Source organism: Lacinutrix iliipiscaria (assembly GCF_042686125.1).
Lineage (GTDB): Bacteria > Bacteroidota > Bacteroidia > Flavobacteriales > Flavobacteriaceae > Oceanihabitans > Oceanihabitans iliipiscarium.
Map to the genome: position 1 here is coordinate 1,396,054 of NZ_JBHUOV010000001.1, position 115,343 is coordinate 1,511,396.

Consider the following 115,343-nt stretch of genomic DNA (forward strand, 5'->3'; position numbering starts at 1 on the left):
GGTGGTACTGTAGAACCATTATTTGTTATTGATACAGATGTTAAGGATAATGTGATTTATACTGGACAAGGTAAAGATCATCCTGGTTTATATAAAAAAGTACTTTTTGTTAATCAAGAGGAAATCCATTGGATTCGTGAAGATTTAAAACTTCAAGTTGATGAAAGTATGGACGTTATGGCTAGAATTCGATATCGTCAAGCTTTAGAGAAAGCTACACTTCATCAAGTCGATTCAGGTTTGTATGTTGAGTTTCAAGAGTTGCAATCTGCTATTACTGAAGGTCAGTTTGTGGCTTGGTATCAAGAGGATGAACTTTTAGGCTCTGGAGTGATTTCTTAATTATTTCTAATTTCATTTTCTTACTTTTGAAGCTGTCGCCATTTTCAACGTCCGTAAAAAGGCTTGTCTAAAATCTAAAAATGTATTTGAATGCAAAATAAAATCACTGAACTTTTCAATATTAAATATCCAATCATTCAAGCAGGTATGATATGGAATTCTGGTTGGAGATTAGCTTCAGCATCTAGTAATTCAGGAATTTTAGGGCTTATTGGTGCAGGAAGTATGTATCCTGACGTGTTACGTGAACATATTCAAAAGTGTAAGAATGCAACAAACAACCCTTTTGGGGTGAATGTGCCAATGTTGTATCCTAACATTGAGGAAATCATGAACATAATTGTTGATGAAGGCGTCAAAATTGTGTTTACGTCTGCTGGAAATCCTAAAACGTGGACCAAATGGTTACAAGACAAAGATATTACTGTAGTGCATGTGGTTAGTAGTGTCAAGTTTGCACTCAAGGCTCAAGAGGCTGGAGTAGATGCTGTTGTTGCTGAAGGCTTTGAAGCTGGTGGTCATAATGGACGAGACGAAACAACGACTTTAACCTTAATTCCAATGGTTAAAGAACAATTGCAAATTCCATTGATCGCTGCTGGAGGTATTGCAACAGGTCAGGCCATGTTAGCAGCTATGGTATTAGGTGCAGATGCTGTGCAAGTTGGAAGCAGGTTTGTTGCAAGTACAGAAAGTTCAGCACATCAAGATTTTAAACAAGTTGTTGTAAATGCTAAAGAAGGCGATACTCAACTGACACTAAAAGAACTAGCACCTGTAAGACTCATTAAAAATAAATTTTATAATGAGCTACAAGAACTTTATAAAACATCACCAACACCAGAAGAGTTAAAAGAACTCCTAGGAAGAGCAAGAGCAAAACGCGGTATGTTTGAAGGTGACTTAGAAGATGGTGAACTAGAAATTGGGCAGATTGCGGGACTTATTCATGATATAAAACCAGTCGCTCAAATTGTAACAGATATGTTACAAGAGTTTGAAAAGGCTAAGGGAAGTGTTTCTCTTTTGTAAAACCTAACTTGTCATATAAATAATTCTAAAAATATAATAGATGTTCGAATGGTTTCAAATTGTAGTATTGTTCTTTTTTAGCATCAGTATTCTACTATTAATTTCTCATAAAATATTCCGATTAATTTTTGCTGTTCTTTTTAGTGTATTTATTAGTTTGCAATGTTTTTCAATCTATTTTGGAGGAAGTTTAATTGACTTAAAGTTCTATAAGCACTTGAATTTTAACGATATATTACTGAGTATTCCTTTCCTCTGGAAACAGAGTATTACTTTGCTTATTTTAATACTATTATTCACATTACTCTTTGTTTTTCTTCACAAGAGACTTATTGATAAATCAAAAAAAATAGTTTTAATTCCTTTAGCAATTATTTCACTGGTCTTGATGTCTTTTTCTGATGGTGTTTTTAATAATCTTTTTCAAATCATAAAACTTAATAATGTTAGTGATCAAAGTTTGAATTCATCTTTAGAAGCCTTAAATATTAATCCAAAAGATTATGTGTATTCAGATGCCATCAAAGCTGAAAAAGGTAAGAACATTATCATTATTTCATTGGAGTCTTTTGAGAAAGGGTTTTTAGGCCAAAAATTTAAAAACACCACACCACATTTGCAACGCTTAAAAAACGATTATAGTTTTTTTAGTATGAATCAAGGCGATGGAAGTTATTGGACTTCTGCTTCAATGTACACCTATATTACAGGTGTTCCCATGTTCTTTAAAGGTTTAGGGAATGAGATCTTTCAAAATGCAGTTGAAGCTAAATTAACAGGAATTAGCCATGTATTAGATAAGGCAGGCTATGAACAATTATACCTGTTAGGAAACCCTAAGTTTTCAGGAATGAGCGATTTGCTGAATACCTATAAAATTAACAATTTCCCTCAATCGTATTACAATAAAAAGTACGGCGAAGCATCTTTTGGTTTACACGACTATGATTTGTTTAATGAAGCCAAAGAACAAGTTTTAACACTAAAAGATAATCCTAAACCATTTGCTCTTTATCTGTCAACAATTTCAACGCATTTTCCCAATGGATTCTACGATAAGCGTATGGAAAAACACATTGAAAAAAAGGAATCTGATTTTGAATTTATGGTCGCTTCTGTAGATTATATGTTAAATGATTTTATTCAGTTTTTAGAAACACAAGGGGTTTTAGAGAATACTATATTTTATATTTTTCCAGACCATTTATTAATGGGAGGAAATTCTGAAGTGGTTGACAAAATGGACGAACGAAAACTATTCGTTTTGACTAATGCAGAACGAAAAAAAATAACGAGTAGCAATACAGAACCTATTGAGCAAATTGATTTGCCAAAATTCATTCTAGATGGTGCAGAAATAAAGCATAATGCTAAGTTTTTAGTTGATTTTATTGTTGGTGATAAACAAAAATATATTGAAAATAATGAAGAAAAGTTACTCGCTTTAAATGAAGCGTCTATTCGAGTTGATGGATTTGATGAAGACTTTAAAATTACTTTAAAAAGCTTTTCCGATACACTTCAAACGAATAGCATAAAGCTTAAAAGTCATCATAAGTCTTTAACTTTTGAAACCGACAAGTTTGCGATACAAGACTATAGGTATCACACCTTTATTTTTGATGATCACATGAGAGTTTCTCATAAAAAAAGTAATGGAAAAAACTTTATTTATAGAGCTTTTGAGGATAAAGTAAATGTGTTATTAGATATTGATAGTACAAAAATTAATGTGTTTATTCGAAAAGGTAATGGTATAAGTAAAGCAAAACAATATGCTAGAAATGAAATAGAAATTCTTAAATCAGATTTTGAAGATTTAAAACTTATAGAAGCCTATGGTTTTGAAAGTAAAAAGATGATTGACAATAATTTTTTTAAAATTAATAATGCTGGAGGTACTTTATTTTTAAGTAGCTCACTTCAACCAGAATTAACCTCACTTAAGTTAGACGATGAGGTCTTAAATCATAAAAGAGGATTGAATCTTATAGTCTTAGACAATCCTTATGAGATAGAAAATTATGACACTCATAATGGCGATAAAGTTATTGAGCGATTTATTAATCGAATTAAAAAACTAAAAGCAAATACAAGTGATTTTGTAATTGTTTCAGATAATCCTGTAGGTTTTGATTCTGAGCATCACCAAAATGAATTAAAAGCATTAGGCCTTCCTAAATTAGCGCATATAAGATACCAACAACCTTATATTTGTTATTCAGAAAGTGGTGTGAATATTGAAAATGTTAGCACTAGAACATTGTCAATTCAGGTCAATATTAATAATAATCAAAGCGATGAATTTAAAAATAAATTAAGTCGTTTAAAGAATGATAAAAATCGTTTTATCGCTCATGCTGCAGGAGAAATTGATGGTTTAACTTATACCAATTCGTTAGAAGCATTAGATTTAAATTACGCTAAAGGGTTTAGATTGTTTGAATTAGACATTATTAAAACATCAGATGATAAGTTTGTAGCTGCACACGATTGGAGAAAATGGAATAGAGATAATGGCTTTAAAAAGACAACACCTGTCACTCATGAAACTTTTATGGCTACAAAAATTAAAGATCGTTTTACGCCTTTATCTATGCAAGAAATTAATGATTGGTTTGCACATCATCAAGATGCGATTTTAATAACGGATAAAGTGAATTCTCCTAAAGCATTTGCAGAGTTATTTGTTGATAAAAACCGATTGATAATGGAACTCTTTTCTGTTAAAGCCGTAAAAGAAGCTCGTGAAAATGGAGTCAAGTTTTTGGCAGCGCCAAAAGTTTTTAGAGGGATGAATAGTCATCAAAAATTAAAATTTATTTCTGAAAATAAGATCGATTATATGTCAGTTTCAAGGAAATCGATTAACAATAACAACAAAGCCTTCTATAAAAAATTAAAAAGTCTAGGTGTAAAATTATATGCTTACCACGTTAATTTTGAAAATTGGAAAGATGAAAAATACGTGTTTCTAAATGAAATGGATTTTATTTATGGCTTTTATGCAGATCGTTGGTTCGAATAATATTTATACCAAGCTTTTAAATTTTCAGTAATTTTCTTTTTATACTATGCTAAACTAAATCTAACCATTACTTTTGCCAAATGGTTTTAAGCAACTATACTAAAGAATTTAAATACAATTGGCAACTGGCAGCTCCTGTTATGCTTGGTATGCTTGGTCATACCTTCGTACAGTTTATAGATAATGTTATGGTTGGGCAATTGGGTACAGCAGAATTGGCTGCAGTATCTTTAGGGAATAGTTTTATGTTTATTGCCATGTCTATTGGTATTGGGTTTTCTACAGCGATTACACCTTTAGTGGCTGAAGCTCACACAGCTAAAGATTTTACACAGGGAAAATCGGCATTTAAACACGGATTGTTTTTATGTACCGTTTTAGGTATTACTTTATTCTTGATGGTTTATTTCGCCAAGCCTCTTATGTATTTAATGAAACAACCTATTGAGGTAGTTGAGCTCGCGATTCCTTATTTAGATTTGGTCGCGTTTTCGTTAATTCCCTTAGTTGTTTTTCAAGCCATAAAGCAATTTAGTGATGGTATGTCTATGACACGCTATCCTATGTATGCTACTCTTTTAGCAAATATTGTGAATGTGGTTTTAAACTATGTGCTCATTTTTGGAAAATTCGGTTTTCCTGAGTTAGGGATTGTTGGTGCAGCTTATGGGACTTTAGCGTCACGTTTTGTTATGGTGGTGTATTTATGGTGGTTATTAAAAGGAAAAGAAACGTCTAAGCATTACGTGACTCATATCAAGTTTTTTGTATTAGATAAACTCATGATTAAAAAGCTATTTAGTTTAGGCACACCAAGTGCGATGCAAATGTTTTTTGAAGTGGCTATTTTTACTGCAGCTATTTGGTTAAGCGGATTGTTAGGAAAAAATTCTCAGGCTGCAAATCAAATTGCTTTAAATTTGAGTTCTATGACCTTTATGGTTGCCATGGGTTTAAGTGTGGCCTCTATGATTCGAGTTGGTAATCAGAAAGGATTACAAAACTACAAAGCCTTACGTCGAATAGCTTTTTCTATATTTTTGTTAGGGACCATTTTAGCCGTTGGTTTTGCATTGCTATTTTTTGCGTTTCATAACCAGTTACCAAAATTGTATGTTGATTTAGATGATACTAAGAATTTAATTGATAATACCGAAGTTATTACTATTGCTTCAAAGTTAATGATTGCTGCAGCGATTTTTCAAATTAGTGATAGCCTTCAAGTGGTTGTGCTTGGGGCTTTACGTGGTTTGCAAGATGTGAAAATACCGACTATAATTACATTTATATCGTATTGGCTAGTCGGATTTCCAATAAGTTGGTTTTTAGGAAAAGAAGCAGCTTATGCGAGCTTTGGAATCTGGTTAGGTTTACTCGCAGGATTAACAACTGCTGCAATTTTATTGTATATTCGTTTTAATTATTTGACAAAAAAATTAATTGATTCAAAACATGGAACTTCCTAAATTTATACTTGGCGATAACACAGATTATCCTGATGCAATTTTTGTTATTCACACTGATTTTCCAAGATTTATAATTAATCTTGAAGATGATGAGGTGGAATGGTTAGAAGATTTTGATCAGCACGACCAAAAACAATTAGAGTTAGAAACTGAAGATTTAATCCAGCAAGCCACTCAATTTTATGATAGAGAAGTTTCGAGATATGAGGATTAGTGCGTTAAGGATAGCAGCGATATCCTTTTTAGAAACTGAGCCTGTCGAAGTTTTTAAAAAGATTTAGCGAATAGCCTGACGCTACGTCGCTTTAGCAACGTAGAGGAACGCCAAAAAAAAAGGTATGATAGACACGCTTATAAACCACGACGAAGAACTTTTTTTGTTTTTGAACAATTTAGGGTCGCCAACTTGGGATAATTTATGGTTGCTTATTACCAATAAATTTACATTTATCCCTTTGTATGCTTTACTATTGTTTTTAATCTATAAAAAAATGGGATTAAAAACCATGCTGTTTTCGGTATTGGTCATAGCTCTTATGATTACTTTTACAGATCAAATAACTAACCTTTTTAAACATGGTTTTAAACGTTTGAGACCTTGCAGACAAGAAGGCGTTATGGAGTACATGCGTTTTATTGCAGAGCGTTGTGGTCCTTATGGATTCTTTTCTGGACATTCTTCAAATTCGATGGCAGCTGCTGTATTTTCTGGATTGCTTTTAAGACCTTATTTTAAAAAGCTCATTTTTATTTTACTTTTTTGGAGTGCTATTGTGGCTTATAGTCGGATTTATGTTGGTGTACATTATCCGTTAGATATTTTTTGCGGTATGGTATTTGGCGCATTTTCGGGGTTTATATTCTACAAGCTAATACAGTATTTGCAAGCCAAATATCTATAATTAGAAGTTATAGTTTAGTGGAATGCTTTTTGAAATGCTTGTCTTTAAAGAGGCTAAGCAATAACCAATAAGGCTTTCTCAATGATTGAGATGTGAATTGTGTTACTGTTTATTTTATAGAATTCGCCATCAATTTGAGTTTCAAAAAAATCTTGATATTGAATAGATAGTGTTAACCGTTTAGTCATATATGTTTTTACTTGAGACAGTACATGGTGTTTTTTAAAAAGGATAAGCACGCCAAAAAATAGCGTTTTTAGAAGATTCATTTTTGGAACGACCAAGACATCTAATAAGCCATCCTGTAAAGACGCTTTAGGCGTTAAGCTTACTTTATAACCCAATTCATTTGAGTTAGAGGTGAATATTAAAAATGGGTTGGTGACTATCTGTTGATCGTTAATAGTGATCACTACTTTATTTTTTCCTTTAAAGGATTGCAGTGCTTTTAGGCATGCTTTTATATAACTCGATAGTTTTCTTTGTGCAGAAGCTTCGTAATGTTTAACCACTTGTGCATCAAAACCAATTCCTGTATTACTGAAAAATATTTTGTTGTTAATTTGACCAGCATCGATAGATTTAACATCTTGATTTTTTATAAGTTCTAAGGCTTTATTGATGTCTTTTGGAATATTTAAATTTGAAGCTAATCCGTTGCCAGAACCTGTTGGAATAACACCTAAAATAATAGAGGAATTAATTAAACATGAAGCCACTTCGTTAATCGTACCATCACCACCACAAGCAACAATAATAGAAGCCTTTTCTGCAATAGAGTTTTGAGTAAGTTCTATGGCATGTTTCTTATATTCTGAATGCTTTATTGTGACATGATATGAATCTGCTTCAAGGTGCTTGAGTAAAAAGCCTTTTGTAATCTTGTTCTTTCCTTCGCCAGCAATGGGATTTATAATAAAGTGAATGTTTATCAACTTGTAAATTGTTTAAAACAAATAAGAACCATTTAATGTTTGGCAATTAGTCATTATACAAATATATTCTTTTTTAATCCTTAGGAAATTTTTGCAAAAAAAAATGTTACTTTGTAGTATAATTATTTTGCATGAAAATATTAATAACTGGAGCTGCAGGTTTTATTGGCTCACACACAGCAGAACGTTTTGTAACCTTAGGACATGAGGTCATAGGTATAGATAATTTTTCGCCTTATTACAGTTTAGAGTTGAAACAATTAAACACTAAAGCTTTAACTAATAAAGGTGTTTCTGTAATAAATGCAGATTTGCGTGATGCTGATTTTTCTGAAACTTTGCCTAATGATATCGATTATATTTTTCATTTTGCTGCGCAACCAGGAATATCTAAAACCTCGACGTTTGAAGACTATTTCAGTAATAATATTATTGCCACAAAAAACTTGATTGATTATGCTTTAACTTTAAAAGATTTAAAGTTGTTTGTTAATATAGGAACCTCTTCGATTTATGGTTTAGAGGCTACTTTTCCTGAAAGTATTGCTCCAAAACCTGCGTCTCATTATGGGGTTACCAAATTGGCTGCCGAACAGTTAGTCTTACAAAAGAGTAGAGAACAACATTTTAAAGCCTGCTCTTTGCGTTTGTATTCTGTAATTGGTCCAAGAGAACGTCCAGAAAAAATGTACACTAAATTAATTGCTTGTGCTTTTAATGACGACGCTTTTCCTTTATATGATGGCAGTGCAACACATTTAAGAAGCTTTACTTATGTAGGTGATATTGTTGATGGTGTTGTAAGTGTCGTTGATAATGAAGTCAAAGTTGATGGCGAAATTATTAATCTTGGAACAGAAGTAGAACATACAACGCAAGAAGGTATTGAGGCTGTTGAAGCTGTTATAGGAAAGTCTATAAAAATCAATCATGTTGAAGCTAGAGCAGGAGACCAATTGCGTACGAAAGCGAATATTGATAAAGCAAGAGCGTTACTAAATTACAATCCGCAAACTACATTGATGGATGGTGTAAAATCTCAAGTCGATTGGTATAAAGCCAATTTTTTGTAAACTACTTATTTAAGCTCAATAAATAATCTGCAGCAGCAAAAGGCGTCGTTTTATCGGCTTCAATAAGCTGTATCTGTTTTTGTAATTCTTCTTTTATTTTTGAATCATTAAAGAACGCACCTTTAAGTTGTTCTTCAATAGTTTGAATAAGCCAGAAAGCGTTTTGATCTTTACGCTTCTGATTGAGATAACCGCTTTCTGAAGTTAATACTATATACTCTTCTATAATTTTCCAAATGTCATCAATACCATCGTTATGTAAAGCACTACAGAGTATTACTTTTGGGTTCCATGACGATTCTTTTTTAGGATAGAGGTGAAGCGCTCTATTAAATTCAACTTTGGCGAGCTTGGCCTTTTTAAGATTGTCTCCATCAGCTTTATTAATAGCGATAGCATCAGCCATTTCAATAATACCTCGCTTTATACCTTGCAATTCATCTCCAGCACCAGCAAGTTTTAATAGCAGAAAGAAATCAACCATGCTATGAACAGCAGTTTCACTTTGACCAACACCAACCGTTTCAATAATAATAGTATCAAAACCTGCGGCTTCACAAAGTATAATAGTTTCACGCGTTTTTCTAGCTACACCACCAAGTGATTCGCCTGAAGGTGAAGGACGAATAAAAGCATTTTTATCTTTTACTAAATCTTCCATTCTGGTTTTATCGCCAAGAATACTTCCTTTAGTTAAAGAACTACTTGGGTCGATGGCTAAGACTGCCACTTTTTTATTTTGCGCAGTGAGGTGTTTTCCAAAGGCTTCAATAAAAGTACTTTTTCCTACGCCAGGAACTCCAGTAATTCCAATACGAATAGATTGGTTGGCATGAGGCAAACAGGCTTTTATAATAGTATTTGCCTTTTCTAAATGTGATGTGTTTTTACTTTCAATAAGTGTAATCGCTCGACTTAAAGCTGTTATATTTCCTTTTAAAATCTCTGCGACTAAATCGTTGGCAGTAGGTTGAGATTTTCGTTTTTGCTTAATAGCTTTTATAGACGAGGTATTGGTGGTTTCTTGTTGAGAAACGCCATCTTGCTCTTTTAAAGCGGATTTATGTTTAGATGCTTTTGCCAATTTATTTTAGAGGAACAGCAATTATAGTGTTGTCCCAAGCCATTGTTAAAGATAAGTTATCTGTAGAATTATCAAAACCAATAGTGAATTGTTCTACGGTAGAATCTAATTTTCGAACAGGAACAGATATGCTTACCACATCAAATTCAGGCTCTCTCATTGGTTTCATTTCCATATCAACACCCCAAGAATATTGTTTTGAATTAAACATGACATTCCAAGCTGTATCATTTGGAACCGTCCATAAGGTATATTTACCAGCAGGAAGTGAATCTTTGCCTACTTTTAAAGTTTTATTGGTCTCAAATGTAGTTGCTTCATTAGCTCCAGTTCGCCATACTTGATTATAAGGAACTAAGGCTCCAAAAACTTCACGCTCACGTTTAGATGGTCTATTATAAAACACTTCTAATTCTATATCATCGACTTTAAAGCTTACTGTTTTTTTCGGACTTAAACGTTTACTGAATAGTCCGTCATTTTTATACGAATAGATAGATACAGCAACAAGTGTAATTGCTAATAAGCCTATTATCCATTTTAAAAATCGATTCATTTTTACTATTTATTTTTGAGTATAAAGATACTTTAAAAGTCAGTATCCTAAAAAAGGAAACGTTATTTTATTCCTAATTATTTCTAAAAAAATAAAAAAAAAGAATACCTTTTTGCAACACATCATTTTTTTTATCGTCTTTAAAGAGAACTAACCAAAAAACCAAAAGTAAAAGCGTGTTTCAAACAGAAATTATTGAAAAATGCAAGGCAAACAATCGACTAGCACAAATGCAGTTGTACAACCAGTACTGCAATGGGATGTATATCGTTGCGAATCGATTTGTAAAAGATGCTGCGGAAGCAGAAGATATTGTGCAAGAGGCTTTTATTAAGGCCTTCACTAAACTGCATCAATATAAAGCAGAAGTGACTTTTGGCGCTTGGTTAAAACGTATTGTCGTTAATAAGAGTATAGATTATTTGAAATCTAAAAGGCAACAATTAGTTGCATTAGAAGATGTGCACTTAAAAGTAGTAGATACTCCAAATGATGACAAATGGTTAGTAGATGACGCTGTAACTATTAGTGAAGTTAAAAGCGCTATAAACACTTTACCAGATAAATATAAATATGTTGTGATGCTTTACTTAATTGAAGGCTACGATCATCAAGAAATCTCTGAGATTTTAAGCATCTCTGAAGTGGCATCACGAACACAATTATCTCGAGGGAAACAAAAATTGCAAGAACTATTAAAACACCAAAAAAATGGCACAAGATATTAGAGATTTATTGAGTCAAGACACACAAGATCAAAATAAGCAAATGCCTAAAAATCACGAATCAAGGTTTTTGGACAAGTTGAATACAGCGTTACCTGAACAAAAGAAATCAAGGTATAGTTGGCTTCAAGTAGCAGCAAGTGTTGTGGTTTTAATAGGCTTAAGTTTTGGCGCATTTAAGTATTTTGGGACTACCATCGTCACTGATGATAATGGAACAAATCAGACTATAGTAGCAACTAAAAGCTTAGGTGATGTGTCTCCTGATTTAAAAAAGGTTGAAGATTATTATTTGGCCAATATTAATCTTGAACTTTCAAAGGTGAAACTTACTCCTGAAAACAAAGAGATGTTTGATGGATATGTACAACGCCTTGAAGATTTAAAAAAGGAATACAGTACGTTATCTGTTGAACTCACAAAAAATGGTCCTAATGAACAAACCATAAATGCACTTATTAGCAATTTAAAATTTCGTTTAAACTTATTACATCGATTAAAAGAACAGTTAAAAACCTTAAATAGCCTTGAGGAAACTCAAGACCTTATTTAATAAAAAATATAAAAATGAAAAACTTAGATAATTTTCACCTACACTTAAAGTGTATGAATAGCGTGAACAAAAAATTAAAACTTATCGTTTTAATGCTGTGTGTTACTTTGAGTAGCATGGCTCAGCAAAAACTAGAAAAAGTATCACAATCTATTAATGTGAGTAATGATGTTGTTATTGATTTAAATACGAGTTATACTAATATTGAAATAGAAACTTGGAACAAAGACATCATCGAAATTGAAGCTTATATGGAAAGTGATAAGTTGAGTAAAGAAGAATTACAAAAAGTATTTGATCATTGGAAAGTTCTAGTTGATGGTTCAAAAGCATTAGTCACAATAGAAACAGAAGGGCTTTTAAACTCTTGGTCTAATAATGGAATCGCTCTTTTTGATGAAAATTCTTTAGACGCCTTAAAGGAGTTAGAATTTAAATTAGCCGACATTCCAGAAATACCAATTATTGAAGGCTTAATGGAGTCTTTACATTTAGAAAATATGCCAAAAATACCAAACCTTCCTGATTTACCTGATGGGATGAATAACTTCAATTTTGATTATGATAAGTATAAAAAAGAAGGACAATCGTATTTAGACAAATGGGGAAAAGAGTATGAAGAGAAATATGGTCGAGAATATTCTCAAAAAATGAAAGCTTGGGCTGAAAACTTTGACGAGGAAGAGTGGACAGCTTATGAAAAAAAGATGGAAGCTTGGGGCGAAAAGTTTGGAGAAGAATTTGGAGAGAAATTTGGAAAGGACATGGAAGAATGGGGAGAAGCATTTGGCAAGCGTATGGAAGAATGGGGAGAAAACTTCGAACAACAATTACAAGAAAGTGGTTTTGAAGAAAGTATGGAAGCGTGGGGCGAAGCCTTAGGAAAGCGAATAGAAGAACATTTAGAAGGTCTTAATCATGATGATGAAGATGTAGAAACTATTTTTTCGTCGTCAAGCAAGTCTAATTCTAAGGTTAAAAAGACCATTAAAATTAAGATGCCTAAGAAGGCAAAACTAAAAATGAATGTAAGACATGGTGAATTAAAAATAGCTTCTGTAATTAATAATGCAAAAGCTAATATTTCACATTCAAGTTTAACAGCACAAAGCATTGATGGAAGCCAGACTTCCATCAATGTATCTTATGGAACAGTTAAAATTATAAATTGGAATGCTGGTGAATTAAAACTGAATTATGTAGATCATGCCAAAATTGATTCTTCAAACACATTGGTTTTAAGTTCTAACTCATCAAATGTGAATATTAAAAATGTATTAAATAATGCTATTATTGATGGTAGTTTCGGAGATTTAGTTATTGGTAATATTTCTAATTCCTTTAAAAACATCAACCTAGTTTTAGAAAATAGTGAAGCCAATTTAAAATTGCCTAAAGGAAATTACAGCTTGTTTTACAAAGGCACAAAATCATTTTTTAATGATGAAAACACATCTAGTAAAACTATTAATAATTACCCAAATACAGATAATAACAACCAAACCATTGTTATAAATGCAAAGTACAGCAATGTGGTTGCACAATAGAATTTTAAAAAAGTAGAATATCTCGTTACTTTTATTTCTATTTTTGAGGAAACTCTATTTTAATGCGTTCCGAAGATTTTTCTCATTTCCTAAACAGCATCAGTTTACAACCTCTTCCAGTTTTAGATACTTCCATTTCACTTTCAGAGTACATTCAGATTGACTTATCTGAACATAATACGGAGTTACTTCATTTTAATATTTCGTCTTCTTTAGCATGGCAAAAATATATCAGCAGTTATCTCAAAAAGCATAATAAAACTGTGGCTTATGGAGGTTACTGTGAACAACGTAATATTTATAAAAGAAGTGATTATTTTAATCAGCAAAATAATGACGACGAAAGGAATATTCACTTAGGTATAGACCTATGGATCAAAGAAAATTCGAAGATTTATACACCTTTTGATGCGACTGTACATAGTTTTAAAAATAATTTAAATTTTGGAGATTATGGACCAACTATAATTTTAAAACATTCGATAAATAAAGAAGAGTTTTATACTTTATATGGACATCTAAGTTTGGAGTCTATTACTGAGTTAAAAATTGGTCAGACATTTAAAGCTGGAAACTGTATTGCGACCTTAGGTGATTCTAGTGTGAATGGAGATTACGCACCACATTTGCATTTTCAAATTATTAAAGATTTAGAAGGTAATTTTGGGGATTATCCTGGAGTATGTAGTAAAAAAAATCTGAGCAAGTTTAAAGAAAACTGCCCAGATCCTAACACTATACTAAAACTAAATTTTAATTGACCATTACTTTAAATGTAATACTTTCACTATTTACCGAATCTATCGTTATAAAATACATGCCGTAACTAAGTGTACTTGTGTCTAATTTTATAATAGACTGATGACTATTAAACTCTTTATAATGATGAATTAGTTTTCCATCCATTGTATGAACTTTTACTGCTTCTATTTCGGAAGTGTTAAAACATTTTATATTAAGCACATCATTTACAGGGTTTGGATAAATACTTATATCGTTTAGTGGTTTATCTACGTCTGAAACACTTAAAGTAGAGAATGTAAAACTATCTAAACCTGCTGCAGGATTTGAAAAATAATCTTGAGTCGATGTCTCGTCAATATTAGAATTAAAAAAACTATCTAAAACATTTCCAGCACCTAGAGCGATTGGGTCGTTATTTAATAAAAAGTAAACTTCATCGTCTGTGGGTGAACCCGTTATTGTAAAGCTTACTAAATCTATTTGTTGTCCAGAAGTATGTGAAAATAAGCTTTGTCCTGGAGGTAAATTAAATAGAAATACATCTTTTGTACCATCTCCTAAACCTAAGCCAGAAAGAAACGTAGCGTCATATTGACTAATACTCCATGTCCTTGCTGTTAATAAGCCTGTAGGATTTGTAGCATCTACGTTACCTGTAGGTAAAACTAAAGTGAATCCAATATCTGAAGCATCAGTATTGCCAGAAGAATTAAAATCTGGAATTGCTACAATTTTAAAATCATAGTTGGAAATATGTACAATTCCTAGTTCATAGTTTTGAGCATAAGCAAAAAAAGAACATAAAGTTATTAAGGTTAAAATGTAATTTTTTTTCATGATTAAATGTTTTTTATGTTATGCTAAAATTTAATTTTCAGGGACTGTTGTAGAAATTGTAAAGGTTGATGAGTTGAATCCATTTGCAGGATGTATAAGTACGTTATCCTTAATAATATTACCATCATTATCAGCTCCAGAGAATTTTCCAGAACCATTAAGGTCTAAATCGAAACTCAAATAGCCAGAAGACGTAAATGTTACCGAATTAAAGCTATTACTTGGATCTAAAAGAACACCATCTTTAATTGCATTATTATCATTGTCATTTCCAGAGAACTTTATTTGACTGTTATTATTGGCGTCACCAGCCCAAAGCGCTGTTATTCCTGAACTTAATGTTATTTGAGCATTAGCACCAAAAGTAATTTGATTGATAGAATCGGTGAAATCTATAACTGTAGTCGTTTCAAATAAGCTCATAGCATTTGCAGTCATAATTCCTAAATGATTTCTATGTTTTATAACTACATAATAATTATCTTCAATTTGATTAAAGGCAATGGCAGATAATCCATCTGTAGCTACAATATCACCATCGCGTTGTAATAATGCCGATTGTCCGTCAATAATAGTTGTATTTGCTGAAGCATCTCTTAATTCTACCCAAACCCAATCAACAATATCATCATTAATACTTCCAGTGCCAGAAGTTCCACCATTATCTAAAACTGTTGGATTAAGTGTTGCGGCATCTGTATATGGTGAGGTTGTTGGAATTAAGCTAGCAATCCTTAAATCATCTCGCATAAGAGTTTCTTCACCAATATTAGGGTTTAATGCAGCACCTTGTAAATAGGCTTTAGGTGAAATTAATATTGGACCAGAAATTTGAACTGTAACTGTTTGATCACAAGTTAACGACTCGTTACTTGCTCCATCTATAGCTGTCCAAGTAATTACTGTATCACCAATAGGGAAAGGATCAGTTAACAAGAGCGCATCGTTTCTGACTCCAGAATAAGTAATTGTACTAGAACAATTATCGGTAGCAGTAGGATTTATAATACTTACAATTGTTTCAGTGGTTCCCGTAGGTATATTTTCAACAATATCGTTAGGACAGGTGATTATTGGAAGTTCATCATCAGTAATTGTAATGGTTTGATCACAAGTTAACGAGTCGTTTCCAGAAGCATCAGTAGCCGTCCAAGTAATCACAGTATCACCAACAGGGAAAGGATCTGTAAGTAAAAGTGCATCGTTTCTGACTCCAGAATAAGTTATTGTGCCAGTACAATTATCAGTAGCAGTAGGCTCGACAATAGTTACTGAAAAAGCTCCGCAAAGACCAGAATCAGCAGACTGTGTAATGGTTGAAGGGCATGTAATTATTGGAAGTTCGTCATCAGTAATTGTAATGGTTTGATCACAAGTTAATGAGTCATTTCCAGCAGCATCAGTAGCCGTCCAAGTAATCACAGTATCACCAACAGGGAAAGGATCCGTAAGTAAAAGGGCATCGTTTCTAACTCCAGAATAAGTTATTGTACCAGTACAATTATCTGTAGCAGTAGGCTCGACAATAGTCACTAAAGCATCACAAAGACCAGAATCAGCAGACTGTGCAATGGTTGAAGGGCATGTGATTATTGGGAGTTCATCATCAGTAATTGTAATGGTTTGATCACAAGTTAATGAGTCGTTTCCAGCGGCATCAGTAGCTGTCCAAGTAATTACAGTATCGCCAACAGGAAAAGGATCTGTAAGTAAAAGGGCATCATCTCTAACTCCAGAATAAGTTATTGTGCCAGTACAATTATCAGTAGCAGTAGGCTCGATAATAGTCACTAAAGCATCACAAAGACCAGAATCAGCAGACTGTGTAATGGTTGAAGGACAGGTAATTATTGGAAGTTCATCATCAGTAATTGTAATGATTTGATCGCAAGTTAATGAGTCGTTTCCAGCAGCATCAGTAGCCGTCCAAGTAATCACAGTATCACCAACAGGAAAAGGATCTGTAAGTAAAAGGGCATCGTTTCTGACTCCAGAATAAGTTATTGTGCCAGTACAATTGTCAGTAGCAGTAGGCTCGACAATAGTTACTGAAAAAGCTCCGCAAAGACCAGAATCAGCAGACTGTGTAATGGTTGAAGGACAGGTAATTATTGGAAGTTCGTCATCAGTAATTGTAATGGTTTGATCACAAGTTAATGAGTCGTTTCCAGCAGCATCAGTAGCCGTCCAAGTAATCACAGTATCACCAACAGGGAAAGGATCTGTAAGTAAAAGGGCATCGTTTCTAACTCCAGAATAAGTTATTGTACCAGTACAATTATCTGTAGCAGTAGGCTCGGCAATAGACACTAAAGCTTCACAAAAGCCTAAATCTGCAGTTTGTGTAATGGTTGAAGGACATGTAATTAAAGGCGGTTCTGTATCTTCAAGAACCGTCCATATAAAGTCCTCAGTAGCATCAGTGCTTCCTGGTTTAGAAACAGTTACTGTAACTAAATGTACACCATCATTGCTAGGACCACCTGTAATTGCGCTAGAATCAATAGTTCCAAAAATAAGACCATTTGTAGGTTCGATATCTAATCCGCTAGGTTGTCCACTAATGCTATAAGTAAAGTTTGCCGAAGGATTTCCGCCCATTGCAATGGCTGAAAAATCAGATATTTCTAATTCACAACTATTAATATCTGCAATTGGATCAATAGTAATTTCTGGATAAGCAACAGCTAAAACTTCAATAGCATTCACGATTGGGTTTTCAATATTTCTGAAAAATTCTATTTCTAAAATACCGTCAAAAACCTGAACATTGCTTTGAACCATACCTGCAATTCTGTGACCGTAAGTTGCTGAGGGATCTATATTTTCTATGTATCTAATATTTTCAATATCGACACTAAAGACACGTTCATTTGGTTCTGAAGAGCCATTATAAAGATTAGCAACATAAAAATTTACTATATAATTACCATTAGGAACAGGAATTGAAAAAACCATTTGGTTTGAAGTAATACTAATTCCACGTTCTGAATTCATGACAGACTCATAAGTTGTTTGATCAACATATGGAGGAATTGAAGCATCTCTATTAGAATAATCTAATGGAGGAACCGTATATCTTGATCCAGAAGAAACAGAGTATGATGTTCCAATAAATTGACCATTAGTATTATTAGCCTCCCATTCAGGGCCTCCATCTGTTGCAGCAACTAAAGGTCCACCAGCATTAATTCTAACAATAGGCTCATAAAGATCTGTAATTTCACCTGTTAGGTTAGTTGAAATGGGAGAGTTATTTCCAGAATGTACAATATCAAGCGATGCATTTTTTATACCTAAAATACTATTCGAAATAAAATTTATAGGAATATTTACACTCGATCCTGGATTTACAACTAAAGGAAGACTAACATCGGTTGAAAACAAAGCGGCATCAGTACCTGAAAAATTAAGTGCTGTTATAGTAATAACATCATCTATTGGGCCACCTTCGTTACTCACTTTGAGTGGTTTAGTTCTTAAAGAGTTTTGAGTTGGTGTGAGCCCAAAATCTATAGGATTAGGTTCTATAGTTAAAATCCCATTTTGATTTTCATAAACTTCTATATAATCCCAAGTAGCTGTAAAGGGATTAGTAGAAGACCCTGAAGCATCTCTTGAAGTAGAAATTAAGCTAATCGCCAGACCTTTATTGTCTGTAGCATCTAAAAAATTCAGAGGTAAAGTTATTGGACTTCCTATTACAGTTAATGTTTGTCCATCGTCTATAGAATAAAATGGCTGTGCTGTATTAGCGGAAGGGTCTATACTAAAATATAAGCCAACAGAACCAGCGCTAAGTATATTTGGAACATCATAAGAATTATTTACTGTAACCACTCCATTGTCTTCTAATAACACTTGTAATCCATGTATTGCATCGGCGTTACTCGTTCCGTTCATTAATACTAATTTCAAATAGTTATCCTGATCACCATTTCCAAAACTAATACCATAGGATTGATGGTCTATAGGTTCTGACTGAGAACCGCTAACTCCAAAAAATGGTGATTCTATTTTAGAATGAATAGTAAAAGGGTTAGAATTTGCATCAACATTTAAACCAAATTGAAATCCGTTTTTCTGATTATTTGTAGTAGCATCTCCACCAGTAACTAAATCTACTGTAGCTTTACCTGCAGCACCACCAAACGATAAGTTCTCTTCAATATACTGATTTAAGTAATCTGTAGTTCCAGATGGATCTAACATTAATCCAGTAAAGCCTAAGCCAAATAGACCAGTTCCAGGGTCATTATTCCAAAACGGATAATCGATAGGAAGGTTTGTTGTTAAGCCATTATTAGCATCTAAAGCAAATGCATCGTTAACGTCTAATATGGTGTCGTTATCATCGTCATCGTCATTTAGGTCAGAAATAAAATCACCGTCATTATCATTTGGTTTACTTCCTTGAGAGCAAATATTTGTACCGTTATCAATTTCATCCTGATTTGTAAAACCATCACCATCATTATCAGCATTAGGGTCATAGCCAGGTTCTTCAGGTTGTATACAATCTATACCAGAAGGTTCAAAAATAGTAATATTGTTGGCGCCATAAGTTGCAGCCCATACTGTTCCAGGGAATACCTCAGAATCGCCTTGCGCAATGACATCTAAAGGAATTGCTCCAAATCCGCTAAAAGTAACTTCGTATTCTACAACGTCATCTCCAGCTGCATTTAAAGCATATCGGTTAATATCGCCATTAAATGAAGCCGTTAATAAATTACCTTGCATAACGCCACCAAAATTTGAGGCTGTGTATTCTACAATACCATTTGTAGAAGACGTTCTTGCATCTAAAATATTAACTTTTGTACTTGTCGTTGGTTCGTCTGCTAAGAACTCGCCTAAACGAGGATCATCTGGGAAGTCACCAATAGTAAACGATGAATTAAAATATCCTGAAGTACCTACAAGTAAATTTTGTAAATCATTTGTGCTAGTAGCAACCCATGAACCACTAATTTTCTGATAGGCAATAACCTGAGCTCTAGAAGGGAAAGCAAGTATTGGTATTGGATGACCACCATAATAAGTGCTGTTTGCGTCATTAATGGTGCCTACAAAATGGAGAGGGTCAGATATAAGGCTACTTCCAGATTCATTCATTTCATTTTTCACATAATGATTCAAAGGATCATAAGTCACTGTGCTTTCATCACCTAAGAAATTATCTGTAGCGGTGTCATAAATTTTTGGTACACCTCCCCAAAGTGAATTTCCTCCATTATCTGAAGTATATATTCTTCCGTTTTCCATGATAACAACATCGTAAGCATTTCTAAAACCAGGTGAAAAAATTTGAATTGGACCACCAGCTTCCGGAAAAGCCTGATTTAAACTATTATTTCCACCAAAAGGGTCATTAATATCAATCGTTGCATTATACATTGGATGTCCAACAGGGTATGGAAATTCTGGGTGTGTGTTATCTATATCTAATCGTATAGGATCATTTAAAGTTGGTAAGTCATACTTATAATCTGTATTTGTTCTTGGATCAGTATAAGTAGGCATTCCTTCTAATTGAGTAAGGTTAACAATAAGTATTGAAGCCGATAAAAAATATTCAGGAGTACCTGCAAAATTATTACTAGGAGCGCCTTTGTTTGTATTTCCTCCTTGAGCAATAAGCATGTAAGTATTTCCTGAGCGTTCAAAAATATCCATACCATTAATTGCATGATTTTCTTCGCAGCGAGGAAGTCCTCTAATTAAATCTACTTTATCCCAGTTTGTTCCAGTCCATTCTAACTTCGATAAAATACTGGAGTTTGTATCTAAATTTGTATCACTACCAGCACCACCACCTCCAAATAAGAAATCTGAAGAAGTTACATATAAAATAGGGTTTGTTGGTGTACCTGCGGTTTTAATTCCAGTAATTAAACGTTGTTGAGTCGCATTAGCAATTCCAGTATCATCATGGTTAACGATACCAGTTTGTATTGTCGTTATTTCTTCTGTATTTGTTATAGTATACGTACCATTCCCTAAAGGCGCTGCATCTCTTGTTATGGTATAGGCCCAAATTTTTCCATCCTGTTGAGATACATATAGCCTGTCATCAGGTCCAAATTCTAAAGAAGTAGGGTTTAAAGTGGCTTCGCCAACTAAGCCAGAAGAACCAAAACTTATAGTTTGCGTAAAGCTATTTTGAGAAAAAAAAGCAATCGAAATTAATATAAGTAAAAAATTACGTTTAATTTTTGGGTAAAACATCATATTATCTTTTTTCGGATTCTATTATTGCGCTATTAATCGAAAAAAAATCTAGTAGGAGTATGTTTTTAAACAATGGGATAAATCTATTAAATAATGTTTATAACCTCATCATGCTTGTGTTTTATTCGTTGAAAATTAAAATTTATCGGTTATGATGTGTGTATAATAAACTAAATCTGAAATTAGTTTTATTTTATTCTTCATTAAGCCTATTTATCGCTACTTTTCTCCCAATAAAAAATGCGCCAATAACAGATATCATTCCTGCAAATATGGACCACGTAGGATGAGACATCACAAAAGAACTTCCGATTGATCCAAGAATGATTATACCAGAAACTATATATGCGGGTAATAATGATTTTTCTGAGACTGCAGTTGATGCTAACATGCCTCCAATAATTCCAAAGCAATGCGCAACAATAACTAAAACCATGGCTCCAGATGGAATTAAATGCATGTTTTGTTTTATAGAATCTGGATCCATTGGATTTGCTCCATCAGGAAAAGTAAAAAATTGAGGTCCTAGGATATACAATAAAAAAACAACAAGCCCAGCAACAACCAAACCAACCGTAACGGCAAATGCATTTCTCATACTTTAAAAATTTTTGAATTAAGGGATTTTTAAAGATACGAAAATTATAATAGCAATTTTATAGCTCTAATCTACTAATACCCAATCGCCTTTGGCAATTAAAGGCTCAGCTTGTTTATATTTTACTGTTTTATTTTCACCACTCATCACATGCTTTATCGTTACTTTATCGTTACGCCCAATTTTTGGTCTATCACGAACAATGGTTTCTACAACTTCTTGTTGACGTTGGGTATTTCCTGCAGCTCTGTTTTGAGCAGAACGTTCATCTAAGTTTGGAATTTCGTCTTTTTGGGTTTTAAGATTTTCCTTTTTACGCGTTTCTCTAGCTTCTTGAATGTTCGTTTCTTGAGTTGGTAACTCGCCTTTAAATAAAAATGAAATCACATCTTTATTAACTTGATCTATAGTAGATTTAAATAATTCAAAAGCTTCAAATTTATAAATTAATAAAGGATCTTTTTGCTCATGAACAGCGAGTTGAACCGATTGTTTTAATTCATCCATTTTACGAAGATGTGTTTTCCAAGCATCATCAATAATGGCTAATGTAATATTCTTTTCAAAGTCTGTGATTAGTTGTTTTCCTTGAGTTTCGTATGCTTTTTCAAGATCTGTAACCACTTGTAAAGATTTTACACCATCTGTAAAAGGAACAACAATGCGTTTGAATTTATCACGTTGTGTTTCGTATACATTTTTTATGATTGGAAAAGCAACTTCTGCATTGCGCTCCATTTTTGCTCTATAGTGTTCGAATGCTGCTTTGTAAACACGTTGTGAAATTTCTTGATTAGATAATTTTTTGAATTCCGCTTCTGTGATAGGAGAGCTCATTGAAAAATAGCGAATCAATTCAAATTCAAAGTTTTTATAATCGTTAGCTTCTTTGTTAGTTTCTGTGATAATTTCAGAAGTGTCAAAAACCATATTGGCTAAATCGACACGAAGACGTTCTCCAAATAATGCATGATGACGACGTTTATAAACGACTTCACGTTGCGAATTCATCACATCATCATACTCTAATAAACGTTTTCTAACGCCAAAGTTGTTTTCTTCGACTTTCTTTTGTGCACGTTCTATAGATTTTGATATCATAGAATGTTGAATGACTTCACCTTCTTTTAAGCCCATTCGATCCATCATTTTAGCAATACGTTCACTACCAAAAAGACGCATTAAATTGTCTTCTAACGAAACATAAAATTGTGAACTTCCTGGATCTCCTTGACGACCTGCACGTCCACGTAATTGCCTGTCAACACGACGAGAATCATGACGTTCTGTACCAATAATTGCTAAACCTCCAGCGGCTTTAACGTCTTCACTTAGCTTAATATCTGTACCACGACCAGCCATATTTGTTGCTATAGTTACCTGACCTGGTTGTCCTGCTTCAGCAACGATATCTGCTTCTTTTTTGTGTAATTTGGCATTTAAAACATTGTGTGGCACTTTTCTTATAGATAACATTTTACCTAAGAGTTCACTAATTTCTACATTAGTTGTACCAATTAAAATTGGACGACCAGCTGCTGATAATTTTGTAACTTCATCTATGACAGCATTATATTTTTCACGCTTCGTTTTATAGACTAAATCTTGTCTGTCGTCACGTGCAATTGGTCTGTTGGTAGGAATTTCAACTACATCTAATTTGTAAATCTCCCAGAACTCTCCAGCTTCTGTAACCGCAGTTCCTGTCATACCAGAAAGTTTACGATACATTCTGAAATAATTTTGAAGAGTAACGGTTGCAAAGGTTTGTGTAGCGGCTTCAATCTTAACATTTTCTTTGGCTTCAATAGCTTGATGTAATCCATCACTGTATCGACGACCATCCATAATACGCCCTGTTTGTTCATCAACAATCATGACTTTATTGTCCATGACCACATATTGATTGTCTTTTTCAAATAAAGCATAGGCTTTTAGTAACTGATTAAGCGTATGAATACGTTCTGATTTGATGCCGAAATCTCTAAATAAGTCCTCTTTTTCTGCAGCTTCATCTTCCTTACTTAAGCCTTTACCCTCAATTTTAGCAATTTCAACACCAATCTCTGGCATAACGAAGAAATTAGGATCATCTTTTCCAGAAAGATATTCTATACCTTTATCTGTGAGTTCTATTTGATTGTTTTTTTCTTCTATGACATAATACAACTCTGCATCAATCTTAGGCATCTCTCGATTATTGTCTTGCATGTAGAAGTTTTCAGTTTTTTGAAGTAGTTGTTTTACACCTTCTTCACTTAAAAACTTTATTAAGGCTTTATTCTTTGGAATACCTCTATATACACGAAGTAATTGGAAACCTCCTTCTTTATCGTCACCAGCAGCAATTAATTTTTTAGCTTCAGCTAAAACACCAGTAAGGTATTTTCTTTGTACTGTAACGATATCATCAATTTTAGGTTTTAAGGCATCAAATTCATGTTGATCACCTTTAGGAATTGGTCCAGAGATGATTAATGGTGTACGTGCATCATCAACAAGTACAGAATCAACTTCATCGACAATTGCGTAATGATGAGGTCTTTGTACTAAGTCGTCTGGATTATGTGCCATGTTATCACGCAGATAATCAAATCCAAACTCATTATTGGTACCATAAGTGATATCTGCATTATATGCTTTTTTACGAGCTGCAGAGTTCGGTTGATGGTAATCTATACAGTCTACACTTAATCCATGAAACTCAAAAAGTGGAGCCATCCATGCGCTATCACGTTTTGCCAAATAATCATTTACAGTTACTAAGTGTACACCTCTTCCTGCTAAAGCATTAAGATACACAGGAAGCGTTGCGACTAGTGTTTTACCTTCACCAGTTTGCATTTCAGCAATTTTACCTTCGTGTAAGGCAACACCACCAATAAGCTGTACATCATAATGAATCATATCCCAAGTAATTGGTTTTCCTGCAGCATCCCAAGAATTTGCCCAAGTAGCTTGGTCGCCTTCTAAAGTAACATAGCCTTTTTCTCCAGAAATTAAACGGTCAAATTCATTAGCAGTTACTGTAATTGTTGTGTTGTGAGTAAAACGTTTAGCAGTTTCTTTAACAACAGCAAAAGCTTCAGGAAGAATAGCATTTAAAACCTCTTCAGTGACTTTATAAATATCATCTTTAATAGCATCAATTTCTTGATAAATATCTTCACGCTTATCAATATCTTCAGTGTTTTCTGCAGTGATTAGAAGCTCATCAATTTTATCTTGAAGAGGCTGTCTTGCATTTGCTATTTCTGATTTGAAGTAGGCTGTTTTTGCTCTTAAATCGTCATGTGATAAAGCCTCAAGAGCGCTTTCAAAGGTTTTGATTTTATTAACTAAAGGTGTTAAGGCTTTGACATCTTGTTTAGATTTGTCGCCAACAAATACTTTTAGTACTGAATTTAAAAAACTCATGTGTAATATGTTTTTGTGCTTATGAAACCCCTAGATTGTGCTCGAGGAGATAATAAGCTTTTTGATTGTTATATGATATCTATTAATAACCTAAAAATAAAGGTTTTCAAAGATACGTTTTGTTGTTTTGTTTTGTAACTATTAAGGCAAAAAAAAAGCCTCTATACGAGACTTTTTTTGCAATTTATTTGATATTAATATTCATCCTCATTCCAGAGGTAATCTTCGTCGGTTGGATAATCTGGCCAGATTTCTTCAATAGAGTCGTATGAATCTCCTTCATCTTCAATAGCTTGTAAGTTTTCAACAACTTCTAAAGGTGCACCAGTTCTAATTGCGTAATCAATTAATTCGTCTTTTGTTGCTGGCCAAGGCGCATCACTTAAATAAGATGCTAATTCTAATGTCCAATACATTTATAATTCGTTTTTATTTTTTGCAAAAATAAATTTTTAGTTTAAATAGTCAAGAAAAAAGTGAATTATTTTTTCAATAATTAAAAGAACGTCTTTTTAACTGAAACTACTTGATACTAAAGTATTTTGCAGCGTTATTAATTTACAGCGTATATAATTTGGATGATTAATTTTTTTCAGGAATCCATTTTACTTCCTCTGCTTGCAAATCAAAAGACAACTTTCGTGCCAAGACAAAAAGATAGTCAGAAAGGCGATTTAAATACATTAAAGTGTTAGGTTCAATTGATTCTATGTCATTTAGTGCAGTGGCTAATCGCTCTGCACGTCTGCAAACACAGCGTGCAATGTGACAGAATGACACCGTTTGATGACCACCTGGAAGAACAAAATGAGTCATTTGTGGTAAGTCTTCATTCATGGCATCCATTTGGTGTTCTAAAAGTTCTATGTTTTCTGAAGATATTTTAGGAATATTTAAACGTTCTTTTCCGTTTTTAAGAATAGCTTTCTCTGGATCTGTAGCCAATATAGCCCCAACAGTAAAAAGTCTGTCTTGAATATGAATAAGTATATCTTTATAAATAGCGTTAATGTTCTGATCTCGAATTAATCCAATATATGAGTTGAGTTCATCAACGGTTCCGTAACTATCAATTCGAATATGATGCTTTGGTACTCTTGTGCCACCAAAAAGTGCGGTTGTACCTTTGTCTCCTGTTTTTGTGTAAATTTTCATCTGTAGGATGTTATTGTTTTAGAGGTTAGATGTAAATCGTTATTGATAGCGTTTGCTTAACGCTAATAATCTAACACGCTCATTTCATTTTTTAAAGGTAAAAGTAATATGGTAAAGGGCAAAAGTAAAAGAGGAAATTATGAAGTGTTTAGGTGTTAATTTCTAGTGTCACTTTCAATAATGCCATCACGTAAACGAATCACACGTTTGGCGTGTGCTGCTATTTCTTCTTCATGAGTAACCATAATAACAGTGTTTCCTGCTTTATGTATATCATCAAAAAGCGCCATAATTTCATGACCAGTTTTAGAATCTAGATTTCCTGTAGGCTCATCTGCGAGTATGATTGATGGGTTGTTTACTAAAGCACGACCTACAGCTACACGTTGACGTTGTCCACCAGAAAGTTGGTTAGGTCTATGATCCATCCTGTCTGAAAGTCCTACATTTGTTAACACTTCAGCCGCACGTTTATGGCGAGCAGCTTTGGAGGCTCCAGCGTAAACCATTGGTAAAGCCACATTGTCTAAAGCAGTCGTACGAGGAAGTAAGTTAAAGGTTTGAAAAACAAAGCCAATTTCAGTATTACGAATATCTGCTAATTGGTCGTCAGACATTTGGCTAACATCTTTTCCGTTAAGTAAATAGTTTCCAGAAGTAGGAGTATCTAAACATCCTAAAAGATTCATTAGTGTAGATTTTCCTGAGCCTGAAGGTCCCATTATAGCAACGTAATCACCACGTTCAATATCTAAATCTATTCCTTTTAAAACATGAACAACTTCGGTTCCTAATTTAAAATCACGAATGATATTTCTAATTTCAATGACATTACTCATGAGTTCAATTTTGTTAGCGCAAGATAAAATATTTATGACTAGTAAGACGCAGTTTAATGCCAATTGTTACACTCTAATTATAAAATGTTCTTTTTCCTGTTCTTTGCGAAAAAATACGAATCCCCAAAAAAAGGTGTCAATTGTAATTGTTGTTTTTGGATGTTGTTTTATTTGTTGCCAAGCCTCATTCATGGATTTTGACCAATGAATATCATCAAAAATCATGACTGAATTATTATGAATAGTTTCTAAAAGAGTTTCAAAATAGTTTAGAGTGGCTTCTTTTTGATGGTTGCCATCTATATAAATGAGGTCAAATTTTTGTGTTTTTAAATGCTCTAATTCAGATTCAATACTCGCAATTTTTAAGTCGATATTTTTAAAGTTGAAGGCGTTAAATTGCTGTAATGCTATGTGTGCTGTTTCTGGACAACCTTCAATAGTGGTAAGCATTCCGCTTTTGTTTCCTAAGCTAAGAGCAGCTGAAGCTAAACCTAAAGAGGTTCCTAATTCGAGCATAATTTCAGCATTTAAATAATTGGTAATACGATAGAGGATTTGATTCCTTTTTTTTGTTATTCCAGCGGTTTTAGCAATTTTAGAAACAACTCTTTTGTTAGATTTAAACACGCGACTTCCTGCGCCAAAATCGGTTACATTTATTATGGTGTTATTAGTGTAAAGTTGCTGTCTGTAACTATTTAAGATACTATAGTTTTCATGTTTAGCTTTGTCATAAAAGCACTTAGTCACTAGGCTGTATACAAACGGTGAATGCACACCATGTTGGTTGGTGGATTGAAATAAAAACTTAAAATAAGATTTAAAAAAGTAGAACATGTTTATTTCTCCATTTTTTCCATGAGTTCAAACCAACGTTCTTCTTTGGTTTCCATATCATCAATGATGAGTTGTAATTTTTCTGAAAGCTTAGTGATTTCATCTTGAGTTAGAGTTTCGTCATTGAATTTGTTTTCTAATTCCTTTTTGTCATACTCTAAAGATTTTAATTTGCTTTCAATATTTTTATATTCTTTTTGTTCGTTATAAGATAGTTTGTTGTTGCTGTCTTTTTTCCAAGATTTCTTTTCTTTCTTATCGTCACTGATTTCAGAAACTACAGGCTGACTATCTTCGTATGCTCTAAAATCGCTATAATTACCAGGGAAATCTTCAACAATGCCATCGCCTCTAAAAATAAAGAGATGATCAATGATTTTATCCATGAAATATCTGTCATGCGACACAACCATTAGGCAACCAGGAAAATCAAGAAGAAAGTTTTCTAGTACATTTAAGGTCACAATGTCTAAGTCGTTCGTAGGCTCATCAAGAATTAAAAAATTCGGATTTTGAATTAAAACAGTACATAAATATAGTCGTTTGCGTTCACCACCACTTAGTTTTTCAACAAAATCATATTGTTTTTTTCTGTCGAATAAAAACCGTTCAAGAAGCTGTTGCGCACTAATTTGTCTGCCTTTTTTTAAAGGAATATAATCGCCAAATTCTTTAACCACATCAATAACCTTTTGGTCTTGCTTGACTTTAATTCCATTTTGGGTATAATAACCAAATTTTACAGTTTCTCCGATGACAATTTTTCCAGCATCAGGTTGAATAGATTGGGTTATAATATTTAAAAAAGTAGATTTACCAGTTCCGTTTTTGCCAATTATACCAACGCGTTCTCCTTTCTGAAAGTTATAATCAAATTGATTAAGAATAGTTTTGTTTTTAAAGGATTTCGAGATTTTGTGGAGTTCAATAATCTTGCTGCCAAGACGTTCCATGTTAAGTTCTAATTGCACGACGTGGTCTTTTCTGCGTTGGTGTGCACGATGTTTTATTTCTGTAAAATCGTCTATTCTGGATTTGGATTTAGTTGTTCGTGCTTTGGGTTGCCTACGCATCCAAGCCAATTCTTTTTTAAAAAGTTGTTTGGCTTTGCCTGTCTCAACAGCTTCGCGATTAACACGTTCTTCTTTTTTTTCTAAATAGTAGGAGTAGTTTCCTTTATATGAATATAACTCACCTTGATCTAACTCAATAATTTCATTACAAACGCGTTCTAAAAAATAGCGATCATGTGTCACCATGAATAGAGTGATATTTTCTTTAGCAAAAAAAGCTTCAAGCCATTCAATCATTTCTAAATCCAGATGGTTGGTTGGCTCGTCTAAAATAAGTAAGTCAGGTTTGTTAATTAAAGCATTTGCTAGTGCTAGGCGTTTTTTTTGTCCGCCAGATAGTGTGCTTACTTTTTGGTTGAGGTTGTCAAGTTTTAATTTATAAAGAATTTGTTTGTATTGCGTTTCAAAATCCCAAGCATTATGCCTATCCATGTTTTCAAAAGCTTTTTGATAAGTGTCTTCATCTTCAGGGTTTAAAAGTGCTTTTTCGTAAGATTTAATAACTTGAAGAATGGCATTGTCAGAACTAAAAATAGTGTCCTCAATAGTTAAGTTTGAATCTAGAATAGGCTCCTGAGTTAAAAAGGAAACCACAATGTCTTTTCTAAAAATAACTTGACCAGAATCAGGTACATCTTGTTTTGCTAAAATGTTGAGTATAGATGTTTTGCCAGTGCCATTTTTTGCTACGAAAGCAATTTTCTGATCTTTATGTATGCTGAAAGAAATATCTTGAAAGAGTTCTAATTCACCATATGATTTTGAAATATTTTCTACATTAAGGTAGTTCAACTTGTTTTTTTTACAAATAACGCACAAAAAACCAAAAATTAGAATATAAATTTTAATATTGCTGTTGAAAAGTTATATTTGTTGAAACTAGATTTTATACTATGAATAGACGTTTTGTTCTTGTTTTTCTTTTAATATGCGTGATGGTTTCGTCATGTATACCACATAAGGATACTATATATTTCCAAAACAAAAATGTTCCTATAGATTCACTTCAAACTATAGTGGAAAAGCAAAAGCCTTATCATGTTCAGATTAACGATATTTTAAATGTTCGTGTTAAAGCTCTTGATCAAGATAATGTGCAAATATTTAACCCTTTTGGAGATGAAAACTTAAATGCTGGTAGTGTTGAGCGATCTTATTTTGATGGGTTTACTGTAGATGTTCATGGGAATATAAGGATTCCAACATTAGGTAAACTAAATGTTTTAGGTTATACTACTGAAGAGATTGAACAAATGATTGAAAAAAAATTACTTGATGAAATATTTAAGGAAACAGCTAATATTTTTGTTACTGTAAAGCTCACTGGATTGAAATATACAACAATGGGTGAAATTAATAGTACAGGAACGAGGACATTGTTTCAAGAGCGTGTTAATATACTTGAGGCTATTGCCAACTCTGGAGATATTCCAGTAACAGGAGATTTAAAAGATGTGCTAATCATTAGACAGTACCCACAAGGACAAAAAATACATCACTTAGATTTAACAGATGTTGAAGTGATGAATTCTCCATATTATTACATTCAACCTAACGATATGATTTATGTTAAACCGTTAAAACAAAAATCTTGGGGAACAGGGACGAATTTATTACAAAATATAGGAGCTGTAGCTACAATCTTATCTTTACTTACAACCACAGTTATACTTTATAATCGATTATAGTTTTATGGCCTACAATGAATTTGATGATATTGAAAATATAGAGTCTAAGCAGATAACGTTTGATTTTAAAGGTTATTTGTTTAAGGTTCTAAATCTATGGAAGTTCGTTTTTCTTTGCATAGGAACAGCCTTAATTATTGCCTACCTTATTAATGTTAGAAAAGAAAACGTATATAAATTAGAATCCTTAATTAGTGTAGAGAACGATCAGAATCCCTTTTTTACTGCGAATACAAGTATCTCTTTTAATTGGGGAGGTGTGTCAGGTAAGATGGGAAAGACCATGACAACCCTACAAACTAGAACGCATAATGAAAAAGTAGTTGACTCGCTTCAATTTTATATGGACCATCTTGTGCAAGGTAAGTATAGAAAAATTGATGTTTATAAAGAAGTCCCATTTGTTGTCGATTTAGATTTTTCTAAGTTTCAAGTACTCAATGGATTAATTGGGATTAGATTTATTAGCACTAATGAATTTGAAGTTTTTACAGAATTTGAAAACCCTCAAATGCTAGCACAACGCTATGATACTAAAGAAAAAGCACGTGTTAAAGTTCCGCAGAAAACCTTTAAAAAAACATTTTCTATTGGAGAGCCTATAGTTCTTCCTTTTTTTAATGCAACGCTACAATTTAGAAATGGGAAAACAGTTAAACCTAATACAGAATTTTTCTTACAATTTAAAAACTTTGATCATGTAGTCCATTCCTATAAACAAGGGATTATGATTAAAACTTTTGATAAGTCTAATTCTCCAGTATTAGCCTTGTCATTATCTGGTACTAATAAAGCAAAAATTGTAGACTATTTAAATACAACAGCTGCGATTTTAAGTTTAACAGAATTAGAACGTAAAAACCTTTATGCAACTAATACTATTAAGTTTATTGATAGTAGTTTGGCTGCTGTAGATATTAACTTAAAAGAAGTTACCAAAGAAATGAACGACTTTAGAAAAAAGAATAAAGTCTTCGATGTTGGTGCCGAAATGTTAGATGTTTCTGCAAGATTAAAAGGGTTTGAAGCTCAAAAGGAAGCCGAAATAGCTAAACTAGACTATTTAGATAGACTAGAAATTTATTTGCGAACTAAAACGGATTATACAAGTATAGCAGCGCCAACTTCTGTGGGAATAAGCGAAACGAATATCTTAAGTAGTGTTAGAAAGATTACTGAATTAGCAATAGAACGTCAAAGCTTAGAATATACTACTAGAAAAGAATCAGATATCTTTAAAAATTTAGACCGACAAATAGATGCAGAGAAGAATGTATTGTTAGAGACTATTAAATCTACAGTTAGTACAATTAATATTCAGCTAGGAACCATCAATAGAAATATTGCTAAAATGGAAGCTCAATTGAGTGGTTTACCTGAAGATCAACAAGAGTATTTGAAAATTCAAAGAAAGTTAAGTATTAGCCAAGAAGCTTATGATATTTACATGATTAAACGAAGCGAAGCCGCGATTGTTAAAGCCGCTAATATTTCAGATATTACTATTGTAGATGAAGCAAAAGATATTGGAGGAGGAATAATAGGTCCGAATAAGTCATTAAATTATATGATGGGACTTATGCTGGGATTCTTCATTCCAATGTTTCTTATTTTTGTAGTCTTTTTATTAGATAATACCATACATGGTTCTGATGAAGTAGAGCAACTCTCTAGTATTCCAATCTTAGGTTTAATTGGTAAATACAGATATCATAATAATCTTGTAGTATTTGAAAAGCCAAAATCTGCTGTTGCAGAATCTTTTAGATCTATTCGTTCTAGTTTGCAATTTTTTTATAAAAATAAGCTTAAAGTTGAAGGTGAAGGTGGTAAAACGATAATGGTAACTTCTTCGGTAAGTGGAGAGGGGAAAACCTTTTGTTCTATAAACATTGCAACTGTATATGCTTTATCTGGTAAGCGAACCATATTATTAGGTTTAGATTTACGTAAGCCAAAAATATTTGGAGATTTTGATTTAACAAACGAACAAGGTGTTGTTAATTACTTTATTGGAGATAGTACATTAGAAGAAGTCGTTAATCATACACATATTGATAACTTAGATGTAATTACTTCTGGGCCAATTCCGCCTAATCCATCAGAATTATTGATGAGTACAAAGATGAGTCCTTTAATAAAAGAGTTAAGACAAACATACGATATGATTGTTTTAGATACACCACCATTAGGATTGGTAACTGATGCCTTAGAACTTGTACAATATGCAGATGCAACTATTTTTATGGTTAGATTAGATTACACTAAAAAAGGAATGTTACAGCTCATTAATGCGAAGTATAGAGTAGGAGAAGTGAGGAATATTAGTTTTGTATTAAACTTCTACAAACACAAAACTAATCATAATTATGGTTATGGCTACGGTTATGGCTACGGTTATGGTTATGGCGTTTATGGAAACGCTTATCATGAAGATAGTAATAAGTCTGTAGTACAAAAGATAAAAGCATTTATAAAAAGTATTTAAAATATAATATTAATACCAATTATTAATCGACTAAAAAGTATGAATAAGCATAAATTAACTGTAATAGGTTTGGGATATGTAGGTTTGCCTTTAGCGGCAGAATTTGCTAAGAAATACCAAGTTATAGGTTTTGATATTAATACCAACAGAGTTCAAGAGCTTAGACAAGCTAAAGACAGAACCCTAGAGGTTGAACAAGAGGAATTAGAGAAAGTATTAATTGATAATCTTAATGAAGATAAAGGATTATTTATAACCAATAAACCTGAAGATTTAGAGCAGTCTAATGTTTATATTATAACAGTTCCTACACCAACAGATGCTTTAAATAAACCAATTTTCACACCTCTTATTAAAGCAAGCGAAACAGTTGCTAAAGTCTTAAGAGAAGGAGATATTGTAATTTATGAATCTACAGTATACCCAGGAGTAACAGAAGATATTTGTGTACCTATTTTAGAAGAACAATCTGGCTTGAAATTCAATAAAGATTTTTTTGCAGGTTACTCGCCAGAGCGAATTAATCCAGGAGATAAAAAACATACGGTTACAAAAATATTGAAGGTAACTTCTGGCTCGACACCAGAAATTGCTATCGTTATAGATGATTTATATAAATCAATCATAACCGCAGGAACTCATATGGCTCCTACAATAAAAGTTGCTGAAGCTGCTAAAGTCATTGAAAATTCTCAACGCGATATTAATATTGCTTTTGTAAATGAACTTTCAAAAATATTTAGACTATTAGATATTGATACTAAAGCTGTTTTAGAAGCTGCAGGAACTAAATGGAATTTCATCAACTTTACTCCAGGATTGGTTGGTGGTCATTGCATTGGAGTTGATCCTTATTATTTAGCACAAAAAGCTATAGAATCAGGTTATAACCCAGAAATCATCCTTGCTGGAAGAAAAATGAATGACAGTATGGGAAGCTATGTCGCTCAAGAAACTGTTAAAATGATGATTAATAAAGGTGCCACTATTAAAGGTTCTAAAGCATTAGTTTTAGGAATTACCTTTAAAGAGAATTGCCCAGATATTAGAAATTCTAGAGTTATAGATATAATAAAAGAACTAGAAACGTATCATGTTAATGTTGATGTATTAGACCCTTGGGCTTCTTCTGAAGAAGTAAAACATGAATACGGCTTTGATTTATTATCATCAAAAACAGAAATAAGTGATAATTACGATGCTATTATTTTAGCAGTATCTCATGAAGAGTTTATAAAATTAGATTTGCAAAAATTGAAATCTAAAACAGGAGTTATTTTTGACGTAAAGAGTTTATTTCCTAAAGATCAAGTAGATGCCAGATTATGATGTATACTAATAATTACCATAATACAGATATTTCTAACCTTAGCTTCCTTGTAACAGGTGGAGGCGGATTTATTGGTTCTAATATTGTAGAATATTTATTGAAATTTGGAGCTAAGAAAGTTCGAGTTTTAGATAATTTTTCTAATGGTTATAGAGAAAATTTAACCGAATTTGAAAACCATCCAGCTTTTGAATTAATTGAAGGCGACATTAGAGATCTAGAAACTTGTAAGCGTGCTATGTTAGATGTAGATTACGTATCTCATCAAGCAGCTTTGGGTTCTGTGCCTCGCTCTATAAATGACCCAGCGACTACTAACGATGTAAATATTTCTGGGTTTTTAAATATGATGATTGCCTTAAAAGAAAGTGAAACGGTAAAAAGAATGGTCTATGCAGCCTCTAGTTCTACTTATGGAGATAGTAAATCATTGCCAAAAGTTGAAGATAAAATAGGTAATCCTTTATCGCCTTATGCAGTTACAAAATACGTAAATGAACTATATGCTAATGTCTTTGGTTCAACTTACAATACAGATGTTATTGGCTTACGCTATTTTAATGTGTATGGTCCTAAGCAAAGTCCTAATGGAGCTTACGCTGCCGTAATTCCTTTGTTTATGCAAGCTTTAAAAGATGATGTGTCACCAAAAATTAATGGAGATGGTGAGCAAACTCGAGACTTTACTTTTGTAGATAATGCAGTTCAAGCTAATATTAGAGGGTTTTTCGCTTCAAAAGACGCAGCGAATCAAGTGTTTAATGTAGCTTGTGGAGAGCGTATTAGCGTAAATACTTTATGGAATAATTTAAGTGCTGCTGCAAATAAAAAAATACCACCAGTATATGGACCTCCAAGACAAGGAGACGTAAGAGATTCTTTAGCAAATATTTCTAAAGCAGAAACCTTGTTAAATTATAAACCCCAATTTTCAGTCAAAGAAGGTTTAAAAGTAACGTGGGATTATTTTATGAATTCTTAAAATAAAATCTATTGGAAGATAAATGGTTATATTCTATCTCATCTAAAAAAAAGTTAATAGACTTTAATTTTAAAGAGATATGGAGTTATAGAGATTTACTATTATTGTTTGTTAAAAGAGATGTCGTAACAGTTTATAAACAAACAGTATTAGGACCGCTATGGTATTTAATTCAACCTTTATTTACGGCCTTAACATTTACTATTATTTTCAATAAAGTTGCTAATATTGAAACAGGCAGTATTCCTCCTTTTTTATTCAATTTAGCAGGAGTTTCTATCTGGAATTATTTTAAAACATGTCTAACATCAACTTCTGATACATTTAAAAGTAATTCAGCAATTTTTAACAAAGTCTATTTTCCGCGCATAATTTTACCGCTTTCTGTTATAATTTCTAATCTGGTGAAGTTTGGAATTCAGTTGCTCATTTTTATCGCATTTTATATTTATTATTATAGCCAAGGCGCTGGAATTCAATTAAATTTTACTGCAATTTATTTTCCATTTCTTGTTGTTTTAATGGGCTTGTTAGGTTTAGGTTTAGGGATGATTATTTCGTCTTTAGTTACAAAATATAGAGACTTAAATTTTTTAGTTAATTTTGGAGTACAATTGTTGATGTACATATCTGCTGTTATGTATCCTTTAGCATTGATGCGAGAAAAATTACCAAATATTGCTTGGCTAGTAGAATATAATCCAATGGCATATATTGTTGAAACTGCTAGATATATGTTATTAGGAGAAGGTACTGTAAGTGCCTTTGGGATACTCTACACGGTAAGTATTACATTCCTTGTTTTATTTTTTGGAATCATTATTTTTAATAGAACTGAAAAAACTTTTATAGATACCGTTTAATTATGTCTAGGATTATATTAAAAGCTACAAATATTAGTAAGCAATATCGCTTAGGCCTAGTTGGTACTGGTACGATAAGCCATGATTTAAATCGTTGGTGGCATCGTATTCGTGGTAAGGAAGATCCTTTTTTAAAAGTGGGTGATGTCAATGATAGAAGCACAAAAGCAACAAGCGATTATGTTTGGGCACTACAAGACATTAATTTTGAGGTTAAAGAAGGTGAAGTTTTAGGAATCATTGGAAAAAATGGCGCTGGGAAATCTACCTTATTGAAAATCTTATCAAGAGTCACTAGCCCTACAACAGGCGAGATCAAGACAAAAGGACGTATTGCATCTTTACTTGAAGTTGGTACAGGCTTTCACCCTGAGCTTACAGGAAGAGAAAATATATTTTTAAATGGGGCTATTCTAGGAATGACCAAAGCCGAAATAAAAGCTAAACAAGACGAAATAATTGAGTTTTCTGGCTGCGCACGTTATGTAGATACTCCTGTGAAACGTTATTCGTCTGGTATGCGCGTACGCTTAGCTTTTGCTGTTGCCGCATTTTTAGAGCCAGATATTTTGGTTATTGATGAAGTACTAGCTGTAGGTGATGCTGAATTTCAGAAAAAAGCAATTGGCAAAATGCAAGATATTAGTAAAGGCGAAGGAAGAACGGTATTGTTTGTTAGCCATGATATGAATGCTATTGTACAATTAACCGAAAGAGTCATTGTCTTAAAACACGGAAAAGTCCATTTTGTAGGTGAAACAGATTTAGCTATTAATGAATATTTAATAGCTGATCAGAGCGAATTACAATATGTAAATAATACTCCTAGTGAGGTGCCACAAATTAAAAAAATCACTATTAATACAAGTTTACCCGGAAATATTCACGAATTTGGAAAAGAATTAGATATTGATTTTGAAATTTCTTTACCACACAAAGTTGAAAATTTGGCTTTAGCATTTCAAGTCATTGATGAATATCAAAATGCAATTACTCATGTTTGGAGAATGGACTCAGATCATGAAACTGTTCGCGAAAAAGGAAATTATAAGTTTAAATGTGTTTTTAATAAGTCGAGACTCTATATGGGAAATTATTCTTTAAGAGTTTTCCTTTCAAATTCTAAAAGCAAACAAAGATTTGATTATATTGAATCTACTTGTAATTTTAAAGTGGAAATGATGAAAACTAATAGGACTGCATATAATTGGCAAAAAGGAGCTTGCAAATATATAGAGGACTCAGTTTGGAAAATAGAAAAGGACTTATGAAAAAAGTAAAGAAACAACTCAGCAAAATATTGTCTTTATCTCAAGCTGAAAAGCTTAATAAAAATAATGAAGTCGAACAAAATACAGCCGATTTTTCAGATTTTGAAAAAGAGATTATAAAAAAGACAAATAATTTTACAATGACTAGCTCAGAAAGAATTGTTTCTTTAATTAGAGCAACCGAGTATGTGATTAAAAATAATATTGAAGGCAGCATTGTAGAGTGTGGTGTATGGAAAGGAGGAAGTATAATGGCTGTACTTCATACTTTAAATCAATTAAAGAAAGAGAAAGATGTTTTTTTATATGACACCTTTGAAGGGATGACCTATCCAACAGATGAAGATTTTTCTGTAAAAAAGCAACAAAGTGCAAAAGAAATATATGTCGATAAAAATGGTGTCATGTGCTATTCTTCATTAGAAGAGGTACAATCTAATATACAATCTGTAGATTATAATAAAGACCATATTCATTTTATTAAAGGGAAAGTAGAAGACACTATTCCAGATCATAATACACCAGAGAAAATTGCTCTGTTAAGATTGGATACAGATTGGTACGAATCTACTAAACATGAAATGGAACATTTGTTTCCAAGGTTAGAAAAAGGAGGTATTATTATTATTGATGATTATGGACATTGGAGTGGTTGTAAAAAAGCAGTCGACGAATATTTAGATAAAAATAATATACCTTTATTTTTATCTAGAATAGATTATACATGTAGAATAGGTGTTAAAATGTAGAAAGATTAAATAGTAAAATGAATAAAATTCATATAGGTTATCCAAAAACTGCTACAACATACCTCCAAAAGCATATATTCCCGCAATTAATAAATCACCAATTTGTTGGCCATCCAGAGTTTCATAAGTTTGGTTTGATGGATATCATATATAAACCAGACCGAAGTATAGATTTTGAAAAACATAAAAGTCATTTTAAGGCAAAAAATAATTTTATTTCTTTTGAAGAATTAACAGGACCTATTTTTAAAGGTTCATTTATGATAGATGTTATTCCTCATCGATTGGCAAAAATTTTTGACAGCGACTCTAAAATATTAATAACGATAAGAAGACAAGACAGCTTAATTAAATCGGCTTATATACAATACATTCATCAAGGAGGCACAATGAAATTAGGCCCTTTTATTCGCCATCCTAAATATGGCATGAATAGAATAGACCTAAATACATTTGATTTTTTGGAAACATATAAGGTTTATTCTGAAGTTTTTGGTAAAGAAAATGTTAGTGTTATTCCTTATGAATTATTAAAAACTGATGACATTTGCTTTTTTGAAAAGCTTGAAGATTTTTTTGAAAACGAAAAATTTGATATAAAAAAAAATACACTAGAGTATAGAAGCCTGTCTGGGTTTCAATTATCTTTTTTAAAAAATTTAAATAGATTTTTAAAAAGTCCGCTGTCAGAAAAATATATTATACCTCCAAGATTTATTAATCAAGATAAGTTAAGACGAAAGCTTCAAGCTTCAAATATACTTCGTTTTGGAAGCTATTTTAACGCTAAAGATGAAGCGTTGCTCAAGCATACATTAACTAAATATCAAGAAGGAAATGAAATTCTTGATAAAACGTTAAATTTGAATTTAAAAGAACACGGTTATTATTGATATGGAGAAAATATTAAGTCCACTTACTCAACAACCAACAGTTGTAAAGGTTGAAGATTTTTCAGTAGCTCAGACGATATCTCAATACGAGGAAATTGGAGTAGACGTCAAAAGGTTTTTTGAAAACCTAAATACGGTTCAATTATATAAATGTACCAAAACGAATTACCGATTCTATCATCCTTTTTCTATTATAGGAGATGCGGATTTTTATAAAGATTTATCCATCAACCGTAAGAGTTACTATTCAACAAGATGGGAACATAATAAAATTTTATCAACCTTAAACCCAAAGGAGAAAGTTTTAGAAATCGGATCAGGTTTTGGAGCATTCCTTTCTCTGCTAAAATCAAAATCTATTCAAGCAGAAGGCTTAGAACTTAATCCAGAAGCCATAAAAAAGTGTCAATTAGAAGGACTTCAAATTCACGATATGCTTATTGATGAATTTACAGTTAACCATAAAGACTCTCACGATGTGGTTTGTTTTTTTCAAGTTTTAGAGCATATAACTAATGTTCATGATTTTTTACAATCTGCTTTAGTTGCATTAAAACCTAATGGTAAATTAATTATAGGAGTCCCAAATAATAATCCGTACTTATTTGTAAATGACAAATACCATACACTAAATTTACCACCACATCATGCTGGTTTATGGAATGAAAAGTCATTAAAAGCTTTAGAGAAAGTGTTTTCAGTCAAATTAGAAACCGTTTATTATGAACCCTTAGGAAGATCATATACAGCGTTTTTAACAGCTTATATTAAAAATTCTAGTTTTATTTATTCAAAAATGCTAATTGCTGTAAATAAAATTGCGCCTAAGGTTTTAAAAAGAATATTGTGTAAATTTATAAATGGACGAAATATAGTGGTCGTATTTAGAAAAATAAAAAATGGATAGTTTTACTAAAATACCACTTCGCATTGAAAATTTAGACCGTTATTATATACGGACTTCAATTTTTAATGCGTTAAATGAGTCATTGCCAAATTTTAAAGGGAAGTTGTTAGATGTTGGTTGCGGTAAAATGCCTTATAAACAGCATATTTTAAGTCATTCAGGTATTACAGAGTATATTGGATTAGATATTGATACAGCTTTAATTTATGAAGCTGGTATAAAACCTGATTATACTTGGGATGGTGTTAGAATGCCTTTTGATGACGCAAGTTTTGATTCGGCTTTTGGTACCGAAGTTTTAGAACATTGTCCAGAACCAGAAGTTATATTAAAGGAAGTGTATCGCGTGCTTAAGCCTGGCGGAGTGTTTTTTTTTACAGTTCCATTTTTATGGAATTTACACGAAGTGCCTAACGATGAATATCGTTATACACCTTTTGCTCTAGATAGACATTTTAAGAATAGTGGATTTAAAGATATAGATATAAAAGCACTTGGTGGTTGGCATGCTTCTATGGCTCAAATGCTAGGATTATGGGTTCGCAGAAGCTCAATGAAAGCGTCTAAGAGGAAAATATTATCAAAGCTTTTGAAACCTGTAATGCGTTATTTAATGAAAATGGATAACGGAAAAAAAGTTAAGTTTAAGGAAGGTCAAATGATTACTGGTCTATATGGAATAGTCAAAAAATGAAAGAAGATAAACTTAATATAGCACTATTCTCTCCGAATAAAAACCCTTATTCCGAAACTTTTATTCAGGCGCATAAAAACTTACTTAGAGGCAATGTGTTTTATTATTATGGTAAACCTAATAAAATTCGATTAGAAGGTTCTAAACAAATAGTACCTAAATTCAAGAGTCTTATACTAAAGTTAAAAAGAAAAATAGTAAAGCAATCATTACATGATACAATTAAACAAACACTTCTATTGTCGTTTAAAACACATAAAATTGATGTCATATTTGTTGAGTATGGTACGCATGCGTTTAATTTGCGTCATATTTTAAAAGCTTCTGGATTGCCAGTTGTGACCATCTTTCATGGATTTGATGCTAGCGTATATAAGGTGGTTAAACGATGTAACAATTATAAAGAAGTTTTTGAATTGTCTACTAGTATCATTGCTGTTTCAAAAAAAATGGTAAACATGCTTAGCGATTTAGGATGTGATAAAAACAAAATAACACATACACCATGTGCTCCTGCCAATGTTTTTTTTGACGTTCAACCAAAATATTCAAAACAACAGTTTTTATCTGTAGGTAGGTTTGTAGATAAAAAAGCACCTTATATTACAATCATGGCTTTTAAAAAGGTGATTGACCAATATCCAAATGCTAAATTATTTATGGCTGGTGAAGGAGAGTTACTCAATACCTGTAAGAATTTATCAAAACTATGGAATTTAGAGGATCATATAGTTTTTATGGGTGTAATTAGTTCAGAAGAATATCAAGAGTTATTGTCAGAATCCTTAGCTTACGTGCAACATTCCATAACGGCTAATAATGGAGATATGGAAGGCACTCCAGTATCTGTTTTAGAGGCAAGTATAGCAGGTTTGCCAATTGTTTCAACAAATCATGCAGGAATTCCAGATGTCGTTATTAATGGTGAAACAGGACTGCTTTGTAATGAGCTTGATGTAGATGCTATGGCACAACATATGCTTCAGTTATTAACTGATAAAAGCCTAGCTAAACGTTTAGGAAGTACAGGTAAATCCCATACTCAAAAGTATTTCAGTATGAAGCAGCATATAGATTCGATTCAAAGCGTTTTAGAAGATTCTATAGCAATTTAAATATCAAATCTATCTTTTTGAAGGTGTAGTCTGAAGTAGTAATTAATACAATAGTCAATTAATAATATGATAAATGTAACGAAAACTTTTTTGCCTCCTCAACATGAATTTCAAACGATATTAAGTCGTGCTTGGGAAACTTGTTGGATGACAAATAGAGGCGCTTTAGTTCTAGAACTAGAAGAAAAACTGAAGAGTTATTTAAACGTAAAACATTTAACATTAACCACTAATGGCACACTTCCACTTCAAATAGCAATTAAAGCAATGCAATTAAAAGGAGAGATCATTACAACTCCTTTTAGTTATGTTGCTACAACAAGTAGTATAATATGGGAAGGTTGTAGTCCCGTTTTTGTAGATATTCATCCAGAATTTTTAACTATTGATGAGACCCAAATTGAGAATGCAATTTCATCAAAAACAACTGCCATTTTAGCAACACATGTTTTTGGAAACCCTTGTCATGTAGAGGCTATTGAAGCTATAGCAAAAAAACATAATTTAGTTGTTATATACGATGCTGCTCATTGCTTTGGAGTAACGTATAAAAATAAGTCTGTTTTTAATTATGGAGATGTAAGCACTTGTAGTTTTCATGCTACAAAATTGTTTCATACAGGAGAAGGAGGTGCAATGATTTCAAATTCAAAAAAAGTACACGAGACTTTATACTATCATCATAATTTTGGACACGATGGTCCTGAGGCTTTTCATGGTATTGGGATTAATGCTAAAATAAGTGAACTTCAAGCTGCAATGGGTTTAGCAGTATTTCCTTATTTTAACTCAATTCTTAAAGAAAGAAAGTTAATTGTCGATATGTATAATGCAGCTTTTAAAAACACTCAATTACAATTGCTTAAAATACGAGAGGGGACTCAGTGGAATTACTGCTATTATCCTGTGATTTTTGAAACAGAAACTCAGCTTTTAAAAATAAAGCAAGTCCTTGAGAAAGACAAGATAAACCCAAGACGTTATTTTTATCCAAGTTTAGATGAACTACCTTATGTGAATAAAAGTGTGAACGAAATCTCTAGAAGTATTGCTTCAAGAATAATGTGCCTACCACTTTACGTTGGTTTAGAAAAAGTGGACGTCCATAGAATTATTAATATTGTAAAAAGAAATATATGCTAATAGTTGGCGCTAAAGGTTTTGCAAAAGAAGTGTTAGAAACATTTCATCAATCTGGTGATATAGAAAACCTTGTTTTTTATGATGATGTAAATACATATACTTCTAAAAAGATGTATGATAAATTCGAAATTTTACAAACTTTGCAAGAAGCCGAATCATACTTTAAAACCATTGACAATAGATTTGTTTTAGGTTTAGGTAACCCAGTGTTAAGAAAAATAATGACTGATAAGTTTCTGGAATTAAAAGGTGTTTTAACAAGCACGATTAGTCAAAATGCAATTATTGGAAGTTTTGATGTTTCAATAGGAGACGGCTCAAATATTCTAGATCATGCTATAGTTTCTAATGGCGTGACTATAGGAATATGTGCTATTATTTATTACAATGCTATTATAACCCATGATGTGAAAATTGGCGATTTCGTAGAGATTTCTCCTGGAGCAAAACTTTTAGGACGCTCTAAAATTGGACATTATTCTCAAATAGGATGTAATGCAACAATTTTACCAGATGTGGTTATTGGTCACAATGTTATTGTAGCTGCAGGAGCAGTTGTTACTAAAGATGTTCCTAATAACTCTATGGTTGCAGGTATACCAGCAGTTATAAAAAAAGAATTAAAACCAATAGAGATTTAGTTTGTTATAAGCGTGTCTTGAATCGTATAAATGAAGAAATTCAAAAAGCATATACTTCACTTTTTTTTAAAATTAAAAGTCTTTAGGACTAAGGATTCTATATTGATTTTTAGCGAAGCACGTGGAGGAAGCACTTGGCTCATGGAGTTGTTAAAAAATATCCCAGGTGTTATTATTAACTGGGAGCCTTTACATGTAGATTATGGCGTGGTTCCTAAATCGTATAAGCTTGGTTGGCGACCAAAAATAGATAAAGAGAATAAAGAAACTAAATACAAAACACTCTTTTCTAATATCATTAGAATGAAAACATTTAATGATTGGACAACAAAATATGTTTCATGGAAAGATGTGCAATCTTCAAAATACGTATTAACAAAGTTTGTGAGAGGAAATCAATGTTTACCTTGGTTTGTAAACACATTTTCAGAACTTAAGCATCCACCAATTTTATTGTTGAGACATCCAATTACTACCTGTATTTCTAGATTGAAAACATTTGAAGGTGTTACAAATGTAAATGTTGCTCTTTTAGAAAATGATATGAGTTTTAAAATACCAGATTGTATTAATAATGAACGTTTTGTAAATCATCAAAAGTATATACACGAGTTGCAAACACAACTAGAAGTGGAAATTGCTATTTGGTGTGTGAATAATGCAGATATTATAAAACTTGAGAATCAGAATAAATGGATGACATTGTTTTACGAAGATCTGGTTAGTAACCCAAAACAAACTTTAAAAGAAGTTTTAAAAGGAATTCATATCGAATTATCAGATGCAGTAGTTAACCAAATTCAATATACAAAACCGAGTGCAAGTAATTACCATGGAAACTTTAAGCCTTCTAAAGTAAAGCAAATTGAATCTTATTTAGATCATCTAAACCAAGATACTTTATTAAGAATTCAATCTATATTTGATTATTTTAATCTCAAGGTGTATTCTGCCTTTAGTGCTTACCCAATAAAATAGATATTTATACACTTATTTTTTATAAAAATCTTTTTAACTTTAACATTTAAATGCAAAACCTAATTTAATGGTTAATATGTATAATGATTCATACGTATTAATTTTAGTCAGGTAAAAAAATAACCATGCCAAAAGAGCCTTTGATCTCCATCATTATTCCTGCTTTTAATCGCGCTCATTTAATAGAGGAAACTCTAAATAGTGTAAAATCGCAAACCTATAAAAACTGGGAATGTATTGTTGTAGATGATGGTTCTACAGATCACACTAAAAGCATAGTAAAGACTTATACAGATAATGATGAGCGATTTAAATTCTATAATCGACCAATTACGCATTTAGCTGGTGGGAATGGCGCCAGAAATTATGGCGCAGAGAAAAGTCAGGGTGATTGGCTGGTGTTTTTAGATTCTGATGATGTGTTAATGCCAACAGCTTTACTAAATAGAATGAATTGTGGTTTTGATTATGATATGCTTATTTGTGTAACAGGAACATTTAAGCGTGAATTAGGTGACTCTGATATCATATGGAATAAAATAGGGTCAGATAAAGAGGAATCAAAACTAATAGGAAGATATATAAATATGGATATGCCTTGGCATACTAATGGAGTGACTTGGCGAAAAGATTTTTTTAAAAAAATAGGAGGTTGGAATGACCAGCTAAGAGCTTGGCAAGATTGGGAAATACACTGTAGAAGTCTTTTTTTTAAACCTAAATTACAGTTTATAGAAAAGACGCCTGACAACTATTTTAGAATGTCTAAACATGATAGTATAGGGAAAACCATTAGGTCTAATAATTATATGGATTCGGTTTATAATGCCTTAGTATCTATAGATGCTCTTTTAGTTGAAAATGAAGATGTGTTTGATCTCGTAAAAACCAATTACGAAAAATTATTGTGTAAGATGTTAATTTCTTTCCCTGTAAGAAAAGGGTTTCTGTCTTTCCCAATAAAAACACTTAGTAAAACGCCTTTTTTTAAAGGCTCAAAGCGTTTGTTTTTTTTGAAATTTTATATCATTGAGTTATTAGCCAAAAGCCCTAAATTAAAAAAGGCTATTTTGCAAAACACTTATGCTAAACAGCGAAAATTTGTTGAGGTTAAAAGCAACTATTTAAAGCATAAGATTAGCGATTTGTAAAACATATATTAATTTATGAAACTATTATTTATTAATCATTCCGCAGAAAAAACTGGAGCTCCAATTGTATTGCTCCATTTTCTTAAATGGTTGAAGCAAAATAAAACCGTTGAATTTGATGTGTTGAGCTTGAAAAATGGTAATCTGTTAGATGATTTTACAGCAGTGAGTAATCAGCATTTTTTCAACAGAAAAGAAGAAACATTTTCTAGTAAGGCGATCCAAATTCTTAAAAAAGAGCTTAATATAAATAAAGATCAAAAAATTAAATATCCTCAAAAAAAATTAGATGCTATAGCTAAAAATAATTATGATTTGATATATGCAAATAGTGTTGTAAGTGTACCTGTTTCAGTTTATATTAAAAACAAGAGCGCTTCTTCACCAAAACTTATAAATCATTTACACGAGCTAAATCTTACAATAAATAGGTATTGCCCAAATTTAAATGAATACGAAAAAGATATAGACCTCACCATTGCTGTATCAGAAAAAGTAAAGCACAATTTGGTTTCTAATTGGAAGTTTTTACAGAATAAAATAAAAGTCGTTTATGCGTATTCAGAGATTACCAATCAAGATACTAAGACTTCTAATAATTTTGTAGTTGGTGCCTCAGGATTAGTGCAATGGCGTAAAGGACCTGAGTTCTTTCTGTTAGTTGCTTATTATGTGCTAAAACAGTTGCCAAATGAAAACATCAGGTTTCAGTGGTTAGGCAAAATTTCTAAAGCACATGAATTAATTTATGAAGAAGATATTTTAAAGCTTAATTTGTCTGATAAAGTAGAGTTCTTAGGATTTCAGGATAATCCCTCAGAGTTTTACTCTAATTTAGATGTGTTTTTAATGACTTCTAAAGAAGATCCTTTTCCTTTAGTGTGTGTTGAAGTTGGAATGATGGGAGTACCAATTATTTGTTTTGAATCGGCTACTGGAACTGAAGAAGTTTTAAAGCAAGTGCCAAATTCAGTTGTTCCTTATTTAGATGTTGTTGCTATGGGAGATAATGTGATTAAATATTTTAAAGATGCAGATTTGAAACGTAAAAATGGAGATGAAATGAAAAAAATATTTCAAGAGTTTACACCTAAAACACAGGCTCAAAAGATTTATAATAGTATTGAAGACTTATTACTTGATTAAACATTTTAATTTTATAATTGATACCTTTTGGAAAATTTAGATAAGATTAAAAATATTAAAGTTTCTGTTGTTTTACCTAATTTTAATCATGAGAATTATTTAAAACAGCGCATAGACTCTATTCTTAATCAAACCTATCAAGATTTTGAATTAATAATATTAGATGATGCATCTTCTGATGGAAGTTCTAAATTTTTAAAGCGCTACAGCGACCATTCAAAAGTCTCTCAAGTATTAATTAATAAAGAAAACTCAGGCTCTGTCTTTAAACAGTGGATTAAAGGGATTAACCATGCTAAAGGCGAATATGTTTGGATTGCAGAAAGTGACGATTATGCAGATGAAAAGTTTTTGGAGCATACCGTAAATCTCCTAGAAGCTAATGATAATCTAGGAATGGTGTTTACAGATTCATTTAAAGTATATGATAATCGAAAGGAAATGGGATTGGTTTCTTCAAGCCGAAAAATTTTAGAAACCTTAGTTCATGAAGAAAATAATATCATTCATAAAAATAATTTTCCAAAATACCTTCTAGATAAGTTAGTCATCGTTAATGCTAGCTCAGTTTTATTTAAAAAGGAGGCTTTACAGTCGGTAAATTTTGAAGTGTTAAAAGCCTTTAAAAATACAGGCGATATTTTTACTTATGTTGGTGTAGCCTTAAAATATAATATTGTTTACCTTCCAGAACCTCTAAATTATATGAGGCTTCATGAACATAACACAACCAAGAAGAATAAAAGTAGTGGCAGAATATATAAGGATAAGATTTTACTATTTGATTATTACTTTAATGATTTATCTAAAATTAATGATACACGAAAAGAAGTCGTAAATGTCTTTATTAGTTTCTTTTTTTTAGGAATAGATTATGGGAATTTTAAATCGATTCTCATGCTATTAAAAAAAATGTACCAAAATAGTTTTATTACTATAAAGCAGTATATTTCAATAAAAATAATTGCATTTTTTTATAACACATTGATGTATAAAGGAAAGCCTTATTTTTTGCGGGAACGTTTAAAAATCATTTTAAAGAAAAGTTTTTAAACTCTTAATATTATAATTAGAACGTTATATTTTGAATAAGATTAAACAACCATTAGTTAGTGTTTGCATGATTACATATGGTCATGAAAAATACATTTTAAAAGCAATAAATGGTGTTTTAAATCAAATCACTAATTTCCCTTTTGAGCTTATTATAGCTAATGATTGTTCTCCTGATAATACAGATCAAATTATTAAAAACTGTATCAAAACACTTCCAAATGGTTATCTAATCACCTATTATAATCATGATAAAAATAAGGGTATGATGTCTAATTTTGGGTTTGCACTTAACTCTTGTACAGGTAAATATATTGCGCTTTGTGAAGGAGATGATTATTGGAGTGACGCAATGAAGCTACAAAAACAAGTAGATTTTTTAGAAAACAACAAAGATTTTTCTTTAGTTGGATTTAACGCTAAGTTTAACAGAAATGATAAAGAAATAGATCAATTAGTTAGGACTGTACCAAATGAATTTGTTGATTTTACAACTTCAGATTTAATCAAAAAAAATCCATTTGTTTCCTCAATGGTTATGATTAGAAATATAGGCTTTAATAACATCATGTCAATCCTAGATAATTTTATTGTTGGCGATAAAGCACTTTTTACTTTATTGTCATTTAGCGGAAAATGTAGAATCTATTCAGAGCCAGTTGGGTTTTATAGAAAACATGAAAACAGTGTAACTAGCAAAAATAGAATTGAGTATGTGCCCTTCAGAGATGATTTAATTAACCGAATTAATCATGCTAAATTTTGGAATGATTATAGCGGAAATAAGTTTAATGAAGAGGTTAAAGAGGTTGTCGAATATAGATCAAAAGTACTAACAACAATGGCACTTAGGAATTCTGATTTTAAAACAGCAATTCATTATAGTCAATTTGTTAATCTAAAGACCATAAAAAAAACACGAACAAAAATAATTATTATGCTTCTAAAATTGTTTTCTTGATTTTATAAATTACTTGAATCTAAAGATAATACCTAACAAATGGTTTTTCTTCTATCGTGAATATTGCTATATTCGTCAATAATTATGAAGTCCTTAAAAACGCCAATATTACCTTCCAAACTACAGTTTGTTAAACAACATGCTGCGCACGAATTAAATTTTAAGGCCATCTGTATTTTTGCTGCTACTGGTTTTTTTTTAGACGATGATACCTATTGGAAAGATGAGGCATGTTTGCTTCCAGGACATGATCACATTTTCGATGAAAATAATTTTCTTATTGAAAGTAAACCGTGGTTTAAGTGGCATTATACACCAAAGAGTATTTCTTTTGAGCAAGCACTTGATGAATATATAAATTTATTTACGACAATCACCAAAGAACAGGTTGGAGAAAACCCTGTTATCTTACCACTGTCTGGCGGACTAGACAGTAGAAGTCAAGCGCTGGTCTTAAAAAATTTGAATAACACTGTACAGGCTTTTAGTTATTCTTTTCCAGGAGGTTATCCAGAACATAAAATAAGTAAACAAATCGCTGAAGTTTGTGGGTTTGATTTTGACGCATATAAAATATCAAAAGGCTATTTATGGAATGATATTGATGAATTAGCTGAAATCAATAAGTGCTTTTCTGAATTCACTCACCCAAGACAAATGTCTGTTTTAAAAGAATTAAAACAATATCAAGGTGTTTTTTCTTTAGGACATTGGGGAGATGTACTTTTTGATAGAGGTGCACCAGATGGAATTGTAGAAAAAGATATTATACCTCTATTATTGAAAAAAATGTTGAAACCTGGAGGACTAGAGTTTGCTGAATCCTTATGGGAAAACTGGAACTTAGAAGGTGAGTTTAAAACCTACTTCATTTCAAGAATAGAAAACTCTTTGTCAAAAATAAAAATTGATAATATAAGCGCAAGAGTAAGAGCTTTTAAAACTTCACAATGGGCTCATAGATGGACTACCATGAACTTAAGTATTTTTCAAGCTGCTCATCCTATTAGTTTGCCATATTACGATAACAGAATGATTGAGTTTATTTGTACTATACCTGAAGAATATTTAGCAGATAGACGATTACAGATTGCTCACTTAAAACAAGATAAAGCCATATCTAAAATTACTTGGCATGAACAAAAACCCTTTAATTTAAATAATTATCAGTATAATAAATCACCATATAATTTGCCTTATAGAGTATTTCATAAAATTAAACGTGAGTTTAATGCTGTAATTGGGAACCCTTACATTCAACGTAATTTTGAATTACAATTTTTAGGAGCAGATAATGATAAACATTTAAAGAAGTATATTTTTAATGACGATTTTTTTAAGCTCATTCCCAAATCAGTAATTGAAGAATTTTATAATAAATTTAAAAATGAAAATACAGTTTACTACTCTCACCCAACAAGCATGTTGTTAACTTTTGCGCTTTGGAATAAACATTTTCATAATAAATAAACGATGAAGTTAACCATAATCATTCCTGTATATAATGGAGCAGATTTTATAGAAAAATCCTATAATTCTATTATTAACCAACAATTAGAAGACTTTGAATTATTATATGTTAATAATAATTCTAAAGATGCTTCTGAAGAGCGTATCCAAACATTTGTAGAAAAGGATTCAAGAGTTAAGTTGTTGCAACAACCTAAACAAGGTGCAGCCGCCGCAAGGAATATGGGAATTTCTAAAGCTAAAGGCGATTATGTTTATATCTTTGATGTGGACGACGAAATCTATCCAAATGCCTTAAATAAAATGATTGCAGTACTAGACAACCATCCAGATAGATATGCGGTTTTTGGTAAAATGGTGAAATCTCACAAAGGAATTAGTGATACAATAAAACCTAGTGACGAAACAGATCAAGTAATTTTAAAAGACAAACCTTTTTGGGGTTTGCATTGGTTTTCTAGCTTGAAATCGGTTGTTGGTCCTCCAGCATTTTTATATAGAAGAACAGTATTTTCTAAAATTGGTGTGTACAATGAAGGGATTAAAAATACTGAAGATACTGCCTTAGATATTAAACTAGGAATGACCTGTGACATCGCTTATTTAGACACTTATGTCTATCTGTATTTTAAGCATGCTCAGTCCACAATTGAAATGGCAAAAGTGAACGAAGATCTTGTGTCTATGCATTGGACAAGGTTTGTGAAATCGCACTTGCCTTTTTATAAAGAGAACGAAGTTCCTGTACTTTATAAAAAACTATTGTATGCTTATTTGTATAAAACCACAGCAAAAAGAATCTGTAAAACCAGAGGATATAGCAAAAGGAATAATTTGTTAAATGAAATAAAAGCAGAAATCAAACCTGTAGAATTTCCTTTTGGATTGCGTTTTTTTCTGTTAATAATGACATTTTTTCCACTTTCATTTATTCTTAAATTCTATCTTTATTACCTTGTTCCTTTTTATATGAAGAATCATATAGAAACACTTTAAATGTTTTTTAAAATGAAACGGTTATTTTTTCTCATAAAACACGGATTTAAAAAAGTAATTCTTAGTCGTCTTTTTAATCGTTATGTTCATAAAAATAATATTATCATTGAAGATATAAATCAAACAGTTAAGGTAAGAGGTTGCACTGTAAAACCTGATACCATTAAGAAGAAATTTGAGCACTTAATGATTTATTATCCAGATTTTGCTTTTATTTTCTTTTGGAGGATTAAACAAAATAAATACAGGTGGAGAAAATGGTTTTATAATGAAGTTCCTTGTAAAATTTTCAGAAGTGCAAAAATAGATGGAGGCATGGTATGTTATCATCCTTTCGGAACAGTTGTTAACGCCAAAACGATTGGTAAAAATTTTCAGTTTAGAAATAATTTAACCATTGGAAATAAAGGCAATGATAACACCTTAATTCCTACTATAGGTAATAATGTTACAGTAGGAGCAAATGCAGTAATTATAGGAGAAATTACAATTGGCGATAATGTTGTTGTTGGTGCAGGCTCTGTAGTGGTTAAAGATGTACCTTCGAATTGTGTTGTTGTTGGTAATCCTGCCAAAATTATTAAATAAAGTAAGCATTTTATATGGCTAAAAAAATAAAGGTTTTATATACTATTCCCAATTTTAATACTGCTGGAAGCGGAAAATCTGTATATGATTTAGTAAAAGGTTTAGATCGAACCGTTTTTGAGCCTGAGATATGTTGTTTCCATAGTAAAGGCGCTTTTTATAAAGAAGTGGAAAAACTTGGGGTTAAAATTCACCTTTTTCCATTCACTGCACCATATACGCCTCGGCTAACCTTTTTATCTAGAGTTTTAAAAATTCGTAAGTTTTTTAAAACGAATCAATTCGATTTAATTCATTCTTGGCATTGGAGCTCAGATATTTCTGAGCCGCTTGCAGCTAAATTAGCAGGAATCCCTTATGTATATACTAAAAAAGCAATGGGATGGGGAAAAAAATATTGGACATGGAGATCTAAACTAAGTACAAAGGTTATCGCTGTTAATGAAGATATAATTGATCAATATTTATATAATATGTTGCCTAAAACTGAGAAGTTCCCTTTGGCTATTGATACCAATTATTATAAACCCTTTGCCCATAAATCAGAAACCACAAAAGAAACATACTTTAAAAACGACGATTTTGTGATATTATCAATTGCTAATATGGTTGCTGTAAAAGGCATTGAAATTCTTTTTGAAGCTGTAAAAGCCTTGAATGACGATCAAATTAAAGTGTTAATTGTTGGTAATGACCAGAATGAATATGGTCAAGATTTAAAAGCACGCTATAGCAATAACACTAATTTTGTATTTGCTGGTAAGCAATTAGAAGTAAGACCATATCTAGCTTTAGCTGATTTATTTGTTATTCCAACAAAAGATGAAGGACGTAGAGAAGGCATACCAAATGCACCACTAGAAGCAATGGCGACAGAATGTATTGTGCTTGGCTCTAATGTTTCAGGAGTAAAAGATATTTTGAAAACATTTCCTCAGTGTTTATTCGCCGCAAGTGATATTGAAGCACTAGCAGATAGAATAAAGTTTGTGAAGGAAATGCCTGAAAACGAAAGGAAATCATTAGCAGAAGCTATGCGCAATCAAGTTGTTAAAGAGTTTTCTATTCAAGAATTTTTAAAAAATCATGAAGAACTGTATTTAAAGATTATAAAGTAGAATGGAAGTTTTAAATAACTTATGGACATCTAAACAGCCAGAAGCCTTGCCAGACTTTATTATTGGTGGAGCAATGAAATCTGGTACCACAAGTTTACACGCCATTTTACACGCTCATCCAGATATAGCAATAGCTCATGATGAACTTGGCTTTTTTGATATAGATAGTATTTTACAGCATGGTGACTTTAATTTTTATGATGATAAAAAACAAATCTGGACAAGTCAGTCTATGTTTAAGCAACCTGAAGTGTTATGGAATTGGTATCTATCACAATTTAAAAATATAGAAAAAAAAGCACGCATAATTGGAGAAGATTCTACTTCATATTTAAGCTCGGAAGCTGCAGCTAAACGTATTGCATTACAAGAAAAACCTATTAAGTTAATATTCATTTTAAGACATCCAACACAAAGGTGTATATCAAACTATTTACATTATTTAAAATCAGGAAGAACTATTTATTCACTAGAAGATACCTTACGTTATAATCCAAATAGCATCATTAGAAGAAGTCTCTATAAAGAACAGTTAGAAGCGTATTATAAATATATTCCATTTCATAGAATCAAAGTTGTATTATTTGAGGATTTACTTCAAAACAAAGAAGAATGTATTAAAGAGATATGCGACTTTTTAGAAGTCGATTTTAGTAAATTTGACAAATCTGTTTTTAATACACATTCTAATAAAACGAAACTACCTAAATATGTTAATTTACAGCTTTTTAGAAACCGTTTACTTAGAAAAGAGAGCGATTATAAGTACTCTAATTTTTTGCCAGTTCAGCCTGCTTTTCAAAAACAAATGCCTTTGCGTTTTCGTTTAATTAATACATTACATAAAAAAATCAATCCGTTAAAAAGTAGCAATACATTTACGCCTTCAAAAGGAACAGTAAAGTTTTTAGATGATTTTTTTAAAATGGAGTTTCAGGGATTTGATTCACTTGTAAAAAAAGAAGTTTATTCTAAATGGTTTGATAACTAACTAATTCTATATGCTATTTAATTCCATAGATTTTGCGGTCTTTTTACCCATAGTTTTTGCGCTTTATTGGTTATTAAATAAACAAGCTCTTAAATTTCAAAATTTATTAATAGTTCTTGCTAGTTATTTGTTTTATGGCTGGTGGGATTATAGGTTTCTTGCACTTATCGTTTTTAGTACATTAGTTGATTTTTCTGTAGGTAATTATTTAAGGAAAACTACAGACGATTTTAAACGTAAGCTCTTGTTATATACAAGTGTTGTAGTTAATATTAGTCTCTTAGGGTTTTTTAAATACTATAATTTTTTCATTGATAACTTTATCACTGCTTTTACTTTTTTTGGTAACGATATTCAGCTCAATTCATTGAATATTATTTTACCTGTAGGAATAAGCTTTTATACGTTTCAAACATTAAGTTATTCAATAGATGTTTATAAACGGAAACTAGAGCCCACGACAGATTTTATTTCCTTTGCTGCATTTGTATCGTTCTTCCCACAATTAGTTGCTGGACCAATAGAACGTGCCACAAATTTACTTCCTCAATTTTATAAGCATAGAGAATTTAAGTATCACCATGCTGTTGATGGATTGCGACAAATACTTTGGGGATTTTTTAAAAAGGTTGTGATTGCAGATAATTGTGCGAAAACTGTGAATATTATTTTCAGCAACTATACAGATTATTCTGCAAGTACTTTGTTTTTAGGTGCTGTATTTTTTGCATTTCAAATTTATGGTGATTTTTCAGGGTATAGCGATATTGCTATAGGTATCTCTCGATTGTTTGGTTTTAATCTTAAGCAGAATTTTGCTTTTCCATATTTCTCAAGAGATATTGCAGAGTTTTGGAGGCGTTGGCACATGTCACTTTCTACATGGTTTAGAGACTATGTGTACATTCCTTTAGGTGGATCACGAGGAAGCCGATGGAATCAAATTAGAAATGTATTTATTATTTTTATTGTAAGCGGTTTTTGGCATGGAGCAAATTGGACTTTTATTATCTGGGGCGCTTTAAATGCACTCTATTTTTTGCCACTATTACTGATGAAAAAAAACAGGGTAAATACAGATGTTGTTGCACAACATACCAGACTTCCAAGTGTAAAAGAATTTTTTCAAATAGGATTAACTTTTTTATTAACTGTTCTAGCATGGATTTTCTTTAGGGCTGAAACAATTACAGAGGCAGCAGATTATATATATAGACTTTTTAATCGCTCAATGTTTAGTCTGCCAGAGATTAGACCAACATTTATATTTATCTTATTGTTAGGGTTTTTAATTGTTGAATGGACAGGTCGTAAACAGCAATATGCAATTGAAAAACTTTGGTTAAAATACCCAAAGGTTGTACAATGGGTAATTTATTACGTAATTGTAATGATAATATTTTTATATGGAGGTAGAGAACAAGAATTTATTTATTTTCAGTTCTAGATATGAAACAAATTATTTTTAAAATAACAGCATTTTCTTTTTTAATTTTAATTAGTATATTCTTTATATTTAGTTTGGCTGATGGGACTACTGATGCAATGTATTTTAAGTTTACAACGCCTAAACAAAACGCTATGATTATTGGTTCATCTAGAGCTGCTCAAGGGCTACATCCCCAAGAATTAAATCCAGTTTTACAACGAGATGATATTTTTAATTATGCATTTCAAATTCCTAGTTCTCCTTATGGAGAGATATATTTAGAAAGTATAAAAAGAAAAGTTTCAGAACAGACGATAAACGGATTGTTTATTTTAGAAGTCAACCCTTGGACTACAGGTTATAGAAAAGGTGTCAATGATGAAAAAGAATTTATAATTGAAGAAGGAGGCTTTTTAGAAAACACAAAATATGTTACCATGAATCCCAATATAGAATACCTATATGAATCATACAATGGAGGTTATATAAACATATTAAAAGATAAGACTAGAAAAGGAGCCTATCAAACCTTTTTTGTTGAAAATAACGGGTGGCTTCATGTTACTATTGAATCTGATTTAATTTCAAAAGCCGAAAGAACAGCTGCTAAAATGAAAACCTATAGAAACAAACTAATTGGTTTTAATGGCATGTCCGAATACAGAAAGGCAAGTTTGGTTAAGACCATAACCTTCCTTAAGCAATACGGAAAAGTCTATTTAGTTAGAATACCAGTGATTGAGGCTATGCTAGAAATTGAAAATGAACTCCAATCAAATTTTAATGACGAAATGAATAAAATTGCAATTGAAAACCAAGTCTCTTATATTAACATGATGCCTGAAAACAAACATTATGATTATACAGATGGTAATCATTTAGATATTGATTCTGGAGCTCAATTTTCAATAGATTTAGCTGAAAAAATAAAAACCTTGCAAAACCAATAATATGTTATTTAATTCTTTGGACTTTGCCATATTTTTACCCATTGTATTTGTAATATATTGGTTTGTTTTTAAATCTCATTTAAAACTACAAAACTTATTTATTGTATGTGCTAGTTATCTGTTCTATGCGTGGTGGGATTACAGATTTTTAGCATTAATAGCTTTAAGTACACTTGTCGATTTTATAGTCGCTAAACAGCTTAAAAAACAAAAAGATCAAAAGCAGCGTAAAGGGTTATTAATGCTTAGTTTGGTTTTTAATTTAGGAATCTTAGCCTTTTTTAAATATTTTAATTTTTTTATTGAAAGTTGGGTAGATGCTTGGCAGTTTTTAGGAATTAACATGCAAACATCTACACTTAATATTATATTGCCTGTAGGAATTTCATTTTATACTTTTCAAACACTAAGCTACACCATTGATATTTATAGAAATAAAATAGAACCTACAGATAGTTTAATTCAATTTGCAGCTTTTGTGTCATTCTTCCCTCAGCTAGTCGCTGGGCCAATTGAACGCGCCTCACATTTATTGCCTCAGTTTAATAAGAAACGCGTGTTTAACAGTGAGTTTGCCATTAGTGGATTTTATTTAATTATTTGGGGCTTATTTAAGAAAGTTGTTGTTGCAGATAATTGCGCCTTTTTTGTTAATCAAATATTTAATGGGACTTCTGGGCATTCTTCAATGGAATTGTTTTTAGGCGCTGTGCTTTTTGCGTTTCAAATTTATGGTGATTTTTCTGGGTATTCAGATATTGCAATTGGTATTGCTCGTCTGTTTGGTTTTTCATTAATGACTAATTTTTCTTTTCCTTATTTTTCAAGAGATATAGCAGAGTTTTGGAGACGATGGCACATCTCTTTATCTACTTGGTTTAGAGACTATTTATACATACCACTAGGAGGTTCTAAAGGCACTAAAGTACAAAGCTTAAGAAACGTGCTAATTGTATTTTTAGTTAGTGGTTTTTGGCATGGTGCAAACTGGACATTCATTATTTGGGGAGCACTTCATGCAGTATTGTTTTTACCATTACTTCTCGCTCAAAAGAATAGAACTTATGTAAATTCTACTAGAATTTCAATTCAACAATTTCCTAAACTATTAATAACATTTGTGTTAGTCACATTTGCTTGGATATTTTTTAGAGCAGATAGCGTTACTATAGCGTATGAGTTTATCGTTGAGATCTTTAGTTTTAATGGTAATTCATTGAATGTGTTTTTTAAGAGTTCTAAAACTTTATTGTTTAGTGCAATAATTGTATTCAGTATTCTTATCTTGCTCTTATTTGAATTTTTGGCTGTACAAAAAAATAAAAAAGAAGTTGTGCTGTCAAAGTATACAGCTGTAATTATTGCAATTATTATTTGTTTAATGGGAGTGTTTAAAAATCCATCTGAGTTTATTTATTTTCAATTTTAAGTATGCAATTATTTTTAAAAAGAATAGGCTTTATTACCTTAATATTCATAAGTGTTTCTATGATTATTTCTATAGGAAGTTTGTGGTCATTACGCCAATCTTCATTTTATAAACCTTCTTTTTTAGTGAATGATATAAAAGAAAAACAATTTGATTATATAATACTTGGGGCAAGTACTGGATTAACAACTTTAAATACTAAAACTATAGATTCGGTATTGCAAACTAATGGACTAAACTTAGCTATGGATGATACCGCTTTGTCAAGTCAGTATTTAATGTTGCAACATTTTTTGGCACAAGGTAAGTCGGCTAAATTTTGCATACTAGCACCAAGTGCAACTAGTTTTGAGGTTGATAACAATGAAATAAGTGGTAATGACTATCGCTTTTTACCATTCATTAACAGTGACTATGTATCCGATTATTACAAAGCGTTTTCTAAACAGCCAGCACCATTGCTTCACTGGTCTAAATGGGTGCCAATGCTAGGTGTTTCCTATTTTAATGCTGAATTATTTTATCCTTCATTATTGACAGTGGTTACACCAAAAAAGAGAAATAGATTTGATGATAAAGGCAACTATAATTACCCTATAAATAACAGTATAGATAAGCCTATTGTAAATACTAAAATGCTGCCTATTGACTTTAAAAATCCTTATGCGAATAAAATTAAGGCGTTGTGTGAATTACATAACATAAAACTAATTTGTTATTTTTCTCCTATGCAAACTAAAAAAGTGGTTACAGAAACAACAGGTTTTACGATAATAAACCATAGTAATCTGTTAAAAAATGAAATGTTCTTTTTCGACGAAAAGCATGTTAATAATAATGGAAGGTATATTTCAAGTATTCAATTTGCCAATACATTTAAATCCAATTATATTAGTTCTTTAGATGAATAATAAACTTAAAATAGCTATTTATTCAGGAGATATTCCAAGCACAATATTTATAGAACGACTTATTAAAGGCATCTCTAATACTGGTAATCATGTCTATCTTTTTGGGTTTTTAAAACGTAATGTGAGTTACAACAAATATGTTTCAGTAATTACCTATCGAAACACAAAATTTAGCAAAGCTATGCATTTGTTAAAGTATAGCTCTTTGCTTTATCTATTTAAACATAAAGAAAAAAGGGCTTTAGATGAAATTCTAAAACAACAATCACAAAACGCATTACATCATAAAGTGAAATGCTATCCAGTGTTATGGCATAAGCCAGATGTATTTCATTTGCAATGGGCAAAAGGATTAAAAGATTGGATTTGGGTTAAACAATTTAATATCAAATTAGTTCTTGGTTTAAGAGGCGCACATATTAATTATTCACCTGTAGCCGATTTACAATTAGCAAATATGTATCGTGAACATTTCCCTAAAGTAGATGTGTTTCATGCGGTTTCAAAAGCCATTGCTACTGAAGCCAATCAATACAATGCACCACAAGATAAAATAAAAGTGGTTTATAGTGGATTAGATATTAAAGCAGACCTTGCTCTTGATGAAAAACTAGACGATGTTTTCCAAATTATATCTATTGGAAGACCACATTGGGTAAAAGGGTATACTTATGCACTTGATGCGTGTAAAATTTTAAAGCAAAACAATCTAAAGTTTAAATATACTATAGTTGGATGTGACGATGATATAGAATTACTCTATCAGATTCATGATTTAAATTTAAAAAGCGAAGTAACACTCTTACCACAAATGTCATTTGAAGATGTCAAACAGAATATTCAATCTTCAGATTTATTACTATTGCCAAGTGTTAAAGAAGGAATCGCAAATGTTGTATTAGAAGCAATGGCACTCGGAACAATGGTTTTAACTACCAATTGTGGTGGAGTTAGAGAAGTCATTACAGATGGTGTTGATGGGTTTTTAACACCTATTCGAGATTCCAAAAAAATGGCGAATAAAATTTTAGAGATCTCGAATGCTACTCAAGAAAATAAAAATCTCATAGTCGCTAATGCTAAAAAAAATATAAGAAAGAATCATAGTGAAAAGCAAATGGTTGATAACATGTTGAAACTATACAAAAGCTAATTAGATTTCGATGGCTAAAAAAAAACAACATAAATCTACTATCGGAATTGTATTGTATTCGGTTCCACGGTATTCTGAAACTTTTTTTAGAAATAAAATAAAGGGACTTCAAGAAAATGGTTTTGAAGTTATTCTTTTTGTAGATTATTTTAATAAAGACGATATTAATTTTCCTTGTAAGATTGTTGCAGCTTCAGTATTTAACGAAGGAAAACTTAAAACGATAATCAATAGCCTTTTCGCTCTTTTAAAAGCCGTATTTGTTAATCCTAAACGGAGTTTAAAACTATTTCAACTAGATAAAAAAGATGGTGTAGCTCTTAAAAAAAGAGTGAAGAACCTTATTCTTAATCAGTTTTTTCTAAATGAAAATATAGATTGGTTGCATTTTGGCTTTGGTATGTTAGCCATAGATAGAGAAAATGTAGCTCAAGTTATGAATGCTAAAATGGCTGTTAGCTTTAGAGGTTTTGATTTGTATCTGTCGCCTTTAAGACATAAAGATTGCTATAAGTCACTATTTACTAAAAAAGTAAAATATCACGTGTTATCTCAAGAGATGAAACAGACTCTAATAGATTATGAAATCTCTAAAGACACCATTAAAGTTATTACTCCCGCAATTGATGTTACCTTCTTTCAAACCCAAAATAAAAACAGAGAGGATAGTGCTGTTATTCAATTAGTTTCTGTAGCTAGATTGCACTGGAAAAAAGGGCTAGAATATAGTTTAGAAGCGTTAAAGTGTCTTAAACTTGCAGGAGTAAAGTTTCAGTATACAATTATTGGAGAAGGTGCTCAATTAGAAAGATTAGTATTTGCCGCTCATCAATTAGAAATTGAAGAGAATGTCACTTTTACAGGAGCACTGTCTCATGATGATGTGAAAAGTCAATTAGAACAAGCCGATATTTATTTGCAATATAGTATTCAAGAAGGTTTTTGTAATGCTGTAATTGAAGCTCAAGCCATGGGTTTGTTAACTGTAGTATCTGATGCTGAAGGATTGAGTGAAAATGTGTTAAACAATGAAACAGGTTGGGTTGTACCAAAAAGAAGTCCAGAATTATTAGCTCATAAAATTATTGAAGTTATTAATCTATCTCCAGAAGAAAAAAATAAGATTAGAGTTCGTGCTATCGCTAGAGTGAAAGAGGAGTTTAACTTAAAAAAACAAAAACAAGCCTTTGTCGATTTTTATAAAAAAGATTAGGAGCAATACTTCCTTAAAGACCTTTTATAAAAATATTGTGGTTTTTTAATTCATTATATCTATTATTGTATTACTAAAGAGGAAATAGCTGCTTATTTGCTATAACTTATAATAATCGAGTAACTTGTCCAAAAAGAAACATAAAGTCATAGTGGTAGGTTTGCCCAAAACAGGCACTTCAACTTTAGCCGTTATGCTTAGAATGTTAAACTATAAAGTTACTGGTCCTGATGCTAATTACAAGATTGGTGACCTCCCATTTTTAAATAAAAAATTTAATGAGTTTGATGGATTTCAAGATTTTCCATGGTGTTTTGAATGGGATAAATTTTTAGATAATGATAAGGTTAAGTATATTATTTTAAATCGAGAAAAAGAATCTTGGTGGAAGAGTTTTTATGAATCTTATGGTCGTAAACAAGAACGATACCTCTCATATCCTTTTTTTAAAATTTCTAAAGAGTTGAAAAATAAACCTCAGTTTTTAAATTATTTTGATACCTATTATGAAACTTTGAATACATATGCAGCTAAGTATCCAGAACGATTTTTATCAATATCAATAAAAACTTTTGAATGGCAAGAATTATGTGATTTTTTAGATGAAGACTTGCCAACTAATATGTTAGGCCAGTTGGTTAAAAAGCCACATGTCAATAAAGAAAGGTCAAAAAATGCTCAAACATTAAGGTATAAGATAACTAATCAATTGAAAAAAAAGATAAGTTCTATTATTGGTAAAGAGAATTGGAGAAAAATTGTTATTTTTTTTAGGAAGAATGGTGTCATTTAAAAGGGTTTAAAAAAATGAAACAAAAAGTATTTGTTATAGGATTTCAAAAAACAGGCACAACGTCTTTAGAACACGCATTGCAATTTCTGGGTTATAGGGTGTATGGTGGAGATAAAAACTTACTGAAATTTCAAAACAAGGAAGACTTAAAACAATATATCAAAAAAACACTTGAATCTTGGGATGTTGTACAAGACATGCCTTGGCCACTTTTTTATAAAGAGCTTTATGAACTCTATCCTGACGCAAAATTTATTTTAACAATTAGGGATACTGATAAGTGGATTAATAGTGTGGTTAAATACTTTGCAAGTATTCGTATTCCATTACATAAAAAAATATATAATGTCCCATGTGCTGAAGGTTATGAAGATGTTTATATTTCAATTTACGACCAGCATAATAAAGATGTGCAAGCCTTTTTTAAGGAAAAGGATAATTTTATAGTCATGAAACAAGGTTATAATTTTAATTATCAAACACTATGTGAATTCTTGAATATAAATGATGTTCCTAATGAAGATTTTCCGCATGCTAGAAATAATAAAAAACGGAAGTTACCTAATTATAAGATATATCGTGATTTAAGATCTTTTTATTGGAACTTTAAAAAGAAATACTAAATTTTATCTTTTGAAAATATTATTACTATATACATATAATAAAGGTTATTTATCTAGTTTCTTTTTTGAATTATCAACCAAATTGGCAGAAAAAGGTCATGAGGTTGTTAACTTTTCATTAAAAGGAGCAAAAAAGACTTTTATTAAAAATGATGTAGAAGTCTGTATTTCCAAACAGGGTGGATATATTTCTAACTATTTTCATATTTACAAGATTATAAAGCGTGTCAAACCAGATGTCGTTCTATCTAATTTTAGTTATGTCAATCCTGCATTATTATTTGGTAAACTATTCGGGGTAAAAAAAAATATGGCTTGGTTTCATTCTTTAAATGAACAAATGGAGCCTAGTAAAGTAGATGTTTTTATTAAAAAACAATTTCTAAAATTAGCAGATACTGTAATTGCCAATTCTCTCTTAACAAAGGAAGAGTTACATGAAATTTATAAAGTGCCAGAATTAAAATTAAAAGACTTGCCGTTTTGGAGTAATATTTCTGAACTTACAACTTCTGATTCTGATTTAATCAGTAAAACGAATTTTGAAGGCTTAAAAATTGGTTGTCCAGGTCGTATAGTTAAACACAAAAACCAAGCTGTAGTTATTCAAGCTTTAGGTGGTATAAAGGAAAAATACGATTTTAAGTTTCACCTCTATTTTGCTGGTGATGGTGAAGAACGCTCAAATCTTGAACAGTTAACTGAAAATTTAAAACTGACAAATGACATCACTTTTTTAAAACACATTTCAGCAAATGACATGATTGCATTCTACAAGGATTTAGATGTCATTATATTACCTAGTTTACATGAAGCATTTGGCTTGGTCTTTATTGAAGCCATATCAATGAACACACCAGTTATAGTGTCTTCGCAGTTCGGTGCTTTGTATTTTATTGATAATGAAAAGTATAATACCTCAAAGTTTACATTTAACCCTGAATCTTCAGAAGAACTTCAAGAGAAACTTTTACCTTATTTTAATAATGAAGGGTTAACAAAAAGTGAACTTCAACAATTATACATTGAAAACTTTGATAAGCACATTATTTTTAACGACTTCCTTAGTATTATAAATAAATAACAAGCTGGCCATTCTTTCGAAGACATTTCTAAAAGCCTTTTAATTCAAAAAAAAGGTACAATAGGATTAAAAGAAAATCCCTATCTTTCAACCATAACTATTATAAATTAATTTGACGACTAGTCAGTTTTTTAAATGTCTTAAATTCAATATTTGAATGAATTTCAAAAAAATCATCAATTATTTTTCATTTTTTATAAAAAAAGAATCGTTTAAATTAGTTGATATGGAACTTTGTGGTGTTCCATTAAAGGTAGTAAAACGATCTTTAAGACAAAAAATAGACCAAGATGATACATGGTGGTTTTATTTGTCAAAACATCATGATATTATTTTTGATATTGGATGTAATGTTGGTTATACCGCAACTTTAGCTTTAATACAGGATCCTAACAGACAAATTATTCTGGTTGATCCAAATCCTAAGGCTTTACAAAAAGCAGCAATAAACCTTATAGAGAATGGCTTAGGAAGTAAAGCTCAATACATTGCTGCATTTGTTGGAAATACTATTGATGAAACAATCAAATTGTACACTATTGGGTCTAAAGCGGCTGGAAGTATGCACGCTTCTCACGCTAAGACAGCTGCTGCTAAAAATTTATTTATTGAAGTTAAAACAGTAACCTTAGATTACTTATATACGTTTTATAATATAAAACCAGATTTAGTAAAGATTGATGTTGAAGGTGCTGAAACTATTGTTATGGAATCAGCGAAAAAATTAGCTCAAGAGACTAAATGTAGTTTTTTTATCGAGATGCATAAAGTTGAAAACTTAGGTATGGAAAAGGCAGGACAGTTTATGATTGATTGGTCTTCTGAAATGAATTACTCTGTTTGGTATCCAAAAACTGGTGAATTGCTTACTAATGCTGAACCTATTAAAAATAGAGGCAAATGCCACCTTTTATTATTGCCTAAAGAGAAGTCCTATCCTGAATATTTAAAAGGGATTAAACAAAATGCACCACTTCCAAAATCAATTTAATGCCATTTAGTTTTTTAAAATATTTACAGTCAACGCATTATTTCCAACTAAAAACAAAAGCTGGATATTACATTTTTCCTAAACTTGAGGCCTTGTCTGAGGATATTGTTTGCGAACTTAAACGTGACGTAAGTTACCAATCTGAATTAGCTCAATCTTATGATATGTCATGGCAAGCCATTCAAAAAGGCTATATAGGAAAGGCAGAAACGTATGCTAATTTTGAAAAGGTACCTGTCCAAGATAATTATCACTTTTTAAGAAAGTATTTTCATAAAGCTTGGGTTTTTTATGTCTTATTGTTTCGTCTACTGTCATTTAAAAATCCAATAAAAGAGCTTGCTGCTTATCTGAAAACACGCCAAGTAAGAAGAGTTGTTAGTGGAGAAAATCCTATAAAATATAACCATTGGGAACGCTTTAATTCCGATTTAATTTCAAAAGCACCTAAAGTAAGCGTTGTGATTCCAACGTTAAATCGTTATGATTATTTAAAGGATGTTTTAAAAGATTTAGAGTTGCAAGAATACACTAATTTTGAAGTTATTGTTGTTGATCAATCTCAACCTTTTAGAGCAGAATTTTATGATGAGTTTAATCTTGACATTAATTTAATCCGCCAAGAAGAAAAAGCCTTGTGGTTAGCTCGAAATACAGCGATTAAAAATTCTAAAGGAGATTTTATTGCACTATCTGAAGATGATGTGCGTATAAAACCAGATTGGATTTCTTTACACTTAAAAGGGATAGATTTCTTTAAGGCTCAAGTATCTGCAGGTGTTTTCTATCCAGAAGGACAGAGTATTCCTAAGGAGCGTTCGTTTTTTGCAATAGCTTCACAGTTTGCAACAGGTAATGCAATGCTTTATAAAGATGTTTTTAAAACTGTTGGTTTGTTTGATCGACAATTTGAAAAACAGCGCATGGGAGATGGTGAGTTTGGAATAAGGTTATATTTAAATGATATAAAAAGCATTTCTAATCCGTTCGCCTCATGTGTCGATGTTAAAGCAGGAACTGGAGGTTTAAGAGAAATGGGAAGTTGGGATGCATTTCGACCTTCAAACTTTTTTGCGCCTAGACCTATTCCTAGCGTGCTTTATTTTTTTAGGCGTTATTTTGGTAATAAACCAACTAAATTGGCTTTATTACGTATTGTTCCTATATCAATATTTCCCTATCAGTATAAAAAAAACAAACCCTTACTATTTTTAGCTGTATTAATGACTGTGCTATTGCTTCCATTGGTATTTTATCAAGTTTATAAATCATGGCATTTAGCAAGTAAAAAAATAAAACAAGGACCAATAATTGAAACGTTATAGTGAGTGTAACTAAAAAAAATATAGTAATTGTTACTTCCGAATTTCCACCACAACCAGGTGGTATTGGTAATCATGCCTACAATTTAGCTTTGTATCTTTCTAAAAACAAGTTCTGCGTTCAAGTTATTGCTGATCAGCGCTCTGAGAATGGAGGAGAGGAAATGATTTTTGATAAAGAATTGCCGTTTGAGGTTATAAGAATTAAACGATATGATTTTCGATTTAAAATGTATGTGAAACGTGTTGCTGTTACATACAAAAGCCTAAAACAAGCCTCTCATGTAATTGCAACAGGTAAATTTTCTTTATGGAATGTAGCTCTGAGTAGTTTATTTTATAAATGCAAAACCTTAGCAGTAGTACATGGAACAGAAGTGAATTTTAAGACCTTTACGCTAAAAAAATCAATAGATATAGCTTTAAAAAAAATGGATACAGTTATTGCTGTTTCTAATTATACTAAGGATTTAATATCGCATTTAAAACGACATGTAGAGGTTATTCCTAATGGTATAGACTTAAAGAAATGGGAGGCTAAGGATGTGCCAGAATTGGCAATAAATGGAAATCCGATTTTAACAACTGTGGGACGTGTAAGTTCTAGAAAAGGACAATTAAATGTAATTAAACAATTACCAGAACTCATTAAACGTTTTCCTAAATTACATTACCATTGCATTGGTATTCCAACAGAAGCTGAAGCATTTAAACTAGAAGCAAGAGCTTTAAATGTGTATGAATATATAACGTTTCACGGTAGCTTAGATGAGCTGGTTTTAAAACAAATACTTAAACAAACTGATGTTTTTGTGATGCTAAGTAGTGAGAGCGAAACAGGAGATGTGGAAGGGTTTGGGATTGCTATTTTAGAAGCTAATGCACTTGGAATCCCAGCCATTGGCTCTAAAGGATGTGGTATTGAAGACGCTGTAAATACTGGAGTTTCAGGTGTTCTTATTGATTCTAATCAGACTTCAGAATTTATAAAAGGCATTGAGCAGATATTGAACAATAAAAACGCATATCAAAGTGGCGCCAAATCTTGGGCAGAACAACACGATTGGTCAAATATTATTAAGCGTTATATTACCTTTTTAACATGAAAAAGCTCGTTATAATTTCACATACAGAACATTATAAAAATGCAGATGGTAATATTGTTGGTCTAGGTTCTACTGTGACTGAAATTAATAATTTACTTTCCGTTTTTGATGAGGTTGTTCATGTGGCCATGCTGCATAATAGTCCAGCACCAGCAAGTGCTTTACCTTATACTTCAAATAAAATAACATTTCTAGCTTTGCCAGCAGTTGGTGGACCGAAAGTTTTGGATAAATTGGCTATTATCTGGAAAGCGCCTCAGATTTTAATCACAATAAAAAAAGCCATTAAAAGGGCAGATTATTTCCAATTTAGAGCACCAACAGGAATTGGAGTTTTTGTTATTCCGTATTTAGTCCTATTTAGTTCTAAAAAAGGATGGTTTAAATATGCAGGAAATTGGAATCAAAAAAAACCACCTTTAGCCTATAGTTTTCAGCGTTGGATATTAAAAAATCAAAAAAGAAAGGTTACCATTAACGGGTTATGGCCTAATCAACCGAAACAATGTTTAACTTTTGAGAATCCCTGTTTAACTTCAAATGAAATTAATGAAGGTGTAGTTTTGACAAGTAATAAATCAATTTCAAAAGGAGGGATTAACTTTTGTTTTGTCGGCCGTTTAGAAGAAGAAAAAGGAGTTGGGTTATTAATTGAGGCTTTTAAAAGTTTATCTAATGAAGAAAAATTGAAAATTAATACGGTTAACGTTGTTGGTTATGGGAAAAGACTAAATGACTATAAAAGCAAAGCAGGCGATAGTGGTTTAAATTTTGAGTTTCACGGATTTTTATCTAGGAATGATGTACATGAAATATATAAAGAATCGCATGCAATTGTTTTACCGTCCGCTTCCGAAGGTTTTCCTAAGGTCATAGCAGAAGCGATGAACTATGGATGTTTACCAATTGTTTCAGATATTTCTTCTATAAGTCATTATGTAAAAAATGAAGGTAATGGGTTTTTAATATTTCCTATTACTAAAGAGAATTTAATTAAACAGATAAAAAAAGTATTGAATTTATCTGATATTCAATATGCTAAGATGATACAGAGCCAAAAGGAAGAACTCTCAAAATTTACTTACAGACACTATAATAATAGAATATTAAAAGAGCTATTAAATTAAGCTTCATTATATTTTTAACTTAAGCATTTGTTTTTTTGACCTAGTATCTTGATTTTTAGCGATTACAAGTTTTGTTAAACCATAAATTATTAGGTCTAAATAAAAAAATATTTTACATTTATCGTTCGTATAAAATTAATCCTCATTAATGATATTAAAAAAAATAATTTGGGTATTTAAAAGACACCCATTTTTATATATCGCACGCTTTAAATTGCTCTCTAAAAACTCTAATATTGAGGATATTAATGGTTATACCTATAACTATATAAACGACAAAAAAGACATTCCAGATTATTTTAAAGAGGTTAATGAAAGAATCTTAAAAGATTATAAACCAACCAATGATTTTAATTTAATTAAGCATTTGAGCGCTTGGTTGCATAACGAAATTAAAGGAGGTCCAGGTTTAAGTGAACCTTCTGATACTGCACTGCAAATTATGTTATCAGGTAAAGGAGGAGTTTGTAGTGATATGGCTCAAGTTTTTAATAACTTTTGTGTTATTAATGATATTCCAGTTCGAGAATGGGGAACCACTCGAGCACCTTTCAATGTAGAATATGGAGGACATTCTTTTAATGAAGTGTATAGTTCAGAACTTAAAAAATGGATATTAGTTGATGTTTCAAATAGTATCTTATTTTATTCTAATACATCAACTCCTTTGTCTGTTATAGAACTATATCAATTATTTAGAAAAAATGAACCCATTCAATTTAAATCATTTAATGAATTAAAAACAATTGAAGATTCAAGTATTAAAAGAAATTATTTAGATCCAGACACAGTACCATTTCTAATTTGTAATTATTCTAATAAAACCTACGATGCTTTTTTAAGATTTTCTAGGCCTTTTATTCCTGTTTTTATTATTCATTTTGTTTTATTTGTTTTCAGGAAAAGCTATCACTACCGCTTTCCTTTAGACGATTACAGAAAAATATTTAATTAATAATAAGTGTATTATTTGCTTAGTTTCTTATTTTAATCCCATAAAGTCGTATAGTTTTTTAAAAAGAACACATATAAAATTTTAGCTAAAACATATTGAAAACTAATATTACATACATAAGTGCAATTGCTTTTCATTGTTTAATGGGAATGCTCATTTATTTTAATGAGTCTATAGCAAAAGTATATTTTTTTTGTGTCTTGTTTTTTTTCGTCTATCGAATTATTATTTCACCAAATCATTTAAAAACTTTTGAAGTACTTAAAGCCTGTTCGTATTTCGTTGGCGCCGAAATATTATTTAGAATGACAAGAGGATCTATATCTTATGAGGCAGGAAAATATTTAGTAATAGGATTTGTAATAATGGGTTTGTTTTATAAGGGTTTGTCTGGTAAAGGATACCCTTATTTTATGTATTTAATGTTCTTAATACCATCAATTTTTGTGGCGTCAACAACTTTAAGTTTTGATGCTAACTTTAGGACTAATATAGCATTTGTACTTAGTGGACCTGTTTGTTTAGGAGCTTCAGCTTTATTTTGCTATGATAAAAAAGTCACTTTTAAGCAAGTTAGTGATTTGCTTTTGTATATGGTATTACCAATCATTTCAACAACAATATATATCTTTTTCTATAACCCAAGTGTCAAAGAAGTGTTGTCTGGTACTGGGTCAAACCGTACAACTTCTGGAGGTTGGGGAGCGAATCAAGTTTCAACAATCTTAGGGTTAGGGATGTTTATTATGGCTGTGCGTTTGTTTACTAAATCTCCAACTGTTGGATTAAAAGTTTTAAATATAGTTATTTTTTCTGCTATAACTTTCCGCGGTATAGTTACTTTTAGTAGAGGAGGTATGCTTACTGCCATCATTACAATCCTTGCGTTTGTTGTATTTTATTATGGGAAAGTTTCATTAAAAAAGAAAAATGAAATTATAATGATTTCTATATTGTTTGCTTTTGCTTTAATGGCTACCTGGGTAATTAGTTCTAATCAAACAGATGGATATATTGATTTACGTTATGCTAATAAAGATCATTTAGGGCGAGATAAAAAGGATATTACAACAGGTAGAGGTGAGCTGTTTAAAGATGAACTTGAAGGTTTTATAACCCATCCTTTTTTTGGAATAGGTTCTAGTAGAGCTAAAGATCAACGAATTGAAACAGAAGGTGAAGTCGTAACTTCTCATAATGAAGTTAGTAGAACTTTAGCCGAACATGGTATGTTTGGCGTAATTATTCTTGTAATATTATTGTTTAAACCGTTTGATTTGCGTTCTAAAAATAAAAGGAATTATTACTTTTATGCTTTTCTAGCCTTTTGGTTTGCAACCATAAACCATTCCTCTATGCGTATTGCAGCTCCAGCATTTGTTTATGGTTTGGCATTATTAAATGTAACTTATGAAAAAAATCCTTTACGTAGGAAACAAATTAGAAAGCAAGAAAGTTAATATATCTGCTATTCATACTTTGGGAGCTTCTTTAGAAAAAGAAGGTTTTGAAGTATATTACTCATCTTCTAAAACGAATAAGCTTGCTAGATTATTAGACATGATTTGGTCTTGCTTAACCCTCTCAAGGAAAGTAGATTTTGTTCTAATTGATACTTACAGCACACTTAATTTCTATTATGCTTTTATTATAAGTCAGCTTTGTAGAATACTCAGGCTAAAATATATTACTATACTTCACGGAGGTAACTTACCTAATCGGTTAAAACAGAATCCAAGGCTTTCATCTCGTATTTTTAACAATGCTTATAAAAATGTTTCACCTTCATTGTATTTAGTTGATGAGTTTAAAAATCAGGGATTTATTGATGTTGTTTACATTCCTAATGCTATTGAAATCAGTAAATATCCTTTTTTAGAGAAAGAGTATAGTTCAGCTAAATTGCTTTGGGTGAGATCGTTTTCGGAAATTTATAATCCTAGTCTAGCAATCCATATTTTTAAAGAATTAAAAGATCAAGACATTAAAACAAAGCTTTGTATGGTTGGGCCTGATAGTGATGGATCAGTAGAAAAGATTAAACAGTTGGCAAATGATTTTAACTTAGAGGTTACTTTTACAGGGAAATTAACAAAAGAAGCTTGGATTGATCTATCAAAAGAGTTTAACATTTTTTTGAATACAACCAATTTTGATAACATGCCAGTAAGTGTTATTGAGGCAATGGCCTTAGGTTTATGTGTTGTCTCAACTAATGTTGGAGGTTTACCTTACTTAATTAATAATAATGAAGATGGTTTGTTGGTGCCACCAAATGATAAGACAAGTTTTGTTGATAGTATAAAAAAAGTTATAGATAATCCATCTGCAATTAAAGCAATGACCACAAAGGCTAGAAAAAAAGTTGAAGCTTATGATTGGCAAATCGTGAGGCTTAAGTGGCATGAAGTACTTCGGTAATTACTTGTATTTTTCCCTTATCTTATTATCTTTACCTTAACATTTCTTTAACTATATGGCTAGGAAGCAAGATATTCACTTTAATATTTCTGAAAGAAAAATTCTACTTAGAATTTTAGATTTATTATTTATAATGTTATCTCTTTATGGGTTGAGTGAACTTTTTGAATTTGATTACTTTACAATTACAAAAGAAAATTGGACTTGGGTTTTAGTATTGGCATTATATATAACCATTTTTGGAACTGTTTTTGAACTTTATGACCTGCAAAAAGCCAGTAAAACAGAATCTGTACTTGCCAATATAGTGCTTACTGCTTCTGTAACCGTTTTATTTTATCTGCTAACACCATTTTTCACCCCTTTCTTACCAGAGAATAGGCTGCAAATATTTTTCTTCTACTTAGCTATAATTGTAGCATTAATAGTGTGGAGGCTTGCCTATATAAATTTTATAACCTCTCCGCGATTTTATAAAAAAGTGCTTATAGTTGGAGAAATATCTAATATTCAGCCTATTATGGATGCTTTTAAAGACTCAGATCCAAACTATAAGATTTTAGGTTTTATTAACTGCGAAGCTCAAAGTGGACATCCTGTTAAAATTAAAGGCATTGAAGAGTTTCAGCCAAATCAAATACATGATATAATATTTAATGAAAGGATTTCGGAAATTGTTGTTGCAAGCTATAATTCTGAAACGATAACTCCAGAAATTTATCACGATTTAATTACGCTCTTAGAACGAGGGTTTCCTATTAAAGAATATACTCAGGTTTATGAAGACATGACGCATCGAGTTCCTGTTCAATTTGTAGGAAAAGATTTCTATAAATACTTCCCTTTTAGTCGAAGTAATCAAAATAAGTTGTACCTATTTTTTCATCGATTTTCTGATTTAGTTTTTTCACTCATAGGTATAGTTTTAGGAATTTTGCTATTACCTTTTATTCTTTTAGGAAACCTAATTGCTAATAGAGGTCCTTTGTTCTATATGCAAGAGCGTGTGGGTAAAAATGGAGCTGTTTTTAATATCATTAAGTTTAGAACGATGATAAAAGACGCTGAGAAAAATGGAGCGGTTTGGGCATCGAAAAATGATATTAGAGTGACTTTTTTTGGCAAATTTTTGAGACGTTCAAGATTAGATGAAATACCACAATTTATTAATATTCTCAGAGGAGATATGAGTTTAATTGGACCTAGACCTGAGCGTCCTTATTTTGTAAAGGAACTTTCTCAAGTTATTCCTTTTTACGAAACCAGACATATTGTTAAACCTGGATTAACTGGTTGGGCTCAAGTAAAAGTAAGATATGGATCTACTGTTGATGATAGCTTATTAAAGCTTCAATACGACTTATATTATATAAAACATAGAAGCTTTTTTCTTGATGCTAATATTATTATCAAAACCTTAAGTACTATGGTTTTCTTTAGAGGTCAGTAATTCTTGTTTGAAAATATTTCACTAAATACAAATATCTTACACCTAGTGCTATAAGTAATGGTGTTAATGCTAATGCAAATTTTTGCACACCTAAAACCCAGTGAAATAAGAGTAAACATAGTAGTATAATTAATAACTTTAGATATTTAATAAACCATGTTTTAGGCGTCTTCTTTAAGACTTGATTGGCTAGAACAATATTTAAGGCAAAAGCCCAAAGCAGGTTATAATTATAAGCTGTAGCTGTATGATCTGTAGCAAACCAAAGCAATAAAATAAATAACCCTATCATTCCAGTAATTACAAAAATTATAAAGTCTAACCATTTACTTTGTGACTGATTTTTATAGTTTTTATAAGTCATCCAAAGTATTAAAGCACTAAGGATACTTAAGAAGAAAAAGGGGCTAGTTAGAAAATTATGTTTAACCAATGTTTCTCTTTTGATATAGATGTCCTTCGATTGTATTATCAATTTTTCACCTGTTGAATTTAGTGTCGCTATTTCAAAAAATTGATAAATATATTCTGGTAAAAACATGTGTTCATAAGCTGTCGCTACTTTATCTATAACCGAACCAAGAGCAATATCAATACCTACACTTCCCCAGGAATTCCAAAATAAATTATGCTGTATTAAATCTCTAAACGTGTTTTTGCCGAGTGCCTTTGGTGTATGAAAAACAATGTTCTTATTCGAAATCTCTTCTGAAACATCTCTTATTTTAGTCGCGCAATTGTCATAAAAAAAATCGTATAAATAGTCTTTGTTTTCAGGTAGAGAATTATTTATAAGATAGCGATGCATGTCTTGTTTTTCTTGAGTTGTAAGATTTAAAACCTGCTCTTTTATAGTTCTATTTTGATCTTTATAAAAATTAATCACATGATAATAATCGCTAAATCCTTGTGAATATAATAGTTTTCCGCGTGCAAAATTAAGATAGAAATTAGGGTCGTTAAATGGAAACCTTCCATAGTCGTAAACGACATCATTATAAGGTGTTTTGACTCGAATTCCATTATGACCAAAAGCATCATTAAGTGAAGTGCCTGGACCAATAGTGAGTATGCTAATTTGAGTGGATTCGTAGGTGTTAGAATCTTGTGCATGAAGAAATACAGCGCAAAAAAAGAATAAAACAAAACTGAGTTTCTTCATCATTTTTTATGTAAACTACCTAAAGATACTAAAATCTAGTTTTAAGGAAAAGACATTAGAGTATAAGGCTACACTTTGATCACCAATATCTGTGAACGCATAATCGACTTGTATACCACTATATTTAAAACCAACACCAATACTAGGTTGAAACCCAATTTTTTCGCTATTATCTATTTGTAATTCATTTTGAAAATTACCTACACCTCCTCTTAAATAAATCATATCAATATAACCAACTTCAAATCCAAAAGCTGGATTAATACTAGCAATAGATGTCGAAATAATATCATTATTTTGTTCAAACCTTATGTTAAGGTCAAGCTCTGTAAGTATCGAAAAATCATGACGATAGATGAATTTTTTGGCAACACCAAATTGGAGTTTTGGTATAGTGAGTTCTGTGCTTTCTGGTAATTCTTGATTTTGGTTTTCTACGGCATTTTGTACAGTAGCAAATTCATCCTTATCAATAGCCCAAGCATTAAAAGTGGTTGTAATATCTCTAGCCATTAAACCAATTTTCCATTCGTTTCTTGTTTCAAATTGTATAGCTGCATCTAGACCAAATCCCCAAGAACTCGCAAATTTTCCTATAACACGTCTAATAACTTTGGCATTTATTCCATAGTTAAAACCTGGAATTGGTAATTTTCTGGCATAAGAGAAAGTTACGCCATAATCTGCCGTAGAAAATAAACTAATTCTATCATAGTTAATATTGCCTTCAGCATCAATTAACTGAGTTGTATTTAAAATGTCATCAACAGCAAAACGAATTAAAGAAATTCCAACAGCACTTCTGTTGTCTAATGGCATTGCAAAAGCTAAATAATCATAATTAGCAATATTCGCAAAATAACTGGAATGCATTAAAGCTAATTGATTATCCTCAAGATTGACTAATCCAGCAGGATTCCAATAACCAGAATTTACATCATTTGAATAAGCTGTTACAGCATTAGCCATACCTAGAGCAGCAGCATCTACACCAATATTCATAAACTCATTGGAGTATTTTCTAAGTGTTTGCGCAGAAACGGTTATAGAAATAGTTAATAGGACTATTGTTAGTATTCTCTTCAAGTACAATTTTTTTACAAATATGCCATTATTTTTCAACATATTAAACTTGAAAAACCAATAGATATTGTTTGTTTCTTGTTTTAGACGAAAATAGTTTGTTATTTTTACAGTATAAACTAAAATATGCAACTAAAAAACTACATTCCAAATCTAATTACCTTGTTGAACTTATTCTGTGGAAGTTTTGCTGCTATTTTAGCGGTTAACAATTTGTTTGTTGCCGCAACTGCTTTTGTGTTTCTTGGTATTTTCTTCGATTTTTTTGATGGATTCTTTGCAAGAAAACTAAACGTTCAAAGTGCATTAGGTGTACAGTTAGATTCTTTGGCAGATATGGTAACTAGTGGATTAGTTCCAGGAATAATTATGTTTAAGTTGCTTTCTTTAGCTTCTGAAGGACCAAGTCTAAAATTTGCATCTTGGAGTACTTTTATGCAATGGGAAGATTTTGAAATTGTACCTCTAGCATTATTAGGTTTATGTATCACTTTAGCATCTGCGTATAGGTTAGCAAAATTTAATATAGATGAAGATCAGCAAAGTTATTTTAAAGGGTTGCCAACACCTGCAAATACCTTACTCATTATATCTTTGCCATTGATTTTAGAATTTCAAAATAGTGATGCCATGAATGCCATTATTTTAAATACATGGTTTTTGTTGGCAATCACATTTCTAAGTTGTTTTTTGTTGAATAGTAACATAAAGCTATTTGCTTTAAAATTTAAAAATTGGAGTTTTAAGGACAATGCAATGCGATATATCTTCATTGTTTTATGCTTGGTATTATTGATTGTTTTGCAGTTTGCAGGAATTCCTTTAATTATTTTGTTATACATTCTTCTTTCTTTAATTTCTAAAGAATCCTTATAAACTAAAATGATATAAATGGCATCAGGTTTTTTTGCATTATTAGATGATATAGCAGCCTTAATGGATGATGTTGTTGTGATGAGTAAAATCAGCACAAAAAAAACAGCTGGAATTTTAGGGGATGATTTGGCAGTTAATGCAGAGAAAGCGACTGGTTTTGTGTCTTCAAGAGAATTACCTGTATTGTGGGCAATTACTAAAGGTTCTGCGTTAAATAAGCTAATTATTTTACCTATTGCTTTTTTACTTAGTGCTTTTGCGCCTTGGGCCATTACATTGGCTCTAATTTTAGGAGGTGTATATTTAGCTTTTGAAGGTGTAGAAAAAATTTATGAGTTTATTATACCTCATAAACACCATCAAACGGATAGTAATGTAGAAAATATTTCTATCGAAGAACAAAAAAAGGCAGAGCAAAAGAAGATTAAATCAGCCATTTTTACTGACTTTATTTTGTCTGTTGAGATTGTAATTATTGCTTTAGGAACTGTTTTAGGAAAGCCAATTCTATTTCAAATTTTAGTGGTTACTATTGTTGCTATTATTGCTACAATTGGTGTGTATGGTATTGTTGCTCTTATTGTTAGAATGGATGATTTGGGTTATAAATTGGTAAGTTTGAGCACTAAGGAAAAAAGTGTTTCTAAGTTCATTGGAAATTTTTTAATTAGAGCTCTGCCTATCGTTATTAAGAGTTTGTCTGTAATTGGAACAATTGCCTTAATTTTAGTTGCTGGAGGAATATTCGTCCATAACATTGAATTTTTTCATCACATTTTAGAGAACCTTCCGAGTTTTATTAAAGATTTTATAATTGGTCTTTTGGTTGGTTTTGCGGCTTTTTTAGTAGTGAAAGCTTTTAAAATGATATGGCCAAAAAATACGAAAAAAGAGTCCGTTTAAAAATCTAATTTCTTTTTACGTAGTTCGAAGTTTTGTCCAAGATACACTTTACGTACCATTTCATCTTCGGCAAGTTCTTCAGGTTTTCCAGCTTTTAATATACCACCTTCAAACATTAAATAAGTTCTATCTGTAATGGCTAGTGTTTCTTGTACGTTGTGATCAGTTATTAAAATACCAATATTCTTTTTGGTTAGCTTAGCTACAATACGTTGAATGTCTTCAACAGCAACAGGATCTACACCAGCAAAAGGTTCGTCTAATAAAATAAAACTAGGATCTGTGGCTAGAGCGCGAGCAATTTCAGTTCTACGACGTTCACCTCCTGAAAGTAAATCGCCACGATTTTTTCTAATATGACCTAAGCCAAATTCTTCAATAAGCGATTCCATTTTATCACGTTGTTCTTTTTTACTTAACTTGGTGAGTTGTAGTACGCTTAAAATATTATCTTCAATACTCAGTTTTCTAAAAACTGAAGCTTCTTGTGCTAAATAGCCAATACCATTCTGAGCACGCTTATACATAGGGTATTTAGTGATTTCGGTATTGTCTAAAAAGATGGTGCCTCCATTAGGTTTAATAAGTCCAACTATCATATAAAACGATGTTGTTTTTCCTGCACCATTTGGACCTAAAAGTCCAACTATTTCTCCTTGATTAACTTCTAAAGAAACGTCTTTTACGACTTTTCGTCCATTATAGGACTTCATTAAATGTTCTGCTCTAAGCTTCATAGATTTAAACTAATGGCTAAAAATAATAAAATCAAACCGACTATTAGGCATACACTACTAATTTAAGTAAAGTTTAACCTTGGGCTTCTAAAGCATCCCAAAATTCATAAGCTTTACGTAAATGAGGAATAACAATCGTTCCACCAATTAAATTTGCAATACTTAAGGCTTCAACAACTTGTTCTTTAGTTAACCCTTCGTTATAGCTTGCCTCTAAATGGTATTTTACACAATCATCACAACGTAAAACCATCGAAGCCACAAGACCAAGTAGTTCTTTGGTTTTTTTGTCTAGACTGCCTTCCGCGAAAGCGTTAGTATCTAAATTAAAAATACGCTTAATGACCTTATTATTATCTGCTAAAATTTTATCATTCATTTTTGAACGATACGCATTGAATTCATTAACAATATCAGACATGTTTTTTTTCTTTTCTTTTTTGACTTTTAATCACAATTTTTGAAATGTATATACTTACTTGATAGAGTATTAATATTGGTATAGCGACAATAATTTGACTTGCAATGTCTGGAGGTGTGATGACAGCTGATAAGATAAGCACGATAACTAAAGCGTACTTTCGGTATTTCTTTAAAAATTCGGGTGTTACCAAGCCTATTCGGGTTAAAAAATAGATGATTATTGGGAGTTCAAATATAATTCCTGAAGCGATAACAGTTGCTCTAACTAAACCAATATAACTGCTTAAATCAAAATCGTTATGCACTTGTTGACTTACCGAGTAGGTGCCTAGAAAGTTTATGGATAATGGTGTTACAATATAATAACCAAATAAGACACCAACAAAAAATAACAGTGATGAAATTATGATAAATCCACTAGAGTGTTTACGTTCATTGGCATGCATGCCAGGACTAATAAAAGACCAAAGCTGATACAATACATAAGGAAATGCAATGATAAATCCAGCGTAAATAGAAGTCCAAAGGTGCGCAGAAAATTGACCAGCTAGAGTTCTACTCTGTATTTCGAAGGGAAAACTATCTCCACAAAAAGAAGATTCATCTATTCCTATAAACTGCGTTACATTACAGAGCCATCTGTAAGTAGGGAAATTCATGTCTTTAGGACCAAGAATAATAACGTCAAAAATAAAACCTTTAAATAAAAAAGCGACAGTTCCACAAAGAACAACAGCAATGCACATGCGCACTAAGTGCCATCTTAAATCTTCAAGATGATCTAAAAAAGACATCTCGTTAACATTCTTTTTCACCATTATATAATACCTTCTTTTATTAAGTCGTGTAGGTGAACCACTCCAGCATAATTTCCATTGTCTTCTGCAAGGAGCTGAGAAATACCATAAGTTTCTAAAACTTCCATGGCATCAACAGCCATTGCATTAACATCGATGCGTTTTGGGTTATTGCTCATAATGTCTTTTGCCGTTAGTTTAGAAAAATCATCAACTTTGGTTAGCATACGACGTAAATCACCATCTGTAATTATTCCAACAATTTTACGGTCTTCTACAACAGCAGTAACACCAAGCATTTTTTCTGTAATCTCTACAATAACTTCTTTAATGCTAGTATTTGGTGTAACCATAGGCTTTTCATTAACAGAAGTTAAATCATGTACACGTAAATATAATTTTTTGCCTAAAGCACCACCAGGATGGTATTTTGCAAAATCCTTGCTAGAAAAGCCACGTAGTTCTAATAAACATACAGCTAAGGCATCACCAATAACTAGTTGCGCTGTAGTACTTGTAGTTGGTGCTAAATTATTTGGGCAAGCTTCCTTTTCAACAAATGCATTTAATACAAAATCAGCTTGTTGACCTAGAAACGAATCTTTGTTTCCAGTAATTGCAATCATCTTATTGTTAGCATTCTTTATTAAAGGAACTAGTACTTTAATCTCAGGTGTGTTTCCACTTTTTGATATACAAATAACAACATCATCTTCTAAGATTAATCCTAAGTCACCATGAATCGCATCTGCGGCATGCATGAAAATAGCAGGTGTGCCTGTTGAATTTAAGGTTGCTACTATTTTTGTTGCTATAATGGCGCTTTTTCCAATACCTGTAATAATTACTCGCCCTTTCGATTGAAAAATAAGTTCAACCGAATTTGCAAAATCTTCATTAACTAGGTGCGACAAATTTAAGATTGCTTCGCTTTCCATTTCTATGGTTTGCTTCGCTGTAGTTATAATAGATTGCTTGCTGTTCAAAATTTATTAAATTTTTAGGTTGATGCTAATAAAGATTTTTTTATCTTTAATGTTGGTCAATAATTTTGTGCTACTTTATACTAAAGTATGGTGCAAAGCTAACGAAAAAATCACGAGGTTGACTATATACACTACTAATTAATAGCAAAAAGAATTAAGTGTATTTTATAAAAGAATACTAATATTAAATACAATTCATGTCAATTATTGAGAAGGACTTACATGCTTCATTAAAAAAACATTTTGGTTTTGGAAATTTTAAAGGACTGCAAGAGGAAGTTATAAAGAGTCTATTGTCTGGGAATAATACTTTTGTTATTATGCCAACAGGAGGAGGTAAATCTTTGTGTTATCAGCTACCAGCTTTAATGCAAGAAGGAACTGCAATTGTTGTTTCTCCTTTAATTGCCTTAATGAAAAATCAAGTCGATGCTATAAGAGGAACCTCTCATATAGATGGAATCGCTCATGTCTTAAATTCTTCACTTAATAAAACTGAAGTCAAACAAGTCAAACAAGATATTACTGATGGTGTAACTAAATTATTATATGTAGCACCAGAATCATTAACTAAAGAGGACAATGTAGAATTCTTACGGACAGTTAAAATTTCTTTTATGGCTGTCGATGAAGCGCATTGTATTAGTGAATGGGGACACGATTTCAGACCTGAGTATAGAAATTTGAAGCATATTATTCAGCGTATAGGTGATAATATTCCGATTATTGGACTGACAGCTACTGCAACGCCTAAAGTGCAAGAGGATATTCTTAAAAACCTAGGAATGAGTGACGCTACAACTTTTAAAGCATCATTTAACAGGCCAAATTTATATTATGAAATCAGGCCTAAAACAAAGAATGTTGATGCAGATATCATCCGTTTTATAAAACAAAATGAAGGCAAGTCTGGTATCGTATATTGTTTGAGTAGAAAACGAGTTGAAGAATTAGCTCAAGCCCTTCAAGTAAACGGAATTAAAGCTGTGCCTTATCATGCAGGATTAGATGCAAAAACTAGATCTAAACACCAAGATATGTTCCTTATGGAAGATATTGATGTAGTCGTCGCTACGATAGCATTTGGAATGGGAATTGACAAACCAGATGTACGCTTTGTGATTCATCATGATATTCCTAAAAGTATTGAAAGTTACTATCAAGAAACTGGTCGCGCAGGAAGAGATGGAGGAGAAGGCCATTGCCTCGCATATTATGCCTATAAGGATATAGAAAAATTAGAGAAATTTATGTCAGGTAAACCAGTAGCAGAGCAAGAAATTGGTCAGGCTTTGTTGCAAGAAGTTGTTGCTTTTGCCGAAACGTCTATCTCTAGACGTAAATTTATTCTGCATTATTTTGGAGAAGCTTTTGATAATGCGACAGGTGATGGTGGAGATATGGATGATAATGTACGACATCCTAAAAAGCAATTAGAAGCTAAAGATGAAGTCAAACTACTTTTAGAAATAGTAGATAGTACTAATGATACATATAAATCTAAAGATTTAGTAAATGTTATTATTGGTAAAGAAAATGCACTAATAAATTCACATAAAACTCACGAGCAACCTTTTTTTGGTAAAGGAAAACATCACGATAAATTATATTGGATGGCTTTAGTGAGACAAGTTTTAGTTGCTGGTTTTCTAAATAAAGATATTGAAACTTATGGTGTAATTAAGTTAAATGATGAAGGAAGGGATTTTATAAAAAACCCTAAATCGTTTATGATGACTGAAGACCATGTGTTTGATCAAGAAAATGACGATTCAATTATTACAGCTGCTAAAGGTGGAGGTGGAGTTGCAGACGAGACTTTAATGAAAATGCTGAAAGAGTTACGAAAGAAAAATGCAAAGAAATTAGAAATTCCACCATTTGTTATTTTTCAAGATCCTTCCTTAGAAGATATGTCTTTAAAATATCCTGTTACACTCGAAGAACTTTCTAATGTTCATGGTGTTGGTGATGGTAAAGCAAAAAAATATGGAAAAGATTTCATTGATTTAATTAAGCGTTATGTTGAAGATAATGATATTGTAAGACCAGACGATATGGTTGTTAAATCAACAGGAAGTAATTCAGCATTAAAATTGTATATCATTCAGAATGTAGATAGAAAATTACCTTTAAGTGATATCTCTTCTGCAAAAGGTATGGAAATGCCAGATTTTATTAAAGAAATGGAAGCCATTGTGTTTTCAGGTACTAAGCTCAATATAGATTATTGGATTAATGATATTCTAGACGAAGATCAACAAGAAGAAATTCATGACTATTTTATGGAAGCCGAAACTGATAAAATTGATGTTGCTATTGAAGAGTTTGATGGTGATTATGATGATGAAGAGTTGCGTCTTTACCGAATAAAGTTTATTAGTGAAGTTGCTAATTAACAGTCTGTAAAATTTCAGTTGAGGGCATTCGTTAATCATAAATCATTCCGTATCTTTGCACCTTATTAAAAATACAATATGATGCAAGACGGTTTATACGCAAAATTTAATACTACAAAAGGCGAAATTATAGTCGCTTTAGAATATCAAAAAACACCAGGAACAGTAGGTAACTTTGTAGCTTTGGCTGAAGGAAATTTAGAGAATTCAGTAAAACCTCAAGGAACACCTTATTATAATGGTTTAAAGTTTCATAGAGTTATTCCCGATTTTATGATTCAAGGTGGTTGTCCACAAGGTACAGGTACTGGAAATCCGGGTTATAAGTTTGACGATGAGTTTCATCCTGATTTAAAACACGATGCTCCAGGTGTTTTATCGATGGCTAATGCAGGGCCTGGAACTAATGGAAGTCAGTTTTTTATTACACATATAGAAACGCCATGGTTAGATAATAATCATACGGTTTTTGGTAAAGTAGTTGAAGGTCAAAACGTAGTCGATTCAATTGCTCAAGGTGATGAGATTACAACTTTAGAGATTATAAGAGTAGGTGCGGAAGCAGAGGCATTTCAAGCTGTTGAATCGTTTAGAACTTTTGAAGGATCTCGCGAAAAACGTCTTGCTGAAGCAAAAGCGAAACAAGAAGCCGAACTAGATAAAATTGCTCAAGGATTTAGTAAAACAGATAGTGGTTTGCGTTACCAAATTCTTCAAGAAGGTAATGGTGCAAAAGCAGAAAAAGGAAAAATGGTTTCTGTACACTATAAAGGGCAGTTGGCTGATGGAACTGTGTTTGACTCATCATACAAAAGAAAAGAACCTATAGAATTTCCTTTAGGTGTTGGACAAGTTATTCCAGGTTGGGATGAAGGTGTACAATTATTAAAAATAGGAGATAAGGCACGTTTTGTAATTCCTAGTCATTTAGCCTATGGAAGTCAAGGAGCAGGTGGTGTTATTCCGCCAGATGCAACTTTAGTTTTTGATGTTGAGCTCATGGATGTGAAAGGCTAATTGGGTTTTTCACCTATTGAAGTAACAAAATTTTAAAAAAATCGTCTCATTATTAATGAGACTTTTTTTTGCTTATTATGTAATCAATCTAAAAAAATCAATCCACATGAAAACCACACTTTTTTCTTTATTTCTAATAGTCATCCTTTCAAGTTGCTCTAAAAATATAGATTATTCTCCAGAGTATATGGCTCAAACATCAGGACGTTACTTGTACTCTCAAGATGAATTAATCGAGATCTATTACAACGATAAGAAGCTGTTTTTAAAATGGAGAGGTGCAGACAATGTACGACCAGTCATTTTAGACGAGGAAACTTTTTTTGTGCCAGATATGTATAAGAAGTTCCGATTTGTTCAACATCCTGAAACGCAAAAACGCTATTTATCTATTCTTTCAGAAAATCCAAACGACCCGATTACTTATGATTATTTAAAAGTTGATGATACATTTAAAACACCTAGCATGTATTTGAAGACTAATGAATATGATAAGGCTTTAGCAGGATATTTAGAAATTCAAAAACAAGATTCTACTAGTGTTTTGTTAGACGAAAGAGAGTTTAATAGCCTTGGTTATGAATTTTTAAGAAAAAAGGAATACCAAAATGCGATAAATGTGTTTAAAATTAATGTCGCTTTATATCCTGAAAGTGATAATACTTATGATAGTTTAGCTGATGCGTATTTACATCAAGGCGATAGCTTACAAGCTTTTGTTAATTATAGTAAAGCATTAGAGTATAATAATAGTAATAGAAGAGCTAAAAAGTTTGTTGAAGTATATAAGAAGAAAACTAAAAAAACGGATTAAAGTTTTATGATTCTAGCACTTCAATTTGAAGTGCTTTTTTTTATATTTAAAAATGACAAATTTAGAACTTAATCAACTTCGTTTTCCTATAGGACTATTTGATTGTCCTGTTGAAATTTCAAAAGCAGATATTCAAAAATGGATTGCCGTTTTAGAACAGTTTCCTAATCGATTAGAGCAACTGGTAAGTCCGCTTAATGATGAGCAATTAGACACACTATATAGACCTGGTGGTTGGACAATAAGACAAGTTGTACATCATCTTTCTGACAGCCATCATCATAGTTATATTAGATTTAAATGGGCTTTGACCGAAGATAAACCTGTCATAAAGTATTATTATGAACAGCTTTGGGCAGAACTAGATGACGCTAAATATGCACCAATAGAGATGTCTTTAAGTCACTTGAAATCAGTGCATTTAAAGCTTGTTTATTTGCTTAAAAGTTTAAGTACTTCAGATTTGAATAAAAGCTTTATTCATCCAGAACATAACGAAGAAGTTGTATTAAAAAAGAATATCGGAATCTACGCATGGCACTGCAATCATCACTATGCACATATTGCTAATTTGTTGAAAAGAAAAGCGTGGTAATTTTTACTTTGTTTTTAAAGACATCACGTAATCGTAACTTTCATTAAGTAAATTCACAATGGTTTTTTCATCGTTCCACAAGTGTTCAGGAATTAAAATATAACCACGCATAACAGCACCATAAGAATGATAAACTGTAGTGTCAAACTTCTTGATGTAATGGTCTTGAACTTCTTTTGAGAATCGAATGCCAATTTCACCAGCTTTATTGAAGAGTGAAAACATATATCCATTTGCCGAGGTGTAAGGCATCGTTTTTCCTAATCTTTTAAATCGTGAGCATTGAGCGACAAGGTCATCATAAATTTTTAGTTTATTTTGATAATCCATTTCTATAATACTCAATTAATTAGAATCGTCAGTCTTGTTTTTATCATCCTTTTTCATGCTCAAATATCGCGTTACCAATCTTACTCCTAATCTTGCAAAAAGGATAACAGCGAAAATCATTACTATGTCAAATCCGTTCATAAATCATGGTCTATTAAAGACAAAGGTAGTCAAAAGCTAAGGACTCCTTGTTCAGATTAATTCAAATTTAACATAGTTGTAAGAAGGCTTACTTTGTTTTAATGATGCCATTTCGATATAAATCTAAGGCTTCATTTATGAGGTTTGTTATCTTAGTTATTGGTACATCCTCATTGGGATTGATTCGTAAAGTTTTCATTCGTTTTCTAGATCCAACTTCTAATTCGGAATGATTTAAATGTTTGCCTTCGACAAATAATATGTAGGGTTCATGCGATTTTTTATCAATCCATAAATAGCAAAACATTTTATTTTTATAGCAAAAGCAAGGCATGCTATATTTTCTAGTTTCTGAGGTGTCTTGATCTTGGTTTAAAATAAGATCACGTAATAATAGCAAGCAACTTCGATTAGGTTCTTCTTGGTTCAAGTAGAAATTGTCTGTTGTGGCCATTATCTTGTGCTTAGTGGCTCGTGATTAGTAAAGTATATTATCTAAAATTCGGTCTAGATTACTTTCTTTTCTGTCTAATTTTTGATCAGTCAAGAAAATTTCATGTATTTCTTTTCTAAACTCAGCAAGCTCCATTTCAGAGTATTCGTGAAGTTGTATAGCGTCATCAATTTTTTCAAGACTTTCCTCTTCAGTATCATTAGAAAATTGTTGAAACATCTTCTCGAAAGTTTCTGAATCGGTCTTAGATTTTATTAAATCTATTTCTTTGTCACATACAGTAGAGTCAGCACTTGCACAAAGAATTAAAATGTAAATTTTTAATTCTTTTTTGGTCCAATGGTTTGATAGCGAGTTCATTTTTATGTTGCGTTTTTTTGGTTGGTTGTTTAGAAGGTTTATGAATGAACTAATATAACAAAAAGACTGGAAATGAGTATTTAACTGTGCAAAAAATTAACGTGCATTAGGTAGTTGTAAGCTTATTGATTTATTTTTTTTTCTTAAAATTGAAGAGTGAATTAAGTTAAAAGTGTCAAAAGAATGTAAAAGGTGTCTGAACAATTGTAAAAAGTCATGAAATTATATGTTCTTTGTAATTATTATGAGTAGAAGATTCGTTTTTTTATTTGTTGCTTTAATCGTTATTCTGTTTTCGTTGAATATAGTTTCATGTTCAAGAGATATTGATGAATCTTTTTCTGAACGTGTAAAGATTTCTTTACGTGATGTAGGGCATCAATTATTGCTCGAAAATCAAGATTCTACATCTTTGGTGTTGCCAATAATTGAGCTCAATCGAACAAATTATAAATTGTCTTTTCAAAACCAATTGTCTTTTGAGCCTAGTCGATTAGTGTCAATTGTAGATAGTGCTTTTTTAAGAGCAGAACTTTCTAAATATTATCGTGTTGAAGTTATTCAATGCTCAGACCTAGAGGTTGCTTATAGTTATGAAATGAATGCCGAAAAGGAGAAAACTATAATTCCGTGTTCTGGAAGAAACTTGCCAAGTGCTTGTTATACTATTGAAGTGAAATTTAGCAATTTAAAGACCACTTCTAATGAAAAAATGCTTTTGTATATTTTAAGTTTAGCTGTACTTTTTTTGTTAGGCTTTTTAATCTATAAAAGAAAGCCTGCTATCGTCTTAGACAATAGCAATCAGGATTATAATACAATTGGTTGTTTTCGGTTTTATCCTGAGCAAAATAAATTGGTTAAAGAAGCTACCGAAATCAATTTATCTAAAAAAGAATGTGAGTTATTGGCCATTTTTGTTGCTCATCCAAATCAGATTATTAAGCGCGATGAATTGACCAAAAGGGTTTGGGAAGATCATGGTGTTATAGTTGGTCGAAGTTTAGATACTTATATTTCTAAATTACGAAAGATATTAAAAGATGATGAGTCTATTAAACTAACTAATGTGCATGGTGTTGGCTATAAGCTGGAAACACTCTAGTCTTTCATCTTTATTTTATTAATAATCGCACGACTGCTTTTTGTCCTTCAGACTTGATAATTACAAGATAAACACCAGAAGCTTCTTTTAATTTGATATTAAATAATTGACTATTATAATAAGTGTTTGATTGAATTATTTTACCATTTATATCTGTAATGCTAATTTCAGTAGCTGCATAATGGCGACCTAATTCAATTGAAAAATTACCATCTGTAGGATTCGGATAAATCACAGGGTCAATTTCAAATGAGTTTTCAATAATCCCTAAAGATGGAGTGACAATGATTGAATAATCTTCAACTTCGCCATCAAAACCTGTTTCACAAAGACTTGGTGTAGTATTATATTTTGCAGCAATTCGCATGGTCGTTTCTCCAGCTTCAGCATCAAGAGGAACCGTTATAGATAAAGGCGATAAACTAGTTATTCCATCGTCTGTATTTCTTGACGAGCCTAAATCATATGTTTCACCAGGATCTTCAAAATCTGTATCTTGATTCCAATCTATCCATGCCATTGCATAAATAGTGTAATCACCATCAGTATCTAGATTAACACTTAAATCGTAAGAAGTATCTACTTCAACTGTTGAGGAATGACTATCTGTATAATCTGTATAAGGTTGGGTTTTGCCAGTAGCATTATATATACCATTAAAATCAACTAAGGTTACTGCTGTGTCCCAATCCATATTACCAAAAGATTCACAATGCGGACAATCATCAACAACGGTTACCATATTTGTTATTGTTTTGGTGTCAGAACGCCCTAAACCATCAGTCACAGTTAAACTTACAGTATAAGCGCCTTCAGCTCCAAAAACTATTACAGGATTTCTTGCTGTGTCTGAAGATATTGATAATGGTTCTGGAGTAATTGTCCATTGCCAAGTAGCATCTTCATGATTCAAAATAGAATAACAATCAAATTGAATGGACTCTAACGGACAACGAACAAGGTTTGTATAGGTTATGGGTTGTGCAATAGGATTAAAAGCTTCGTCTAACATTTTTCTTCCCCAAACTCCGCGTCCTGTGGTGCCTAACCTTAATTCTGCATCTCTATAAAATGGATTAATTTGTAGCGATTTTGTAACAAGTGGTAAATCTGTTGAATAATTTATCCAATCGTTTGCATTTGTATCCCAATAGAAAACTCCATATCTCGACGCCAAATAAACAATGTCATCTGTACCTCCTTGGTATAAGATGTCGTTGATGTCTTGCCCATTTAAAACACTAGTAGTTTTGTTTAACCATGTGGTTCCACCATCTAGAGTGTTAAATACTTTTCCTCCATTATCTCCTCTAGGAGTACAAATCCAGACTATGTTTTCGTCTTCAGGATGGACAGAAATTCTGAAACGTCTATTATTACCACCTGGGTCACTTACTGTTTTATTCCAAGTTAGGCCAGCATCTACAGACTTCCATATTTCACAAGAATCCCAATAGCCTCCTAGTTTATTATAAACAGCATAAATAACATTAGGATTGCTTCTAGAAATTTCCATTTCGTAAATTAATCCTGTACTTTCAGGAAATGTATAAATAATCTCAAAACTAGAACCTCCATTCGTTGATTTATAGACTTTATTTTCAAGTCCAACATACATGTGGTCAGCATATCTTGGATCAAAATAAACTCCACTACGTTCGGCTTCCCAATACGATTCATTTGGTCGAACAGGTAATGAAGGATGATTTATGATTTCACTTCCAAAAATCTCTGGAATAGTTTTAACGGAAGTATTATCACTAGCATAATGTGTTCTGTATAATAATTTCCTGCTTTCTATAGGATGTACATAACCTGAAGCTTCCTCAACACCGCCAATATTGTAGGCATTACCTAAGCCGTAATTTTCATACCAACCACTTGTGCCATCATGGTATTTTCCTCCAGTAAAGGTGTCTTCATTCCATCCTGTATTAAAACCCCAAAAATGTGCTGCTTGAATACCTCTGTTTAACGCATCATGCGACATGAGTTCGTCTTGTGAATAGTCAATTCCTCCATCTGTAGCAACCCAAATATCATTCCCATTCACCTCAATATCTTGTACATCGGCATGAATATAATTTAAACGTGTTGAATTTGCAGCACCAATCGATTGAAAAGTTTGCCCTCCATCATTAGATTCGGTTAGTCTAATAGTTGCTATCCATAACTTATCAGGATTTATTGCACTGGCTTCCATGTCGAAATTATAAAAACCTTGATGATATCCACCATCATATGCAGCAACATTCCAATCAGCTGTTCCATTAATAGCGCCATAAGGCCCACCATCTTGTCCGCTTGGGTTGGTCCAATTTTCGCCTCTGTTCAGGCTTTTATAAACCCCTATCCAACCTTGATCACCATCTTTAGATGCGCCAATAAGACAAACATAAACAAGGTCTTCTGATGCAGGCGAAACAGCAATTTTACCACCATCGTCAATGGCATTTGCTAAATCAGATGGGACATACCATCCGTTATCTTTAATAGACCAAGTTATACCATTATCGTCACTTCTATAAAGTTCGCTTCTTTTTGCAGCTGCATTCGATTTTAATAAATAAGCAACATTGTTATCGGTTGGATGAAAATCAATATCCCAACAACTTTCAGTAAATACTTGAGTCCAAGTTACACCTCCATCAATAGATTTAAACAAACCCGATGAAGAGGTATGAAATATAATATTATGGTTTAATGGTGAGTATTCAAATTCATGACCAGTTCCATTCGTGAAATGCCTTTCAAGCCATGTCACTCCACCATCTAAAGATTGGTAAATTCTATTATTAGAATAGATTAAAAAATTATTAGGATTTGTAGGGTGAATTTTCACGGCAGAGTTGCTTCCCGAAAACACTTCGCCTAATGAAATTAATGACCAATTAAATCCTTTGTCAATAGTTTTATAAACGCCACCTGCTTCTGTTCCACAGATTAAAATATCTGGGTGAGATAATGATTGATCAATGGCATAAACATTTTTATGCCAAGAAATAGGAATTGCTGGATCTGTTGCAAAAGTTTCAAAAGGGCCCATAGCTCTCCAGCCTAAATCTGATCCTGGAATGCGAAGCGATTGCTGTTGCTGATAGTTTTCTTTAAGTAATTGATGTTTTCTGTCTTCTTCAGATTGACTAAGTTGTTTGATAAAACCATTTTCATCCAATAAAGGACTAACTAATAAAATCCAATGCTTATGATTCTGCGTATGAATGTTTTTTATAAACTCATTTTCTTTATAATATTGTTTGTATAAGTCTTCTACATCTGCAACATTCGGGTTTTCAGAATACATTAATTTTGCCCATTCTGGCGTATCACTGTTTATGATTGGTGTTGTTTTAAAAAAATCTGAACGATTTTGACTATGACTATTAAAAGCAACAATACATATAGAAAGAAATAGTAATATGCGTTTCATAACGATTGAATTTTAAAGTTGGCGAGTTATAAAGGTAGCGTTGAAAAATCAACAATGACCACTAATTTAGGAAAAAAATGAGAAGTAATCAATTAATGCTATTGGTCTTTAACTAACCGAATTTCTATGATTGTTTTGCTAGTTTGATTTATGCACTTCAAGTTCAATTTCTATCATGAATTCTGGGATAGCTAATTCTTTAACTCCAAGCCATGATCCTGTTGGAAATTGCTTAGTGTAAATGGAATTTCTATAAGCAGCGTTTTCCAGAAATAAAGGCATATTCGTTGTAAAAATATTTTCAACAACGACATCATCAAAGGTGCAGCCATAATGTTTTAATATTTTCTCTAAATCTGCGTAACAATTTTTCATTTGTTGACCTAAATCTCCTATAGCAGTTGGGTTCCCTTCGTCATCCATGCTTACCGCTCCAGAGACCTTTATACTATTTCCAATCTTGACAGCATGTGAGTATCCATAAGCTTTTTCAACTTCTGGACGTAAAAGAAAATATTCAGGAGTCTCTGTTTCAACAATGACTTCTTTTTCGATTTCTTTTTCAACTTCTTTTTCAGGTTGTTTACAGCCTAGAGTTGTAAGAAAAAAAGAACAGAATAATAAAATGAATAAAGATTTTGAAATTGGTTTTTTCATAATGGTTGGTTTTTAAGTTGCGGTTTTGCTTTATAAAAAATGATTCTGGCTAAGTTAGTTAAATTTGAAGACTTTTCTTTTGCAAAATTTATAAGTAATTGGTTTTAAATAGAGTAAGTGTTTTGTGCTTTAATCATATTGAAATTATGATTTTTGTCTTTTTAAATACATATAAGAAACGATAGAATTTATAAGACTTTGGTTTCATAGTCAGTTATTTTCCATTAAATTTACAATTCTAGTTTAAAACTTTAGTATGAATCAAATTATCACTTTTGGAGAAGTATTGATGCGCTTATCTCCTAGAGGAAATAAAAAATTTATCCAATCAAATTTATTAGAATTTTATTTTGGAGGCACCGAATTAAATGTAGCCATTTCTATATCTAATTTTGGTGAAGACGTAAAGCATGTTAGTTGTGTTTCTGATGATTTTATAGGAGATACAGCTGTTTCTTATATCAATAAATTTGGAGTCGATACTTCTTCACTCGTGTTTTCTAAAAGGCCTTTAGGCGTTTATTTTTTAGAAGTTGGTGCAGTTATGAGGCCTAGTTCAATTTCTTATAATAGGTCCCATTCATCTTTTTCTGAAATTAAACCATCTATGATAGATTGGGAAAAGACTTTAGAAAATGGAAAGTGGTTTCATTGGACAGGCATTACGCCTGCATTAGGGAAAGGTGGTTATGAAACATTAAAAGAAGGTCTCATACTAGCTCAAAAGAAAGGAATGACAGTCTCAGCAGATCCAACATACAGAAGTGGTTTATGGAAATATGGAGAAAATCCTAAAGAAATTTTAACAGAGCTACTTAACTATTCTACGATTTTTATTGGTGGAATAAATGAGATGAATGAAGTTCTTGGAACCGATTTTAGCTACTCGAATGAAGACTTTGTTGAAGCCAGTAAGATGTTAATGAAAGAGTTTCCTTCTATAGAAAAAGTTTTTGATAAAATTAGAACCGTTTTGAATGCTTCTTGGCATAAAATACGAGCGAGAATGTGGAACGGAAAAGAGTTTAAAGAAACTGAAGACCTAGAAATCACTCATATTGTTGACCGAATAGGAACTGGCGATGCGTTTGCAGCAGGACTAATTTATGGATTACAAAAATATGATGACTTTAAATCTTTACAGTTTGGAAATGCAGCCTGTGCGTTAAAACATACTTATGAAGGTGATGTTAATTATGCAACAGTAGATGAGGTGACTAGATTGTTAGAAGGCAATACCTCAGGACGTTTTAAGCGCTAAATACTTCCTGAATTAAATGTGGTTTTATGTGTACTTACTCATCATCAAATACAATAACACTAATAATTTCTGGAAAATCTAAGAGTTTGGATTTATAGACATAACCATTATTTGTTAATGCTATAATTTTCACTTTTATTGATTCTCCTATTAGTGAGTCTTTACTTTTATGGTTAACCGTTAAATATTCAAGCTCATATTCGCAAGGTGATGGCCAAGTAATTCTATACTTTTCTTTAAACCAATCCTCTTTTTTTCGCACTCTATTTTTTTCTCTTTGTTTCCTTTTTCTTCGTGTAATTTTAGTGCCTTTATGTCTAAAATCCGAATAAGTAAAATCTCCAGTTTTAAAGGCCTTGCATTTAGCATAATCAGAGGGTTTTAACTCTGCATTTTCATAATCTTTATTTACAAACTTGAAGGTAGAATCATAACAATTATTCTTTAATTTACTATCAGGATAATATTGAACTCTTTTAAGGTATTTCACAAGCCTGTCAATTATTACCTCATTCTTGTATGTTGTTTGTTCCTTTAAAACACTAACTTGACTTATTCTGGCAGAATCGTTTACACAGAAATTTACAGTAACATAATCGATTACTTTTACATCATCTACATAAAACACCGTTTGAATTTGTGAATGAGAAATAGAGAAAATTAATAAAGCGAATATTAGAATATTTTTCTTCATAGTTTATAAATGATGATGTGTCTGTAATTAACAATCTAATTGCTTATGAGAACCATCGCAATTTGGTTTTCGTTTAGACAATCCACAAGTGCAATCGTTTAAGCCATAACCATCAAGAATTCTCTTTGTGTTTTTATTAATTCTAGATATTCTACTCTTGGCTTGTTTAGGTTTAGCGAAATGCAATAAATAGCCTCTCTGTCTTCCTTCGGTTAAATTTTTAAATGCTTTTTTGAATTCGGTATTAGCCTTAAATAGTTGTTTTAATTCTTCTGGAACTTCATATTCGGATGTTTCCTTCTTTTTAATTTTTAAACCAGCCTTTTCTACTTCTATAGCTTCAAAAATATATGCTTTAATAACAGGTTCTAGTTTTTCAATTTCTGACACATCCTTAAATCGAATTTGTCTAGCAGATTGAATGTTTTCAGTTTGTTGAATTAAAATTTTTTTATCATCATGTAATAATGCGCCCTTGTGAAAAAGAATCGCACAATAATCTTTAAATTCGTGAATTAGAACAATGTTTTTTTTGTTGTAAGTATAACAAGGATGCATCCATTTATACGCTTCGGTTAAGCCACAAGTATTTATTATTTGCCGAAGTCTTGTCAGTTCTTTTTTCCATTTATTAAGGCGCTCAAGATATGTGTCAACTTCTGGAATCATAATTTTAGTCCATGGTTTATTAAGTTTTTTGAGAATAAATTGTTATTTGATTTTTTCGAGATTCATCTCAAGGAATGTCATCCAGTTTGTGCCATCTCTACTAAACTCTCCAATTTCTAACCACTTATTTTCAGTATTAAAATTCACTGTAAACCGAACTTTTCCACGATTAGGAATATCCATATTCCATTGAATGATTTTGTCTTCAATTAATACAATTTCAGATTGAATAAATTCGCCTTTTTTATAGGCATTAATCATTAAGGAATTACTTTTTAAATCAAAAAAGATTACACCAAATGCATCATGAACTATTTTGGTTTCTTTTGTTATAGAATCGGTTTTTGTTCCTAAACCTTCAACGACCATAATATCATTTTCGAGTTTGTACTCAACTTTTTCAGTTATTTCAGTAGTTTCTTTTCCGTTTCTGGTCATCATCCAACCAGTTCCTTTCCATTCACCAACCATAAAGTTTAGTTTGTCTATAGTTATAGGGTCTTTTATGGAATCATTTTGAGCTAGAGCGAAGTGAATTCCAATTAAAAAAAACAATAAGTACAGTGTGATTTTTTTCATGAGAATTGAATGATTTAAATAATTAATAAGCTTGTCCACTAAAGGTAGTGATTTAAATTGAAGTAGAAGTGAAGCAATTTATTAAACGGGTTGGATTGCAGATGTATTTATTTTTTTTCTCGCTTAAGTATTTTTACAATTCGATTCATTATGATTTCGGATAGATTCCAATTATATCCTTCAAAATTAGTTGTATTCATAAACTGAATCACAACAGTATCGATATCTTTATGATATTCCGCAAGGCTTTGATAGCCAGGAACCAGACCTCCATGTTCATAGACATAAATAGAAGAATAGATTTCCTGCTCATTGCCTTCAAAGATAGAACCATCATTTAAAGCTCTAAGGAAAACACCAACATCTTGTGCTGTAGCAATCATTAATCCTGTATCTTCAGTTTTCACATCATCTTCAATTCCAACGTAATAACCACACATAACACGATCTAAGTCCACCTCCTTCAGTGAACCAAACGTATTGTTCAATTTTAGAGGTATTAAAATTTGTTCTTTAATATATTGTTGATGACTATAGCCTACTACGTTGTCTATGAGTTTTGAAAGTAGCAAATAATTTGTGTTTGAATATTCGTAGCCTTTGTCTGGTTGAAAGCTAGCAGGTAAATCCAATACTAATTCTAGTTTTTCATTATAGTTGTATGGAGGATCAACCCAAAAATCAGGATAGTTGGTAAAATTAGGAATTCCACTTCTGTGCTGTACCATTAATTTTAAAGTGATTTTTTCAGCGTTTTCGATTCGTCCAACGAGCTCTGGAAAATAATCAGCAAGAGTTTTATCTAAAGACAAACGATTATCGCTGACTAATTTAGTAATTGCGACAGCAACATATAACTTCGTGATACTAGCAATCTTAAATAAAGCTTCTGGATCTGCAGGTATTTTATTTTTTCGGTCATGCCAACCAGCCGTATAAAAAGCTGGAGGTTGACCACCTTGATCGACATAGACAATCATACCATCAATTCCAAAATCCATGGCATCATCGACTTGCTCTTGAACAGTATCTGGAAGTGGTAAAATCCATGCTTTTACTAAAATCCAAGGCACGAACATTAAAGAAGAAATACTTGCCGCTATAAATACAATTTGAAGTATTCGTTTTATGCGTTTGTTCATAATATAATTTATTTTAAACCTCTTTCGTTTAATACTTTTTTTAAGGCATCATAATTTTTAGACTTATTAATTTTATAGATAAAAAATAAAGGAATTAGTGTGAAAAAACCTACTGTATTTTTTGCAATACTATAAATGATTACTCCAATCATAAAACCGATTAATAAAGCATTTATTATGGTAGTTGACTTGAGTTTTTTTGCCATCTCTAAAAGTTCTTGATCTGTTAATTTAGATAGTTCTTCAGGTGTCATTTATTTTGTCTTGGTGTTTTAGTGGAGCTTTTCTTTTTCTACTATTGAAACAGTACATACCTAGGAGGCACAAGTCCGTTTAGCCTTAAATAAACTAACATTTGCCCTCTGTGATGAGTTATGTGATCAGCAAGTAATAAAAAGATTTGGCGTTTTGTTCTTTGTAATCCAAAATAGTCTAGTTCGTCGTTAAATTGTTTTGTGTCAAATTGAGTAATTAATTTTATGGCTTCATCAAATGTTTTGTTGATTGTCGCAATCATTTCTTCTTTAGTCTTATTGGCAGTTTTAAAGATGGTGTCTGTTTTCCAGTCTCTTGACTCACGACCACCTAATAATGATTGGCTATGCCAATCTATAGCATATCCAATATGTAGTAAGTTTTCAGCAAAAGTCAATGATTCAGGAGAAGCGCTAAAATTATATTTCTCTTCAGGCATTGTTTCTGCAACAAGAATTAAATACTTGCGAGAATTTTCTAATCGTTCTAAATAGTCTTTAATAAATTGATCTTCTTGCGCATATAGAGGTGCAGTAACTGTACTAAATAGCAAAATAAAGGTTAAGAAGTGAATTTGTTTCATGCGTTTTAAAGATTAATATTTGTTTTTTGAATCATTAAAAGTTTAATTTTAAGGTCGTATTATTTAATACGAATTCCTTGGGTAATAAAAGATAAACCTTGTTGGCCCATTGTTGAATTCATAATGCCTTCAAATAAAGGTTCAGGGCAATTTGTTGGTGTTTTCCACTCAAAAATAAAATTTGATCCAGTACCTCCTAAAACATCAGATTCGTCAATAATAATTTCTGTGGTTTCTAGAGGAGCCAAATATATAGCTTGATCAAAATACTTTCTAATAGATGTTCCATGAGTGTCATAGTACTCAGCCTTTAAAATATATATGGTATCTAAGTCGCTAGTATTTCTAAGACTAACCATCGCTGTAAGGTTTGTTGTTTTACGTTCTGACATGCTATGGATTTGAGAGTAAATTGAGAGGTAAGATTTTCCGAATTGAAGTGAATCTTTGTTGTTTATATTAACTGATCTCTTTAACCAATTTTCTGGGTTTATAGAACTAATTTCTTTTTGTTCATTGCAGGCAAATAATAATGTTATACTAAATAATAGTAAAATAGTTTTTTTCATTGTTATCAAAGTTTGTTTAATAGTATTAAATATACACTTGTGTGATTTTTAGCCAGTCGTTTTTTACTATCAGTTTACTTTTGTTTTAAAGATATAAATTTAAATCGGAGTTTAATTAAGCCTAAGCAAAGTACAGTTTTACTAGTTTACAAAATAATTGCTAATTCCACTTAATATGCTTTGTACAGCATACGAAGCTAAGATTAGTCCCATAATTTTACTTAGAACTGTAATTCCGTAATCGCCTATTCTCTTTTGTAAATGATTTGCTGTTAAAAGAATTAAACATGTAATTCCTATAACTAATAATACAATTACTGTTGTAATGGCTTGTTGTCGTATGGTGTAAACATGATTGTTTGTCATCAAAACAACTGCCAAAATTGCTCCTGGTGATGCTATTGAAGGAATTGCAATAGGAAATATTGTAACGTGTTTATAGTCCGTAATTTGATTTTTTTCCTGTTCTGGCTTTCCATCTCCAAATATCATTGTTAATGCAAACAAGAAAAGAATTACTCCTCCTGAAATTTGAAAAGCATCCAGTGAGACTGACATGCCTTCTAAAATAAACTGACCAATTACAATAAAAAATAAAAGAATTAGAAACGCTATTATTGATGCTCGAATAGCAATTTTCTTTTTATGAACTAAATCAAACTCTTTTGTCGCTTCAAGATAAACTGGTATTGAACCTATTGGATCTATGACCGCAAAAATGAAAAATATCGTTGTTAAAATTTCAGCCATTTTATTTGTATGCTTTTTTTCGGATTAACATAAATAGATTTATACTTTTCATTAATATTTAAGTTTCTCTTTAGAGTAATGTTTTATTAAATGTACCTTAATATATTCTTATATGATTTGATACAGATTTAAAATGAACCATTTACTGAAAACTAATTTAATAAGAAAGGAGAGAAGCTATGTTTCGCTCTTTTTTCAAATAAATTTACAGTTTGTTTAAAGATAAAAATTTTAATTGAAATTCAAGAGTATGTATGAATTATACACGTTATAATAATATGTTTTTATTGTATTCTTGAAATAAAATTTCTTCACCTTATGAAGTGTCTTAATATGAATACTCACCTTTGTTACTAGCAAAAAAAACCAGAGAAATTAGTTTCTCTGGTTTTTTGAAATTTGATAATAGTTATCAACTTATTTTAGAACGACTCAAAGTTTAAAATTCTTTTTTAATCACTTTGAAAGTTTTGACTGTTCCATCTTGAAAGGTAGATCTAAAAAAATAAGCTCCATTGGCAAGATTTGCAGTCTTTATTGTTCCGTTTAAAGCATTTAGCTTTTGAACACTTACATACTGACCTAGCATATTGTAAACCTCTACTTGCTCGATCATTTTTTGTGAAGTGATATTCAAGACATCTGTTACAGGATTAGGATAGTAAGAAAATTCGAAAGATTGCACATCAGGAATGCTTAATGGATTGTTTATCACGCTGTATGTGCCTATTAGTGTGGCTCCTCCAGCAATGTCATCAACAGTATCTGCAGCAAAATAGATATTACCACTGCTAGACGAACCTGTCATTGCGTTATATTCATCTACACTAAGAGTCCATGTCGCCTGACCAGAGAATGCGACTTGTCCTGCAGTAAAGTCAGATGTAGGATCATCTGTGTAGCTCCAAATATTCAGTCCTGGATCAGTACCACCTCCACCTCTGAAAAGATCTGGTGAAAGATCTGGTGTGTTTGCAGCTGATGTCAAGTCGCCACTGACGAGTACTTCAGCAAACGTTTGATCGCTTGTGAAGAAATCTTCGAGGTAGAACCCTGTTGAATCACTACCACTAATCGTTGACGCAGATAAACCAGGTCCTGCTGTAATCGTAACCTGATTGGCTACTGCAAGATCTACGACAATTAAGTCTTGAGCATTAACAAAAGTTACTGCAACAAGAGACAGTAAAAAGAATTGTAATTTTTTTTTCATATTTGTTGAATTAAATGTTAATAATACATAAAGATAGTAATTTTTTAACATTTAAACGTCTGATAATTTGCGGTTTAGCTTGTTTTTAAATTTCTATAGAAGGAAAACGATTTAGAAACCTGATATTTCTTCTTTATTCATAGTCAGGAATGTTCAAGCCTAAAATTATATTTCTATTTGCTGTCAAAATTCCATTTTTCATTTTGAGTTCGACTATTCCAGAGCCACCTCTGTTTTTTTCAGATTCTTTTTTTTCTTTGGTAAGAATTGGATCATCCTTGAATAGATAGCTATCAATATAATATGGTGTTGTATTTGGTTCCTTAATGTAAATATGTATGTGTTCTGGTTCTTGGACTTCAGGATATGATGCAGGGCGAAATGTGTAGAAAGTAAATTTCCCATCCTCATCAGTCTTTAACCATCTTCGGTATTGTCCGTGTCGTTTTTCCCAGCCAATTGGGTTATCACTTGGTTTATAAATTCCGTTTCTGTCAACGTGGTAGACATATAATATAATATTTTTTGCTGGTGTCTCTCCGTCTTTTTTAAATACTGTTCCTGTTATTTTAATTTTTGGTTCGTTTTGATTAAACCCTGGAAGCGTATCAGTCGATTTTGGGATTAAGTTTAGTGTTTTAAAATCTAAAGTCGCTTCGCAACCTTCACAAGGTCCACCAACATTTCTTTCAGGTTTAGTATTGGATTGACCTTTACAGGAAATAGTATTTAATGTTAATAATAGTATTCCTAAATATTTTTTCATTGGTATGTTTTCAAAATGAATACTAACGTATCCGTTGATTTTATTTAATTATCCCATTTCAGCCAAAGCACTTTCTGCCTAATTGAATTTCTTTTTGGTGATTTATAAAAAAGGAACGAAGCTATCAATAACTTGCTTTTTTTTGATTAGTTAAATATACGAATTGTATGATAAATGCTTAAATTTAAATAAGTTATAAATGTATTTAATAGGTTGAGGTAAACTGTGCGTTATTTTTTATTTTAACAACCTACTTATTATTTCAGTAAACGCTTCATTCCATTTTAAATAGTCATGTCCACCATTATATTCGATGATGTCACAAAACAAGTTGAGTTCTTTATATTTTAATTTTAAGAATTCTCCATCCTCTCTCAGAAAAAAAGGTTCGTCACTGCCATACCTCATATACAAATTTGGATATTTCACATTTATATTCCATGTATTTGTTTGAATATCACCACCAAAAGTTGAAAAGCATAAATAGTTGCCAATAATTTCTGGGTGAGTGTTTAGCAAACTTAATCCAAATCCAGCACCATTTGATACACCATAAAAATACCGATCATTTTTATCAAGCTTTTGATTAAATTCATTTTCTATTTGATTGATTAGTTCATTTTTGAAGTATGCCATATGATTTTTAAACCTATTCACTAATAAAGAATCACTATTAGAATAATCATTGATGTATTCAAAATATCGATATTTTAAATAATGTTTAGTGTTGTCTCCTTTTGTAGAGCTCGTACTATCAGCTATTTTCCGATTGGAATGGCTTGCGACTAAAATTACGGGTTTAATTATATTGTTGTCTATTAGCGAGTCTAATGTTTTTTTATAAAAACTTTTTGCTGAAATTTTGTTTCCATCTGTTGCAAATATGATTGGGTAAGTCTTAAGACTATCAAATGCTTTGGGTAAATAAATATTATGTTTTCGATACTCATTTAAATGAGTACTAAAAATGGAGTCTGTGTAATATAATGATTCACTTTTAGTACTCGACTTTTCACTTTTACATGAAAAAAGAGATAAATAAACAAATCCAATAATTATAAGCTTGTTAAAATTATTCATAAATAAGTTAAATAGATTTGTAATCGTTTACTGTTAAAGAATTCTGTTGAATTTGCTTCCTTATTTTATAAGTCTAATGAGGTTGGGATACATTTTTTTAGGTTCTCCATTTTTAGTTTTGAGGGCAAATAAAATGGGTAAAATAATATTCAATGCATATAGTCCGAGGAAAGTATACAATAAGGCGTCATACTTTCCATAATGCATGATTTTAAAAAACCCGTAGGTTGTTATTGAAAGAAAGGTTAAAATGGACCAAACTATTTGAAAATTTAAAAGGTTAGCACCTATTTCTTTAAGTCCAATTATCTTGTCTTTTTTTGTCAACCATAAAATTAAAGGAAGAATTATATTACCTGTTGGAATAACCAAAAATATTATCACAGAAAGATGAAAGATAATAAGGTAGCTTTTATCTGTTTGCTTTCCGTAATCTAAAATGTCTTCTACGTTAATATCAAGAACTTCACAAATTAAACTTAAAGTTTTTCCTCTTGGTTCACTTTCATTGTTTTCAATACGTTGAATGGTTCTTAAATTGACTTTAGCAGATTCAGCTAGCTCTTCTTGAGTTAGGCCTTTTTTCTTTCTTACGTCTCTAATTTTACTTCCGATTTCGTTCATAATTAATTTAGTTTAAAGTTTTAACAAAACTACTTATGAATCTATTATTTTGGTAACGGTTTGTTTGCGACATTTTTACGACATTTGAGTCTGTTAGTTGATTTTATTGGGTTTTAAGGTGTTGCTTATCATATTTTTGGTAAAGTTTAGAGCATTTGACTAAAGTGCTTTCCTTTAAGACTGAGCCATTAGCGTTATCGTGTTTTCGTTATTTATCATCCTTTTTAGATTATAAAATATATTGAAGAATCAATCTTTGATAATTGTTTCTATTTCACTAATTAATTCATTACCAACTTCAATTATTTGATCATAATAGTCTAGCATACCTGTTTGTATTGCACCTCTTGTTACTGTAGATCTAAAAGATTCATCAAAGAACGATTCTTTAAGTTTACTTTTCATATTGTCATCTAGATCATCATAGTTTAAACTATTTTGATTCATATATACACTAATTAATTCCGACATATCAAATTTTGCTGCCCAAATCACTTCCATGCTTTCTACAAAGTTGAAGTAGCTAATTTCTTCTTTTATTGTTTTGTTTAAAATGGTGTTGTAAGTGTCTATTAAACTATCAGCTTTAGTGCCATTTATTTTACCTAAATAAGATGAATTTTTTAAAGCCTCATAACCGCTTTGGTTTGGTGTAAAATAATAATCTATAAAAACAAATGCTGCATTTAAGTTAACAAATAAATCGTATTCATTATTTTGAAAGCTAACCAATGCTTTTTGACAGGCTTCATTAGTTTCTCTTCTTCTCTTTTTTATCGCATTTAAATTTTTAATATCGTGTTTAATATTATTACTGATTTTTGCTAAATATTGATGCAACTCTTTTTCTTCTTTTCTAGCGTCATTCCAATTATTTATTTGAAGTGCAATCAAAATACCAATAACAACAAGTGCAATTTCTCCGATGGCGTATTTAAAATACTTTCCAGTTTTGTTTTTCTCCATAAGGTCGTATCGTATTTTTCTAAAAAACTTTATCATTAAATCATGTTTAAGTTACTATGTATATTCTCACCAAACTTCTGCAAGAGCTTTGATTTTACAAAGGCCAAATTGAGTTCGAATAGTCTAAAGAATTTTATCATTAGTTATTGGCTGGTTAAGATGAATTATATTGTGAATGTGTATGATTAGATAAATATACAAATTGTAGTATGAATTTTTCGAATAAATCAATTTAGCAATAAGCTATACCTAGTGTTGTTGAACATTTTAGTGTTCAATTCTTTTTTGAATAATTCCGTTCTTGAATACTGTGTTTATTGATAGCGTATTTTTAATTGATTCAAGCGGATTTTTGTCTAATAATATCATATCTGCAATTTTTCCTTTTTCAATAGTTCCCAATTTATCAAGAATATCCATCATTTTTGCAGCATTGTGTGTGCCCATTTTTATAATATCTATAGGTTTCATTCCTCCCATTTCTAAAAGTTGCATTTCTTCATGTAAACTATGGCCATGAAAAATATATGTGTTTCCAGTATCAGTTCCTAATACCATATTAACTCCATTTTCATAAAGTGTTTTAATGTCTTCTACTTGAAAAGCCATTATATTTTCTAGTGTCGGATTTTTTAGTTTATAATCATTTTCAAAAAAGAATAGTAGTTCTTTCGCTTTTTCAACTTCAGACTGGCTCGTTAAGTTTTTATAGTTCTCAGGTTCGTAGATATCCTTAATTTCAGTTTCGTTAACCCATTCTGGATGAAGAGGGTAGATAAAGCTTTTGTCAAGCATTAAAGTAGTGACCCAAGAAATATCAGATTGATAGATTAAATCTACCATTTCCTGATCTCTTTCAAAATCTAAATCGACTCCAGTAAAATGTATGATGTTATTTATTTTAGCCTCTAAAGCCATGCTTAACTCAACATTGTCGCTAATATGTACAAAGACTTTAGTATTATTCTTTTGAGCTTCTTTTACTACTTTATTTATAAATTCTTGTGGCATCCTAGGTAATGGAGGAGGCATTGGACCTTCTTCAATAGTTAATTTTATACCTTGAATTGGATATTGCGATACCTCTTTTACTAAAGATTCTATTTGTAGGGTATCTTTTAAATAAAATACTGTTTTTCCTTCTCTCCAATTGCTTGATGAATAGGTGCGAACAGGATGACTACCTTCCATAATAAAATGTTGACTTGTATGAAAAACTCTTGGTGAAGCTATTAAATCTTGACTCCCAATTTCTCTCATTTCTTTATAATATTCATTTGTGCATGTGCTTCCGCCAGTAACAAAAATTGAGGTAACACCAAAATGAATAAATTTTGGAAAATCTATTTTATAATTATTTGTATGTGTGTGGCAGTCAAATAACCCAGGAATCAAATATTTTTTTGTGCCATCAATTATAGTTTCCATTTTATTGACTTCAGCTTGATTTATTAAAGTAATTCTTCCGTTTTTGATATAAACGTTGGCATTAGATTTTAAGGCTGCTCCAGTGCCATCAATTAAATTAACATTAGCGATAACGAAGTCATATTTTTTATTTGGACTTTCTGAGCATCCTAGTGTGAATATGAACATAATTAGTAGCAAATATTTCATAATTTCAGTTTTTAATGACTACAAGATGTTTGCGTATGATTCGTTGCTGATTGAGTCGAAACTGTTTCGGCTTCGAATGAGTATTTATGGTGAAAAAACCCGCTAGAAAAAGGAGTAAGGTTGAGACTTGCATTTTTCTAGTAAATCATACTTGTTTAAAGATAAGAATTTTAATTGAAGTTTATAAGGTAGGAGGGACGAGATGCATTGTTACCATTGGTTTTATTCGTTCAATATTTCTAATGCTTTTTCAAGTATGTCTGAAGTAATACCTTCAGTATTCCCACCAATTCTCATAACATTATCCATACTCAATGTATCCAATACGAAGATTTCTGTCGCACTTGCCGAAGCTTTTGAAGTCAGTAAAATTGAGTTTAGTAAAAGCATCTTTATTACCTTCAATATTGGTGCTTCTGGCGAAAAATGTAAACCATTGACTGCTTTTTTAATGCCAATTTGTTTTTTATAATTTACTGCTATTAGTGGTTCAACTTTTAATCATTTGGTCGTTCTGGAATATAAACAGCATCAATTTCTAATTCATTTCCATATTTTATTATAATTGAACATAATACAGAAACATTTTTTCCATTGTGAATAGCAGGTTTCATCACAGGCATTTTTCTAAGCACTCTCAAAATCTCTGCTTGAATGGTTACCTCAGAATCTCTAACTTTCATACCAGTCAGATTTCCACTTTCGTTGATTATAAAAAAAGTTTCTACCTGCTTTGGTTCTGAGAGATTTAAATCTTTAGAGACACTCATGTTAAATTCACGTTTTATAAATGCCGATACTTTATTATTAAAACATTCCTTTGTTTGATCTGCAGAAAGATTCTCACAACCATCATAAACAGGTGCGATATCCGCATCTTTTAATACCATCCTATTATCAGGACTATAATTTGCTAAACCGTCATTCTGTGATACAATACTACATAAACTTAACATTGCTTGTTCCTCTTCTTTACTAATATTTCCTTGCGCCATTACCTGCTCTTGAACAGCATTAATTTTCATTATCAATTCACTTTCCGTGTTTATGGATGAGTCTACAGTTTTTTTACAAGAAACACTAAAGAGGCCAATATAGATTATTGAAGTAGCTACTATATATTGCAGTGTTTTTTTTCTTTTTGAATTGAATTTATAGTTCATGTTTTATTTTGATTTTTATAGCTTATTCTCAAGATGTTTGTGTTCGGTTTTATATGGATTTTCAGCCGAAACGCTTTACGTTAGGATGAGCTGTTTATGACAAAGTCATTACACTAGTTTAAAGATATGAATTTAATTTGAAGTTCATGTGTTAACATGAATGATACACGTTGTTATCAGTTTTACTTCTTTTCTTCTCGTAAAATTTTTTCCATTTTACGACCTCTCGCTAATTCATCAATGAGCTTTTCCATACGTCTACATTGTTTATACAACTCAAATTCATCCTCTATTTCTTCAATTCGATAGCCGCAAACAACTCCTTTAATCAGGTGTGCGTTAGGATGAATTTTAGCTTTTTGAAAAAATGTTCTAAAAGTGGCTTTCTCTTCAATGAGTGTTTGTAAATCATCATTATCCAAACCAGTAAACCATTTTATGACTTGGTTGAGTTCTTCTTTTGTTCTGCCATTTTTTTCCAATCTATTTAAGTAAAGTGGATAAATGGATGCAAATATCATATTAGCAACTTTTTCATTTTTTTCGACTGTAACTTTCATTTTTATATGATTTTCAATTATTGGCACTTAGGCGTTTGTATGATTTCGTTTAGATTTTTAGCATAACCATTTGTGGCAAAAATCCAATAGATAAAAAGCGCGATGCTAAGCGACTAGAATTTTTCTAAAAACTAAGATACAATAAAGTAGGAAATGTTCCTTATTTTAACAGATAACCACATGACTTTTATCTGTTGTTAGGTGTAGTGTTTTTTTATCCTTGTTAAAGTTTTGAAGTTTGTCCTATATCTAATCGGTAAAATTTGCCATTTTCATTTTCATAGAAATTAAAATAAACTTCAAAAGTTCCCCACATTCCTGCTTTAAAGTCTCCAATAATATTTTTGCCATTATTTTCAACTTTGTCGATAGAGAGAAATTTTTCTTTTCCTAAAGCTCCCTTAAAAAAATCATGAAAATCTTTGTCATTTCCGTCATCTTTCATTTCTGGATTTTCGGTAAAGTAAGAATACCAAGATTCATCGCCATTTTGTAAAGCTTCTATAGCCGCTTTTACGTTGCTGTTTGTTATTGCTGATAAGTCCATTTCTTTTTTGTTTGATTTAGTTGAACTTGATTGCCCACAGGCAACCAAGTTCAAAAGTATTACTAATATTCCAATAATTTTTTTCATCTTATTTAGTTGTATAACCACCATTTGCAAGTATGGTTTGGCCAGTAATCCACCAACCATCGGTTGCTAAAAAAGTAATGATTGGAACTATATCTTCAATTTGTGTTAAACCTCCTAAAGCAGATGCCGATTTATGATAGGCAACAGCTTCTGGTGCTTCTTGTCCGTAGAAAAAGGGTGTGTCCATTGGTCCAGGTCCAACAGCATTTACAGATATACCTCTTTCCCCAAACTCTTTAGAAGCAGCTCGTGTATAATGCTCTACTGGTGCCTTTCCTCCTGCGTAAGTTGAGTATAAACCAGTGAACGCTCCTAAAAGTGAAGTAACGATAGTAATAATTTTACCATTGTTTTCTACATTTTTTCCTGCTTCTTGTAAAAAGAAATAAGCTGATTTACTATTTACCGCAGACATCGTATCAAATTCTTCTTCACTTGTCTCTGAAAAAGGCTTCTTTAATACCATTCCAACAGTGTTAACAGCAACATCTACCTTTCCAAGTTTGTCTTTTGCTTCTTGAAATAATGCTTTTACATTTTCTGCTTTTGTTAAATCGCTTTGTATAAGAATTGCTTTTCTTCCTAAATCTTGTACTTCTTTTAAGGTTTCCTCAGCAGCAGCTTTTGTACTGTCACTATTAAAATGTATAACTACGTCAGAACCTTGTTTTGCAACCTCTCTACTTATTAAACCTCCAAGGTTTTTAGCACCACCTGCAACTAAAACTACTTTGTCTTTTAAATTAATCTTTGCCATTGTTTTTGTTTTTTATAATTAATAATGGTACAAAGATAAATTGCACATAAGGTTGCTTTGTTGTGTGAATTTTAGCTTGTGTTGCAATTTTTTTAGTTTTTCTTTTTGCGATATGTAGAAGGTGAAAAGCGAGTTTGCTTTTTAAAGAAATTGCTAAAATGGGCTGTTTCTGAAAAACCTAATTTATACGTTATTTCCTTAATGGATTTTGATGTGTTTTTTAAAAGTGATTTTGCGTAAGAAGTAGTGCGCTCATTTATCCAACTACTTGGTGATTTGCCTGTTTTACTTTTGATTACTTGACTAAAATAACTTGAATTGAGCTGTTGCAGATTTGCATAATCTTGTGGTTGAAAAATTTTATCGACTTTGTTCTTGGCCAAATCGGTGTAGTGCTTTTCTAAATTTTCCTTAAATGCTTTTACAATTCGCGATTGATTGCTTCCCTCTTCCAAAGGATGGTAGTTTTGCCAAAATAAAGCTTTAATTTTTAGTAATAAAGCAACAAGTAAGCTGCTAATAATTTTTTCTTTATAAAGTGAATTACTTTGGTATTCATTCAGAATTTGAAGATAGATAGTTTCAATCTCTTTGTATTGTTTTTCACTAGGATTTTGTGGCGGAACGGTTTCTGAAAGCAGGAATGGAAATTCGGAAAAAATGTTTTGATGCATATTTGTCTTTAGAAATTCTTCACTAAACGTGATAAGGTAGGCGGCTTTTAATTCAAAAAATTCAAAAGATTTTATATGTCCTGGATTTGTAAAATAAATGGTTCTTGAACCGTATTCAAAAGTTTGCTCATCAGTTGTATAGTTTCCTTTACCGTTTTTCACAAATATAAAAGAGTAGTAGTTAGTTCTAAAGACTGGTGATTTATATGGTATAGTTTTATGTATGTCTAATAAATCGTTTATAGAGAATTGACTGTTTTGTTCGATTGGAATTTCCAATGTGTTATATAAGTCAACGACTCTATTAAAGAAGGCTATGTCTGTTGTGTTATTCATTTAGTTTGTGTTGGGTTACTTTACGCCTAAAGCATTTGTATATGGTTTCGTTCAGATGAAGGAAAACAGCAAGGTTTAGACTTGCTTTTTTTCAATTATGAAATATACAATTTTTAATCATCTCAAACACTTAACAGCCTAGTGTAGCAATTAATTATGAATGTTGTGTGCGTAGTTATTTTGAATATCCGCTAACTTTAATTCTTTGTGGTAGCTATCTATTCTTGAGTGTGCAGTTCCGTCAACTAATAAGATAATTATCAGCATAGCAATTGTTGTAATGCTAATTGCTCTCCAAGTTGGTGTGCTAATAAAAAGAATTAATAAGGCAGCTAGGATAATTAGAACTGGAATTACCTTAAATACAACTGAATATTCCTTTAAAGTGCTCTCTGTACGTTGAATTTCGGACTGATAAAAAGCAGTTGCATCATCGCTAAATGCTTTTTCAAATTGAGTAATCCTTGATTTATTGGTGTAAAATAAACCAAGTCCTATTGTCATAAGTAATAACCCTGCTACCAACGTAGGAATGATATAAGCCTTTGCTAAATCTGTTTTCCCTAATTGCCAAAATCCAACACTTGCGATTAAAAATCCAATCGCGAATAAAATAAAGAAACGTGTTGAGAATACTTCGGCTTTTGCCCATTCTGTGGCTAATTTTAATAGTTCCATTGTTTAATTTAATTTATATTTTTCTCGGTATTCTGTTGGACTGATACCTTCTTTCTTTTTGAATAACCTTGAGAAATATTGTGGATATTCAAATCCCAATTCATAGGCTACTTCCGAAATACTTTTATTTGGTTTTAATAAAATATTTTTTGCTTCGTCTATTAAGCGTAAGTGTAAATGTTCTGTAGTTGTTTTACCCGTTTCTTTTTTAAGCGTATCACTTAAGTAACGTTGCGAAACAGACATTTTATTTGCTATTTCTTCAATATTTGGAATACCCTTTTCTTGTACAAGCCCTAATTCGAAGTATTCTGTTAATTGTAAATTAAAACGTTCCAATAAGTCATTTGATAATTCTTTCCTATTCAAAAACTGTCTTTCATAAAAACGATTGGCATATTTCAATAGTGTGTCCAATTGAGAAATGATGATTTCCTTACTGAACTCATCTTGGTTGTTTTGGTATTCTATTTCAATATTATTTACTATCGATTCTATTTGCTTTTCTTCTTTTGGCGAAAGGTGCAATGCTTCATTAGCTGAATAAGAAAAGAAATTATATTTCTTAATCTGTTGAGCTAATTCTGTTCCTTTCAGAAAATCTTCGTGAAAGTTTATCGAAAAACCCTTTTGCTCAAAAACGATACTACTATCCCATTGTACCACTTGTCTTGGCGCAATGAAAATTAAAGCACCATTCGTGAAATCGTATTTTGTACGACCATAATTTATATTTCCTTTTACTATTTTCTTAAAGCTAATAGAATAACTATCGGTTGAAATGGGTGGTGAACTTTCTCTCGGGCAAGGCAAAAACTCATCTCCCTTTGCTGTATAAACACTCAACATAGGATGCTCTGGACGAGGTAGTTGCATATATTCTAAATATGATGATAATGTTTTAAAATGTTTCATTTCTATTATTTTAGGTTCCACCAATGCTTAAATTGCTGTAAACTATCGTTTAAGTTTACTTGCTCTCCAACCATTGGCGTTAATATTTTATAGTCTTTCCTATTTTCTTCATCTACAATATTCACTAGTGGTTCATCCCAATCGTGATTGGCCAAGGTGAATTTTCCCGAATGCACAGGTAAAATAGCTTTTGCATTTAAATCTGTTGCAGCCATTATTTGTTCGCCTGGTAACATATGAATGTACTTCCACTTTTCATCATATTGGCCATTTTCAAGAATTGCCAAGTCAAAAGGTCCGAATTTACTTCCAATATCTTTAAAATGCGTATCGTATCCACTATCGCCACCAATGTAAATTGTAGCATTTGGTGATTTTAATACAAAGGATGCCCATAATGTTTTTGCTCTTTTAAATCCTCTTCCCGAGAAATGTCTTGCAGGCGTAATATGTATTTCAAATCCTTTTTCAAATTTAAAAAAATCATACCAATCTCCTTCTAAAATCACTTCAGGATTAAATCCCCAAGCCTCTAAATGCACACCATTACCAAGACCTGTAATGACATTCTTAATTTTTGGTTTCAACTTTTTCAGTGTTTTATAATCCATATGGTCCCAATGGTCGTGTGATAAAAACAAATAATCTATTTCTGGGATGTCATCGGTTGTATAAATATCAGTTCCATTATAAGCTTTAGTGGTAAATGAAAGAGGTGACGCATTACCGCTAAAAACAGGGTCAACCAATATTTTTTTACCATCTAATTGCATAAAGTAAGATGAATGTCCCATCCATATCAGCACATTTTCATTTGCTTTAAGTGCTTTCAAGTCAGTTTTAACCGAAGGTATTTGTAGAGAAGGCTCTTTTGGTTTAGAGGAAAAAAGGAATTCATACATCACTTTGCCATAGCCAACACCTTCTGTAAGCATTGGTGTATAATTAAGGTTTTGAAAACTCCCATCCTTATAATTGGATGATTGTTCTATTTTTAATAAACGCTCTCCTGATGGATGTTTTCCAAATCGTTCTGTATTTAAAAAGATTAGTGTTCCGACACCAATAGTTATGATGATAAATAGTAGTGCAACCATTATTTTTTTAATTAAAGCCATTATATGTTCCAATTTACACCAGTTTCTTTTTCTGAAAGTTCCCATAATCTTTTAGCTACTGCTTTATCTTTAGCATGTGGTTCTATTTTATGTGCTCCAACTGGTCCTGTCCAATTATTTCTTCCTGTTGGTCCATAAAACCCACTTTGCTCTAAATTTGGTTCTGTTGCACACATCAATTGCGGATAAGCACCTTTTTCTGCAGATTGTGTTAATGGAGATAATTTCATGAGATTAAAGATGAATTTCATCATAAAACTACCACTTGAGTTTATTAAGTTGGTTCTTGAAGAGCCAGGATGACAAGCATATGCTTTAACATCTGTTTTACCAGAAGCGGTCAATCTATCTTGTAGTTCATAGATCGTCATAATCTGCGCTAGTTTACTTTGACTATATGCATTATTTGGCGTGTAATCTTTATCCCAATTCAAATCCTCAAATTTAATGGTTTTAATTCCCATATCATATCCCAAACTTCCTACAGTCACAATTCGTCCTTTTGATTTTTCAATAAGAGGGAACAATAAAGCTTGAAGTGTAAAATTGCCATAATAATTTGTTCCCATTTGACTTTCCCAGCCATCTACAGTAAGCGTTTGTTTTGGTACTTGGGCAATTGCAGCATTGCAAATTAGTGCATCGATTTGAGGAACTGTTTTTAAAACATCTTCCGCAGCTTTTTTTACAGAAGTTTGTTCCGACAAATCCATTTTTATTGCCAAAACGTCTATCTCGTTTCCAAGTTCTTGTTTTAGAGTTTTAATAGTATTTTCAGCCTTTAGTGCGTTTCTATTAAGCATTACCACCTTTGCGCCTTTTGAAAGCAATATTTTTGTTGCCTCAAAACCTGTTCCACTTGTAGTACCTGTTATAACGAATGTTTTACCGTTCAATTTTTTTATCCTATCAGGTGTCCAACCTTTTTTGCCAAATTGATTTGTATTCATTTTGTTATTTTTTTATTAATTAAAAGAATAAGGCAAAGATCGGGTAGAGGTGGACTTATTTTCTTATACAGATTTTCGAATGTTGTATACTATTTGGTTGGTTTTAATACAGACAACGTATTTGTGTATGATTTAGTTTTAAATGGGCAGCTTGTGGTTGAAATTCTGCTGGAGGAAATAGCGAGACAATAGACTATACACTTTGTTGTACGAAGTTAAAGGTTTTTATCAACTTTTTTCCAACTAATAAATACTAGAAAGTTACTAATTCCAATATACAATTGTTGCAAGACACCAATAACAAGCAATAATTTTAGCCAAGGGATATAACCTAATGCTGCTATAAAATGTAATAGTATCAAAGCTGGACCAATTATGGTATCTAGGATATCTTTAATTCCTCTAAATTCGGGTTTAATTTTATATTTAACAGCGGTAGAAATGATTGAGCCAAAGTTTACTAGATGCATTAATCCAATACCCAAGTTCGCTAATTTCCAGATTAGAGAATCATCTTCAGAGGCAATACCAATTATCTGAGGCAATAACGAGCCAACCAGAGCTGTCAAGGTTGTAGTGACTAGAGCTTGAAAACGTATTTTTTCATAATTATCCCAATTATCCGAATTATGTTTTAAAGCCACAACAACTCCTGTAAAACCTAAAGTCCCTAAGGCTATTTGGGCAAGCGTATTTAATAAATCGGAATGTTCCATTAATTAACTTAATTTATGACCTAATAATCATACTTGTTTGTTTAAAGATAGGAATTTAATTTGAAGTTTAAATGTAAGTATGAACGATTAGATTGATAGCAGTCCAAGGATTTAATTCTTTAGGTTATTTTTATTGCTATTATTCAGTCTGAATAAAATCAACTTTGAATTTGTTTCATCAATCTTATCTATTCTTAACTCTTAAAGTCTAATTTTTTAAGAAGTTTGGTTGAGCTTTGGTTATTCAAATTAATTTATTCAATAATTGCCGAACTTGCTCTGGGTCTTTAATCTGGTACATTGCTTTTGTTTTAGTAAAACCAACCTTAATTGTATAAGCCCAATCAGGAGCTTCTTCAAACATGTATTCATCAGTCCAATCATCACCAATTACTGTTATAAAATCATAATCTTGTTGCATTAAATAACGACTTACCGCTCGTCCTTTATTAACATTACTACTTTTAATTTCTATAACCTTATTACCCTTCAAGATAGAGAGGTCATTATTTGCAACCATACTTGTAAGGACGGTATTTAATTCTATGGTTCTTATTTTTGCTAGCTCAGGATCTGTCATTCTATAATGCCAAGCTAGTGAATATTTTTTAGTTTCAATAAAGGTTCCAGGTGTTCTATCTACAAAAGTTTCCAAAATAGGCTTAATACTTTGCATCCAATCTGTTTTTGGTCGCTCTAAAGCTGTCCACTCATTATTTTGATATAACCAAACACCATGATCAGTAATCAAAGTATATTGTTTATGACCAAACCATTTTTTAAAGGTTTCCTTGTCTCTGCCACTTACTAGAACTAAAGAGGTATCTTCTTTTTCTTGTAATTTATCTAAAATATTATAAAGTTCATCATCAGGCTCGGCATCTTGTGGGTTGTCTTTAAAACCAATTAAAGTACCATCATAATCTAAGAGTAATAATTTTTTCTTTTTCTTATTAAAATCGTTCACCAGATTATTCTCATATTCGCCAAGCAGTTTTTTAGTAATGATGTTGCTTTTGAGTTCGTTGGTTTCTTCTAATGATTTTAAAAACTCTTTTGCCCATTTTTCTACGTTATATCGCTTTAAACGCTTTTGTAAAAATTTCATTCGTGATTTTTGATCTTTCAGTGGCATTGTTAAAGCACGTTTTAGATTATTAGCAAAGTCTTCAAAACTGTTGGGGTTAATAATTAGGGCTTCATTCATTTCTAGAGAGGCTCCAGCCATTTCACTTAAGATTAATACACCATCGTTATTAATTCGGGTAGCAACGTATTCTTTAGCCACTAAATTCATTCCGTCTCTTAAGGGAGTGATAAGAGCGACATCAGAAGAAATATATAAATCTATTAATTTGTCAAAGGGCATGGACCTATAAAAATACCAAATGGGTGTCCAACTTACTGTGGCAAATTTGCCATTGATACGACCTACTAGCTCATCGGTTTCTCTCTTTAGTTTTTTATATTGGGTAACATTAGATCGAGAAGGAACCGCCAGCATAACGAGTCTTACCTTTTCCTTATATTCAGGAAACTTATGTAAAAAATATTCAAAGGCCTTTATTCTGTTAGGGATTCCTTTAGTATAGTCCATTCGATCTATAGATAGGATGAGTTTTTTGTCTTCTGAAATATGTTCATGCAATCTTCGATATAATTCTGATTTCTCTTTAGAATTACTACTGTGTTCTAAAGCCGCATTATAAAACTTATCATAATCAATTCCCATAGGGAACGAATCTACTTTAATTAGTCTGTCATGATAGCTGATTTGATTAAAATGAGCATCTAATCTTAAAATTCGCTTAACAGAACTTAAAAAATGGCGTTCATAATCGTAAGTGTGAAAGCCTATAAGATCTGCACCAAGCATACCACTAAGAATTTCTTTACGCCAAGGAAATGTTCTGAAAATTTCATAAGAAGGAAAAGGGATGTGTAAAAAGAATCCTATTGTGATGTTTGGTTTTTTGTCTTTAATAAGTTGAGGTAACAAGAGCAATTGATAATCGTGTACCCAAACTGTATCTCCATCATCAATATTTTCTAATACTATTTCAGCAAACTTTTGATTCACACGTTTGTAGGCCTCCCATTCGTGTTCTTCAAAGCCTGTATATTCCATAAAATAATGAAACAATGGCCATAAAGCTTTGTTACTAAAGCCCTCATAATATTCTTCAACATCATCCAAAGTTAAAGGAACAGATACACATTTCTCTTTTCGTATTTCTTTAGCAACTTTTTCAGAAAGTTCAGTACTTAATTCTTCTTCAGGAATACCAGACCAGCCTACCCAAATACCATTCCCTTCGGCATGAACAGATTTCATTCCTGTTGCTAATCCTCCTACACTTGGAATTATTTTTAAAGTATTTTGATGTATTATTACTTGTAGTGGTAATCGGTTCGAAACAATTATTGTTTTATTCATAATGATAATTTGCTATAACAAATTTGATTTCGTTAATTTAAAGAAAAATAAAGAGTTATCTACTTTAAATAGAAAGGTGTTTGAAAAATAATTTAGATTATGGCATAATTGGAAATTGTAGAAGTGCTGCATTAGTTTCTAAAGAAGGCTCAATCGATTGGTGTTGTTTACCTCAATTTGATTCACCTTCAGTTTTTGGAAAACTTTTGGATGAA

The 115,343-nt window shown here is 31.6% G+C and carries 109 protein-coding genes (2 of these 109 only partly in view); 61 read left to right on the forward strand and 48 right to left on the reverse strand.

Going from position 1 to position 115,343, the window contains the following annotated elements; translation table 11 throughout:
- From mnmA to ACFS5M_RS06385, 6 genes are all read left to right on the forward strand, one after another.
- On the forward strand, positions 1-342 hold the final stretch of the coding sequence (mnmA, locus tag ACFS5M_RS06360) for a tRNA 2-thiouridine(34) synthase MnmA (RefSeq protein ID WP_183486912.1). The gene continues 846 nt to the left of window position 1, outside the view; 342 of the gene's 1,188 nt are visible here — the last part of the coding sequence; its start codon lies off the left edge, out of view; the stop codon is at positions 340-342.
- Positions 343-432: 90 nt separating this feature from the next.
- Positions 433-1,374, forward strand: coding sequence for an NAD(P)H-dependent flavin oxidoreductase (locus ACFS5M_RS06365; protein WP_183486914.1), 942 nt, complete (start codon positions 433-435; stop codon positions 1,372-1,374).
- A 40-nt stretch (positions 1,375-1,414) separates the two neighbouring features.
- On the forward strand, positions 1,415-4,402 hold the full coding sequence (locus ACFS5M_RS06370) for a sulfatase-like hydrolase/transferase (RefSeq protein ID WP_183486916.1): 2,988 nt from the start codon (positions 1,415-1,417) through the stop codon (positions 4,400-4,402).
- Positions 4,403-4,482: 80 nt separating this feature from the next.
- Entirely contained in the window at positions 4,483-5,868 is a 1,386-nt protein-coding gene (locus ACFS5M_RS06375) for an MATE family efflux transporter (RefSeq protein WP_183486918.1), read from the forward strand.
- Positions 5,855-6,082 carry a hypothetical protein gene (locus ACFS5M_RS06380; protein ID WP_183486920.1) on the forward strand — a complete coding sequence of 76 codons (228 nt, stop codon included), beginning with the start codon at positions 5,855-5,857 and terminating at the stop codon, positions 6,080-6,082. Before ACFS5M_RS06375 ends, ACFS5M_RS06380 begins: the two co-directional genes overlap by 14 nt.
- A gap of 124 nt (positions 6,083-6,206) precedes the next feature.
- A complete protein-coding gene (locus tag ACFS5M_RS06385) occupies positions 6,207-6,770 on the forward strand; it encodes a phosphatase PAP2 family protein (RefSeq protein ID WP_183486922.1) in 564 nt (187 codons plus the stop codon).
- Positions 6,771-6,823: 53 nt separating this feature from the next.
- Here the strand turns inward: ACFS5M_RS06385 and ACFS5M_RS06390 are convergent, their stop codons facing one another.
- A complete protein-coding gene (locus ACFS5M_RS06390; RefSeq protein WP_183486923.1) occupies positions 6,824-7,705 on the reverse strand; it encodes a diacylglycerol/lipid kinase family protein in 882 nt (293 codons plus the stop codon).
- A gap of 131 nt (positions 7,706-7,836) precedes the next feature.
- Here ACFS5M_RS06390 and ACFS5M_RS06395 point away from each other — a divergent pair, with 131 nt between their 5' ends.
- Positions 7,837-8,778 (forward strand): NAD-dependent epimerase/dehydratase family protein, encoded by a 942-nt coding sequence (locus ACFS5M_RS06395; protein WP_183486925.1) that lies wholly within the window; start codon positions 7,837-7,839, stop codon positions 8,776-8,778.
- Position 8,779: 1 nt separating this feature from the next.
- Here ACFS5M_RS06395 and meaB read toward each other — a convergent pair whose 3' ends face one another.
- The gene (gene meaB, locus ACFS5M_RS06400; RefSeq protein ID WP_183486927.1) at positions 8,780-9,862 is read right to left on the reverse strand and encodes a methylmalonyl Co-A mutase-associated GTPase MeaB; all 1,083 of its coding nucleotides are present in this window, start codon (positions 9,860-9,862) and stop codon (positions 8,780-8,782) included.
- A gap of 1 nt (position 9,863) precedes the next feature.
- Positions 9,864-10,418: a DUF2911 domain-containing protein gene (locus ACFS5M_RS06405; RefSeq protein ID WP_183486929.1), complete on the reverse strand. Its 555-nt coding sequence runs from the start codon at positions 10,416-10,418 to the stop codon at positions 9,864-9,866.
- A 176-nt stretch (positions 10,419-10,594) separates the two neighbouring features.
- Here ACFS5M_RS06405 and ACFS5M_RS06410 point away from each other — a divergent pair, with 176 nt between their 5' ends.
- The 4 genes from ACFS5M_RS06410 (at position 10,595) to ACFS5M_RS06425 (ending at position 14,004) form a co-directional block, all read left to right on the forward strand.
- Positions 10,595-11,146, forward strand: coding sequence for an RNA polymerase sigma factor (locus ACFS5M_RS06410; RefSeq protein WP_183486931.1), 552 nt, complete (start codon positions 10,595-10,597; stop codon positions 11,144-11,146).
- A complete protein-coding gene (locus ACFS5M_RS06415) occupies positions 11,130-11,696 on the forward strand; it encodes a hypothetical protein (RefSeq protein ID WP_183486933.1) in 567 nt (188 codons plus the stop codon). The genes ACFS5M_RS06410 and ACFS5M_RS06415 overlap by 17 nt, the downstream gene beginning before the upstream one ends.
- Positions 11,697-11,710: 14 nt before the next feature.
- Entirely contained in the window at positions 11,711-13,243 is a 1,533-nt protein-coding gene (locus ACFS5M_RS06420; protein ID WP_183486935.1) for a TipAS antibiotic-recognition domain-containing protein, read from the forward strand.
- Positions 13,244-13,305: 62 nt separating this feature from the next.
- A complete protein-coding gene (locus ACFS5M_RS06425; protein ID WP_183486937.1) occupies positions 13,306-14,004 on the forward strand; it encodes a peptidoglycan DD-metalloendopeptidase family protein in 699 nt (232 codons plus the stop codon).
- Here ACFS5M_RS06425 and ACFS5M_RS06430 read toward each other — a convergent pair.
- The 9 genes from ACFS5M_RS06430 to ACFS5M_RS06470 form a co-directional block, all read right to left on the reverse strand.
- Positions 13,997-14,824, reverse strand: a complete 828-nt coding sequence (locus ACFS5M_RS06430) for a T9SS type A sorting domain-containing protein (protein WP_183486939.1) — start codon at positions 14,822-14,824, stop codon at positions 13,997-13,999. The genes ACFS5M_RS06425 and ACFS5M_RS06430 overlap by 8 nt on opposite strands.
- A gap of 30 nt (positions 14,825-14,854) precedes the next feature.
- Entirely contained in the window at positions 14,855-21,058 is a 6,204-nt protein-coding gene (locus tag ACFS5M_RS06435; protein ID WP_183486941.1) for an HYR domain-containing protein, read from the reverse strand.
- Positions 21,059-21,251: 193 nt separating this feature from the next.
- A complete protein-coding gene (locus ACFS5M_RS06440) occupies positions 21,252-21,656 on the reverse strand; it encodes a hypothetical protein (protein ID WP_183486943.1) in 405 nt (134 codons plus the stop codon).
- A 66-nt stretch (positions 21,657-21,722) separates the two neighbouring features.
- A complete protein-coding gene (secA, locus tag ACFS5M_RS06445; RefSeq protein ID WP_183486945.1) occupies positions 21,723-25,073 on the reverse strand; it encodes a preprotein translocase subunit SecA in 3,351 nt (1,116 codons plus the stop codon).
- A gap of 194 nt (positions 25,074-25,267) precedes the next feature.
- Positions 25,268-25,489, reverse strand: a complete 222-nt coding sequence (locus tag ACFS5M_RS06450; RefSeq protein WP_008272287.1) for a DUF2795 domain-containing protein — start codon at positions 25,487-25,489, stop codon at positions 25,268-25,270.
- 166 nt (positions 25,490-25,655) lie between these two features.
- Positions 25,656-26,228 carry a cob(I)yrinic acid a,c-diamide adenosyltransferase gene (locus ACFS5M_RS06455; RefSeq protein ID WP_183486947.1) on the reverse strand — a complete coding sequence of 191 codons (573 nt, stop codon included), beginning with the start codon at positions 26,226-26,228 and terminating at the stop codon, positions 25,656-25,658.
- A gap of 155 nt (positions 26,229-26,383) precedes the next feature.
- The gene (locus ACFS5M_RS06460) at positions 26,384-27,067 is read right to left on the reverse strand and encodes an ABC transporter ATP-binding protein (protein ID WP_183486949.1); all 684 of its coding nucleotides are present in this window, start codon (positions 27,065-27,067) and stop codon (positions 26,384-26,386) included.
- A gap of 66 nt (positions 27,068-27,133) precedes the next feature.
- Positions 27,134-27,907, reverse strand: coding sequence for an O-methyltransferase (locus ACFS5M_RS06465; RefSeq protein WP_183486951.1), 774 nt, complete (start codon positions 27,905-27,907; stop codon positions 27,134-27,136).
- 2 nt (positions 27,908-27,909) lie between these two features.
- Complete coding sequence (locus ACFS5M_RS06470; protein ID WP_183486953.1) at positions 27,910-29,772, reverse strand: ABC-F family ATP-binding cassette domain-containing protein; 1,863 nt, start codon at positions 29,770-29,772, stop codon at positions 27,910-27,912.
- 224 nt (positions 29,773-29,996) lie between these two features.
- Between ACFS5M_RS06470 and ACFS5M_RS06475 the strand changes: the two genes are divergently transcribed.
- From ACFS5M_RS06475 to ACFS5M_RS06670, 40 genes are all read left to right on the forward strand, one after another.
- On the forward strand, positions 29,997-30,668 hold the full coding sequence (locus ACFS5M_RS06475) for a polysaccharide biosynthesis/export family protein (RefSeq protein WP_379898252.1): 672 nt from the start codon (positions 29,997-29,999) through the stop codon (positions 30,666-30,668).
- Between the two features lie 4 nt (positions 30,669-30,672).
- Positions 30,673-33,156, forward strand: a complete 2,484-nt coding sequence (locus tag ACFS5M_RS06480) for a GumC family protein (protein WP_183486969.1) — start codon at positions 30,673-30,675, stop codon at positions 33,154-33,156.
- 39 nt (positions 33,157-33,195) lie between these two features.
- Complete coding sequence (locus ACFS5M_RS06485; RefSeq protein ID WP_183486977.1) at positions 33,196-34,485, forward strand: nucleotide sugar dehydrogenase; 1,290 nt, start codon at positions 33,196-33,198, stop codon at positions 34,483-34,485.
- Positions 34,485-35,468, forward strand: a complete 984-nt coding sequence (locus ACFS5M_RS06490; RefSeq protein WP_183487305.1) for an SDR family oxidoreductase — start codon at positions 34,485-34,487, stop codon at positions 35,466-35,468. The genes ACFS5M_RS06485 and ACFS5M_RS06490 overlap by 1 nt, the downstream gene beginning before the upstream one ends.
- 11 nt (positions 35,469-35,479) lie before the next feature.
- A complete protein-coding gene (locus ACFS5M_RS06495) occupies positions 35,480-36,331 on the forward strand; it encodes an ABC transporter permease (protein WP_183486979.1) in 852 nt (283 codons plus the stop codon).
- A gap of 2 nt (positions 36,332-36,333) precedes the next feature.
- Positions 36,334-37,602 (forward strand): ABC transporter ATP-binding protein, encoded by a 1,269-nt coding sequence (locus ACFS5M_RS06500; protein WP_183486981.1) that lies wholly within the window; start codon positions 36,334-36,336, stop codon positions 37,600-37,602.
- Entirely contained in the window at positions 37,599-38,351 is a 753-nt protein-coding gene (locus ACFS5M_RS06505; protein WP_183486983.1) for a TylF/MycF/NovP-related O-methyltransferase, read from the forward strand. Before ACFS5M_RS06500 ends, ACFS5M_RS06505 begins: the two co-directional genes overlap by 4 nt.
- Positions 38,352-38,368: 17 nt before the next feature.
- A complete protein-coding gene (locus tag ACFS5M_RS06510) occupies positions 38,369-39,244 on the forward strand; it encodes a hypothetical protein (RefSeq protein ID WP_183486985.1) in 876 nt (291 codons plus the stop codon).
- Position 39,245: 1 nt separating this feature from the next.
- Positions 39,246-40,151: a class I SAM-dependent methyltransferase gene (locus ACFS5M_RS06515; RefSeq protein ID WP_183486986.1), complete on the forward strand. Its 906-nt coding sequence runs from the start codon at positions 39,246-39,248 to the stop codon at positions 40,149-40,151.
- Entirely contained in the window at positions 40,144-40,845 is a 702-nt protein-coding gene (locus ACFS5M_RS06520) for a class I SAM-dependent methyltransferase (RefSeq protein ID WP_183486988.1), read from the forward strand. Before ACFS5M_RS06515 ends, ACFS5M_RS06520 begins: the two co-directional genes overlap by 8 nt.
- Positions 40,842-41,960: a glycosyltransferase family 4 protein gene (locus ACFS5M_RS06525; protein ID WP_183486990.1), complete on the forward strand. Its 1,119-nt coding sequence runs from the start codon at positions 40,842-40,844 to the stop codon at positions 41,958-41,960. Before ACFS5M_RS06520 ends, ACFS5M_RS06525 begins: the two co-directional genes overlap by 4 nt.
- A gap of 66 nt (positions 41,961-42,026) precedes the next feature.
- Positions 42,027-43,103, forward strand: a complete 1,077-nt coding sequence (locus ACFS5M_RS06530; protein ID WP_183486992.1) for a DegT/DnrJ/EryC1/StrS family aminotransferase — start codon at positions 42,027-42,029, stop codon at positions 43,101-43,103.
- Positions 43,097-43,744, forward strand: a complete 648-nt coding sequence (locus ACFS5M_RS06535; protein ID WP_183486994.1) for an acetyltransferase — start codon at positions 43,097-43,099, stop codon at positions 43,742-43,744. Before ACFS5M_RS06530 ends, ACFS5M_RS06535 begins: the two co-directional genes overlap by 7 nt.
- A gap of 30 nt (positions 43,745-43,774) precedes the next feature.
- Positions 43,775-44,722 carry a sulfotransferase gene (locus ACFS5M_RS06540; RefSeq protein ID WP_183486996.1) on the forward strand — a complete coding sequence of 316 codons (948 nt, stop codon included), beginning with the start codon at positions 43,775-43,777 and terminating at the stop codon, positions 44,720-44,722.
- Positions 44,723-44,847: 125 nt separating this feature from the next.
- Positions 44,848-45,873, forward strand: coding sequence for a glycosyltransferase family 2 protein (locus tag ACFS5M_RS06545; RefSeq protein ID WP_183486998.1), 1,026 nt, complete (start codon positions 44,848-44,850; stop codon positions 45,871-45,873).
- 15 nt (positions 45,874-45,888) lie between these two features.
- A complete protein-coding gene (locus ACFS5M_RS06550) occupies positions 45,889-47,019 on the forward strand; it encodes a glycosyltransferase (protein WP_183487000.1) in 1,131 nt (376 codons plus the stop codon).
- A gap of 27 nt (positions 47,020-47,046) precedes the next feature.
- Complete coding sequence (locus ACFS5M_RS06555; protein WP_183487002.1) at positions 47,047-48,072, forward strand: glycosyltransferase family 2 protein; 1,026 nt, start codon at positions 47,047-47,049, stop codon at positions 48,070-48,072.
- A gap of 31 nt (positions 48,073-48,103) precedes the next feature.
- The gene (locus ACFS5M_RS06560; protein WP_183487004.1) at positions 48,104-49,033 is read left to right on the forward strand and encodes a glycosyltransferase; all 930 of its coding nucleotides are present in this window, start codon (positions 48,104-48,106) and stop codon (positions 49,031-49,033) included.
- A gap of 84 nt (positions 49,034-49,117) precedes the next feature.
- On the forward strand, positions 49,118-50,503 hold the full coding sequence (locus ACFS5M_RS06565; protein ID WP_183487006.1) for an asparagine synthase-related protein: 1,386 nt from the start codon (positions 49,118-49,120) through the stop codon (positions 50,501-50,503).
- Between the two features lie 3 nt (positions 50,504-50,506).
- Positions 50,507-51,499 carry a glycosyltransferase family 2 protein gene (locus ACFS5M_RS06570; RefSeq protein ID WP_183487007.1) on the forward strand — a complete coding sequence of 331 codons (993 nt, stop codon included), beginning with the start codon at positions 50,507-50,509 and terminating at the stop codon, positions 51,497-51,499.
- A gap of 12 nt (positions 51,500-51,511) precedes the next feature.
- Positions 51,512-52,087, forward strand: a complete 576-nt coding sequence (locus ACFS5M_RS06575) for a DapH/DapD/GlmU-related protein (RefSeq protein WP_379898264.1) — start codon at positions 51,512-51,514, stop codon at positions 52,085-52,087.
- Positions 52,088-52,101: 14 nt separating this feature from the next.
- A complete protein-coding gene (locus tag ACFS5M_RS06580) occupies positions 52,102-53,205 on the forward strand; it encodes a glycosyltransferase (protein WP_183487009.1) in 1,104 nt (367 codons plus the stop codon).
- A 1-nt stretch (position 53,206) separates the two neighbouring features.
- Positions 53,207-54,196: a sulfotransferase family protein gene (locus ACFS5M_RS06585; RefSeq protein ID WP_183487011.1), complete on the forward strand. Its 990-nt coding sequence runs from the start codon at positions 53,207-53,209 to the stop codon at positions 54,194-54,196.
- A gap of 10 nt (positions 54,197-54,206) precedes the next feature.
- The gene (locus ACFS5M_RS06590; RefSeq protein WP_183487014.1) at positions 54,207-55,643 is read left to right on the forward strand and encodes an MBOAT family O-acyltransferase; all 1,437 of its coding nucleotides are present in this window, start codon (positions 54,207-54,209) and stop codon (positions 55,641-55,643) included.
- Between the two features lie 2 nt (positions 55,644-55,645).
- Positions 55,646-56,575, forward strand: coding sequence for a hypothetical protein (locus ACFS5M_RS06595; RefSeq protein ID WP_183487016.1), 930 nt, complete (start codon positions 55,646-55,648; stop codon positions 56,573-56,575).
- A gap of 1 nt (position 56,576) precedes the next feature.
- Positions 56,577-58,004, forward strand: coding sequence for an MBOAT family O-acyltransferase (locus ACFS5M_RS06600; protein ID WP_183487018.1), 1,428 nt, complete (start codon positions 56,577-56,579; stop codon positions 58,002-58,004).
- Positions 58,005-58,006: 2 nt separating this feature from the next.
- Positions 58,007-58,915: a hypothetical protein gene (locus ACFS5M_RS06605; RefSeq protein WP_183487020.1), complete on the forward strand. Its 909-nt coding sequence runs from the start codon at positions 58,007-58,009 to the stop codon at positions 58,913-58,915.
- Entirely contained in the window at positions 58,908-60,068 is a 1,161-nt protein-coding gene (locus ACFS5M_RS06610) for a glycosyltransferase family 4 protein (RefSeq protein ID WP_183487022.1), read from the forward strand. The genes ACFS5M_RS06605 and ACFS5M_RS06610 overlap by 8 nt, the downstream gene beginning before the upstream one ends.
- A gap of 10 nt (positions 60,069-60,078) precedes the next feature.
- On the forward strand, positions 60,079-61,281 hold the full coding sequence (locus tag ACFS5M_RS06615; RefSeq protein ID WP_183487024.1) for a glycosyltransferase family 4 protein: 1,203 nt from the start codon (positions 60,079-60,081) through the stop codon (positions 61,279-61,281).
- Between the two features lie 124 nt (positions 61,282-61,405).
- The gene (locus ACFS5M_RS06620) at positions 61,406-62,074 is read left to right on the forward strand and encodes a sulfotransferase (RefSeq protein ID WP_183487026.1); all 669 of its coding nucleotides are present in this window, start codon (positions 61,406-61,408) and stop codon (positions 62,072-62,074) included.
- A gap of 14 nt (positions 62,075-62,088) precedes the next feature.
- Positions 62,089-62,697 carry a sulfotransferase family protein gene (locus ACFS5M_RS06625; protein ID WP_183487028.1) on the forward strand — a complete coding sequence of 203 codons (609 nt, stop codon included), beginning with the start codon at positions 62,089-62,091 and terminating at the stop codon, positions 62,695-62,697.
- A 10-nt stretch (positions 62,698-62,707) separates the two neighbouring features.
- The gene (locus ACFS5M_RS06630) at positions 62,708-63,781 is read left to right on the forward strand and encodes a glycosyltransferase family 4 protein (protein ID WP_183487030.1); all 1,074 of its coding nucleotides are present in this window, start codon (positions 62,708-62,710) and stop codon (positions 63,779-63,781) included.
- Positions 63,782-63,938: 157 nt separating this feature from the next.
- Positions 63,939-64,772, forward strand: coding sequence for an FkbM family methyltransferase (locus ACFS5M_RS06635; protein ID WP_183487032.1), 834 nt, complete (start codon positions 63,939-63,941; stop codon positions 64,770-64,772).
- A complete protein-coding gene (locus tag ACFS5M_RS06640) occupies positions 64,772-66,097 on the forward strand; it encodes a glycosyltransferase family 2 protein (RefSeq protein ID WP_183487034.1) in 1,326 nt (441 codons plus the stop codon). Before ACFS5M_RS06635 ends, ACFS5M_RS06640 begins: the two co-directional genes overlap by 1 nt.
- Complete coding sequence (locus tag ACFS5M_RS06645) at positions 66,097-67,200, forward strand: glycosyltransferase family 4 protein (protein ID WP_183487036.1); 1,104 nt, start codon at positions 66,097-66,099, stop codon at positions 67,198-67,200. The genes ACFS5M_RS06640 and ACFS5M_RS06645 overlap by 1 nt, the downstream gene beginning before the upstream one ends.
- Positions 67,197-68,327, forward strand: a complete 1,131-nt coding sequence (locus ACFS5M_RS06650; protein WP_183487037.1) for a glycosyltransferase — start codon at positions 67,197-67,199, stop codon at positions 68,325-68,327. The genes ACFS5M_RS06645 and ACFS5M_RS06650 overlap by 4 nt, the downstream gene beginning before the upstream one ends.
- A 148-nt stretch (positions 68,328-68,475) precedes the next feature.
- Entirely contained in the window at positions 68,476-69,282 is an 807-nt protein-coding gene (locus tag ACFS5M_RS06655) for a transglutaminase-like domain-containing protein (RefSeq protein WP_183487040.1), read from the forward strand.
- A gap of 305 nt (positions 69,283-69,587) precedes the next feature.
- A complete protein-coding gene (locus ACFS5M_RS06660) occupies positions 69,588-70,742 on the forward strand; it encodes an O-antigen ligase family protein (protein WP_379898276.1) in 1,155 nt (384 codons plus the stop codon).
- The gene (locus ACFS5M_RS06665; RefSeq protein ID WP_183487042.1) at positions 70,693-71,703 is read left to right on the forward strand and encodes a glycosyltransferase family 4 protein; all 1,011 of its coding nucleotides are present in this window, start codon (positions 70,693-70,695) and stop codon (positions 71,701-71,703) included. The genes ACFS5M_RS06660 and ACFS5M_RS06665 overlap by 50 nt, the downstream gene beginning before the upstream one ends.
- 55 nt (positions 71,704-71,758) lie before the next feature.
- A complete protein-coding gene (locus ACFS5M_RS06670; RefSeq protein ID WP_183487044.1) occupies positions 71,759-73,153 on the forward strand; it encodes a sugar transferase in 1,395 nt (464 codons plus the stop codon).
- Here the strand turns inward: ACFS5M_RS06670 and ACFS5M_RS06675 are convergent.
- Positions 73,140-74,318 (reverse strand): lipoprotein N-acyltransferase Lnb domain-containing protein, encoded by a 1,179-nt coding sequence (locus ACFS5M_RS06675; protein WP_183487046.1) that lies wholly within the window; start codon positions 74,316-74,318, stop codon positions 73,140-73,142. The genes ACFS5M_RS06670 and ACFS5M_RS06675 overlap by 14 nt on opposite strands.
- Positions 74,319-74,330: 12 nt before the next feature.
- Entirely contained in the window at positions 74,331-75,401 is a 1,071-nt protein-coding gene (locus tag ACFS5M_RS06680; protein ID WP_379898280.1) for a putative type IX sorting system protein PorV2, read from the reverse strand.
- A gap of 123 nt (positions 75,402-75,524) precedes the next feature.
- On the opposite strand from ACFS5M_RS06680, the gene ACFS5M_RS06685 reads away from it, so the two are divergent.
- Together ACFS5M_RS06685 and ACFS5M_RS06690 are read left to right on the forward strand one after the other, a co-directional pair.
- A complete protein-coding gene (locus tag ACFS5M_RS06685) occupies positions 75,525-76,274 on the forward strand; it encodes a CDP-alcohol phosphatidyltransferase family protein (protein ID WP_183487051.1) in 750 nt (249 codons plus the stop codon).
- Between the two features lie 15 nt (positions 76,275-76,289).
- Positions 76,290-77,177 (forward strand): DUF808 domain-containing protein, encoded by an 888-nt coding sequence (locus ACFS5M_RS06690; RefSeq protein WP_183487052.1) that lies wholly within the window; start codon positions 76,290-76,292, stop codon positions 77,175-77,177.
- Here the strand turns inward: ACFS5M_RS06690 and lptB are convergent.
- From lptB to ACFS5M_RS06710, 4 genes are all read right to left on the reverse strand, one after another.
- Complete coding sequence (gene lptB, locus ACFS5M_RS06695) at positions 77,174-77,914, reverse strand: LPS export ABC transporter ATP-binding protein (protein WP_183487053.1); 741 nt, start codon at positions 77,912-77,914, stop codon at positions 77,174-77,176. The genes ACFS5M_RS06690 and lptB overlap by 4 nt on opposite strands.
- 73 nt (positions 77,915-77,987) lie before the next feature.
- Complete coding sequence (locus ACFS5M_RS06700) at positions 77,988-78,335, reverse strand: carboxymuconolactone decarboxylase family protein (RefSeq protein ID WP_183487054.1); 348 nt, start codon at positions 78,333-78,335, stop codon at positions 77,988-77,990.
- Positions 78,328-79,155 (reverse strand): twin-arginine translocase subunit TatC, encoded by an 828-nt coding sequence (gene tatC, locus ACFS5M_RS06705; protein ID WP_183487055.1) that lies wholly within the window; start codon positions 79,153-79,155, stop codon positions 78,328-78,330. Before tatC ends, ACFS5M_RS06700 begins: the two co-directional genes overlap by 8 nt.
- Positions 79,155-80,072: a KpsF/GutQ family sugar-phosphate isomerase gene (locus tag ACFS5M_RS06710; RefSeq protein ID WP_183487056.1), complete on the reverse strand. Its 918-nt coding sequence runs from the start codon at positions 80,070-80,072 to the stop codon at positions 79,155-79,157. The genes tatC and ACFS5M_RS06710 overlap by 1 nt, the downstream gene beginning before the upstream one ends.
- A 245-nt stretch (positions 80,073-80,317) precedes the next feature.
- Here ACFS5M_RS06710 and ACFS5M_RS06715 point away from each other — a divergent pair, with 245 nt between their 5' ends.
- From ACFS5M_RS06715 to ACFS5M_RS06730, 4 genes are all read left to right on the forward strand, one after another.
- Positions 80,318-82,519 (forward strand): RecQ family ATP-dependent DNA helicase, encoded by a 2,202-nt coding sequence (locus ACFS5M_RS06715; protein WP_183487057.1) that lies wholly within the window; start codon positions 80,318-80,320, stop codon positions 82,517-82,519.
- A gap of 81 nt (positions 82,520-82,600) precedes the next feature.
- Positions 82,601-83,536 (forward strand): peptidylprolyl isomerase, encoded by a 936-nt coding sequence (locus ACFS5M_RS06720; RefSeq protein WP_183487311.1) that lies wholly within the window; start codon positions 82,601-82,603, stop codon positions 83,534-83,536.
- 106 nt (positions 83,537-83,642) lie between these two features.
- Complete coding sequence (locus tag ACFS5M_RS06725) at positions 83,643-84,350, forward strand: tetratricopeptide repeat protein (protein ID WP_183487059.1); 708 nt, start codon at positions 83,643-83,645, stop codon at positions 84,348-84,350.
- 52 nt (positions 84,351-84,402) lie between these two features.
- Positions 84,403-84,945: a YfiT family bacillithiol transferase gene (locus ACFS5M_RS06730; protein WP_183487061.1), complete on the forward strand. Its 543-nt coding sequence runs from the start codon at positions 84,403-84,405 to the stop codon at positions 84,943-84,945.
- 3 nt (positions 84,946-84,948) lie between these two features.
- Here the strand turns inward: ACFS5M_RS06730 and ACFS5M_RS06735 are convergent, their stop codons facing one another.
- From ACFS5M_RS06735 to ACFS5M_RS06745, 3 genes are all read right to left on the reverse strand, one after another.
- Entirely contained in the window at positions 84,949-85,290 is a 342-nt protein-coding gene (locus ACFS5M_RS06735; RefSeq protein ID WP_379898287.1) for a hypothetical protein, read from the reverse strand.
- 214 nt (positions 85,291-85,504) lie between these two features.
- Positions 85,505-85,870: a DUF1801 domain-containing protein gene (locus tag ACFS5M_RS06740; protein ID WP_183487063.1), complete on the reverse strand. Its 366-nt coding sequence runs from the start codon at positions 85,868-85,870 to the stop codon at positions 85,505-85,507.
- A gap of 24 nt (positions 85,871-85,894) precedes the next feature.
- Positions 85,895-86,230 (reverse strand): hypothetical protein, encoded by a 336-nt coding sequence (locus ACFS5M_RS06745; protein WP_183487065.1) that lies wholly within the window; start codon positions 86,228-86,230, stop codon positions 85,895-85,897.
- A 244-nt stretch (positions 86,231-86,474) separates the two neighbouring features.
- On the opposite strand from ACFS5M_RS06745, the gene ACFS5M_RS06750 reads away from it, so the two are divergent.
- Entirely contained in the window at positions 86,475-87,335 is an 861-nt protein-coding gene (locus ACFS5M_RS06750; RefSeq protein WP_183487067.1) for a winged helix-turn-helix domain-containing protein, read from the forward strand.
- Between the two features lie 10 nt (positions 87,336-87,345).
- On the opposite strand, the gene ACFS5M_RS06755 is transcribed toward ACFS5M_RS06750, so the two are convergent.
- The gene (locus tag ACFS5M_RS06755; protein WP_183487069.1) at positions 87,346-90,765 is read right to left on the reverse strand and encodes a GEVED domain-containing protein; all 3,420 of its coding nucleotides are present in this window, start codon (positions 90,763-90,765) and stop codon (positions 87,346-87,348) included.
- 138 nt (positions 90,766-90,903) lie between these two features.
- Entirely contained in the window at positions 90,904-91,422 is a 519-nt protein-coding gene (locus ACFS5M_RS06760; RefSeq protein ID WP_183487071.1) for a RidA family protein, read from the reverse strand.
- A 256-nt stretch (positions 91,423-91,678) separates the two neighbouring features.
- Here ACFS5M_RS06760 and ACFS5M_RS06765 point away from each other — a divergent pair, with 256 nt between their 5' ends.
- A complete protein-coding gene (locus ACFS5M_RS06765; RefSeq protein ID WP_183487073.1) occupies positions 91,679-92,683 on the forward strand; it encodes a sugar kinase in 1,005 nt (334 codons plus the stop codon).
- A 34-nt stretch (positions 92,684-92,717) separates the two neighbouring features.
- On the opposite strand, the gene ACFS5M_RS06770 is transcribed toward ACFS5M_RS06765, so the two are convergent.
- The 14 genes from ACFS5M_RS06770 to ACFS5M_RS06835 all read right to left on the reverse strand — a co-directional run bounded on the left by ACFS5M_RS06770 (position 92,718) and on the right by ACFS5M_RS06835 (position 104,190).
- Positions 92,718-93,377 (reverse strand): hypothetical protein, encoded by a 660-nt coding sequence (locus tag ACFS5M_RS06770; RefSeq protein WP_183487075.1) that lies wholly within the window; start codon positions 93,375-93,377, stop codon positions 92,718-92,720.
- A gap of 27 nt (positions 93,378-93,404) precedes the next feature.
- Entirely contained in the window at positions 93,405-94,046 is a 642-nt protein-coding gene (locus ACFS5M_RS06775) for a DUF1801 domain-containing protein (RefSeq protein WP_183487076.1), read from the reverse strand.
- A 42-nt stretch (positions 94,047-94,088) separates the two neighbouring features.
- Positions 94,089-94,625 carry a hypothetical protein gene (locus tag ACFS5M_RS06780; RefSeq protein WP_183487078.1) on the reverse strand — a complete coding sequence of 179 codons (537 nt, stop codon included), beginning with the start codon at positions 94,623-94,625 and terminating at the stop codon, positions 94,089-94,091.
- A gap of 107 nt (positions 94,626-94,732) precedes the next feature.
- Complete coding sequence (locus ACFS5M_RS06785; RefSeq protein WP_183487080.1) at positions 94,733-95,767, reverse strand: serine hydrolase domain-containing protein; 1,035 nt, start codon at positions 95,765-95,767, stop codon at positions 94,733-94,735.
- Between the two features lie 8 nt (positions 95,768-95,775).
- The gene (locus tag ACFS5M_RS06790) at positions 95,776-96,021 is read right to left on the reverse strand and encodes an FUSC family protein (RefSeq protein ID WP_183487082.1); all 246 of its coding nucleotides are present in this window, start codon (positions 96,019-96,021) and stop codon (positions 95,776-95,778) included.
- A gap of 41 nt (positions 96,022-96,062) precedes the next feature.
- Complete coding sequence (locus tag ACFS5M_RS06795; protein WP_183487084.1) at positions 96,063-96,605, reverse strand: DinB family protein; 543 nt, start codon at positions 96,603-96,605, stop codon at positions 96,063-96,065.
- Between the two features lie 59 nt (positions 96,606-96,664).
- Positions 96,665-97,174 carry a DUF3124 domain-containing protein gene (locus ACFS5M_RS06800; RefSeq protein ID WP_183487086.1) on the reverse strand — a complete coding sequence of 170 codons (510 nt, stop codon included), beginning with the start codon at positions 97,172-97,174 and terminating at the stop codon, positions 96,665-96,667.
- A 141-nt stretch (positions 97,175-97,315) separates the two neighbouring features.
- Positions 97,316-97,924 carry a MarC family protein gene (locus tag ACFS5M_RS06805; RefSeq protein WP_183487088.1) on the reverse strand — a complete coding sequence of 203 codons (609 nt, stop codon included), beginning with the start codon at positions 97,922-97,924 and terminating at the stop codon, positions 97,316-97,318.
- A 439-nt stretch (positions 97,925-98,363) separates the two neighbouring features.
- Positions 98,364-99,137 (reverse strand): T9SS type A sorting domain-containing protein, encoded by a 774-nt coding sequence (locus ACFS5M_RS06810; RefSeq protein WP_183487090.1) that lies wholly within the window; start codon positions 99,135-99,137, stop codon positions 98,364-98,366.
- Positions 99,138-99,270: 133 nt separating this feature from the next.
- Entirely contained in the window at positions 99,271-99,903 is a 633-nt protein-coding gene (locus tag ACFS5M_RS06815; protein ID WP_183487092.1) for a dioxygenase family protein, read from the reverse strand.
- Positions 99,904-100,140: 237 nt separating this feature from the next.
- The gene (locus tag ACFS5M_RS06820; protein ID WP_183487094.1) at positions 100,141-100,983 is read right to left on the reverse strand and encodes an alpha/beta hydrolase; all 843 of its coding nucleotides are present in this window, start codon (positions 100,981-100,983) and stop codon (positions 100,141-100,143) included.
- Between the two features lie 60 nt (positions 100,984-101,043).
- Entirely contained in the window at positions 101,044-101,607 is a 564-nt protein-coding gene (locus ACFS5M_RS06825) for a DUF4870 domain-containing protein (RefSeq protein WP_183487096.1), read from the reverse strand.
- Positions 101,608-101,856: 249 nt separating this feature from the next.
- Positions 101,857-102,609: a DUF6090 family protein gene (locus ACFS5M_RS06830; protein WP_183487326.1), complete on the reverse strand. Its 753-nt coding sequence runs from the start codon at positions 102,607-102,609 to the stop codon at positions 101,857-101,859.
- A gap of 231 nt (positions 102,610-102,840) precedes the next feature.
- A complete protein-coding gene (locus ACFS5M_RS06835; RefSeq protein ID WP_183487098.1) occupies positions 102,841-104,190 on the reverse strand; it encodes an amidohydrolase family protein in 1,350 nt (449 codons plus the stop codon).
- 256 nt (positions 104,191-104,446) lie between these two features.
- Between ACFS5M_RS06835 and ACFS5M_RS06840 the strand changes: the two genes are divergently transcribed.
- Positions 104,447-104,662 carry a hypothetical protein gene (locus ACFS5M_RS06840; RefSeq protein WP_183487100.1) on the forward strand — a complete coding sequence of 72 codons (216 nt, stop codon included), beginning with the start codon at positions 104,447-104,449 and terminating at the stop codon, positions 104,660-104,662.
- Positions 104,663-104,687: 25 nt separating this feature from the next.
- Here ACFS5M_RS06840 and ACFS5M_RS06845 read toward each other — a convergent pair whose 3' ends face one another.
- The 11 genes from ACFS5M_RS06845 to ACFS5M_RS06895 all read right to left on the reverse strand — a co-directional run bounded on the left by ACFS5M_RS06845 (position 104,688) and on the right by ACFS5M_RS06895 (position 115,128).
- Positions 104,688-105,353 carry a hypothetical protein gene (locus ACFS5M_RS06845; protein ID WP_379898299.1) on the reverse strand — a complete coding sequence of 222 codons (666 nt, stop codon included), beginning with the start codon at positions 105,351-105,353 and terminating at the stop codon, positions 104,688-104,690.
- A gap of 182 nt (positions 105,354-105,535) precedes the next feature.
- Positions 105,536-105,913, reverse strand: coding sequence for a DUF2200 domain-containing protein (locus ACFS5M_RS06850; protein WP_183487102.1), 378 nt, complete (start codon positions 105,911-105,913; stop codon positions 105,536-105,538).
- 223 nt (positions 105,914-106,136) lie between these two features.
- Positions 106,137-106,547: a hypothetical protein gene (locus tag ACFS5M_RS06855; protein ID WP_379898301.1), complete on the reverse strand. Its 411-nt coding sequence runs from the start codon at positions 106,545-106,547 to the stop codon at positions 106,137-106,139.
- A gap of 1 nt (position 106,548) precedes the next feature.
- Positions 106,549-107,304, reverse strand: coding sequence for an SDR family oxidoreductase (locus ACFS5M_RS06860; RefSeq protein WP_183487106.1), 756 nt, complete (start codon positions 107,302-107,304; stop codon positions 106,549-106,551).
- 92 nt (positions 107,305-107,396) lie between these two features.
- On the reverse strand, positions 107,397-108,314 hold the full coding sequence (locus tag ACFS5M_RS06865; RefSeq protein ID WP_183487108.1) for an AraC family transcriptional regulator: 918 nt from the start codon (positions 108,312-108,314) through the stop codon (positions 107,397-107,399).
- 150 nt (positions 108,315-108,464) lie between these two features.
- Positions 108,465-108,992 carry a hypothetical protein gene (locus ACFS5M_RS06870; RefSeq protein WP_183487110.1) on the reverse strand — a complete coding sequence of 176 codons (528 nt, stop codon included), beginning with the start codon at positions 108,990-108,992 and terminating at the stop codon, positions 108,465-108,467.
- A gap of 3 nt (positions 108,993-108,995) precedes the next feature.
- Positions 108,996-109,907 carry a helix-turn-helix domain-containing protein gene (locus ACFS5M_RS06875; RefSeq protein ID WP_183487112.1) on the reverse strand — a complete coding sequence of 304 codons (912 nt, stop codon included), beginning with the start codon at positions 109,905-109,907 and terminating at the stop codon, positions 108,996-108,998.
- A 5-nt stretch (positions 109,908-109,912) separates the two neighbouring features.
- Positions 109,913-111,025: an MBL fold metallo-hydrolase gene (locus ACFS5M_RS06880; RefSeq protein ID WP_379898305.1), complete on the reverse strand. Its 1,113-nt coding sequence runs from the start codon at positions 111,023-111,025 to the stop codon at positions 109,913-109,915.
- Positions 111,025-111,975 (reverse strand): SDR family oxidoreductase, encoded by a 951-nt coding sequence (locus ACFS5M_RS06885; protein ID WP_183487114.1) that lies wholly within the window; start codon positions 111,973-111,975, stop codon positions 111,025-111,027. The genes ACFS5M_RS06880 and ACFS5M_RS06885 overlap by 1 nt, the downstream gene beginning before the upstream one ends.
- A gap of 215 nt (positions 111,976-112,190) precedes the next feature.
- Positions 112,191-112,691 (reverse strand): hypothetical protein, encoded by a 501-nt coding sequence (locus ACFS5M_RS06890; protein ID WP_183487115.1) that lies wholly within the window; start codon positions 112,689-112,691, stop codon positions 112,191-112,193.
- Between the two features lie 244 nt (positions 112,692-112,935).
- Positions 112,936-115,128, reverse strand: coding sequence for a bifunctional alpha,alpha-trehalose-phosphate synthase (UDP-forming)/trehalose-phosphatase (locus ACFS5M_RS06895; RefSeq protein ID WP_183487118.1), 2,193 nt, complete (start codon positions 115,126-115,128; stop codon positions 112,936-112,938).
- Between the two features lie 80 nt (positions 115,129-115,208).
- Here ACFS5M_RS06895 and ACFS5M_RS06900 point away from each other — a divergent pair, with 80 nt between their 5' ends.
- A protein-coding gene (locus ACFS5M_RS06900; RefSeq protein WP_183487120.1) for a glycoside hydrolase family 15 protein crosses the window boundary here: on the forward strand, positions 115,209-115,343 show its beginning. It continues 1,638 nt past the right edge of the window; 135 of the gene's 1,773 nt are visible here — the first part of the coding sequence; it begins with the start codon at positions 115,209-115,211; the stop codon falls past the right edge of the window.

Coding starts and splice junctions, on each gene's coding strand:
- ACFS5M_RS06835 (WP_183487098.1), bottom strand. CDS start 104,190: ATGAAATATTTGCTACTAATTATGTTCATATTCACACTAGGATGCTCA.
- ACFS5M_RS06435 (WP_183486941.1), bottom strand. CDS start 21,058: ATGATGTTTTACCCAAAAATTAAACGTAATTTTTTACTTATATTAATT.
- ACFS5M_RS06505 (WP_183486983.1), top strand. CDS start 37,599: ATGAAAAAAGTAAAGAAACAACTCAGCAAAATATTGTCTTTATCTCAA.
- ACFS5M_RS06370 (WP_183486916.1), top strand. CDS start 1,415: ATGTTCGAATGGTTTCAAATTGTAGTATTGTTCTTTTTTAGCATCAGT.
- ACFS5M_RS06805 (WP_183487088.1), bottom strand. CDS start 97,924: ATGGCTGAAATTTTAACAACGATATTTTTCATTTTTGCGGTCATAGAT.
- ACFS5M_RS06440 (WP_183486943.1), bottom strand. CDS start 21,656: ATGAGAAATGCATTTGCCGTTACGGTTGGTTTGGTTGTTGCTGGGCTT.
- ACFS5M_RS06700 (WP_183487054.1), bottom strand. CDS start 78,335: ATGTCTGATATTGTTAATGAATTCAATGCGTATCGTTCAAAAATGAAT.
- ACFS5M_RS06790 (WP_183487082.1), bottom strand. CDS start 96,021: ATGACACCTGAAGAACTATCTAAATTAACAGATCAAGAACTTTTAGAG.
- ACFS5M_RS06655 (WP_183487040.1), top strand. CDS start 68,476: ATGATATTAAAAAAAATAATTTGGGTATTTAAAAGACACCCATTTTTA.
- ACFS5M_RS06635 (WP_183487032.1), top strand. CDS start 63,939: ATGAATTTCAAAAAAATCATCAATTATTTTTCATTTTTTATAAAAAAA.
- ACFS5M_RS06715 (WP_183487057.1), top strand. CDS start 80,318: ATGTCAATTATTGAGAAGGACTTACATGCTTCATTAAAAAAACATTTT.
- ACFS5M_RS06875 (WP_183487112.1), bottom strand. CDS start 109,907: ATGAAACATTTTAAAACATTATCATCATATTTAGAATATATGCAACTA.
- ACFS5M_RS06455 (WP_183486947.1), bottom strand. CDS start 26,228: ATGAAAATTTACACAAAAACAGGAGACAAAGGTACAACCGCACTTTTT.
- ACFS5M_RS06550 (WP_183487000.1), top strand. CDS start 45,889: ATGAAACTATTATTTATTAATCATTCCGCAGAAAAAACTGGAGCTCCA.
- ACFS5M_RS06385 (WP_183486922.1), top strand. CDS start 6,207: ATGATAGACACGCTTATAAACCACGACGAAGAACTTTTTTTGTTTTTG.
- ACFS5M_RS06595 (WP_183487016.1), top strand. CDS start 55,646: ATGAAACAAATTATTTTTAAAATAACAGCATTTTCTTTTTTAATTTTA.
- ACFS5M_RS06845 (WP_379898299.1), bottom strand. CDS start 105,353: ATGAACTATAAATTCAATTCAAAAAGAAAAAAAACACTGCAATATATA.
- ACFS5M_RS06430 (WP_183486939.1), bottom strand. CDS start 14,824: ATGAAAAAAAATTACATTTTAACCTTAATAACTTTATGTTCTTTTTTT.
- ACFS5M_RS06890 (WP_183487115.1), bottom strand. CDS start 112,691: ATGGAACATTCCGATTTATTAAATACGCTTGCCCAAATAGCCTTAGGG.
- ACFS5M_RS06870 (WP_183487110.1), bottom strand. CDS start 108,992: ATGGAACTATTAAAATTAGCCACAGAATGGGCAAAAGCCGAAGTATTC.
- ACFS5M_RS06590 (WP_183487014.1), top strand. CDS start 54,207: ATGCTATTTAATTCCATAGATTTTGCGGTCTTTTTACCCATAGTTTTT.
- ACFS5M_RS06660 (WP_379898276.1), top strand. CDS start 69,588: ATGACAAGAGGATCTATATCTTATGAGGCAGGAAAATATTTAGTAATA.
- ACFS5M_RS06885 (WP_183487114.1), bottom strand. CDS start 111,975: ATGAATACAAATCAATTTGGCAAAAAAGGTTGGACACCTGATAGGATA.
- ACFS5M_RS06625 (WP_183487028.1), top strand. CDS start 62,089: ATGAAACAAAAAGTATTTGTTATAGGATTTCAAAAAACAGGCACAACG.
- ACFS5M_RS06425 (WP_183486937.1), top strand. CDS start 13,306: ATGCGTTCCGAAGATTTTTCTCATTTCCTAAACAGCATCAGTTTACAA.
- ACFS5M_RS06490 (WP_183487305.1), top strand. CDS start 34,485: ATGTATACTAATAATTACCATAATACAGATATTTCTAACCTTAGCTTC.
- ACFS5M_RS06510 (WP_183486985.1), top strand. CDS start 38,369: ATGAATAAAATTCATATAGGTTATCCAAAAACTGCTACAACATACCTC.
- ACFS5M_RS06545 (WP_183486998.1), top strand. CDS start 44,848: ATGCCAAAAGAGCCTTTGATCTCCATCATTATTCCTGCTTTTAATCGC.
- lptB (WP_183487053.1), bottom strand. CDS start 77,914: ATGAAGCTTAGAGCAGAACATTTAATGAAGTCCTATAATGGACGAAAA.
- ACFS5M_RS06765 (WP_183487073.1), top strand. CDS start 91,679: ATGAATCAAATTATCACTTTTGGAGAAGTATTGATGCGCTTATCTCCT.
- ACFS5M_RS06420 (WP_183486935.1), top strand. CDS start 11,711: ATGAAAAACTTAGATAATTTTCACCTACACTTAAAGTGTATGAATAGC.
- ACFS5M_RS06685 (WP_183487051.1), top strand. CDS start 75,525: ATGCAACTAAAAAACTACATTCCAAATCTAATTACCTTGTTGAACTTA.
- ACFS5M_RS06415 (WP_183486933.1), top strand. CDS start 11,130: ATGGCACAAGATATTAGAGATTTATTGAGTCAAGACACACAAGATCAA.
- ACFS5M_RS06515 (WP_183486986.1), top strand. CDS start 39,246: ATGGAGAAAATATTAAGTCCACTTACTCAACAACCAACAGTTGTAAAG.
- ACFS5M_RS06750 (WP_183487067.1), top strand. CDS start 86,475: ATGAGTAGAAGATTCGTTTTTTTATTTGTTGCTTTAATCGTTATTCTG.
- ACFS5M_RS06820 (WP_183487094.1), bottom strand. CDS start 100,983: ATGAATAATTTTAACAAGCTTATAATTATTGGATTTGTTTATTTATCT.
- ACFS5M_RS06880 (WP_379898305.1), bottom strand. CDS start 111,025: ATGGCTTTAATTAAAAAAATAATGGTTGCACTACTATTTATCATCATA.
- ACFS5M_RS06840 (WP_183487100.1), top strand. CDS start 104,447: ATGTCTGAAGTAATACCTTCAGTATTCCCACCAATTCTCATAACATTA.
- ACFS5M_RS06770 (WP_183487075.1), bottom strand. CDS start 93,377: ATGAAGAAAAATATTCTAATATTCGCTTTATTAATTTTCTCTATTTCT.
- ACFS5M_RS06775 (WP_183487076.1), bottom strand. CDS start 94,046: ATGATTCCAGAAGTTGACACATATCTTGAGCGCCTTAATAAATGGAAA.
- ACFS5M_RS06650 (WP_183487037.1), top strand. CDS start 67,197: ATGAAAAAGCTCGTTATAATTTCACATACAGAACATTATAAAAATGCA.
- ACFS5M_RS06640 (WP_183487034.1), top strand. CDS start 64,772: ATGCCATTTAGTTTTTTAAAATATTTACAGTCAACGCATTATTTCCAA.
- ACFS5M_RS06500 (WP_183486981.1), top strand. CDS start 36,334: ATGTCTAGGATTATATTAAAAGCTACAAATATTAGTAAGCAATATCGC.
- ACFS5M_RS06525 (WP_183486990.1), top strand. CDS start 40,842: ATGAAAGAAGATAAACTTAATATAGCACTATTCTCTCCGAATAAAAAC.
- ACFS5M_RS06575 (WP_379898264.1), top strand. CDS start 51,512: ATGAAACGGTTATTTTTTCTCATAAAACACGGATTTAAAAAAGTAATT.
- ACFS5M_RS06580 (WP_183487009.1), top strand. CDS start 52,102: ATGGCTAAAAAAATAAAGGTTTTATATACTATTCCCAATTTTAATACT.
- secA (WP_183486945.1), bottom strand. CDS start 25,073: ATGAGTTTTTTAAATTCAGTACTAAAAGTATTTGTTGGCGACAAATCT.
- ACFS5M_RS06850 (WP_183487102.1), bottom strand. CDS start 105,913: ATGAAAGTTACAGTCGAAAAAAATGAAAAAGTTGCTAATATGATATTT.
- ACFS5M_RS06585 (WP_183487011.1), top strand. CDS start 53,207: ATGGAAGTTTTAAATAACTTATGGACATCTAAACAGCCAGAAGCCTTG.
- ACFS5M_RS06815 (WP_183487092.1), bottom strand. CDS start 99,903: ATGAAAAAATATTTAGGAATACTATTATTAACATTAAATACTATTTCC.
- ACFS5M_RS06675 (WP_183487046.1), bottom strand. CDS start 74,318: ATGATGAAGAAACTCAGTTTTGTTTTATTCTTTTTTTGCGCTGTATTT.
- ACFS5M_RS06755 (WP_183487069.1), bottom strand. CDS start 90,765: ATGAAACGCATATTACTATTTCTTTCTATATGTATTGTTGCTTTTAAT.
- ACFS5M_RS06795 (WP_183487084.1), bottom strand. CDS start 96,605: ATGAAACAAATTCACTTCTTAACCTTTATTTTGCTATTTAGTACAGTT.
- ACFS5M_RS06895 (WP_183487118.1), bottom strand. CDS start 115,128: ATGAATAAAACAATAATTGTTTCGAACCGATTACCACTACAAGTAATA.
- ACFS5M_RS06825 (WP_183487096.1), bottom strand. CDS start 101,607: ATGAACGAAATCGGAAGTAAAATTAGAGACGTAAGAAAGAAAAAAGGC.
- ACFS5M_RS06725 (WP_183487059.1), top strand. CDS start 83,643: ATGAAAACCACACTTTTTTCTTTATTTCTAATAGTCATCCTTTCAAGT.
- tatC (WP_183487055.1), bottom strand. CDS start 79,155: ATGGTGAAAAAGAATGTTAACGAGATGTCTTTTTTAGATCATCTTGAA.
- ACFS5M_RS06730 (WP_183487061.1), top strand. CDS start 84,403: ATGACAAATTTAGAACTTAATCAACTTCGTTTTCCTATAGGACTATTT.
- ACFS5M_RS06610 (WP_183487022.1), top strand. CDS start 58,908: ATGAATAATAAACTTAAAATAGCTATTTATTCAGGAGATATTCCAAGC.
- ACFS5M_RS06570 (WP_183487007.1), top strand. CDS start 50,507: ATGAAGTTAACCATAATCATTCCTGTATATAATGGAGCAGATTTTATA.
- ACFS5M_RS06380 (WP_183486920.1), top strand. CDS start 5,855: ATGGAACTTCCTAAATTTATACTTGGCGATAACACAGATTATCCTGAT.
- ACFS5M_RS06480 (WP_183486969.1), top strand. CDS start 30,673: ATGGCCTACAATGAATTTGATGATATTGAAAATATAGAGTCTAAGCAG.
- ACFS5M_RS06710 (WP_183487056.1), bottom strand. CDS start 80,072: ATGGAAAGCGAAGCAATCTTAAATTTGTCGCACCTAGTTAATGAAGAT.
- ACFS5M_RS06665 (WP_183487042.1), top strand. CDS start 70,693: ATGAAAAAAATCCTTTACGTAGGAAACAAATTAGAAAGCAAGAAAGTT.
- ACFS5M_RS06365 (WP_183486914.1), top strand. CDS start 433: ATGCAAAATAAAATCACTGAACTTTTCAATATTAAATATCCAATCATT.
- ACFS5M_RS06540 (WP_183486996.1), top strand. CDS start 43,775: ATGAAGAAATTCAAAAAGCATATACTTCACTTTTTTTTAAAATTAAAA.
- ACFS5M_RS06855 (WP_379898301.1), bottom strand. CDS start 106,547: ATGAAAAAAATTATTGGAATATTAGTAATACTTTTGAACTTGGTTGCC.
- ACFS5M_RS06600 (WP_183487018.1), top strand. CDS start 56,577: ATGTTATTTAATTCTTTGGACTTTGCCATATTTTTACCCATTGTATTT.
- ACFS5M_RS06800 (WP_183487086.1), bottom strand. CDS start 97,174: ATGAAAAAAACTATTTTACTATTATTTAGTATAACATTATTATTTGCC.
- ACFS5M_RS06465 (WP_183486951.1), bottom strand. CDS start 27,907: ATGTTCTACTTTTTTAAATCTTATTTTAAGTTTTTATTTCAATCCACC.
- ACFS5M_RS06785 (WP_183487080.1), bottom strand. CDS start 95,767: ATGAACAAACGCATAAAACGAATACTTCAAATTGTATTTATAGCGGCA.
- ACFS5M_RS06520 (WP_183486988.1), top strand. CDS start 40,144: ATGGATAGTTTTACTAAAATACCACTTCGCATTGAAAATTTAGACCGT.
- ACFS5M_RS06460 (WP_183486949.1), bottom strand. CDS start 27,067: ATGAGTAATGTCATTGAAATTAGAAATATCATTCGTGATTTTAAATTA.
- ACFS5M_RS06375 (WP_183486918.1), top strand. CDS start 4,483: ATGGTTTTAAGCAACTATACTAAAGAATTTAAATACAATTGGCAACTG.
- ACFS5M_RS06830 (WP_183487326.1), bottom strand. CDS start 102,609: ATGATAAAGTTTTTTAGAAAAATACGATACGACCTTATGGAGAAAAAC.
- ACFS5M_RS06485 (WP_183486977.1), top strand. CDS start 33,196: ATGAATAAGCATAAATTAACTGTAATAGGTTTGGGATATGTAGGTTTG.
- ACFS5M_RS06865 (WP_183487108.1), bottom strand. CDS start 108,314: ATGAATAACACAACAGACATAGCCTTCTTTAATAGAGTCGTTGACTTA.
- ACFS5M_RS06760 (WP_183487071.1), bottom strand. CDS start 91,422: ATGAAAAAACCAATTTCAAAATCTTTATTCATTTTATTATTCTGTTCT.
- ACFS5M_RS06535 (WP_183486994.1), top strand. CDS start 43,097: ATGCTAATAGTTGGCGCTAAAGGTTTTGCAAAAGAAGTGTTAGAAACA.
- ACFS5M_RS06670 (WP_183487044.1), top strand. CDS start 71,759: ATGGCTAGGAAGCAAGATATTCACTTTAATATTTCTGAAAGAAAAATT.
- ACFS5M_RS06605 (WP_183487020.1), top strand. CDS start 58,007: ATGCAATTATTTTTAAAAAGAATAGGCTTTATTACCTTAATATTCATA.
- ACFS5M_RS06810 (WP_183487090.1), bottom strand. CDS start 99,137: ATGAAAAAAAAATTACAATTCTTTTTACTGTCTCTTGTTGCAGTAACT.
- ACFS5M_RS06745 (WP_183487065.1), bottom strand. CDS start 86,230: ATGAACTCGCTATCAAACCATTGGACCAAAAAAGAATTAAAAATTTAC.
- ACFS5M_RS06740 (WP_183487063.1), bottom strand. CDS start 85,870: ATGGCCACAACAGACAATTTCTACTTGAACCAAGAAGAACCTAATCGA.
- ACFS5M_RS06860 (WP_183487106.1), bottom strand. CDS start 107,304: ATGGCAAAGATTAATTTAAAAGACAAAGTAGTTTTAGTTGCAGGTGGT.
- ACFS5M_RS06395 (WP_183486925.1), top strand. CDS start 7,837: ATGAAAATATTAATAACTGGAGCTGCAGGTTTTATTGGCTCACACACA.
- ACFS5M_RS06565 (WP_183487006.1), top strand. CDS start 49,118: ATGAAGTCCTTAAAAACGCCAATATTACCTTCCAAACTACAGTTTGTT.
- ACFS5M_RS06780 (WP_183487078.1), bottom strand. CDS start 94,625: ATGAAAAAAATCACACTGTACTTATTGTTTTTTTTAATTGGAATTCAC.
- ACFS5M_RS06530 (WP_183486992.1), top strand. CDS start 42,027: ATGATAAATGTAACGAAAACTTTTTTGCCTCCTCAACATGAATTTCAA.
- ACFS5M_RS06615 (WP_183487024.1), top strand. CDS start 60,079: ATGGCTAAAAAAAAACAACATAAATCTACTATCGGAATTGTATTGTAT.
- ACFS5M_RS06450 (WP_008272287.1), bottom strand. CDS start 25,489: ATGTATTGGACATTAGAATTAGCATCTTATTTAAGTGATGCGCCTTGG.
- ACFS5M_RS06405 (WP_183486929.1), bottom strand. CDS start 10,418: ATGAATCGATTTTTAAAATGGATAATAGGCTTATTAGCAATTACACTT.
- ACFS5M_RS06690 (WP_183487052.1), top strand. CDS start 76,290: ATGGCATCAGGTTTTTTTGCATTATTAGATGATATAGCAGCCTTAATG.
- ACFS5M_RS06720 (WP_183487311.1), top strand. CDS start 82,601: ATGCAAGACGGTTTATACGCAAAATTTAATACTACAAAAGGCGAAATT.